Origin of the sequence: Pseudomonas triticifolii (assembly GCF_014358015.1) — a bacterium.
Lineage (GTDB): Bacteria > Pseudomonadota > Gammaproteobacteria > Pseudomonadales > Pseudomonadaceae > Aquipseudomonas > Aquipseudomonas triticifolii.
Genome location: NZ_JACONV010000001.1, coordinates 1 through 115,343, shown reverse-complemented (window position 1 = coordinate 115,343; position 115,343 = coordinate 1). Strand labels below are relative to the sequence as shown.

Here is a 115,343-nt window from a genome sequence, read left to right as displayed (position 1 = left end):
GCATCGCTGTCAGTCGTCCCTTCCAACGCCAGCTCGCGGTCGATCCGGGTTTCGCGCACCAGATTCAGAATGTCGCGTTGCAGTTCGCGGGCGCGCCGCGGGTCCAGCAGTTGCGCTTCGTAGTATTCGTCCGCGAGCAACTCAAGATCGCGCAACGGCCCATAGGTTTCGGCGCGCGTCAGCGGCGGCATCAGGTGGTCGATAATGACGGCCTGCGTGCGCCGCTTGGCCTGTGCGCCTTCACCCGGATCATTGACGATAAACGGATAGATATTCGGCATCGCGCCCAGCACCGCATCCGGCCAGCAGTTCTCGGACAGCCCGACGCCCTTGCCCGGCAGCCACTCCAGGTTGCCGTGCTTGCCGACATGCACCACGGCGTGCGCGCCGTAGGCCTTGCGCAGCCAGAAGTAGAAAGCGAGGTAGCCGTGCGGCGGCACCAGATCCGGGTCGTGATACACCGCACTGGGATCGACCTGATAACCACGCGCCGGCTGAATGCCGACGAAGGTCAGGCCAAAGCGCAGACCCGCGATCATCATCCGGCCGCTGCGGAACATCGGATCGGCATCCGGCGCGCCCCAACGAGCGTTGACTGCATCGCGATTGGCCTGCGGCAGCGCGTTGAACGCGTCAAGGTATTCATCCAGCGCCATGCTTTGCTGACAAGGACGCTGATCAATGCTGTCCAGATCATTGGTGACGCCGCCGAGCAATTGCTGAATCAGCTCGGTGCCGCTGTCGGGCAGCTCCGCCAGCGGATAGCCCTCAGCCTGCATGGCGCGCAGGATGTTCAACGCGGCAGCAGGTGTGTCGAGCCCGACGCCATTGCCGATACGGCCATCGCGGGTCGGGTAATTGGCGAGAATCAATGCCACGCGTTTGTCGGCGTTAGGCAGACGTGCCAACAAAATCCAGTTTCTGGCCAGTTGTGCGACAAAGTCCATGCGCTCAGGGTGGGCGCGGTAGCAGACCACATCGGACTGACTGCGCTCGCTGCGCCATGCCAGGTCCTTGAAGCTGATCGGCCGACTGATGATGCGCCCGTCCAGCTCCGGCAACGCAATGTGCATCGCCAGGTCGCGGGCCCCAAGGCCCTGCTCGCTGGCCTGCCACGCAGGCTGGTTGTCCTGCGCGCAGATGGCCTGAATAACGGGCACATCGCGCCGAAAAGGCCGCAAATGAGGGGTTTCAGGACTCGATTGGGCGAAGCCGGTGGTATTGAGAATCAACTCTACACCGGCCTCATCCAGCCACTCTTCGACCTGCGTGAAGCAGCCCGGCTCCTTGAGACTGGCGACTGCGATCGGCAAAGGGTTAAGGCCCTGCGCCTGCAAACGCTCGCAGAATTCGTTGATGAAGCCCGTGTTGGCGGCCTGCAAGTGCGAACGATAAAACAGCAACGCAGCCACAGGCTGGTCACTGAGCCAATCGGCCTGCCAGTCGGCCAGTACGGCAGTTGCCCGCTTCGGATGATAAACAGCGGTACGTGGCAGCGGCTGAGGCTCGGCCCAAGCGTAATCGTGACCGAGCCAGGTGCTGGCCATGCAGCTATAAAGGTCCAGCGCATTCTGTAGACCGCCCTGACGCAGGAACTGCCACAGGCGGTTGCAGTCGGTCGCTGCAACGGTGCTCAGGTCGATCAGCTCCGGATCGTGACGGTCACAACCCGGCACCATGATCACCGTGACGCCTTGTGCAGCCAGCTCCATCAGCCGCTCGACGCCATAACGCCAATAACCAATGCCGCCGTGCAGGGAAAGCAAAATCACTTTGGCGTGACGCAGTACCTCATCGACATACAGATCGACCGAGGCGTGGTTCTGTACCTGCATCGGGTTGGCCAGACGCAGGCTGGGGTAATCGTCGGGCAACTGCAGGGCCGCTTCGGCCAGCAGCGCCAGGCTTGAATCGCCGCTGCAGAGGATCACCAGTTCGGCCGGGGTTTGTCCCAGGTCAGCGATGCTGTCATCGGGTACAAAACCGCCGGGCTGGGTTCTCAGCAGGTGCATGGGTCAGCCCGCAATCGCAGCGTTGAGTTGCGCTTCCAGTGCAGCGGCGTCCAGTTCCTGGCCGATCAACACCAGATTGGTCAGTCGCTCTTCGTCGGCGCGCCAGGCACGATCAAAGTGCTTGTCAAAACGCGTACCCACACCCTGGATCAGCAGACGCATCGGCTTGCCAGGAATGGCCGCAAAGCCTTTGACGCGCAGAATGCCGTGCTGCACAACCAGTTGATTCAACGCACTGAGCAATACAGCCTCATCTGCTTGCGGCAGTTTGATCGAAATCGAATCGAAAGCGTCATGATCGTGGTCATCATCTTCACCGTCGTGATGGTCATGGTGAGTCTTGCGGCCATCAATGTGCACTTCGGACTCGGCACCGACACCCAACAACACGCTGATCGGCAAGCGGCCGCTGCTGGCCTCGATCACTTTGACCGCGGGCGGCAACTCTTCGGCAACTTCGGCGCGCACCGCAGCAAGACCGTCGGCGTCGATCATGTCGGCCTTGTTGAGGATGACCAGATCAGCGCTGGCCAACTGGTCGGCAAACAGCTCATGCAGGGGCGACTCGTGATCCAGATTCGGGTCCAGTTTGCGCTGGGCATCAACCTGATCCGGGAAGGCGGCGAAGGTGCCTGCCAATACCGCCGGGCTATCGACCACAGTGATGACCGCATCGACCGTGCAGGCGTTACGAATTTCCGGCCACTGGAACGCTTGAACCAGGGGTTTTGGCAGCGCCAGACCGCTGGTTTCGATCAGGATATGGTCCAGGTCGCCGCGACGGGCTACCAGTTCACGCATCACCGGAAAGAACTCTTCCTGAACCGTGCAGCACAGGCAGCCGTTGGCCAGCTCATAGACGCGACCGTTGGCTTCTTCTTCGGTGCAACCGATGGTGCATTGTTTGAGGATTTCGCCGTCGATACCCAGCTCGCCGAATTCGTTGACGATCACCGCGATGCGCCGCCCTTCGGCGTTATCGAGCATGTGCCGCAACAGGGTGGTTTTGCCCGAGCCCAGGAAGCCGGTAACGATGGTGACGGGAAGCTTGGCCAGTGTTTTCATCAGGTGCCCTTTGGCGATGCGGCGGGCGAACAGGACGAGAGCCGCGTGCGATGCACACGGATCAAATCGCCACCGGATCACCCCGCCCGGTTGTAATGAGAATTCGCAGGCCTTGGCCCGGTTCGAGGCAGGTCTCCTGGCTTACGGTGGCGCTCAGCGGACTGTCCAAGCCTCGCCAATACGCATTCATCGCGCCTTCCCGCCGGAGCAGTGGCTGTGCGATGAACATGACCGTTTACAGTTGCGGGGGCAGCTGCGGCATCGACCGCATTCCCGTCTTAGCTGCGCTTGAGCACTGGACTGCAAGCGAAGAACCTCGAACCGGCAAGGCTACGCAGTGCCCGCTGACAGGTCAATCGTTGAGATTGACGATCCCGCACTGCGCATGGTCTCCTGTGCGCCTTGTTACGGGTGCCCCTCACGGGGTGAAACGGGAAACCGGTGCGCTCAGATTGCTGAGCAAGTCCGGTGCTGCCCCCGCAACGGTAAGCGAGAGGAAGTCAGATCCACTGTGCTTCGGCATGGGAAGGTGACTTCAACGGCTGGACATCATTGTCTTGCCCCTCGCGAGCCCGGAGACCGGCCCGCTACGTTTTCAAATGACACACCCGCGGTGGGCGGGCGCCGTTGAAACCTCTGACGCCCGTCAGTGGGTATCTGTGCGCATGGCCTGCTTTCACACTCAAGACGCTACAACTCTAGAGGGAACGCCATGACGACCATCAGCAGCAGCCCATCGGCCGCAGCCAGCTCCACCCGTACCCAACGCCTGAGCGCAGCGATCAGCGCGGCGCTACTGGGCGCGTGCCTGGTGTACTTCGCCGGTTTTTCGCACATCGCCGCGGTGCACAATGCTGCGCATGACACCCGTCACAGCGCCGCCTTCCCTTGTCATTGAGGACAACACAATGTTCAAGCGAATCGTGCCCACCGCAGGCTTCACCGGCCTGCTGGCAGCGTTGCTGCTGACATTGGTACAAAGTTTCTGGGTGTCCCCGCTGATCCAGCAGGCAGAAACCTATGAAAACGCCCCTGCCGAGCAGGTCCATGAACATGCAGCCGGTGTTGCGGCCGAGCACACTCATGCACACGATGAAGCCGCCTGGGAGCCGGAAAACGGCTGGCAGCGCGTGCTGTCTACCACCGGCGGCAATCTGGTCGTAGCAGTAGGCTTCGCGTTCATGCTCGCCGGGCTTTATACCTTGCGCGCTCCGGGGAGCACCGTTCAGGGCGTCTGGTGGGGTCTGGCGGGTTTCGCGGTATTCGTACTGGCACCGACCCTGGGCCTGCCGCCGGAATTGCCGGGCACTGCCGCCGCCGAACTCAGCCAGCGCCAGTTCTGGTGGATTGGCACCGCAGCCTCCACGGCTGCTGGCATTGCGCTGCTGGTCTTCGGTCAGAACCTGCTGCTCAAAGTACTGGGGGTTGCCATTCTGCTCGTGCCTCACGTGATCGGCGCACCGCAACCACTGGTTCATGAAAGCCTTGCGCCTGAAGCGCTGGAATCACAGTTCATTATTGCGTCGCTGCTGACCAACGCCGTGTTCTGGGTGGCGATGGGGCTGATCAGCGCCTGGTTGTTCCGCCGTAACAACGTGGACCTGCAGCATGCCGAACCGCATACGGCCTGAGCAGACCCACGCCCTGCCCACGCCCGTCATGGTCGTGGGCCTGGGTTGCCGGCGCGGCTGCCCCGCCGGGGTGTTGCGTGAGCTGATTGAACACCATCTGCAAGCCCCCGGGCTGGACATCCGTGACGTCACAGCCCTGGCGTCCATTGACCTGAAGCGTGACGAGCCTGGTTTGCTGGAACTGGCCAGGCAACTGGACGTGCCGCTGGTGTTCTTTCACGCGGCAGAGCTGGTGTCATGGGAGCTGCACATGACGCATCGCTCAGCACAGACGCTCAACACAACGGGCTGCCACGGGGTAGCAGAAGGGACAGCGCTGGCCCTGGCAGCCAGCCTTGGGGACGGCACCGCAGCACTGGCAATCAGCCGCCAGAAGAACGCCCAAGCCACCTTTGCTTTGGCATCGAGCCCTGCCAAGGGCGGATAATGGCGCCCTCAACCCGATTCTGGAGATTTCATTGACTGTTTTTTTCATCGGCGCAGGCCCTGGCGACCCGGAGCTGATCACCGTCAAGGGTCAACGCCTGATCCGCAGTTGCCCGATCATTATCTACGCAGGCTCGCTGGTGCCGGTGGCGGTACTGGAAGGCAATCAAGCCGTTCAGGTCGTCAACAGCGCCGCATTGCACCTGAAACAGATCATTGACCTGATCAAGGAAGCCCATGCGCAGGGCCATGATGTGGCGCGGGTGCATTCGGGAGACCCGAGCCTGTATGGCGCGATTGGTGAGCAGATCCGCCATCTGCGGGAACTGGGCATTCCTTTCGAAATCATCCCCGGCGTCACGGCGACAGCAGCCTGTGCTGCGCTGCTGGGCACCGAACTGACCCTGCCGGACATCTCGCAAAGCGTGATCCTGACCCGCTATGCCGACAAGACCTCAATGCCGCCCGGCGAAGAGTTGGCCAGCCTGGCTCAACATCGAGCGACCATGGCGATTCATCTGGGGGTCAATAACCTGCACCGGATCATCGAAGAACTCGTCCCGCACTATGGAGCGGACTGCCCGATTGCCGTGGTGCACCGCGCCAGCTGGCCTGATCAGGACTGGGTGCAGGGCACGCTCGCCGATATAGAAGAGAAAGTGCAGACCAAAGGGTTTCGGCGCACCGCATTGATCGTGGTAGGTCGAGTGCTGGCGAACGACACGTTCAGCGAGTCATCGCTGTATCGTGCAGGTCACGCACACGTGTTTCGGCCTTCAGAATGAAGCGGATCGCTTGTCCGACCGGTCAAGCGAACCGCCTCACAAGGTCTTATGCAGCCACTTCGTACAGTTTCGGCGCTGCCACCTCGCCACTCTCCAGGCTGCGACGCAACACACTTGCCTGCAAGGCTGCGGCGTTCATCGCGCTTTCCTTGACGTGCCCGTAGCCGCGAATCCGCTCAGGCAAGCGCGCCAGACTCAACGCCGTGTGGCGATTGCCCGCCTGCAAGTGTTGCAGGATCAACTCGATATCGCTGACATAGCGCTTAATAAGCTCACGCTCCTGTTGGCGCTCCAGGCTGCGGCCAAACGGGTCGAAAGCCGTGCCACGCAGAAACTTGAATTTGGCCAGCACATCGAACGCCCGCAACATCCACGGACCGAAACTGCGTTTGCGCGGTTGCCCGGTGTGCGGGTCGCGCTTGGCAAGCCAGGACGGTGCCAGATGAAACTCCAGACGGTAATCGCCTTCGAACTGCGCCTGCAGTTGCCGAGTGAAATCGCCATTGCTGTACAGCCGCGCCACCTCGTACTCATCCTTGTAGGCCAACAGCTTGAAGTAGTTGAACGCCACCGCTTCGGTCAGGGCCAGCGGCTGCCCCGGAAACAGCCGCGACTCGGCGTCGCGAACCTGCTGCACCAGCGTCAGGTAGCGGTCGGCATAGGCACGGTTCTGGTACTCGGCCAGCGTATCCACATTGCTCTGAATGCGTTGTTCCAGCGTCAGTTGCGACGGCTCGGCCGCCTCTTGTTTCGGATTGACGAATGCTTCGACCGCAGCAGCATCATGAGCGGTGCGGCGGCCCCACAAAAAGGCTTGCTGATTGAGTTTGACTGACACGCCGTTGAGCTCGATGGCCTTTTCGATGGCCTGCGACGTCAACGGGATCAGGCCCAGTTGATAGGCATAACCGAGCATGAACAGGTTGCTGGCAATGCTGTCGCCCATCAAACGGGTCGCCAGCGAAGTGGCTTCCACAAAGTGGGTTTTCTCAGCGCCTACCGCATCAATGATGGTCTGCTTCATCGCCTCGACCGGGAACACTGCGTCCGGATTACGCGTGAACTCCGCCGTCGGGGTCTGTTGACTGTTGACCACGGCATGGGAAATGGCGCTGTCCAGTTTGGCAATCGCATCCGGCCCGGCAGCCACCAGAAGGTCACACCCCAATAGCAAATGCGCTTCGCCTGCGGCGATACGCACCGCGAACAGATCCTGCTGGCGAGCGGCGATGCGGATGTGGCTGACCACCGGCCCGAACTTCTGCGCGAGCCCCGCCTGATCCAGCACGCTGCAACCCTTGCCTTCCAGATTGGCGGCATAACCCAGCATTGCGCCGACCGTGGTCACACCCGTACCACCCACGCCAGGCAATAGAATATTGAACGGCCGCTCCAGCGACGGCAGCGTCGGCTCCGGCAGCGAGGCAAACGCCTGGACCTGTTGCGGCAGAACCGGCTTGCGCAGTTTGCCGCCGTGAACGGTCACGAAGCTTGGGCAGAAGCCTTCAACGCAACTGAAATCCTTGTTGCAGGCGTTCTGGTCGATTTCACGCTTGCGGCCCTGAGCGGTTTCCTTGGGCAGCACGGACAGGCAGCCGGATTTCACGCCGCAATCGCCGCAGCCTTCACATACCGCAGGGTTGATCAAGGCGCGCTTTTCCAGATCCGGCATTGTGCCGCGCTTGCGGCGGCGACGCTTCTCGGTGGCGCAGGTCTGGTCGTAGATGATCACCGAAACGCCTTTGAACTCGCGCAACTCACGCTGCACGCTGTCCAGGTCACGCCGATGGTGAAAGGTGGTGATCGGCGCGAAACCTTCGCGGTTCGGATATTTGTCGGGCTCGTCCGACACCAGCGCAATACGCTGCACGCCTTCATTGAATACCTGACGACTCAACTGATCGACACGCAGCACGCCATCGATAGGCTGCCCGCCCGTCATGGCCACGGCATCGTTGTAGAGAATCTTGTAGGTGATGTTGACCTTGGAAGCGACGGCGGCCCGCAAGGCCAGATGCCCTGAGTGAAAGTAGGTGCCATCCCCAAGGTTCTGGAACACATGCGGGGTTTCGGTAAACGGTGCCTGGCCGATCCAGGTCACGCCCTCGCCGCCCATCTGGGTGAAGGTGTCGGTCGCCCGGTCCATCCAGATCGTCATGTAGTGACAGCCGATACCAGCCAGGGCCCTGCTGCCTTCCGGCACGCGGGTGGAGGTGTTATGCGGACAACCGGAGCAGAAATGTGGCGTGCGCTGGGTATTGAACAGCGGTGCCTGCAGGGCCTTTTCCTTCTCACTGAGAAACTGCAGACGCGCTTCGATCTGCGGGCTGCTGTAGAACGGCGCGAGCCGTTTTGCGATGACCCGCGCGATCATTGCAGGTGTCAGTTCACTCAGGTTCGGCAACAGCGAACGGCCCTGCTCGTCGAACTCGCCCACCACCACCGGGCGGCGGTCCACGGGCCAGTTATAGAGCTGGCCGGTCATCTGATCCTCGATGACGCTGCGCTTCTCTTCGACGACCAGAATCTCGTCAAGGCCTTGGGCAAAGTCATGCACCGACACCGGCTCCAGCGGCCAGCTCATGCCGACCTTCAATACCCGGATGCCGACCTGATCACACAGTTGCTCATCAATGCCCAGTTCTTCAAGGGCCTGACGCACATCCAGATAGGATTTGCCCGTGGTGACGATGCCCAGCCGTGGCTGCGCGGAGTCGATGACCACTTTGTTCAACTGGTTGGCACGGGCGAACGCTCTGGCGGCGTAGATCTTGTAGGTGTTGAGTCGTGCTTCCTGCGCCAGCGGTGGGTCAGGCCAGCGAATGTGCAAACCGCCTTCGGGCAGTACGAAATCTTCGGGAATGCGAGTCTGCATGCGCAGCGGATCGACTTCCACGACTGCAGACGAATCTACGTTTTCAGCGATGGTCTTCATCGCTACCCAGCAACCGCTGTAGCGTGACAGCTCCCAACCGATGATGCCGTAGTCGAGAATTTCCTGGACGTTGCTGGGGTTGAGCACCGGGATCATCGACGCGATGAAGGCGTGTTCGCTCTGGTGCGCAATGGTGGAGGACTTGCAGCCATGATCGTCGCCCGCGAGGATTAACACCCCGCCATTGGCGCCAACGCCGGCCGAGTTGCCGTGCTTGAACACATCGCCGCAGCGATCCACACCGGGGCCTTTGCCATACCAGAGCGCGAATACACCGTCGTATTTGCCTTGCGGAAACAGGTTCACTTGCTGGCTGCCCCACACCGCTGTGGCGGCCAGCTCTTCATTGATGCCGGGCTGAAAATGGATGGCGTTTTGCTGGAGGTATTCCTTGGCGTCCCACAGGCTCTTGTCCAGATTCCCCAATGGCGACCCGCGATAGCCGGAAATGAACCCCGCCGTGTTCAGCCCGCGCGCTTCGTCACGCTGCTTTTGCAGCATCGGCAGCCGGGTCAGGGCCTGCGTACCGGTGAGGTACAGGTTGCCGGTGGCGAGCCGGTATTTATCATCCAGACGAATATCAGCCAGGGACATGCAGATACCTCTCTTGTTTTTATTCAGGCTTTCTTATGAATAAGGTCCATTTCGCCGGGACGGTCCAGCCCGGCGGCCTTGTCATTAGACTGCCTGTAGAAAAGAGGCTTTTTCTTTCTAAATTGGCAAATATCTGCTGATATTGAGCATGCCTTTTTCGAAAAAAACAAAAAACAAGGTCAATTCATGCAGCTTAAATTGAGCCCTATCGATCGCAAGATTCTTCGCCTGTTGCAGCATGACGCCGACCTGTCGGCGGCAGAAATTGCCGAGCGGGTGGAACTGTCCCAATCGCCCTGCTGGCGTCGCATTCACAGGCTTCAGGAAGACGGCGTGATCGAACGCACCGTTGCCTTGCTCAGCGCGCAAAAGCTGGGGCTGAGCATGACGGTGTTTGTCGAGGTCAAGTTATCGGGGCATGGCAGGCGTTACCTGGCCGAGTTCGAAGAGGCCATCATCGGCCACCCGGAGGTGCTGGAGTGCTACACCATGGCGGGGGGGATGGACTTCATGCTAAAGGTCGTGGCACAGGACATTGCCAGCTACGAGCGCTTCCTGCGTGATCATCTGCTGCAACTGCCTCATGTGCACGAGGCGCACTCCAATATCGCCATGAGCACGGTCAAGCGCACTACCGAGTTGCCGCTGGATTGAGCGCAGAGCGCCGATTGGCGGGCAATGGAAAAATCCATCAGTGGTTACTGATGGATTATTTGTTTCAATGAGGGCAAGAAAAACACTTGACTTGCAAATGATAATGATTATTATTGCATCAGCTGGTCGCGAGACTGGCTGGATAACCCGGAAGTCTTAGGTCGACTTCCAGATTATCTCCTCATCAGGCTAATCACGGTTTTTGACCCGGCTTTTTTGCCGGGTCTTTTTTTTGGTTTTTTTCGCTGCTTCAGGCTAATGAAGTCTGGGTGTCGCACGTTGCTTTATAAATGGCTGCGCTGGTTGAGCGCGATGGCGCGGATATTATCAAAACACTGCGAGCCGGGCTTCTGTTTTTCTGCAAGAAATGGCCAGAGGCCGCATTAAAAAGGTAATTGCAGCACCTTTTCACTTGAGAATGATTCTCGAATTCATTAGTCTGGCTGCGTCATGGATTGAACCTATCGGCTTAAGGAAGAATTTCTATGGAAGATCAGCGAGCGATACATCATGAGTAATCAACTCTCATCTCTATTGCCCCTGCCCGCCAGGCTGCCCGCCCCACTGCCGACCCTTCAAATTCTTCAACTGGGCCGGTGCCTGAACAGGCTCTCGCGCCGCACCCGCCAGATCTTTCTGCTCAGTCGCCTCGACGGACTGTCCTACACGGACATTGCCCGCTTTGTGGAGGTCGACCCCGCCAAGGTAGAGCGCGCCATGTTCAGGGTCCTCAGGCAGATCCATCGCCAGACCGCATGTCACAGCGAGGCCATCCAGGAGCAGGCCAGCCGCTGGTATGTACACCTGCAGAGCCCGACCGCTACAGCGAGCGAACGGATAGAATTCCGTCACTGGCTTGATGCGGACGCTGCGCACCTTGCGGCGTTCCAGAACAGTGAACGCATTTGGCGCGAGCTGCAGGCACCTGCCTCGCTGATCGGCGCCAGCGGCTGGCATCGACGCAAACGCCGCGTTTATCTGGGCTGGTGTCTGTTCACAGCGTTCATCTGCAGCCTGATGGTCACCGCCGAGACCTTTTCCTGACGCTGGATGACCGTTCCAGATAAGTCAGGGTCGTGGCGACCGGTGTACAGTGAGTGCCTTGAAAGGCACTTGTCTACACAGGCCTACGCACACAGGAACGCACCGTGACTCTCACCCTCACATCAGACTTTGACAGCGGCAACATTCAGGTACTGGATGCCAGCGATCCAACCTGTGTCAGGTTGGCAATCAGACCTGACACCCAAAGTGGCCATTTTCAGTGGTTCCACTTCAAGGTCGAGGGCATGGAAGTCGGTGTGTCCCACGGTTTCAGCCTGACCAACGCCAGTGAGTCGACCTTCAGCACTGCATGGACCGGTTACAACGCGGTCGCATCCTATGATCACCAGACCTGGTTCAGGGTCCCGTCCAGCTTTGATGGCAAGGCGCTCAACTTCAGTCTGTCCCCGAGCCAGCCACAGATCTGGTTCGCCTACTTCGAACCTTACAGCCGCGCGCGTCATGACGCACTGATCGAACAAGCCCTGGAGCAGGCCGGGATGCAACTGCTGGATACGGGCAAGAGTGTCGAGGGGCGCGATATCCAGCTACTGCGCAAGGGCGACGGAGCCGAGGGCAAGCGCACTATCTGGATCATTGCCCAGCAACACCCCGGCGAACACATGGCCGAATGGTTCATGGAGGGCGTCATCGAGCGCCTTCAGCAACAGGGTGACTCGGCAATGGATCAGCTTCTGTCCAATGCCGACCTGTATCTGGTGCCGAACATGAACCCCGACGGTGCCTTTCATGGCCACCTGCGCACCAACTTCAACGGCAAGGACCTGAACCGCGCCTGGCAGGACAGCACCGAAGCGCTGAGCCCAGAGGTGTTCTTCGTCAAACAGCAAATGGAGCAGTACGGGGTCGACCTGTTCCTGGACGTGCATGGCGACGAGGAGATTCCCTATGTGTTCACGGCCGCCTGCGAAGGCAATCCGGGCTATACCGCAAAGCAGCAGCAACTTGAAGAACAGTTCCGGCGTCGCTTGGGTGAGATGACCGTCGATTTCCAGAGCGTTTACGGTTATCCCCGCAGCGCTCCGGGCCAGGCCAACATGAACCTGGCCTGCAACAGCGTTGGCGAGCGCTACAAATGCCTGGCATTGACGCTGGAGATGCCGTTCAAGGACAACGACAACGCCCCTGACCCGACCACCGGCTGGTCCGGTAAGCGCTCGGCGCAGTTGGGTAAGGATGTCTTGAGCGTGCTGGCCGAAATGGTTCGGGATTTGCGCTGACGGCTCAAGATCGATGACAGAGTGTGGGAGACGGCTTGCCGGCCTCCCACCTTTAAAACAGCGTTTCCCGGCAGGTCAACCGCTGGTCTGCTCCAGCAGTCAGGCAACACGCTCATCTCGAGAGACGGCTTCTGCCGTCGCGTCACGCCGCACCATCAGCCCCGCCAGGGCCATTATCGCCAGCGCAATGACGATCGCCCCATACACATTGCTGGTCATCACCAGACCAAACGAACGTGCGGCAAAACCTGCAGCCAGTGCCGGCATGCAGAACGCCAGGTAACTGAGTACCAGAAAGGCCGACATCAGCCCGGCCCGCTCATGCACGTGCGCCAGCGGCATGAGCATGCGCAACGCGCCGAGAAAACTCGAGCCGAAACCGATGCCGGCAACCACTGTGCCGCCAAAGAACAGCCACAAGAGGCCTGTATTGATCGCCAGCAGGATCACCGAGACACCGACCGTCATGAAGCTCGCGCCTACCCACAGCCCCAGCTCGGGCGCGCGCTGGCGCAAGATCAGGATAGCCATCGCGCCGCTGAGGGTCAGCGCCGCCACTGCGAATCCGCCGTCCAGCGGCGAAGTCGAGCCGGTGGCGGCCGCCAGCAGCGACGGGCTCAATGACAGAAAGAAGCCACCCAGCGCCCAGGCTGCAATATCGACAGGCAACACCAGCCACAGCATGCGCCGGGCTTGCACGGGCACATGCAACGAAGGCTTGAGCGATTGCCAGGCACCAGGTTGCGGGCTGGCTGTTTCCGGGACCCGCTTTAGATAAAGGGCCTGCCCGACAAACGCGGCCAGCAGCAGGCAATAGGCGAGCAACAAGGGGTGCGGCGCAAATTGCACCAGCGCTGCAGTGCCCAGCGCGCCCAACGCCATCCCCAGCATCGGAGAAATGCTGTTGATCAAAGGCCCCCTGGCCTGATCGCTGTCCAACAGCGCCGCCCCCAGCGCACTGGCGGCGAGCCCCGTGGCAAAACCTTGAATCAGTCGCGCCATCACCAGCCAGGTCACGTCGGTGGCGAATATGAACAACAGCATGGAGGCTGACTGGATTAGTAAGGCCCCTGAAATAACCGGCCGCCGCCCCAGATAATCGGACAACGAACCGCCCATCAACAACGCCGCCAGCAGGCTGAATGCATAGACGGCGAAAATCAGCGTGAGCATTGCGGAAGAAAAGCCCCACGCTTCCTGATACAGGTGATAAAGGGGCGTGGGCGTGCTGGACGCGGCAAAGAAACACAGGGTCGTGAACGCCAGAAACATCAGGTGACGAGGCCCCCGATCATCAGGTTGCGTGTTCTGCAAAGGAAGGGAGATAGGTACACTCTCCGCTGACGCTCATTACTAAAGCTATGAATTAGCTTTTGCGGAGTGTGCGACTGCTCACCGCTTAAAGCAAATACTTTGTGTTAAGGTCCGCTGTATGGCTATCAAAGAAGCAATACGCACCGGGGGGCGCAGCGCCCGCGTACAGGAATCCATTCACCGCGCTGTTCGCGACCTGCTGAAAGAGCAGGAGCGCTCTGCACTCAGTGTCCCCATGATCGCGGCTCGGGCTGGCGTGACCCCGTCGACCATTTATCGACGCTGGGGCGATCTCACCAGCCTGCTGGCTGACGTCGCTGTCGAGCGCTTGCGCCCCGACGAACCCATCGACCATGGCAGCCTGCGCCAGGACCTGCTGGTCTGGAGTGAAATGTACCTGGACGAAATGTCGTCCGCCCCCGGCCGCGAGATGATGCGTGACGTGGCGGCCAGCACCTCGAACTGCGCAGGTAAATGCGCATCTCGGGTACGCGAACAGCTACAGACCATCATTGATCGTGCACGTAACCGTCATGAACAGTCGCCAACGGCCGACGAACTGATAGACGCCATCGTCGCACCCATGATTTACCGGATTCTGTACGCCGAGTCACCGCCAACCCTGGCGGCTGTGCATCGCTGCGTGGACCGCTGCCTGTCCTGAGGGGTGATTTGTGCGGCTGTGCGCCGAAACACCCGCTATCATGCGCGCCATGTCCGACTACTGATCGAACCGACTCATGCATACCCTCGCAGACCTGCGCGCCGGCAAACTGGCGGGCATTCGACGCCTTGACCTGTCCTGTGACCTGACTGAATTTCCACGGGAAATATTCGATCTGGCGGACACGCTGGAAGTCCTCAATCTCAGCGGCAATTCATTGAGCAGCCTGCCCGACGACCTGCATCGTCTCACGCACCTGCGTGTGCTGTTCGGGTCCGATAACGCGTTCACCCACTTGCCGGAATGCATAGGCAAGTGCAAGCAATTGCGCATTGTCGGCTTCAAGGCCAACCAGATTGAAAGGGTCAGCGCTGCTGCATTGCCGCCGCGCCTGCGCTGGCTGATCCTGACCGATAACCGGATCGAGTCGTTACCCGACGAGTTAGGCCGCCGTCCCGATCTGCAAAAACTGATGCTGGCAGGTAACAGGCTGCAGGCATTGCCCTCGACGCTGGCCGACTGTCACCAGCTTGAGCTGATTCGTATCGCCGCGAACCGCATGAGTGAATTGCCCGACTGGCTGCTGAAGCTGCCAAGCCTGGCCTGGCTTGCCTATGCCGACAATCCGCTGTGCCCGGCGCGTTCGCAGCTTCCGGTCCGACGCATTCCCTGGCAGCACTTGCAGTTGGAACAGCGTCTGGGCGAAGGCGCTTCAGGCGTTATTCAGCAGGCGATCTGGCAAGAGGCAAGTGGTCCGCAAAAGGTCGCAGTGAAACTGTACAAGGGCAGCGTGACCAGCGATGGCTCACCGCTCAATGAAATGGACGCCTGCATCGCGGCAGGTCGCCATGCGCACCTGATTGAGGTGCTGGGCAAGGTCTGCGAGCACCCTTCAGCGCCACAGGGCCTGGTGATGGAGTTGATAGCGCCCGACTTCAGCAACCTGGCAGGCCCGCCCAGCCTGGATTCCTGCAGCCGCGACGTCTACGACCCCGGTGTCCGGTTTTCACTGCCCGAACTGCTGCGCCTGGCAACCGGCATCGCCTCGGTTACCGCACACCTGCACGCCTGCGGCCTCACCCACGGCGACCTGTACGGCCACAACATACTCAGGCAGGACAACGGCAACTGTTTGCTGGGTGATTTCGGCGCGGCCTCCTTTCATCCCTCGGTGTCAATGGGGGACGCGCTGGAGCGCATCGAAACGCGGGCTTTCGGTATTTTGCTGGGAGAATTGCTGGAACGTTGCGATGTGCAGCGCGAAGAGTCCGCGATCATTGATCAACTGCACGCACTTCAAGCGAGCTGCACCCAGGCCGACTGCAGCCTGAGACCGCTGCTCGCGGACGTGCACCTGCAATTGCAGGCGTGGAGCGCCTGAGGCGCCCCACGTCAAAAGCTCGGGCTGATCAGCCTGCCAGACCCACATAGACGTTTTGCACGTCGTCGTGATTGTCGATGGCTTCAAGAAATGCTTCGACTTCGGCCATCTGCTCATCCGTCAGGCCATCCACTGTGCTCTTAGGGCGATAGCCCAATTGCGCGGACTGCACCGTGAAACCGAACTCGGGCAGCTTCTTGCACACGGCGTCCATATCGGTAGGCTCGGTCAGGAACAGGGTCGCACCCTCTTCGCCCGGCTCACAGTCCTGGGCACCGGCTTCGATGGCGGCTTCGTCCGGATCGGCATCCGGTGAAACGGGCACCGCTTCGATCATGCCTTGATAATGAAAGTCCCATGAGACCGAACCGGCTGCGCCCAATTGCCCCTTGCGAAACAGCACACGGATTTCTGAGACGGTGCGGTTGATGTTGTCAGTCAGGCATTCAACGATCACCGGCACGCGATGCGGCGCGAAACCTTCGTAGGTCAGGCGCTCGAAGTTGACGCTTTCGCCCAGCAGGCCTGCGCCCTTCTTGATCGCTCGCTCCAGGGTTTCACGCGGCATGGACGCTTTCTTTGCCTGCTCGACCACCAGACGCAAGCGAGAGTTCATGTCGGGATCGGCACCCGCGCGGGCAGCGATCATGATTTCCTTGGACAGCTTGCCGAACGTACGCCCCTTGGCGTTGGCTGCCGCTTCTTTATGCTTGACCTTCCACTGTGCGCCCATGTCTGCTCTCTCGATCCGGTATACGCCTTGCCCGTCGCGCCTGCAGCAAAGCAGGCCGCGACTGTGGCAAGGCGTTAAAAATAAGGTGCCGGCATTCATGCCTCCGGCGCGGCGCATTTTATACCTGATCGCGTCGGATGAAACCCCTGTCGCCGCATTGGTGACCAAACGAACGAGGCAAGGTGTCCGCCAAACCGGCATCCTCACACTGCGCTGTACGCCTTGTTGTGTAGTCCTTTTCTGAAAAACCTTGCAACGATGCCTTTGAGTCCGAGCATTTCGTACCCTTCCCACCCTGAACTGGATGGTGGGAGAGCCCGAAGATGTGCAAAGACCCGCAAATGCCAATGACCTTGGCGATTGCCGACTGCCAGATGGATCTGCATGTCATCAGCTTTACCGGCCTGGAAGCCTTGAACGAAGTCTATCGCTTCGATATCGATCTGATCAGCACTGATGCCCCCATTGACCCTGCCAGCCTGTTGGGTCGAGATGCGTTTTTTCGCTTCGGTCTTTCCGATAAGGGTGTGCGTGGCCAGATCCATCAGGCTGAGCAGGTTTATGCCGGCATCGGCCTGACGCATTATCGCGTTGCCGTGATGCCCGAGTTGCAGGCACTGGCGCGCTGCAGAAGAAGCCGCGCCTACCACGGCGCGAGCACTCCAGACCTGATCAGGCAACTGCTGGAAAACCATGGCATCGCAAACGACACCTACCGTTTCGAACATTTGACAGGCCGCTACCTGCATCGCCCGCTGTGCGTCCAATACGCTGAAACCGACCTGCATTTTCTGCAGCGTCTGTGCGAAGAAGACGGCATCCACTTCCGCTTCGAGCACACCGCTCATGGCCCTGTATTGGTGTTTTCGGATGATCCGGTCAGTTTTCCGGAAAGGACCTTACCCCTGCGGTTCAATCCAGACGACATGCAAGATGCCGGTGAGCCGCAGCTGTTTCATCTGGCCGAGCATCGGTCGATACGAGCCAACCGGACGAGGCCTGCCCGACAGACAGGACTAGCTGTGCAGCCCATGGCCCCGCCGGAGCACCCAGCGCCGGACGCCCACGCCATCAATGAGCCGTTCGAGCAAACGGCGGCGCATGGCTGGCTGGATCATGAAACAGCGTGCCTGCAGCAGCGCAGCGTCCGGGCTCTGGAGCGCATTCGCTGTGAACACCGTGACATCAAGGGCTGCAGCAACCAGGCAGCCCTGCGCAGCGGCGAAATCGTGCATGTGCTGGATCATCCAGAGCCGCTGCTCAACGATCACTGGCTACTGACCGAGGTGCACCACACAGGCAGGCAGCTGCACCTGCTCGACGGCCACACTGCTCACGACACAGCGTTGGTCATCAGCGCGCTGCCTGACACAGAACCGTGCTGGCCGCAAACCACCGGTGAAAAAACGGACAGCTATGCCAATGAATTCAAGGTGATCCCTTGGGCCATGCCGTTTCGTGCAGCGATCCACCATCCCAGACCTCGTATCAACCAGGTACATGTCGCGACGCTGATGCCGGGCCTTAATGACGATGCAGACATCGACCCCTCGACACACCGCAGCATCCGCTTCGACTGGCAAAAAGACGAGATTCCCGACGCCCCTCTCGGGCGCTGGCCGCTGGCGCAGGTCATGTGCAGCGATGCTTACCGAATCGGACAACTGCGCGTCGGCGCTCGTGTGCTGGTCGACCATCTGGACAACGACCCTGATCGCCCTGTCATACGTTCCATCGTGAGAAAAAACGAAGCTGAACAGGACGTACGGGTGTGCCTTGAAGGCATCGACTTCAGGTCACCGGCTTACATTCAGCTGCTTTGCAACCAGCACTTGCGTATCGAATCGGACAAGGGCCTGACTCTACGCAGCTCGGTGGCTCAGTTGCACCTGACGCCGGACGGGGTTTGCGTGTCGGGCGCTGCAACCCTCTTCGCGCCGCAGCCCACAGAAAGGTCACCCAGAACCCTGCCCCTGAGCGACCTGCGTCTTACCACGCAACCGGGCTTGCACGGTGCCCCGCTCGCAGGAAGGATCTGGTACATCGTGCGCATGCCTGAGCCTGACCTGCACCACCTGGCCAGACTGGCCCGGGAGCATTTCCTGTTCGAGGGCACGACCGACGAACAGGGCTATCTGGGGCTGAGCGAAGCGCAGCGCCATCGATTGGCCAAGGAGTATCACCTGACGCCGCACGACCTGCATCTGTTCCACCCCGGTCAGTGTGTGGACCTGCATGCCTACTTCCAGCAGAACTGGACCCATCAGCAGCTTGAAGCGCTCAGGCAGTGCGGCGCGTAAGGCTATCGAGCCCCTGAAGCTCAACAGTCCTTGAAATCGGCGGCGCGCTTTTCGATGAATGCCTGCATGCCTTCCTTCTGATCCTGACTGGCGAAGCAAGCATGGAACACGCGCCGTTCGAAGCGGATACCCTCGGCCAGGCTGACCTCAAAGGCCCGATTGACGCTTTCCTTGACCATCATCGCGACAGGAAGCGATTTTTCAGCGATCACGGCAGCGACCTTCAAGGCCTCGTCGAGTAACTGTTCGAGAGGCAACACGCGCGACACCAGTCCCGCGCGCTCTGCTTCCTGAGCGTCGATCAGGCGCCCTGTCAAACACATTTCCATGGCCTTGGCCTTGCCGACGGCACGGGTCAGACGCTGGGTGCCTCCCATGCCCGGTAATACGCCCAGATTGATTTCCGGCTGACCAAAACGGGCGTTATCGGCGGCCAGAATGAAATCGCACATCAGCGCCAGTTCGCATCCACCGCCCAACGCAAATCCGGCGACAGCGGCAATCATCGGTTTGCGCCTGGCAGCAACCCGGTCGCTTTCGCGGAACAGGTCATCCAGATAAATCTGCGGATAGGTCAGATCGACCATTTCCTTGATATCTGCCCCGGCAGCGAACGCTTTGTCGGAGCCGGTCAACACAATGCAGCCTACTGACCCGTCAGCTTCGACAGCATCGAGCGCGTGATTCAATTCGTCGATCAACTGGGCATTCAGTGCATTCAGCGCCTTGGGACGGTTTAGAGTGATGAGTGCGATCTTATCTCTAATCTCTATCAACAATGTTTCATAAAGCATTGATAATTATCCTTTTTTACCCAGATGGGCATAAATATGGAAAACCTGATAAATGACCTCACGAAAACCCTTTAAGTCATTGTTTTTAAATATCAATCAATTATCTCAACCGCCAACGCCGTGGCTTCTCCGCCGCCGATGCAGATAGCGGCCATGCCCCGCTTGAATTGCCGACGCTTCAAGGCTGCCAGCAGGGTCACGATAATGCGCGCACCCGACGCTCCAATGGGGTGTCCCAGCGCGCAGGCACCACCATTGACGTTCACTTTCTCATGAGGGATTTCCAGGTTGCTCATTGCAACCAGAGGCACCACAGCAAAAGCCTCATTGATCTCGAACAGGTCAACGTCATCCACCGTCCAGCCGGTCTTGGCCAACAGCTGCTTGATGGCCCCGATAGGCGCTGTGGGGAACAAACCAGGCTCGTCGGCAAAGGCCGCGTGCCCTTTGATCACCGCCAGCGGCTTCAGGCCTCGGCGCAGCGCCTCGGACTGACGCATCATCACCAGCGCCGCAGCGCCGTCGGAAATGGAGCTTGAGTTCGCGGCCGTCACCGTTCCCCCCTCACGAAAGGCAGGCTTAAGCGTGGGAATCTTGTCCAGACGCGCTTTGGGAGGCTGCTCGTCGTGGCTGATGAGCCGTTGCTCCTTGCCGACCGTAACCTGAAGCGGGACGATTTCGGCCTCGAAATGGCCATCAGCTATGGCGTGCTGGGCGCGGGTAAGCGAAGCCAGGGCAAAGGCATCCTGGGCTCCGCGAGTGAACCCGTTCAACTGCGCGCAATCCTCGGCGTAGGTGCCCATCAATCGACCGGGCTCGTACGCGTCTTCCAGACCATCGAGAAACATGTGGTCCAGCACTTTTGCGTGCCCCATGCGGTAACCGCCCCGGGCGCGATCCAGCAGATAAGGCGCGTTGGACATGCTTTCCATTCCGCCTGCGACGACTACGCTGGCGCTGCCGGCCATTAGCATGTCGTGAGCCAGGATGCTGGTCTGCATGCCTGAACCACACATCTTGTTGAGCGTGGTGCACCGGGTTCCCTTTCCAAGCCCGGCACCCAGTGCTGCCTGCCTGGCAGGAGCCTGACCCAGCCCGGCGGGCAGCACACAACCGAACAGGACTTCGTCAACGTCCTGAGGGTCGACAGCGGCACGCTCAACGGCGGCGCGAATGGCCGCAGCGCCCAGCTTTGTGGCACTCAGGCCGAGCAAATCCCCCTGAAAGCCGCCCATGGGGGTACGGGCAGCACTGACAATGACCACAGGGTCTTGATGAGGGGTCGTCCTTTCGATGGACATGGCAATCTCCAGTCTTGTTGTTATTGGATCGCTGAAATCATCAACCTCAACGCCTGAGGACGCAACGGTTGAAACAGGCAGATTAGCGGGCTTGTCGATGCAGAGCGAATCTACGTATCTGCATGCGGTCTCACCATTACCACCCACACATTGAGGATCTGGCGAATGTCGCTACGACCGCTGCGCGTCTTGTTCGCGAGCCTTCTGATTCTGGCGCTGAACGCCTGCGCACTCCTGCCCGATCGCGACCCGCTGAACATCAGCGTCGTGGGCATCGAGCCGCTACCCGGCCAAGGACTGGAGCTGCGTATGGCTGTGACGCTCAGGCTGCAGAACCCGAACGCTACGGCCATCGATTACAGTGGAGTAGCGCTGGATCTTGACGTGAATGACCGACTGCTGGCCTCCGGCGTGAGCAATCAGCAGGGCTCCATCGGCTCGTTTTCCGAAGCGGTGCTGGTGGTACCTGTCAGCGTCTCCGCCTTTGCCGCGCTGCGCCAGGCACTGGGCCTCAGCCAGAGTCAGCGCCTGGACAATCTACCTTACGAGTTGCGCGGCAAGCTGGCTGGCGGGCTGTTCGGCACGATGCGTTTCAAAGACCGCGGCACGCTGGACTTGCGACAGGCCGAAGGTGATCCCTGGTGATCAGTCGCGGATAAAGCGAACGCCAGGCCTGAGACGCTCATCCACCACCAGTTCGAACACATCCGGCCGCGCGTAATGGCCGACCACATCGAAGTCGTATCGCGCCTTGATCAGGTCGTCGGTGTCGATTTCAGCGGTCAGCAGGCCGGCAGTACCCGTTAGCGGGCCTGCCAGCACGTCGCCCATCGGGCCGACGATAACGCTGCCGCCGTTGATCAGCGCTCGATCAGCTGGCCAGTTGGGCACCTCGATACCCAGCGACTCGGGCGAGGCCTGGATCTGGCAGGCGCTGACCACAAACATGCGCCCTTCATGAGCGATATGGCGCATCGAACACTGCCATATCTCCCGCTCATCCACTGTCGGGGCACACCAGACTTCAACCCCTTTGGCATACATGGCGTTGCGCAGTAAGGGCATGTGATTCTCCCAGCACACCGCCGACCCCAGACGCCCTGCCCGCGCATCGACTGTCGCCAGCGTAGAGCCGTCGCCCTTGCCCCAAATAAGACGCTCGGTCCCGGTCGGCATCAACTTGCGGTGTTTGGCGACCAGCCCGCCTTGCGGCTCAAAGAACAGTACCGTGCAGTAAAGCGTACTGCCCGAGCGCTCGATGACACCAATCACCAGGCTGGCGTCCGTGCGAGTGGAAAGTTCGGCAAGCGCCTGGGTTTCTTCACCAGGCACGTCGATCGCGTTGTTGAAATACCGGGCAAATGCCTGGCGCCCCTCAGGCAGGCGATACCCCAACTGTGTGCCAAAGGTTTCGCCCTTTGGATACCCGCCAAGGAGCGCCTCAGGCATCACAACCAGATGTGCGCCCGCCTCCCGGATGGCCTGCTCGTAGGCCACTATCTGCTCAAGCGTTTTTGCCTTGCCCTGCGGCGAGGCACCTAGCTGTAATGCGGCGACGATTGATACGGGCATAAAAGGCTCTTCCTGGTTGGTTTCGGTTGCCAATTGTCAGCGATGCGCTGAACAAATGCCGCCAGAGCCTGGCCATGCTTGACCCTCGTAGCGCCGATTTCGAGGAGCGCTGACCCGAACGCAGCCGGGGAAGCTTACTTGGCGGCGGCCATCAAACGATTGACTTCGCTGCGCACCATGTTGGCGTATTCAGGCGGGCTCATGGTGTCAAGTTCGGAGCGAACCCATTCGGACCATTTGCCCTTGCGCTTGGCACGCTCGCCCATCAATCGTGCGGCTTCACCCTTGGCCTTGCCGAGATTGCTCTGCCACAGATCGAAAAGACGTGATTTTTCATCTTCGATAGCAGCACGTTCAGGAAGGGGCCGGTTGGCCAGATTGAAACTCATAGCGATCACCTACGACTAAAAACGGCTGCATCTTACACCCGTCCCGGCCTTTTTTTGCAGAGCCCGGCGTCAGGTCGTTCACATGGTTGCAACTTTTCAGGGTGGCCATGACTCCATTGATCACTATTGCCATCACTTGAAAGGAAAATGCCATGGCTCGTAAGACCTCTGCCCAAAATGCTGCCGACCAGATCAAGGATCAGGCGTTCAGCGAACTGCAGGCACTGATCGAGGAATCCGACAAACTGCTCAAGGACAGTGCGGCGCTGGTCGGCGAAGACGCTGAAACACTGCGTGCGCAACTGAGCCTCAAGCTCAAGCAGGCACTGGACTCCATGTCGAGCGTGCGTGAGCGCACCAAGCCTGTGGTAGACGCGACCGAAACCTACATCGGTGGTCACCCGTGGCAGACCGTAGCGATCTCTGCAGGCTTCGGTCTGGTGGTAGGTTTGCTGCTGGGTCGTCGTTGATAGCAGCTTGATCTAGACACGCCGTTAAATAAAAAAGCGCGACCCGTTAAACGGGTTCGCGCCTTTTTTATGTCCGTGACAACCGTCAGCGGCTGTATTGAACAACGGACGGCTGGGCAAAACGGTGGGATTTGCTGACCTTGGCTTGCAGTGCGACACGCTGCTCCTCAGCCTCGGCCTGACTCGGATAAGGCCCGACCAGCAACTGCTGCTTGCCGTCGATCGAGACGATGATCGGCGCGTAGCTGCGCTCCAGCAGCCAGGCGCTTGTATCGCTGACCGCTTCCCTGGAGTTCATCTGGATAAACCATTGCGGAGCAGTGGCCGGGGCTGTCGTGGCCGCGTCCTGCGCCTTGTCTCGGGCGGTCGCTCGAGAGTTGCCTGCATCGCATCCGGCCAACGCCAGCATCGCCAAAATCATTACCGTCTTGCGCACGTAAGTCTGCTCCTCGTCTGAAGTGGCGCGAGTCTAGCACCCTGCCCGCCAGTATTGAGCCAGTGTGTCGCGTTGACGCAGGTGCTTGAAGCCGTCAAGAGCGCTCGACGCCCCCGCCTGTCAGGCTGCGTAAGGCGTGACTCGATCTGAACGATCCTGTAATCAGATATTTCCTGCATAAAAGCGCTGCATCCGATGTCAAACCCTTCGCGACCATGTTGATTGATGGCTTGCCGCCGTCTGCGTGTCACTACAGGAGTTCCACATGTGCGATCGAGACCCCCTGCAATGCTTCATTCCGCCCTATATGCTTGAGCATATGGCGCAGTCACCCAAGGCACTGATCAGTTCGCGGGCCATTGCCAACCTCACCAGCAGTTCGGCGTTTCTGGCCTCACGCCTGAGTGCCCGGACAATGCCCTCCATGCATGCGGTCAGGTCACCTGACGGCAAAAAACAGCGCATGATTCACGATGCTGGAGGCACCGATCAGCTTCCCGGCAAGCTGATCCGCGCCGAAGGCCAGGGGCCGACGGGCGACGAGGCGGCGGACGAAGCCTATGCCGGTTCCGGTGATGTCTACGATTTTTATAATCAGCTGTTTGAGCGTAACTCTCTGGACGACAACGGCATGGCACTAGTGTCGACCGTGCATGTCGCCGAAGTGGATTTTCAGGGTGATTTCGTTCCACTGAGCAATGCCTATTGGAATGGCAGCCAGATGGCTTACGGCGATGGTGACGATCTGGTTTTCAAACGATTCACCGGCAGTCTTGAGGTCATCGGCCACGAGCTGACCCATGGTGTGCAGAGCTTTACGTCCAACCTTGATTATCGGGGCCAGTCCGGCGCACTGAATGAGCACTTTGCCGATGTCTTCGGCATGCTGGTGCGCCAATGGAAAGAAGGCACCAGCGCTGCCGAATCGGACTGGCTGGTCGGCAAGGAACTACTGGTCCCCGCGCCTACCCGGCGCGGCATTCGGGACATGGAGCATCCGGGAACCGCTTACGCGAACGATCCTGACCTGGGTGACGACCCGCAGCCTGCGAGCATGTCGGACCTTTATACGGGTGCCAAGGACCGGGGCGGCGTGCATATCAATTCAGGCATCCCCAACCGGGCGTTCGTGCTGGTGGCCAAGGCGCTGGGCGGAAATGCCTGGGAAGTGGCCGGCAGAATCTGGTATGAAACGATGCTGGCGTTGACATCGGACAGCCAGTTCGTCGATTGCGCCAGAACCAGTATCAAGGTGGCCGCAGATCCACGCTTTGGCGCAGATGCGAAGAAGGCCGTCCAGGCGGCCTGGAAAAAGGTCGGGGTAAAGGTTTAATCACTCAAAGAGGCCTAACAATGAAAGTCTGTCTAGTGCAATCAGGTGGCTTTGCTGGCGCGATCAAGCGCTGTGAAGTGGACACTGCGACTCTGGAACGCCCTGAGGCCGAGCACCTGGAGCGTCTGGTAAGTGACAGCGGACTGAATCAGTCGGGCGAGGCATTCAATGATGAAGGCCGGGACCTGAATCAGTACGAGATCACCATTGAAGACGAAGCCAGGGCCATTTGCATGACGTTCGACGAGCAGAACGTACCGCAGGCCGCACGACAGCTGCTGGGCTACCTGAAACAGCGCGCACGCCCCGCAAGACCTTGAACCCTGCCGCCAGCTGTTGCGTGACGCTCGACGGGGCACTGGCGGCTTTCTGGTCTACGTAGTCCCTGAACGAATAATGGCTCAGTGACATATGAACCACCCCCGTCCTTCACGGTCAATGCTTCATACCGCCTGTTTTGTGGCGCGACGCTCAGAAAAAAAGACCACGCATCCCATAAAGAGGTATCTTTCCGTGCCTCGAATTTTCAACCCAGTTAGTTGCATCTACGGCGTCGATGAGCACTGTGCATTCCACTGAAAAACAACCGGCTCTAATCATTTGCGAACACTGCGATTCGCTCTATGAAGCTCAGCCCTTGAAACCCGGCGAAGTCGCTTACTGCCTTCGCTGTCGAGCCGTGCTCGGGCGTGGGCGTCACACGTCGATCGAGCAGTTGCTGGCATTGACGATTGCTGCGGCCATGCTGTTCATCTTTGCCAACATCTTTCCGGTCATCAGCATCAACATGAAGGGACTGACCAACGAAGTCACCCTCTGGGAATCGGTGGAGGCACTGGCCCAAGGGCGGATTACCATCATCGCTCTGGTGGCGGGTCTGTCGATCATTTTCGCCCCCCTGCTGCAGATCACACTGCTGTTCTGGGTGTTGCTGCACGCCAACAGCGGCGTTGTCGCTCCCGGATTCAAGACCTGCATGCGCGCGCTTGAGCACCTGCGTCCCTGGAGCATGCTCGAAGTGTGCATGCTGGGCATTCTGGTTGCCATCATCAAACTGTCGGGCATGCTTGATGTTCATCCGGGCGTAGGCCTTTGGGCCATGGCCATGTTGATGGTGCTGATTCTATTGATTGCCAACAAGGGCATCCGCAGTCTGTGGGATGAACTGGGGGTCGAGCCTGCATGAATGGCATACCGTTCGCCCGCGAACACAAGCTTTCTCTGTGCCACATCTGCGGTTACGCCTGCCCGGAAGAGGTAACGTGTTGCCCTCGATGCGACTCTGCCGTGCATCGACGCAAACCCAACAGCATCGCCCGCACCTGGGCATATCTGATTGCAGCGTTGATTTTCTACATACCGGCCAATGTGTTGCCGGTCATGTATACCTCGCTGCTGGGCAACAGCAGCCAGAACACCATCATGAGCGGCGTGATCGAATTTTTCGAAAGCGGCTCATGGGACATCGCGATATTGATTTTCGTGGCCAGCGTGGTGGTCCCCTGTGTGAAGTTTCTGGTGCTGGGCCTGCTGCTGATTACCTGCCAGCGCCGCAGCCAGTGGGCCATGCGCGAACGTGCCCGCCTTTACCGGTTCATCGAGCTGATCGGCTATTGGTCGATGCTCGACGTGTTGGTGGTCGCACTGGTCGCCTCCCTTGTGCAGTTCCGCGAGCTGAGCACCATCGAGCCGCGTATCGGCATTCTGTTTTTTGGTCTGGTAGTGGTGATGACGATGTTCGCCGCCATGAGTTTCGATCCCCGGCTTATCTGGGATGCAGAGGTTGAAGATGTCTGACAATACCCTCCCCCCGTCTGATTCAGTGCCACGCCCTGAGGTCAAACGTCGTCGCGTTCGTGTTTCGCTGATCTGGCTGGTGCCTATCGTCGCCGCGCTGATCGGCCTGTCCATGGCGTTCCATGACTGGATGAATATCGGGCCCAGGATCACGGTCACGTTCCTGACGGCTGAAGGCCTTGAGGCCAACAAGACTCAGGTCAAATACAAGAACGTGGTAATCGGCATGGTGACCGAGATCGCGCTGAGCGATGACCGTACCCATGTGCTGGCGACCATCGAACTCAATAACAGTGCGCATCCCTTCACACGGATCGACAGCCAGTTCTGGGTCGTACGACCGCGCATCGGCGCACATGGCGTCTCGGGGGTCGATACCCTGCTGTCAGGTGCGTTCATCGGCGCCGATGCGGGCAGCGCCCAAGACACCAAGAATGAGTTCACAGGCCTCGAAACACCGCCTCCCATAACGTTCGGCGAAAAGGGTAAACGCTTCATTCTCCACACTGACGACCTCGGCTCGCTGGACATTGGTTCGCCGATCTATTTCCGTCGTATCCAGGTCGGTCAGGTTGTCGGTTATGACTTGTCCAAGGACGGTCGTGGCGTGGATATCCAGATCTTCATCAATTCCCCGAACGATCAGTACATCACCACCGATACCCGCTTCTGGAACGCCAGTGGCGTGGACGTGACGGTCGGCGCGGCCGGACTGAAGATCAATACCCAGTCGCTGACGTCCATCATCTCCGGCGGCGTGGCCTTCCGGGAGCCGAACTGGAGCCCGGAATCAAAACTCGCCGACGAGAACGCGGAATTCAAGATTTTCGACGATCAGGCCACCGCCCTTGCTCCGCCGGATGGCGAGCCTCGCTACATCCGCATGCGTTTCAACCAGTCGCTGCGTGGCCTGACGGTCAATTCGCCGGTGGACTTTCTGGGGGTGAATATCGGCAAGGTGGTGTCGGTGGACCTGGATTACGATCCGGCCACCAAGACATTCCCGGGCATCGTCGGCGCGGTGATCTATCCCAAGCGTCTGGGGGCAGCGGAAGCCAAGCTCAAGGAACTGGGTGGCAAGGGTGATGAAGAGGAGCAGTCCGCCAGGGTACTGGGCGCGTTCGTCACCAACGGTTTGCGAGCACAGGTTCGCACCGGCAACCTGCTGACCGGCCAGCTGTACATTGCAATGGAATTCGATCCCAAGGCCCCCAAGGTCGCGTTTAATTCCAAGGCTCGTCCTCTGGAGATTCCGACCGTGCCCGGCAGCTTCGACAAGCTGCAGGAGCAACTGCAGGCGTTTGTCGAAAAACTCAGCAAACTGCCTATCGACGAGCTGGCCGGCAACCTCAATGGCAGCCTGAGCGAGCTGCAGAAGACCCTCAAGCAGGTCAACAGCAGCGTATTGCCACAAATGCGCGGCACCTTGCAGCAGGCAGAAAAAACCCTGGGGACCGCGAACGACTCCTTTGCCGAGGACTCGCCGGCGCGTCAGCAACTGGGCCAGGCGATGGATGAAGTGCAGCGCACGGCGCGCTCTGTCCGGGTATTGACTGACTTCCTGAGCCGCCACCCTGAATCGCTGATACGTGGGCGTACCGGCGATGCCGCACCACGCTCATTCAACGCCCCCTCTTCATCCCGAGCCATTGCGGAGCCAAACCCATGACCCTGCGCCTGAAACTGGCTGTATTGACTGCTGCGCTGGGTATCAGCGCGTGCACGTCGACCCAGACCCACTACTACACCCTGATTGCCCCGATGGCTTCGACCGGCAAAACGGCCCCTCAGCCCGCGCCGTTCCAGTTCGAGATGCTGCCGGTGGTCATGCCCGTTCAAGTTGACCAACCGCCGCTGGTGGTGCGTCAAGGTAACGGCAGCCTGGCCATTCTGGACACTGAACGCTGGGGCTCGCCGCTGGGTGACGAGTTCCATGACGCGCTGACTCCGCAGCTCGAACAGCGTTTCGGCAGCCGCGACATGGCTGGCCTGCCCAAGAACACTGAGCAGCCGGTGCTCTCCGTCCGCACGGATGTCCGGCGTTTCGAATCGGTTCCTGGTAACTATGCGTTGATCGACGTGGTCTGGACCCTGTCGCTTCGCAATGCCGGAGCCACCGCGGGCAGCAAACGGACCAACCTCACCTGCAGCAGCGTGATCCGCGAACAGGCAGGCCCCGGCATGGAAAGCCTGATCATCGCCCATCAGAAAGCCGTTGCACGGCTGGCGGGCAAGATCGCCGACACTGCCCTGAACTGGGCGCAACAACCTGCTTCGCGCTGCCTCTGACACCTGCTTGAACGAGGCCTTCCCAGGCCTCGACAACTCCTTGTACTCAGCCGGTCATTCGAATCGTACGTCCATCGCAAATAGTTCAAGTTCGTATAAATCGTTACCATTACGTTTAAATCATCACTTACAATGTGCCAGCATTCAGGCAGATTGTTGATCGTCTGCGCTCATGCTCTGCGGGCGTATTGAACCGGAGGTACTCCGGTCTCTGTCACATATAGCCCTGGGCCCCCTTACGCGTGAAACGCCACTGGAATACCCCCCGCTGGCGGTACCATGAGGACAGATTTATGACAGGAATTGGTCCACGCCTTAAACAGGAGCGACTGCGCCTCAAGCTCTCGCAAAACGCACTGGGTGCCATTGGAGGCGTTGAAACTAACGCCCAGGGCAATTACGAAAATGGTATCAGATCGCCTAAAGCGGATTACCTCTCCCGCGTTTCAGACGCTGGCATTGACGTCAGCTACGTTGTCACCGGATTCAGCCTTGAACACTCCACGCCGCGCGTAGAAGGGGTGGATAGCAACCACTCGGAACGGCTCAGTCGCGTCATTGGCCGCCTGCACGGTAACCTGCATGACGTCACGCAGAATCTGTATCACGTCACCCGTCTGGTCGAAGCCCGCTCGGACAAGGCCCAGCATGACTCCAGCGATCTTGAGGCCATCAAGGAAGACGCCGAAGCCATCACCATTGCCACTGTGCGCCTTATTTACATGACCTCAAGGCTGGGGTAGCTCCATAGAATCCGGTTACAATATCGCAGCCCCTGTGTGACCGTTCAAGCCGGTGCACGGGGGTGCCTGGCCCATCCATCGCTATCGTTGATACTCGTCAGCAATCGCCTCCAAGTACCGGGTACTTTTCCGTTTTCCGGTTGAAACCTCGACCAACATTGCCATTAGCCCATCTTCGCAGCCGGTGTCCTCACCTCTCCAGGCCGCCAGGAAAGGACACCCATCATGCCCACCGAATTCGATCTGCGGGCCCTGAACCCATCGAGACGCCTCTGCCTAAGCAGCCAGTAACAACGTTTCGAAAACACAAAAATAAGTGTTGATGTGTCGATTACACATATATATCGTAGAGCCTCATCCGGTCGAGCATACCGTTCGGCCTTCAGGGCATTCGGGGTCCCACCCGAGCCCTCACTGACACGGCAGGTATCAACATGACGACAATAGGCATTCTTGGTTCGGGCGCTCTGGGTTCAAACGTGGCGCGCGCTTTGGCTAACGCAGGTGTTTCAGCGACGATTGCGAACAGCCGCGGTCCGGAATCGCTCAAGGATTTCACTGCCCAAACCGGCCCCCTCATCAAGGCAGTCACGGTTGCAGAAGCGGCCAGCGCCGATATCGTCCTTCTCGCGTTGCGCTGGAGCGACCTGCCTCAGGTGCTGGGCACATTGCCAGCCTGGAACAACCGCATCGTGATCGACGGCACCAATGCTGTGGAATTCCTTGACCCGCAATCCCCTGACGCCAATGATCCGGGCAATCCACTGGCGGCTTACGGCATTAAGGCGATCGATCTGGGCGACAGGCATTCAAGTGAAGTCGTTCGCGAACTGGTTCCGGGGGCAAGGCTCGTCAAAGCCTTGAACCACCTGGACGTGCAGGTCCTCACGCAACCTGAAGTGTCAGGCGGTCAGCGCGTCCAGTTCTATTCGGGTGACGACGCAGATGCCAAGAGCGCAGTGCGCAAAATCCTCGAAACCGTCGGTTACTTCCCGGTCGACCTGGGCACACTGGACGTCGGCGGACGACTGGCCACCCTGCCCTTTGGCTCGCTGGCTGCAATCAACTTCATCAAAATCGCTTGAAGCCAGTGACCTGGGTGATCTTCAGCGATCGGAGTGCGCGGGAAACTCATGGCTACGCAGCTTTTCCATCACCAGCTCAATGAACGCTGAAACCGCCAGTGGCAAATGCTGGCGGCTTGGGTACAGCACATGCAGACCGTGGCTGGTTCGCTGATACTGCGGCAATACTGGCACCAACCGACCTGCCTCAAGGTCGGAGCGGATCAGCGACGCAGGTAGCAGCGCGATCCCCAGGCCTTCCAGTGTGGCCCGGCGCAGTGCCTGGGCCGTATTGGCGTTGAACCGGCTGGCCAGTTGTACCTCATGCTCTGCGTCATCCGGCCCGATCAGCCGCCAGGTCGTCAGGCCGCTGGGATGACCGGCGCTGACGCAGAAATGGTCGGCCATGCCCTCCAGCCCATTCGGAATGCCATGTGCTTTGAGGTAGGAAGGACTGGCAACCATGCCTTCCCTGCCTGCCTCGATCAGCTGACGCCCGACGTACCCTGAGTCCAGCAAGGGGCCGCCTCGGAACGCAATGTCCAGACGATCGGCGATCAGGTCGCATCGCGCGTCATCGAGAACGAATTCCAGATGCACCCTGGGGTATCGGGCAAGAAAACCGGCAACCCACTTCATTGGAAAGAAGTCGAAGAAGTCCGCCATCGCCGCGATACGCACCTTGCCGCTTGGTACATCACCGCCAGAAACAAGTTGCTCGCCTGCCTGCATGAGGCCATCGACCGACGCCATGCACCGCTCGAAAAATGCCTGTCCCTGTTGAGTCAGCACCAGCTTGCGGGTGGAACGTTGCAATAATCGCGTGCTGAGCTGCTCCTCAAGTTGTTGAACACGTCGACTGACAGTGTTGGAGGGTATGCCGAGCTGGCGCGACGCCTGCGCGAAACTTCCGCTGCGCACGACCTGAACGAATAGCGCGATGTCATTGAGGTCGAGCATACGAATATCCATTCCTTTTAAATATGGATGATTTCAATCCAACTACACCAACTAATCAACCAATCAATAGCGGCATATGCTGTGATCCAAGGCAATACAGCCTCCCTTGAGGGCACCTCCATGGCAATCCAACACGCCGCATCCGTCGCAATCAACAAGCAACCGCGCGCCATCATCCACCGTACCCGCGGCACCCGGCAGGGACCGATTACCCGACTGATGAGCCCTGGCGATCTGGGGCAGCACCTCAAGCCTTTCGTCTTTCTCGACCACTTTGGTTTCAAGCCCGAACCGGGCCAGAAAGGTTTTGGCATGCACCCGCACTCAGGTATTGCCACCTTCACCTACATGATTGAAGGCGAAGTGGCTTACGAAGACACCACCGGAAAATCAGGTGTCCTGCCCGAAGGCGGAGTGGAATGGATGAATGCAGGCAACGGCGTGTGGCACAACGCAAAGCCCGTGAACAGCCTGGCGATGAGGGGCTTCCAGCTCTGGGTTGCGCTCCCGGCCGCTCAAGAGAACGGTCCTGCCGTCAGTGTTTACCTGGACTCGTCAAAAATCCCTGAGCAAGGCCCGGCACGGGTGCTGCTTGGAGAATACGGCACTGCAAAGAGCCGTATTCCAGCCCCCGATGGCATGAACTACCTCGCGGTCAATCTGAAAGACGGCGAGCATTGGCGCTACACGCCACCCGCTGGCCACACCGTAGGCTGGCTGGCGGTCAATACCGGACAACTCGATGCAAACGGCCCGATCCAGGCCGGCGAACTGGCGGTATTCGAAGAGTCGGATCGGGCAATCGAGCTAGTGGCACAAGGCGATACCTCTTTCGTGTTGGGCTCGGCGATCAAGCATCCGCACGACCTTGTAATGGGTTACTACTCGGTGCACACCAGCAAGGCGGCGCTCGATCAAGGTGAAAAGGAGATCAAACGCATCGGCGCCCTGCTGCGTGAGCAAGGCCGCCTGGGCTGAAGCGATCAGCCAGTCAAAACCAGGCCGCCTTTCGTCAGGAAGACGGTCGGAGTACTCAACCAACTGCTGCCGGAGCCAGTCAAGCAGCGCGTCAAAACAGCGCGTTGAGAGAGGGGCCAACCCCCGAAATCTTAACAAGCTGAATCGTTTTTCCTATCGGATGGAACTCATACAGCACACACCGCCCTAAGCCTCACATCTGTACTGGCACGACGCTGGTCCCACGTGAAGGACGTTATACCCATGTCTTCAAGCATCACCTCGACAGCGGCAGGTCAGCCGGGTCGAAAGCAGGCCTCTCCCGGTCGGCTGATCTTCATTTCCGTACTGGTCGCAACCATGGGCGCACTCGCGTTTGGTTATGACACCGGCATCATTGCCGGGGCACTACCGTTCATGACCCTGCCCATGGACCAGGGCGGCCTGGGCCTCAATGCGTTTACTGAAGGTCTGGTCACCGCCTCACTGATCGTCGGCGCAGCGTTTGGGTCGCTGGCCAGCGGATATATCTCGGACCGTTTCGGAAGACGTCTCACACTGCGTTTGCTGTCGGTATTGTTTATCGTCGGCGCGCTGGGCACCGCGACGGCGCCGTCCATTCCTTTCATGATTGCAGCACGCTTCCTGCTGGGCATCGCGGTGGGTGGCGGCTCGGCAACGGTTCCGGTGTTCATCGCCGAAATTGCCGGACCGTCTCGGCGTGCGCGACTGGTCAGCCGTAACGAACTGATGATCGTCAGCGGCCAGTTGCTGGCCTATGTGCTGAGTGCCGTGCTGGCGGCCTTGCTGCACACGCCAGGCATCTGGCGCTACATGCTGGCCATCGCGATGATTCCGGGTGTGTTGCTGCTGGTCGGCACCTTCTTCGTACCACCCTCTCCGCGCTGGCTCGCGGCCAAGGGCCGTTTCGACGAAGCTCAGGACGTGCTGGAACAGTTGCGTGATACCCAGGAAGATGCGCAGCGCGAAGTCGATGAGATGAAGGCGCAGGACAAACAGGCGCGCAATCGCCCTGCCGTCAAAGACCTGCTGCGTCAAAGCTGGGTCATCAAGCTGCTGCTGATTGGTATCGGGCTGGGCTTCACGGCGCAGTTCACCGGCGTCAACGCGTTCATGTACTACACACCGATCATCCTCAAAAACACCGGTATGGGGACCAATGCTGCGCTGACCGCAACCATCGGCAACGGCGTGGTATCGGTCATCGCCACGCTGCTCGGCATCTGGGCGATTGGCCGGTACGGCCGTCGGCACTTGCTGATGACCGGTCTGGTCATGGTGATCCTGATGCAGGCTGCCTTGGGCTGCGTCCTGCAATTCATGCCCCAGAACCTGACTCAGAGTTATGCTGCGCTCGCCTGCATCCTCGTGTTTCTGCTGTTCATGCAGATGTGCATCTCGCCGGTCTACTGGCTGCTCATGTCAGAACTGTTCCCGATGCAGGTCAGGGGTTTGCTGACCGGCGTGGCTGTGTCGATGCAGTGGCTGTTCAATGCGTCGGTGGCGTTTGCGTTCCCCATCGCGGTGGATGTCATCGGCAATCCGACGTTCTTCGTCTTTGCAGCTATTAATATCGGCTCGTTGGTCTTTGTCTTCCTGTGCCTGCCTGAGACAAAAGGCAAGTCGCTTGAGCAGATCGAAAAGCATCTGAAAAAAGAGCTGTGATGACACGCCGGGAATTGTGTGCATTTTCGATGACTTCGTTGATCCTCCAGGCACGACTGAACTGCCGCCCAAGATATTGACAAGACTTGGCGTGCGTTCAGTCATAAGCTGGCAGGCACTGCGAGCGGTTCGAGAAGGCTGACAGTCCGTGACCGCAACGCATAACCGATGATTTGAGCAGCACAAGGTGAGCCGAGCGGTGATTGCACGACGACAATTCAGCAGCGCCATGCGCGGCAAAAACCTGCGTTACCTGGGTGAGGCGAACGCGCAAGAGAAACGCCTGACCCGGGTCGCCTTCCTGCTGCTCGAGCACTTTTCGCTGCCTGCCTTCACCCAGGCACTGGATACGATCGTCACTGCCAACCTGCTGCGCCCGACACTCTTTTCCTCAATCACACTCGGGTTGCAGGCGGGCGAAGTTGTCAGCGACCTGGGGCTGGTGATTCGTCCGGACCAATGTCTGGATGTCGCCACCCTGCAACACATCGACCTGCTGGTAATGTGTGGCGGCTACCGCACGGCGCTCAAGGCAGAGCCCGAGCTGATACAACTTCTGCAGATGGCGTCTGATCAAGGCGTGACGCTGGCCGGTCTCTGGAATGGTGCCTGGTTTCTCGGCGCGGCAGGCCTGCTTGAGGGCTATCGCTGCGCCATTCACCCGGAGCACCGCGCTGCCCTGGCCGAGATTGCCAAGGTCACGCACGTGACCAGTGAAGCCTGGGTGATCGACCGGGACCGACTCACTGCCTCAAGCCCCACCGGTGCCTTTCATCTGGTGCTGGAGTGGATCAAAGGGCTGCACGACAAGGCGCTGGTAGAAGGCATCGAAGATATTTTGTGCTTTGAAGAATCACGCTATCGAAGAGTCAAACCCAGCGTGAATCTCTCGGTGAGTGCGCCGCTGCGAGAAGTCGTCAAGCTGATGGAAGCCAACCTCGAAGAGCCACTGGAACTTGAACAACTGGCAGTCTATTCGGGCAGGTCGCGCCGTCAGGTCGAGCGGCTGTTCCGGGAACAGTTGGGCACGACCCCACAACGCTATTACCTTGAGCTGCGGATCACCGAGGCTCGCAGGCTGCTGCAACACACCGAAATGTCGCAACTGGAGGTGCTGGTCGCCTGCGGTTTCGTTTCACCCAGCCATTTCAGCAAGTGCTACAGCGCGTTCTTCGGTTACCGGCCGTCCAAGGAACAACGACGGGTCAAATAATGCTGATCGCGCTTAAAGTCCAAGCTCCGATAACCCCGGGTGATCGTCCGGACGACGCCCGAGCGGCCAATGGAATTTGCGCTCCGACTCCGATATCGGGACGTCATTGATGCAGGCAAAACGGTTGGCCATCAGCCCATCGTCGTTGAACTCCCAGTTTTCATTGCCGTAAGAGCGAAACCAGTTGCCAGAATCGTCGTGCCACTCATAGGCATAACGGACAGCGATGCGGTTGCCGGCGAACGCCCAAAGCTCCTTGATCAGGCGATAGTTCAGTTCCTTCTTCCATTTGCGCGCCAGAAACTGTTGTGCCTGTTCTCGATTGACGATGAACTCGGCCCGGTTGCGCCAGTGCGTGTCCGGCGTATAGGCCAGCGCGACTTTCTCGGGATTTCGGCTGTTCCAGCCATCTTCGGCCAGACGGACCTTTTCGATGGCCGATTCATGGGTGAACGGTGGCAGTGGCGGACGGTTTGCGGCGTTGGATGACATGTCGAAGCCTCAAGGCGGGTTGGCCATGGAGGTAACCAGACCTTGCCGCACGCTGCAAGCCCCAAGGCCAGCCGCTCGGATGTCTCTTGCTGTCGTCTCAAATCTACAGGCATCATACCGACACATTTTGCCCTCGTCGCGATGCCTCTCATGACTCACCGCCCTGCTCCTTTTCCCGCCAACGAGGCTGATCGAATTCGGTCTCTGGAGCATCTCGGCATACTGGACAGCGCGCCTGAACCGGGCTTTGACGATGTCGTGCTGCTGGCGACAACCGTGTGCGACACCCCTATTGCGCTGGTTTCGCTGATTGACCGTGAGCGCCAATGGTTCAAGGCCTGCATCGGCCTGGACGTGCGTGAAACTCACCGTGATCTGGCGTTCTGCGCACACGCGATTCTCGTGCCGAGCGATGTGCTGGTGATAGAGGACGCCACACTGGACGCCCGCTTCGAGCACAGCGCACTGGTGCTCGGACCGCCCTACATTCGGTTCTATGCCGGTGCGCCAATCATCAGCGACGCGGGTCTGCCGATGGGCACTGTCTGCGTGATCGACACGCGACCGCGCAGCCTCAGCGAACCACAGCGCCTGGCCCTTCAGGCGCTGGCACGACAGACCGCCAGCTTGATGCAACTGCGCATGCTCAATGGGCAGCACGAGCAGCGCGCTGCCGCGCTGAGCCAGGAACTTGAGCACGCGCAGGGTCATAACCGCACAACCGAGCGAAACCTGCGCCATTCGCAGCGTGTTTCGTCGCTGGGTATGCTGACGGCAAGCATTTCCCATGACTTTAATAATCTTCTTCAGGCACTGAGCGCCAGCCTGCAATTGATCCGTATGCGCGCTCGGCGTCCGGCAGATGTCGAAAGCCTCAGTGATACCGGTTTGCAGGCGGTCGAGCACGGGCGACAACTGGTCAGCCGCCTGCTGTCAAGCGTCCGCCAGGACGGGCCGGAACTGATCTGTATCGACGTGAGCGAACGCCTTGAGGCTGCCCGGGACCTGTTGCTGCGCTCGGTCGGCAACGAAATGGAGCTGTCGTTCGACCTTGCGGCCAAGGGCTGGGGGGTGTTGTGCGTCGAGGCGCAATTGCACGCGGCTGTTCTGAACCTGCTCGCCAACGCCCGAGACGCAATGTCCGGGCCTGGCAAAGCCTGTATCGCCACACAGATGGAATCCATCGAGGATGACCCGCGACTGCCGGAAGGCGATTATCTGGTGATCAGCGTGACCGATAACGGTCCCGGCATGCCTGATGAACTGGCGAAGCGCATTTTCGAACCCTTTTTCACCACCAAGAAGACGGGGCTGGGAACGGGCCTGGGACTGGCCCAGGTGCAGGAGTTCGCCGTGAATGCCGGCGGCGGCGTGCGGGTCGAGACCTCGCCGGGCGACGGAACCTGCATGAAGCTCTACCTGAGAATACTGGGACGCATCGACACCGGCCTGCCTCACTCCGGGTAAATACACCGGCTTGGTCATTGGGCACCTCAACCCATTGCTGCTTGCGATGATAAGGGCCGCTCGTCGCACCACTGGAAGTTGCCGCCGAAACGCACGTCTGGCCAAGCGTTCGGTCACTATGCTTTTTTCAAGGGACGCAGGACCTCCCTGGGGCAACGAGAAACCGACAGGACTCTCGATCACCTCATCGCTCACCTGTCCCTAAATCAGAACAGCCCATGAAAGTTGCGCAAATCGCTCCCTTATACGAATCCGTACCGCCTTCTTTGTACGGTGGAACCGAACGAGTCGTGGCCCACTTGACGCAAGCGCTTGTCGAACAGGGTCATGACGTCACGCTGTTTGCCGCCGGTGGTTCACGCACCACTGCAGCGCTGGTCGAATGCCGTCATCAGGCACTGAGACTGGATGAATCAGGGTTGAAGTCAGAGCTGGCGTGCCACCTGAGCATGCTTCATGAGGTGCGCAATCAAGCCAGCGAATTCGACATTCTGCACTTTCATACCGACATGTTGCACTTTCCGTTTTTCGAGGCAGTCGCTCACAAGACCCTCACCACCCTGCATGGCAGGCTGGACATGGGAGACTTGTCAGACACCTATACGCGCTGGCCTGACTATCCTCTGGTCTCCATTTCGCAACACCAGCGTGGCCCACTTGCACACGCACACTGGATCGCCAACGTTCCCCACGGACTGCCTGACGTGGAGACGGACTTCAAGTCCGAGCACGGTGACTACCTGGTATTTCTGGGGCGTATCTCGCCGGAAAAACGTCCGGACCGGGCAATCGCCATCGCCCGCGCGGCCGGACTGCCACTAAAGATCGCCGCCAAAGTGGATTGGACTGATCGTAACTACTTCAACGCCGTCGTCCTGCCGCAACTCTGCGTACCCGAAATCCAGTTTCTGGGCGAAGTCGACGACCGCGCCAAGTCTGACTTGATCGGCAACGCCAGAGCCCTGCTATTCCCTATCGATTGGCCTGAACCATTCGGCCTGGTAATGATAGAAGCCATGGCCTGCGGTACGCCGGTCATTGGCTGGCGCTGTGGATCGGTGCCTGAAGTGCTTGACCACGGCGTCACAGGCCTCATGGTCAGCAGCGAGGAAGAGGCCGTCAAGGCTGTGCGCCAGGTGCTGGAGCTTGATCGGCAAACCATTCGTGACGTATTCAGAAAAAAATTCTCGGCAACCGTCATGGCGCAACGTTACGTCGGTCTGTACCGACAGCTTTTAAGAGGCCATGACATCACTGGATCGTAGGTGTAAACGCGATGAAGAAGTTACCGTCCAGCCATGAATCTGCCCCACCACTCCAGGTCGATGACCCGCCTTGCAGCCAGACGCTGTTCGTTCTGGTCAATCACAACATGTTCCTTGTGGCCAACGCGTTCGCCGATATCGAAGGCAGCGACGTTGGCTTGTTTCACCACGACACGCGGCTGCTGTCCGTCTATCGCCTGACTCTCGCGGGTCAGCGCCCGACGCTTCTATCCGCCGCCGTCAGCCAGAACAACGTCTATTTCATTTCCCACCTGACCCACCCTCCGCTGCCGGCGCTGGGCGCCGAAAACACAACGCAGGGCGTGTTGCACATCGAGCGCAAGCGCTTTCTGTGGGACGAGCGGATGTTTGAGAGAATCGTGCTGACCAACTACGGCGACCATCACAGCCTGTTGCCGATTGATCTGCAGTTCGATGCCGACTTCTTCGACATGTTCGAGGTGCGTGGCCAGAGCCGCCTGATGCGCGGTTCGATCAACCGTCCCGAGGTTTCGCAGTGCAGCGTTGTGCTCCGCTACCGTGGGCTGGATGATCAAGTGCGCACCACAGCCATCAGCTTTTCCGAAACACCTGCGCATATCGACGGGCACAGCGCCCGCTTCCAGATCGATGTACCTGCCCGCCAGTCCAGAACGCTGTACCTCGAAGTCGGCAGCAGCGTCGTCCAACCCACCCGCGAACGCTATCGTCTGGCCGCCGCACAGGCCTGCCGGGCGATGCGCAAAAAACAATGGCGTGGTGCTTGGCTGAAGGCTTCGGGCCGACTGTTCCAGGCCTGGCTGGACAAGTCCCGCGCCGACCTTGCGTTGCTGACCGCCGATTTGCCGACTGGCCCCTACCCCTACGCGGGCGTACCCTGGTACTCAACACCGTTCGGCCGCGACGCCATCATCACCGCCTACCAGTCACTGTGGCTGGACCCGGCACTGGCACGCGGCGTGCTCGCTTATCTGGCCGAACATCAGGCCATGGAGGCCTCGACATTCAGCGACGCGGAACCGGGCAAGATCATGCACGAAACCCGTCAGGGTGAAATGTCGAGGCTCAAGGAGTTGCCGTTCGCCCGCTACTACGGCGGCGTAGACACCACGCCGCTGTTCGTCATGCTGGCGGGTGCTTACGCGAAAAGAACCGACGACAGAGCGTTCATCGACACGCTCTGGGCATCGCTGGAGCGGGCCACGCACTGGCTGGAACGCAACGCATCCGGCAACGCAGAAGGTTTCATCAGCTATCACCGCGCCGAATCCACGGGGCTGGCCAATCAGGGCTGGAAAGACAGCCACGATTCGATCTTCCACAGCGACGGCCGCTCCCCCGAAGGCCCCATCGCGTTGGTCGAAGTCCAGGGCTATGCCTGGCGCGCCTACCTGGCCATGAGCGAACTGGCCAGAATTCGCGGCGACGAAAAAGCCGCTGCCCACTGGCAGACCTGCGCCGAGCAACTGCGCGATGCGGTCGAGCGGCGCTTCTGGATGGAGGACCGGCAGTTCTACGCCCTGGCACTGGATGGTGCGGGCGAACGCTGCAATGTGAAAGCCTCCAACGCTGGTCATCTGTTGTTCACTGGCCTGCCCGCACCTGAACGCGGCAGAGCCGTCGCGCGCCAGTTGCTGGCCGGCAACTTCGACAGTGGCTGGGGTCTGCGCACGCTGGAAAGCGGCGCCATTCGCTTCAACCCGATGTCGTATCACAATGGCTCCGTGTGGCCGCACGACGTTGCCCTGTGCGTGGCCGGAATTGCCCGCTACGGCGAACAGGCAGGTGCCATTCACATCCTGAGCAGCGTGTTCGAGGCTGCCACCTACTTTGGCATGCGTCTGCCAGAACTCTACTGCGGCTTCAAGCGTGGCGCAGGCGAGCCCCCCATCGCCTACCCCGTCGCCTGCCTGCCTCAGGCGTGGGCGGCAGGCTCGGTATTCATGCTGCTGCAAGCCTGCCTGGGCATCACCATCGATGCCGCCGAAAAACGCGTCGTTGTCACCCACCCTCGCTTGCCGATCGGCATAGACCGGCTTGAAGTGCGACGTCTGAGGTTTGGTGAGTTCCAGATTGATTTGACCGTGCAGCGGATTGGCGAGCGGGTTACGGCGTTCATCGAACGCCAGCAAGGCCCAGGCGTGGTGAGAATGGACGTGAGGCTCTAGGCCCAGTTCGCCAAAAGGCGTGGCGCAAACCCGCTGGGCCGTGACGTCGGCCACCTCGGGGCATTGTCGCGACAGGCCGCTTCGCGCATCATGCCGTTGCCACCCTCTCGACGCCCTTTATGAAACGCTACGAAAAATTTGCCGCGGACATTGCCGAAATGATCCGTAGCGGGATTCTGCCACCCGGCGAAAAAGTCCCCTCGGTCAGGGTCGCGAGCCGCCGGTATTCGGTCAGCCCGACGACGGTTTTCAAAGCCTATTACCTGCTTGAAGACAAAGGCCTGATCCAGGCCCGTGCCCGTTCAGGCTATTACGTTCGCGAATACGGCCCGCAGACCATGACCGAACCCGAACTGGTCAGGCACGTCAGCGAAGGCACCGAGGTCGGCGTCAGCGAGCTGATCTACTCGGTGCTGGCATCACTCAAGGACCCTGACACCGTTCCCTTCGGTTCAGCCTTTCCCAGCCCGAACCTCTACCCGCTGCCACGCCTTGCAAAATCGATGGGCGCAGCAGTCCGGGCGATGACACCCGCAGCTATCATCAATGACATGACCACCGGCAATGCCGACCTGCGTCGGCAGATTGCCTTGCGCTACATGATCGGCGGCACAGGACTGTCTGCCGACGAACTGGTGATCACCAACGGCGCTATGGAGGCCTTGAATCTCAGCCTGCAATGCGTCACCGAACCGGGTGATCTGGTTGCCATCGAGGCCCCCGCGTTCTATGCCTGCCTGCAGGTTCTGGAGCGGCTGAAGCTCAAGGCCGTGGAAATACCGGTGCACCCGCGTGACGGCGTGGATCTGGACTCCCTGGAAGAGAGCCTGAGTCGCCTGCCAATCAAGGCCTGCTGGTTCATGAGCAGTTTTCAGAACCCGCTGGGCGCCAGCCTTCCTCCGGAAAAACAGGCCCGTCTGTACGAGTTGCTGGACACTTATGACATCGCGCTGATCGAAGACGACGTTTACGCAGAGCTGTATTACGGAACCACAGCCCCGCACCCGATCAAGAGTCTTGACCGCAGTGGAAGGGTCATGCATTGCGGGTCGTTCTCCAAAACCCTCGCGCCCGGCTATCGGGTCGGCTGGGTGGCAGGCGGGCGTTACACCGAACAGATCAATCGCCTCAAACTCATGACCACCCTTTCCCCTTCAGTGCCCGCGCAGGCTGCGATTGCCGACTACCTCGATCATGGCGGCTATGACCGGCACCTGAGAAAGCTACGCGACACGCTGGAAATTCAGCAGGGCGCCATGCTCGCGGCGGCCGCCCGGTACTTTCCGGCAGGCACTCGCGTGACGAAACCGGTCGGCGGCTATTTTTTGTGGTTCGAATTTCCTGAACAGGTCGATTCGCTGCAGTTGTTTCAGAAAGCACTGGCGCAAGGCATCAGCCTGGCACCAGGGCCGATCTTTTCACCTTCACAGCGTTTTCGTAACTGCGCGCGCCTGAACCACGGCAGTCCATGGGATGAACGTTGCGAGCAGGCGATGGCGACGCTGGGCCGCATTCTCGCTACGTTCTGAAACCGCCGCCGACAAACTGATCTCTTTTTTTATTCGCTTTCTGAATCTGTACCATTTTCTGCCAACTCCCGATAATTGCCCTGCGATCCAAACTGATCAACGACGAGGTTTTCATGGGCAAGATGGCATTGGGTTTACTGGCATTTCTGGCATTCACGATTGCAGTCGGGCTGTTGGGGACGATACCGCCGTCCTGACATTCAGTGCTTTTTCCCGCTGGGCTTGAGCTTGTCGAACAAGCCAGTAAAGGGTGGGAATCAGGCCCAGGGTGACCAGCGTACCCAGTGCCAGCCCACCCATGATGGTGATTGCCATACTTTCCCACAGCGTTTGCTGCTTCACGCGGCGGCGACGCTCAATTCATACCGCGTCTGTTCCAGTCACTGCACTGGACATCATCACAGCCATGACGTTAACGTAAGCGGCAATCAAGATACGCAGTCATCACATCTCAACAAAAAAAAGACCGAGGATGCGACATGCTGAGCTATTGCGCTGGAGTGCAACACCCGCCCCTGCTTGATCACACCATAGGTACTGCGCTGTCAGAGGCTGTCATGCGCTGGCCAGAGCAAGATGCGCTGATCGTGCCCTTCCAACAGGTGCGCTACAGCTGGCGCGACCTCGGGCGCGAGGTCGATACGGCGGCTCGCGCACTGCTCACCCTAGGTGTCGAAAGGGGTCAGCGGGTCGGCATCTGGGCACCCAATTGCGCGCAATGGTGCATCACGCAACTGGCCAGCGCGAAGATCGGCGCGGTGCTGGTCAATATCAATCCGGCCTATCGCACCGCTGAGTTGACCTACGCATTGCAACGCTCGGGCTGCTCCTGGCTTGTGACCGCAGACTGCTTCAAGGAATCGGATTACCACGCCATGCTCGTGGAAGTCGTCCCGCAGTTGTTGAACACCCCGCCTGAGCGCTGGACAAGTGAAAACCTGCCGGACCTGCGCGGTGTCATCAGCCTGGCCGACAGCCCGCCGCCCGGCATGCTGGCCTGGCACACGCTACCTTCGCTTGCAGACTCAACACCCCCTGACGCACTCCAACGGCGCGCCGCCAGCCTCAACGCGCAGGACCCGATCAATATCCAGTACACCTCGGGCACCACCGGCTTTCCAAAAGGTGCCACGCTGAGCCATCGCAATATCCTCAACAATGGCTATATGGTCGGGCATAACCTTGGCCTGGGCGCTACGGATCGGCTGGTCATTCCGGTGCCGCTTTACCACTGCTTTGGCATGGTAATGGGCAACCTCGCTTGCCTCACTCATGGCGCGACAATGATTTACCCGGCACCTTCCTTCGAGCCTGTGGCGACACTGGAAGCGGTAGCCAGGGAACGGGCGACGTTCCTGTACGGCGTGCCGACCATGTTCATCAAGGAACTGGACCTGCCCGAACGACAGACGCTGGACCTGTCCAGCCTCAAGGGCGGGATCATGGCGGGCAGCATCTGCCCCATCGAAACCATGCGTCAGGTGATCGACCAGATGCACATGAGCGGGGTGCAGATCGCCTATGGCATGACCGAAACCAGCCCCGTGTCATTACAGACAGCCAATGACGACCCGCTGGAGTTGCGCGTGAGCAGCGTCGGGCGCACTCAGCCACATCTGGAACACAAGGTCATCGATGCGGCCGGCAATACGCTGGAACGCGGTCAGGTGGGCGAGCTGTGCACGCGGGGTTACAGCGTCATGCTGGGTTACTGGCAGGATGCCGAGGCCACGGCACGAGACCTTGATGCCGAGGGCTGGATGCACACGGGCGACCTGGTGCAGATGGACGCTGACGGTTACGTGACGATTGTAGGGCGCAGCAAGGACATGATCATTCGGGGCGGCGAGAACATTTACCCGCGTGAAATCGAAGAACTGCTGCTGCAGCATGCCGATGTGGCTGAAGCCTACGTCGTCGGCATCCCGTGCGAGCGCTACGGCGAAGAACTGGTGGCCTGGATCAGGCTGCATCCGGGACGCGCAACGGACGAGCAGGCACTGCGTGAGTTCTTTCGCCCACGGGTGGCACATTTCAAAGTGCCCAGGCATGTGCTGTTCGTCGACAGTTTTCCCATGACCGTCACCGGCAAGGTGCAGAAATTCAAAATGCGGGAACTGAGTGTGCTGCATCTCGCTGAAGGCCACGGGAAGCATTGAAAACAGGCCGAACGGGCGCTGCATCGTTCGGCACATGATTCTTCAAACGCAAAAACTCGTCAGTCACAAAAAAGCCGCCTTTAAAAAAGTAAATTTTTCACGTGTGAACTGCAGATAAAAATATGACGTGTCCGACGTGACTATTTATTTAAACACACACTTAAGCGTTATTGACGCATGCATTAATACTGTTGAGTGAGCATTAAACGTTAACGTCAAGAGCCTTTTACCTGACAACAACTCCTGAGGGTTCTCATACAGGCTGCACAGGTTATCAGGCCTTTAAACCTAATCACAGTTAGGTTTACCATAAAGACCAATAATAGCTATTAAATCAAAATAGTAGCAATTTTATTGTGATTTATTAATTTAAAACGATATAAAGCGCTAACATATAAGCCAATTACGCTTTGCCCTAACGGCCTGACTGTCCAAAAAAACCACACAGACCACCCTGTAGCCAAATGGCATCATTTAATAAATTGCACTTCCGGAATATTTTATAAAAAGCTGAACTTCTACGTTTCTTTCCGGACTTATTGTCCTGTCGGCAGCGAGAGTGCTGCGACAACCCAAGACTGTTTCCCTGCCACCATCAATCGAGATCCCATTGATGATCAGATCAATGCTGCCCGTTTTAGGCGCTGTACTTCTGTGCGCGCAAAGTTTGTCCGCACTCGCGGCGGATTCAATGCCCACCGCCAACACTGCAACATCGGACGCCCATGTACGACTGCAAGTAGAGGCCACACGCGACCAGATTTCCGGCGCGAACACAATCAACTCATCAAAAAAATCCGGGGCTGCCGCCTTGCTGGATGCTCCCGTCGATACCGATGACGCTCCGGCACAGGAGCAACGCCCGTGAACCCGTCCGACCTCTCCGCGTCTTGCCTCAGGAAAACACTTGCCTTGTCAGCGCTCAAACAGAGTCTGCGCCTCAGCCTGCTGACCTTCAGCGTCATGCAGGCCAATCTGGCGCTGGCTGCTGTCACCCCGGCCACCGGCAATGAAGTCGAGGCACGTGTCAGTTCGATCCTCGACAACATGAACACGTCGGAAAAGATCAACTTCACCCGCGTGAACGACGGGCACATGATCCCTTCCCTGCCCAAGTGGGGCATCAAGGGCACGGTGGCCTACGACTCGTCCATGGGCGTGCACGTCAACAACGCCACCTTCGGCGCACAGTACCCGTCGCAGTCTGCACTGGCGGCCACCTGGAGCATCAACCGCGCCAAGGAATTCGGTCTGGCGATTGCCTATGAAACCCGCATATCCGGTGGACAGCAGATGCTTTCGCCAGGCGTGAATCTTTATCGCACGCCCTACAACGGCCGTTCAGCCGAGTACGTGAGCGGTGAGGATCCGTTCCTCGGTGCAGTACTGGCACCCGCCATCGTCAACGGCATTCAGGTGCAAGGCATTCAGGCCAGCGGCAAGCATTACCTGGCCAACGAACAGGAAGCCAACCGTCAGGCCGTCGACGTGATCGCTGACGAACGCACCTTGCGCGAGCTTTACCTGCCGGGTTTCGAGTCGATGGTCAAGAACGCCAATGTCGCGTCGATCATGTGCGGTTTCAACAAGGTCAATGGCGACTACGCCTGTGAAAACCATCACTTGATCACCGAGGTGCTCAAGGGTGAGTGGGGTTATCAAGGCACGGTCATCAGCGACTTCAACGCCATTCATGACGCGTTCAAAGGTGCATGGGCCGGTACCGATATCGACATGCCCTCCGGCCTGCAATTTACCGAAGCCAACCTGTTGCCTTACCTGTGGAGCGGTCAACTGACCCAGAACGTCATCGATGACAAGGTCAAGCGCAACCTGCGCGCGGTTGTCAGCTACGACTTCCAGGAAAACCTCAACACCGCCAAGACGCTCGATCATCCCGAGTACGGCATGCGTGCCGCGTTGAACACGGCGCGTGAATCCATCGTGCTGCTGCGCAACGAAAACACCGCTGCAGGCACACCACTGCTGCCACTGGCGCGCACGGCGAAAATCGCGGTCATCGGCAACTGGGCACACGACGCGCCCGCCTCGCCCTTCGGCACCGCCAACTCGCCGCCCAACAGCTACGTGACTGAACTGAGCGGTCTGCAGCAACTGGCATCCAGTAGCGCCAACGTGACCTATCTGCCCGAACTGAGCCTGAATCCGGCCAGCTCGGCCTGGTATCAGCCGGCAACCGGCAACAACGGGATCAGCAATTCCGGGGTCAAGGCCGAGTACTTTTCCAACACCGGTTTCTCGGGCGACCCTGTCCTGACTCGCGTCGAGCCTGGCGTGAACCTGAACTGGACCACCGGCACCAACATCACCGATGCAGGCACCACGGCTGTATCAGGTTTCAGCCCGGCTGCCGGCGCGTTTTCGGCGCGTTTCACATCGGTGATCAAACCGACGGTTTCCGGCCCGCAGGTCTTCAAAGTGCGTGCAGACGGCCCTTACAAACTGTGGGTGAATGATGAGCTGGTGGTGCAAAGCGATGGCGTGCCTTACTCATCGGATGTGGTAAACGCACTCACAACCTCGGGCAAGACCGCGGCCCTGACAGCGGGCAAGTCGTACACCGTCAAGCTTGAATACCAACGCGTGCAGGGCAACTTCATCCCGGCTCTCGGTGGCATCACCGGCGTGCAGATGAGCTGGGCTTCGTTGCGTCCTCCCAAGGATCTGTCGACCTACGATGCGGTGGTCGTTGCCACGGGCAGCACTTATGAAAACGAAGGCGAAGGTTCTGACCACGGTTTCGACCTGCCAGACCAGCAGGCCGAACTGGTGAGCTACGTGGCCAAGGCCAACCCCAACACCATCGTCGTAATGCACGGCGGCGGCGTGGCGAACATGCAGCCTTGGGCCAACAAGGTCGGCGCAACGCTGCAAGCCTGGTTCCCCGGCCAGCAAGGCGGTCAGGCACTGGCCGAGATTCTGTTCGGCAAGGTCAACCCGTCAGGCAAGCTACCCATCACCATCGACAAGAAGATCGAGGACAACCCGAGCTACGCGTCTTACCCCGATCCGGCCGCTTACCGTGGCGACAAGGCACTGACTGAAATGACCTACAGTGAAGGCCTGTACCTGGGCTATCGCGGTTACGACAAGAAGCACGCCAAGCCGCTCTACCCGTTCGGTTACGGCCTGTCCTACACCACGTTCGGCTACAGCGACCTCAAGCTGTCGAGCAACGTGCTGACGCCAGGCTCCACCGTGGACGTGAAATTCACCCTGACCAACACCGGCGACAAGGCTGGTTTCGAAGTGGCGCAGCTGTACGTGCAGCCGGTCAAACCCGCCGTCGATCGCCCGGAGAAAGAGCTCAAGGGCTTCACCAAGGTGTACCTGCAACCGGGTCAAAGCAAGACGGTCAGCATCCCGATCGACTCGCGTTCGCTGGCCTATTACGTGGACAAGACGGCAAGCTGGGATGTGGACGCTGGCAAGTACAAGATTCTGGTCGGGGCGGACTCGGAACATCTGACGCTTAATCAGACCCTGAGCACGCTGTTCCCGGAAACACTCACCACCCGCGACAGCAACCCGCTGCCGTTGCCGCTGCGCAAGGCAGTGCAGGTGTCGGCTTCACAGAAATACTGAGGGTGTAGGTCCTTAAAGGCTCACTGATGAGCTTTTATATCCCTTCCCAGGCGTTGCACGTAAACGTCGAAAACCGCCATCACGTCCACGTCTTCAGGGCACCTGAGCCACTGAATCTGCAAGCCGTCCATGACCGAGAATATCTCCTGGGCCAGAGCTTGCACGTCGATATCCGCACGAATCTCCCCCGCCGCTTTCAACGCATTCAAATGACCACGTGCATGCTGGTGGGTCAGATGAAACCGCTCGTTGTGCCAGGACCAGGCCGGGTGTGAGGGTGAAAGGCTTTCAGTATTCATCAGCAACGCCGCCTGACACTCGGCCGCATCCTCGATGCTGAAACTCATGCTCAATTTGATGAACTTCAGAAAACCTTCAAGCGTCGGCTCTGTGGTCAGGTCCTGAAATCTGGACACAACCCTTTGATCGCGACGCTCCAGCAGCGCACTCAGCAGCGCCTGCTTGTTGGGAAAGTGATGCAGCAAACCCACGGTGGTGATCCCTGCCAGCGTCGCCACATCACGCATCGAAGCGCTCGAATAGCCGTTGCGGGCGAAGATGATCGTGGCCGCGTCCAGCAGGGCCTTTCTGCGCATGTCCCCCTTGGGTGCACGGCGGCGCTTGGGCTGCACCGCCTCTTCGGATTCATTCCCTGATTTTTCTGACATAAAACCTGATAACACCTTGAGCCGATGTGTCTTCAATGTTTCCCAGCGCCTGCAGCCTGGGCCCTGCGGGTGAAAAACCGCTTTGCGGTCACTGATGCGGTGAATATCGAGATCAGGGCGACCACGGCGTTACCCGTGAACATGCCCGGCACCGCGCCGCTGCCGCCAAACCAGTGAGCGCCGACGTACACGAACGGCACCGTACCGACTGTCGCACGCAGCCAGGCGAAGACTGCCACCAGCCATGAACGGTCCATGGTCATGAACACCGCGATCGCCACAAAGTCCAGGCCGATGATCACCCAGAGCGCGCCACCCAACCTGCAGTAACTCAAAAAAAACGTGCGAACCTCGCCTTCCAGTTGGTAGAGATCGGCGATGACGCCGCTGCACAATAGCAGCACCAGCCAGACCGCCGCCCCGTAACCGACCACCAGCCTGCGGGTAAAGACGATGGCCGAGCGGACCCGGTCATCCCGCTGCGCTCCGATATTCTGCCCCAGTATCGGGGCCAGCGCGCCCGGCAATGCGAAAAAGGCGCAGTAGGAAAATTGCAGCACGCGATCCATCACGCTCATGGCGGCCAGCGCCGAAGTGCCGAACGCGGACAACGAAGCGACCAGATAAGCCAGCCCCACCGGCGTCGCCAGATTGGCGGCCATGGCCGGCAGCGCCAGGCTGAAGGTTCGGCCTGCGTGATTGCGCAACAGCTTCAGATTGCGAGAAAAGGTCATGCCGATCCGCTTGCGCACCCAGTAAAGGCCCACGCAGGCAGACACACAACCAGACAGCGCGAACGCCAGCCCTGCGCCCTTCAGCCCCAGACCGAGCCCGAAGATGAACAGCGGATCAGCCACCGCGAGCGTCGCGGCACCTGAGAGCACCACACCCAGCGCACGACGGTTATCGCCAACGGTCCTGAGCATCTGCGCCGACATTTGCATCACCGCTTGCAACACCGTCGCGGGCAGCGCCAGCCAGATGAACCCGCGCGCCGCCTCGTAAACCGCCGCGTCAGCGCCAAGCCAATGGGTCATCGGCATCATCAAAGCCAACTGCAGCGCCGCAGCCAGTGCAGATAGCACGAGCATCATCAGCATCAAGCTGGCGCAGAGCCGCGCCACGGACTTGGTCACCCGATGACCGATACGCGCCGACAACACCGCAGTGGCCGCAATGATGAAACCGCTCGCCAGAGACATATTGACGAACATCATCACCTTGGCAATGCCAACAGCCGCCAGCAACACGGGGTCGTGCAGCATGGAGACGTAGACCAGCGTCAGGATGTCGACCAGAAACACCGCGAACAGACTCAAGGCACTGGTACTGGCCGTCGCCATGATGTGAAGCGGGATGGGGCCTTGGGTAAATGTCGCGCCGGATTGAGCCATTGCGCTCCTATGAACAGGCTGAGGTAAAAAGACCGGAGCATGCCGGCTAACGACTCTATTGCGGTAAACGCCCTCGTCAGGACTGCGCTCATCCCACCGATGCCAAAAACGGGCACACACAAAAAACCCGCCATATTGGCGGGTTTTTTGTGTGATTCCAAAGCGTTGTTTCTCGGGAATCTTGTCTGGCTCCACGACCTGGACTCGAACCAGGGACCCAGTGATTAACAGTCACTTGCTCTACCAACTGAGCTATCGCGGAATGAGCGCTATGTTACTGATTCACAAAACGAAGTCAAGCGAGCGCATGAATTTTTTTGCTAAACGTCTGATGAAAGAACGCGCGCTCGTCGAGTGACGGGTTCATTCCTGCGTCATAGGTGGCGTAGTGTATTTGGCCTTCTCCTGCCGCACTCCCATTCGAGGTAAAAGAGATGCCGCTCAATAACCATCTTGAAACGCTCTTTCCCACGCTTGATGACATTCCCGAGCCTTATCGCCCTGGTGCGCCCATCGAGCAGCGTGATTATCTGGTCGACGGAGAACTGAGAACCTGGAACGGTCCGCTGGCACCGGTGCGCAGCCCGGTGTGCATAAGAAGTCACACCGGCCTTGAGCCGGTGATTCTGGGCAGTACGCCCCTGCTGGACGCCGCCACTGCGATGACGGCGCTGGACGCAGCGGTCAGCGCCTGGGACAGAGGTCAGGGCCGCTGGCCGATGATGCGCGTTGTAGAGCGCATTCAGCATGTCGAGGCGTTCCTCAAACGCATGCGCGAGCAGCGTACAGCGGTGGTCAATCTGCTGATGTGGGAAATCGGCAAGAACCTCAAGGACTCGGAAAAGGAATTCGATCGCACCTGCGATTACATCGTCGACACCATTGATGCGCTGAAGGAACTCGACCGCAGTTCCAGTCGCTTCGAACTGGAGCAGGACACCCTCGGGCAGATCCGCCGCGTGCCGTTGGGCGTCACGCTGTGCATGGGGCCTTACAACTATCCGCTGAACGAGACGTTCACCACGCTCATTCCCGCGCTGATCATGGGCAATACCGTGGTGTTCAAGCCTGCCAAGTTCGGCGTGCTGCTGATCCGTCCGCTGCTTGAGGCATTCCGTGACAGCTTCCCGGCCGGGGTCATCAACGTGATCTATGGCAGCGGGCGCGACACGGTGAGCGCGCTGATGGCCAGCGGCATGATCGATGTGTTCGCGTTCATCGGCACCAACAAGGCCGCCAGCGACCTGAAAAAACTTCATCCACGCCCGCACCGCCTGCGTGCGGCGCTGGGGCTGGACGCCAAGAACCCCGGTATCGTCCTGCCCGACGTGGACCTGGACAACGCGGTCAGCGAAGCGGTCACAGGCTCACTGTCCTTCAACGGCCAGCGCTGCACGGCGCTGAAGATCTTCTTCGTGCACGAAGACGTGGTTGAACGCTTTCTGGAAACATTCCAGCAAAAGCTGGCCCAGCTCAAACACGGCATGCCGTGGGACCCAGGTGTCTCGCTGACGCCGTTGCCCGAGCCCGGCAAGACCGATTACTTGCAAGGCCTGGTGGCCGATGCGCTGGGCAAAGGCGCGAAGATCATCAACAACGGCGGCGCACGGGTCAGCGAGACCTTTTTCTACCCTGCGCTGCTATACCCGGTCACCCCCCAGATGCGCGTCTATCACGAAGAACAGTTCGGTCCGGTGGTCCCTGTGGTCGCCTACCGTGACCTGGAGACCGTGATTGATTACGTCCTGGATTCAGACTTCGGCCAGCAACTGAGTATCTTCGGCAACGACCCGGCGCAGGTCGGACGGCTGGTGGATGCGTTCGCCAATCAGGTCGGCCGCATCAATCTCAATGCCCAGTGCCAGCGTGGTCCGGACAAATACCCGTTCAACGGCCGTAAGAACTCGGCCGAGGGCACGCTGTCGGTTCACGATGCCTTGCGCGTGTTCTCGATCCGCACGCTGGTGGCGACGAAGTTTCAGGAGAGCAACAAACAGTTGGTCAGCGACATCATTCGCAACCGAGAGTCCAGTTTCCTGAGCACCGACTATATCTTCTGAGGCCTTAATACCCGCATGCGCCGTCTTCGCGGCGCATGCGTAAAAAACGGGACGCCCTGGCTGCCCTGACACGATAAACAGCACCCTGCGCGCCAACCTCTCCCGCCTTTCCGGTCAATCGTCGCAAGACCGGAATATGGCGCGTTCACCTTATCAAGAACGACCTCGCGAAGCCGACACTCGTCAGACAAAGTACCGTCTGCCGACTCAGTGCAAACGGTGGGAGGCGGCTTGCCGGCGATCTGCCGGGCACCGGCAGCAAGGCCAGCGCATGCGGTGTATCAGATGCGATCAAGGGCTGCTGCGCAGCCCCATCAGCGACTGAAATGATTTCATCGTCGGCAAGCCGCTTCTTATCAAACAACCTGTAACCCAATGAAGAAACCAAATTGGGCGGGAGCTGTGTGTCTGCAACATGGCTGCTCAGCATGGCCCGCTCCATTACTTGATCCGATAATGAAACGTGTTCTTCACCCCGGACACTGTCACCGGCTTGCCGTCGACGATGCGTGGCTGATAGCGAAACGTCTCGGCAGCCGCCACTGACGGGCGCATGAACAGCGGATGGCAAGTGCCCTGCACCTGCGGATTGACGACGCGCCCTTGGGGCGAGACGTCGTAGATCACCGTGCAATCGCCTTCGATACCCTTGTCCAGCGCACGCTCAGGGTAATCCGGGGCCTCCTTGCTCAGCGGCTGATACTGACTGCTGTCGGCAGCCGCCGCCTGTTGTGACTGTCGAGCGCGTTCGGCGGATTGCCTGGCCTGCTCTGCCTGCTGACGCTGTTGCTCGGCGAGGCGCTGTTGGTCCTGCAACTGTTGTTGCTCGGCCAGTTTCTGTTGCTCAACGGCCCTCTTCTGCTGCTCGTTACGGCGCTGCTCGAGGTCACGCTTCTGCTCCTCGACCCGCTTGCGTGCCAGTGCAGCCTGTTCGATCTGCCGCGCCTGACGCTGCGTGTCCGGCTGCGGCGCGGGCACTTCGACCGGCTTGACGACTGGCTTGGCAATCGGTGCAGGCTCTGCGACAGGCACCGCTGCCTGAGCAGGCTCAACCACCGCAACAACCGGCTCAGGCACTGGCGCGACAGGCGCCGGAGCAGGCGGCAAAATCAGCAACTGCGTGGTCAGGGTTTTCACGGGCTCCGGCAGTTTCTGCCCGGCAACCCAGCCCTGCATCAATGCCGCCAGCACGACGCCGTGCAGGGCCAATGCAACCGCCACCGCCAGCCCGTGACGGCGTACCTTGGGCCAGCTCAAAGTCTCGGGGCGAGATTCAGTCCAGTGAAGGGGCATTGATATCATGGCGTTCATTGCGGAGCCTCGGTCACCAGCCCCAACTGCGTGACGCCGCTGCGTTGCAAGGCCGACATGGCAGCGACGACACGCCCGTAATCGGCCTTGTCATCGGCTCGAATGAACACCTGGGTATCCGCACGCTCTGCCACCAGTTGCGCGATGCGTCCCTGCATGTCTTCAAGGCTGGCCGCAGTGTCGGTCTGCGCATGGGTGTCGACGGTTTCTCCCAGGTTCCAGTAGTAGCCACCTTCTGCCTTGACCGACAGGGTCACGATGCGCTGTTTGGTATCACTGGCAAGCGCTTCGCTGGCGACCTTGGGCAACTCAATCTTCACGCCTTGCGTCAGCATCGGTGCCGTGACCATGAAGATCACCAGCAGCACCAGCATCACGTCGATGTAAGGCACCACGTTCATTTCGGCTTTCGGGCCGTGTTTGCGTTGCGGTTTGACCAGCATGGCAAATCCTCAGGCCGCAGCGGCCATGGTCCGTGGCGCGGCCTGCAGAACGCGGTTCAGGCGCACCTGCAATTCGTTGCCGAAGCTGTAGTAACGGGCCGCCAGCGTATGGCCACGCGCAGCAAAACGGTTATAGGCGATGACCGCAGGAATCGCCGCGAACAGACCGATGGCCGTGGCGATCAACGCCTCGGCGATGCCCGGCGCGACCGTAGACAGCGTGGCCTGCTGCACCTGCGACAGGCCGATGAAAGCGTTCATGATGCCCCAGACCGTGCCGAACAAGCCGATGTAAGGGCTGACCGAGCCGACCGTGGCGAGAAATTGCAGCCCCTTTTCCAGTTGCAGCTCCTGTTCGCTGATCGCCACCTGCAACGAACGCTCGACGCCTGACAACACGGCTTCCGGCTCGGCATCGGGACGTTGTTTGAGCTGTACGTACTCGGCATAACCGGCGCGAAACACCTGCCCGACGCCATCGTCCTGGTCCTGTGCCGCATACAGCGGTCCCAGGTCAACTTCACTGCGAAAGCGCTGCTGAAAACGGTCCAGCGTACGCTCGTAATGACGCAGCGCCAGGCTGCGCTGGATGATCAGATACCAACTGAGCAACGAAGCCAGCAGCAAGGTCAGCATCACGGCCTTGACCAGCAGACTGGCATCGCTGATCAGGCTCCACAGGGTCATGTGTTCCAGGGTGGCGTGCATCAGGTTTTCCTCGTCTTGCAGTGCCGGCCAATGGCGGTCGGCACGCGGTATGAATCGACTGTCTATCACCGTTCGATGACAAACGACTTACGGCAGCGACAGGGTTTTCACCACATCGGCCCAAGGTACGAATTTGAAGTTCTGCGCCTGCTCGGGCATGCGTTTGCGGCCGTCCTGTACAACCAGCATGCCGCGGCTCCAGGCACCGCCCAGAGGGGTCGAAGTCACTTCGATGCCATCGGTTTCAGAAGTCCCGTCTAGCCCGGCCTGCGCATTGAGTCCGACCCGAAATGCGCCGCGCAGGGCATACGGCGGCTCGGCATCGACCACCACGTAGCTGTCATTGCCCTGGCTGGAAATCACCAGATAGTCGTGCTGCTCGCTTTGATAAAACGCCAGCCCCTCGACGTCTGCGTGCAGCACATCGCCGACCTTGATCACGCTGGACAGGGTTGCAGGCTGGTCAGCACGGGCGTCCACTTCCCAAACGCCTACGTCTTCCTCACCGAGGAACAGACGTTGACGCTGATCGTCCGCCACACAGCCTTCCGGCTGGGTTTCAACCTTGAAGCGACGCACCAGCTCGCCCTGCGCCTTGCCGTCCGGCGCGCTCAGGCGGTATTGCAGAAAGCTGCCGTCCTTGCCATTGGCGAACGCATACAGCTCGCCACTGGCTGGCTTGAACAGGCAGACGCCGTAGATTTCCGCCAGCGGTGTCGGGATCTCGCCCGCCTCGCGCAACTCGCCCGTTGAACGGTCGATGCTGAACAGGCTCAGGCTATTGCGATCACGGTTGCTGGCTACCGCCAGATCGACCTTGTGCTTGCCCAACATGAAGCCGGGCCGCACATCCACGTTGTTCAAACGCCCCACCGGCAGCGATTGCAACTGTTTACCACTAAGGTCATACGCCAGCAGGCCCTGTTTCTTGTTGGTGCCCAGTACGCGGCTCAACGCCGGTTTCTGTGGATGCACCCAGATCGCCGGATCATCGGCGGCATCGCCCTGGCGTGCGACCGGCTGGGTCTGCGCGGTTGGCGCTACGACTGGCAGCGCTGGCGGTCCGGCAACCGGCGTTGGCGTCCAGCCCAGCGTGCCCTGATAGAGCCGCTCGCCGTCGTTGTCATTGACCAGCAGTTGCAACCCTTCCTTACCCTGGTTCACCGACAGACCCTCGGGCTTCTTGAGGTTCATCAGTGACAGTTCGCCCACCGGCGTCCAGCCCTGCGCCTGCTGCTGATAGAGGTGCAGCGCTTTGCCCTTGGGGTCCAGCGCCAGCAAGCCGCCGGGAACGATGGCCATGGCTCCGGCAGCCTGTTTGATCTCGCCGAACGGCTCACGCAACGCGACCGGCTGGCGCATGACATCCGCCTCCGGGTGCGCCGGGTAGGTCCACCAGCCGAGGTTCTGCTCGTTGACATACAACTGATGCGCCGTATCGTCGACCTGACAGAACTCGGCGTTGGGCGGCAGTGGCAGATTGCGCACCAGCCGTGGCGTGTCGCTGAGCTGATCACCTGCGCCCACCAGCCACTGCTCGCCCTTGCCCTCTTCGCCGATCAGAAAGACAAAAAGGTTGCTGGCCTCGTCGCGGTACAGGCACAGACCGGCTACGGAATAGTCGCGCGCGGGCAAATAAACGGGCTTCGACCAACCGCGCCTGTCGGCATTCAGTCGGGTCAGCATCGCCTGCTGCCGGGCATTGTCCAGCGTCGCGACCAGCACCTGCGAGCCTGAGGCGCGGCTGTCCAGTCCTTGAAAGGAACCTTGCAGTTGCGCCCGTTGCAGGCCTTGCTCATCGAGCAGCAACAGGCCGTTCTTGATACTCGCTGCCAGGCGTTGCGTGCCTTCGCTGCCCGGTATGAAGGCCAGCGACTGCGCCTTGAACGGCTCGTTTTCGGCCCAGCGTGTCAGGGTCAGGTCCAGCGGTGGCGAGGCCTGTGCGGCAGCGGCCATCAGGCCCGAGAGCAGTGTCAGGCAAAGGGTTTTGGGTAATACCGAAATCATCATCAACGGTCGAATCCTTGAATGAGCCCGCACGGCCGCGCCACTACAACGGCGCGGCCGAATCGATCAGAAATGGGTAAAGGTCAGGCCAACCTTGTACGTCGGGCCGTACTCTTCGTACTGGCCGTTGTAGGCGCGATGGCCGCTATAGACGAAGTACGGCTGGTCGGTGAGGTTCTGCGCCTCGAAGCTGACCTTGAGGTTTTTGGTCAGCGAGTAGCGGGCGCTGAAATCGACGAAGGTTTGCGCATCGACGTACTGGTCGTGGTCCTTGTCGCCAATCGCGGCGATTTCGTAGAGGTAGGACGATTTGTAGTTGGCCGACAGACGCAGACTGAGCTTGTCGTTCTCCCAGCCGAGCATGACGTTACCAACGGTTTTCGACTGGCTCGGCAAGTCGATATCGCGCTTGCGGTTGGTGCCGGTGCTCTGGTCGAAACCGTTGATGCTGGCATCGGAGCGGCTCAGGGTGGCGTTGGCGCCCAACAGCAAACCGTTCCAGGGCGCAGGCAGCCAGTCGAGCTTCTGTGAATATGCCAGCTCAAGTCCGTACAGCTTGGCCTTGTCGCCATTGGCGAAGGTGTTGGCTTCGGAGAAATTCGCCCACTGGCCCGTACCGGCCAGGTCGGTGTTGTAGACGAAGTTCTGAATGTCCTTGTAGAACACGAACGCCGACACCGTACCGGCACGGCCCATGAAGTGCTCGATACCCAGGTCCAGATTGCTGGATTCCAGCGGCTTGAGCTGCGGGTTGCCGAAGGAGGCTTCGTCGTCATCGATCACGAAACCGGGTGCCAGTTGCCCGAAGGTCGGACGCACCACAGTCTTGGTCCACGCGGCGCGCACCTGAGTGTTCTTGTCCACCTGATAGCGCGCATGCAGGCCCGGCAGCCAGTGGTGATAACGGCGCTGGGTGTCACTGGTCTCGAACTGCCCGTCGCGCACGCCGGTGCCTTTGGCGCTCATCTCGGTGCCTTCATAGCGCAGCCCGGCGATGAAGCGCCACTTGTCCACATCCAGCGTGTTCATGAAGTAACCGGCGTTGATGTCTTCGCTGATGTCGAAATCGTTGGCACGGGATTCAGACTGATCATAAGCGTCTGCCGCATTCAGGCCACCAATCAGGCCCTTGACCGCGCCGGGACTGATGCCGCTGCCGAAGTTGCCAAGCCGGTAGTCGATCGTGCCTTTCTGAAACTGCGTCAGGCTCAGTTGATCATCGCTGAGGCCTTGATCGCCGAAATCCTGATACTTCCAGACCTCCAGGTCGTTGGTCTTGTCACGCCGGCTTACCTTGCCACCGAACTTGAATTGCGAGGCGTAGCCCTTCACATCGTAATCGCGGGCCAGGTCCAGACGCAGGTTCTTCTCAGTGTCCTTGGTGTTCTGCTTCTCCCAATCGACCTTGTCCAGTGTGAAGTTGGAATCATCGTAGAACGCAGAGCTGACAATCGGCCGTGGTTTGTCGCGGTCGTAAAAGCCGCTGTTCGAGAAATCATCATTGCCGGTGAAGGTTGCCCCGGCGATGTGGCCTGGACTGTCTTCACTGGACTCGCTGTAACCGGCCTGACCGCTGAGGGTCCACAGTCCGAGCATGCGCTGACCACCAAACACATAGGATTGAATCTCCTGGGTCTCCGTACGCGCCTTGAGCTTACGCGTGCCTTCGGCGTCGCCGGTCTGGCCTGCGGCCTGTGCATCGGCAAACTCAAAACCGTTGGTGGTACGGACTTCATCGTCCTTGAAACGGCTGTACAGGGTGCGCAGGTAATAGTTGCTGACATCGTCGGGCTTGTAATCGAAGTTCAGGCCGCCACCGGCGCGCTCGCGGCTGATGTCGTAATCGCGTTGCTCGAACTCTTGCAAACGCGCCCCATCCCAGGCGCCGCCCGTCTCCACGTTGTCGGAACCAAAATCGCGTTTCTGCCAGCTCAACGCAGCCGCCACACCGAAGTTGTCGATGCCGTCGCCGAGGCTGAACCGGTTGCTCGCCGCGCCGGAAAACTTCGGGCTGGTCTGGCGGGTGTTCTTGTCATAACTGGCTTCGCTGCTGCCTGTATAGAACAGGCCCTTGTGATCGAACGCCGACAGGCTCTCGACATCCACCGTGCCGCCCAGCGAGTTGGCATCCATGTCTGGCGTGAGGGTCTTGATCACCGACAGCGACTGCACCAGTTCGGCCGGCAGTACATCCAGCGCCACGGCACGTCGGCCGCTTTCCGGCGCGGGCACCAGCGTGCCATTGATGGTCACGCTGTTGAGGTCCGGTGCCAGGCCGCGCACGGTCACGAAACGCCCTTCGCCCTGATCGCGCTCGACGCTGATGCCTGGCAGGCGCTGCACGGCTTCGGCAACGTTCTGGTCAGGCAACTGCGCCACGCCGTCGGCATGCACCACACTCTTGATGCTGTCGGAGCTGCGCTGTTCCTTGAGCGCGTTGTCGATACTGGCCGCCTGCCCCACCACTTGAACGTGCTCGGTGGCGTCCACGTCGGCGGCCTGCACGCGTTCACCGGCGATGGCCAATGCCAGCCCGCTGAAGGTAAAGCCAACCAGTTGAGCCCTGCTGCGGCGTATGTACATGTGAATACTCCCCCAGAAATCCCGACGACCCAGGCAAATCGGCCCGGCAACTGGAGGCGCAAGCTAGAGTCGCGCAATGACGTTTCTGTGACACATGGGCGCAGATTCGTAGCAAAGAAGGGTTTCAAGGGGGCAACTCATAGGGAAATGAGCTGATCTGACCTCGAAAAACAACGCACCCTGTGCCCGGCGCGACTTGCCGGAAGACCGTAACGATGCTTGCAGCGCTTGAAAACACAGGCTTTGCGACGTGCAGCCTGCTGCCTCGGCACAAAATACTGCGCAACGGGCATGAGCTGATTCGACCTTATTGCGCAGGTGTCGCCCGTCACGCAAGTGTCATGCGCATCTGTTTTGCTGGCCGACAGTCAGCACTTCAGGAGCACCGCCAGCCATGTTCAGGATCATCCAACCGCACCGCTGGAAACTCGCTGTTCTGCTGATTGCGTCTAATCTCGGCCTGCTGGCGTTCCTGGCCTTCGGCGACATCAAGTATTTCAGCGAATGGAAGTGGCTGGACATCCTTGGTGAAGGCGGTTCGGCGCTGTTGTCCCTCGCCTGGCTGTTTCTGGTGTTCAAGAGTCGACCTGCGGGTCGGGTCACGAACTACCTGTCGATCGGCCTGAGCTGTGTGTTCTTTTCGTGGTGGATCGACGCACTGGACGAGTTCATCCGCCTGCCCAGCGAGATCGAGTGGGATCACTGGCTGGAGTCCGGCCCGATGCCGGTTGGCCTGATCCTGCTGACCATTGGCATCTATCACTGGCATCGCGAACAACTGGCGATCAACGCGCAGATGGAGAAGCGCGAACGCGGCTTTCGCGAGCATCGTCTGTACGACAAACTCACCCCGCTGGGCAGTGCGGATTACCTGAAGCGCCAGCTGGTCCTGAGCCTGGAAGACAGCCTGACCGAACAACAACCCCTGTCACTGCTCGCCGTTGACATCGATAACTTCAGCGCCATCAATAATGCGTACGGCCATGCCGAGGGTGATGAAGTGCTGTCGGCGCTCAGCCACCTGTTGGTCTTGAACCTGCGACGTCAGGATTTGCTCTGTCGTCTGGCGGGCGATCGGTTCGTGGTGCTGCTGCCCAATACGGGCGAGAGTCAGGCCAGACTGATTGCGCTGGAACTGCAACAGGCGGTTGCCAGCCTGGCGCACAAGACTCGACTGCAGGGTGAGCGGCTGCACCTGTCGGCCAGTGTCGCCGTGGTCATGGCCATCAACGAAACGCCGGACAACCTGCTCAGGCGTCTCAACCTGGCGCTGGCCCGTGCCCGACGCCCCATGACGCGCTCCGCCTGAGGCCTGCTGTGACCATCAAGAGCGATTGGTACGAAGCCGACAGCCGTTTCATTCCAGGCCATTATCAGCCTGCCACGCTGATCGACCTGGCCCTGTCGCGCGGACTCGACAGCCATCGGCTGCTCAAGGGCACCGGTCTGTTCTACGAAGACATCGTGGCGGGCAAGACACGTCTCAGTCCTCAACAGTATTTCGTGCTGATCGGCAACGCACAGCGGCAGATGGAGGCCGATGACACCAGTTTTCTGTTCGGTCAGCGGTTGTTCCCGGGGCACTACGGCGCAGCCAGTCATGCGCTGCGCCATGCGCAGAACCTGCATCAGGCGCTGGAGATCCTGATTCGGCAACGCGCCCTGCTCAGCCCTGTGCTGACGCCACGTCTGGAGCTGGACGAGCACTTCGCCTATCTGTATTGGCTGGACAGCTGTGGCGCAGGCGAGCAACACGTGTTTGTGCTGGAGGCAGCGACGACCTCGATCGTTGCCATGAGTCAGCACTTGAGTGGCGAGCGCTTGCCGTGGGAGTGCAGCTTCAGCCATCAAGAGCCGCGCTATGTTGAGCAGTACTGGGTGAATCTGGGGGAAAATACGGCCTTCGGCCGGCCGCTGGACATGATGCGACTGCCCAGGCATTACCTGACACGCCCATGGCCCGGCGCGTCCCCCATTGCAGCGCAGGTCGCCCAGCAGGAGGCGTCTGCGCAACTCGACGCACTGGGGATGTGCGCCAGCCTGCTGGACCGATTGCACCAGCACTTGACCGACACCGTCCGTGAAGCGACCAGCCTGGAGCACGTGGCGCAGGCCTTCGCCATGAGCCCGGCGACGCTCAAGCGCAAATTGCACAAGCACGGCACCTGCTTTCAGGCCCGACATGATCTTGCCCGCAAACACGTCGCGCTGTACCTCTACCAGATCAAGGGCATGAGCAACGAGGCCGTTGCCGAGTACCTCAACTTCAACGATCCGGCGAACTTCCGTCGTGCCTTCAAACGCTGGACCGGTAGCACGCCGACACTGATCCAGCGGCTGTTCAGTTTCGATTGACCGCCGGCTTGCCCGCTACATCATCCACACTGCGCTGCTCGCACAACTTGTAACCCAGACCATGGGCGGTGTGCAGCAGCGGCGTGCTGAAGTCCTTGTCCAGCACGCGCCTGAGGGTGTGAATGTTGCTGCGCAGGCTGTCGCTTTTCTGCCCGTCCCGTCCCCACAGAACCTGCTCCAGCTCAGCGCGTTTGACGATATGCGGGCTCTTGCGCATCAACAGTTCCAGCAGCTTCATGTTAGTGGGATTGAGCTTCAACGGCAGACCGGCGCGAGAGACTTCCAGGGTGTCCAGGTCGAACACCAGATCGGCCACCACCATCAGGCGATTGTCCTTGCGCTGACGACGACCGACCACGGCCTCTATCCTGGCCAGCACCTCGGACATGGCAAAAGGTTTGGTGATGTAGTCGTCCGCCCCGACCTTGAACCCGAGCAGGCGATCTTCCAGTTCGTCCCGGGCGCTGAGCATCACGATGGCGACCTCCGATTGCGAGTATTCGCGCAGGCTGCGGCAGATCTGATTGCCGTCGATGCCGGGCAACATGATGTCGAGAATGATCGCGTCGAAACGCTTCGACGCCGCCAGATGCAGCCCGCTCAACCCATCCAGCGCGCCCTCGACTGCATGCCCTCTCAGCTCGAAAAACTCCAGCAGGTTGTCATGGATGTCAGGATGATCCTCGATGACCAGAATATTCATGGCAGCGTTCCTGTCCCTATCTGACAAGACCCGAGCCCGCCATAGCAGGCTGGCGGTCAGGCGCGTAGGACAACGGTTGCTGCAATCGGGATCTGCCATAGAAACACAGCGCCACCAGCAGCATGCTTAGCCACACCACGATGGCAGCCCAGAAGGTGTGCGACATGAAGTGCCAGCCCTGCAATACCCGCGTCGTGCCGTAGATCATGCCCAGCACCATAATCGCGCCCAGCAGGAGTCTGGCGTGGTGCCAGCGATAACGACGGGCCACGAAGTACAAGGCAAACAGGCTGAAGGCACTCGACGCATGACCACCCGGCCAGCAACGCCCCGCACCCGCTTCGTGCCACAGATTGAAGTTGCGGAACCATTCCACATGAGCCTGAGCCCCGCCATACAGCGTGGTCTCGACCGGGCAATACACGCTGGTATGACTTTTGAGGAAATGGATCATGCCGGTGCTCACGGCAAAGGCGACGATCACGAACAGGAAATCCAGCCGATGCCGGCTGAAGAACTTCAACGGTTTCGCCATTCGGCTACGGCCGACCCAGCGCGTCAGGCGGGCTTGCGGACGCAGTTGCAGCGCAGGCCAGACCAGCGACAGCAAGGCCCCGATGATCGCCAGCTCGCCCGTCCAGTTGGGAATGATGCGTGCCCAGTTGTGGGTGATTTTTTCGAACAGATGGCTCTGCCCAACCGGGAAGTTGCCTGCCACCGGGTCGTAAAGCAGGTTGCTCAGCGCGATATCAAAGTGTGTCAGGTCAAAGAGCAGGAACACCATCAGACCCGCGAGCAGCGGAATCCCGAGATTGTTGCGATAGAAGGTGTAACGGGCACTGGCGGATGTCTTCAATTCAGTTGCTCGCTGTCGATGTCTGCCCATTGCCTGGCATTGAGGGATCCAAGGATTTTCGGAGTATGCGTGCCATCTACCTGAACGAACACCGCTTCAGCGTAGGCGCTGGCGCGCTCATTGAACGGCACGCCCAGCTTGCGCTCGAACTGATCGATGCAACCACTGTGGGTGACCAGTATCAGGTTCTCGCCTGCGTGCTTGTGCGCTTGCACGGCATTCTTGAAACCGCCGTTACAGTCGTTGGGCCACGCTTCGTCGGGCACGACATGCCCTGAGATCAGGTCGGCAGTCTGCTGGGTGCGAAGTTTGGGGCTGGTGATCATCCTTGCGTCGACGAACCCCAGTCTTTTCAGACCCGCGCCCACCGCCAATGCTGCTTCACCCCCCTTGAGCGTGATGCCTTGCGCATCAGCCATACAAGGATTGGTCGAGCGATCGCAGCGCTCGGCATGCCGGATCATGACCACTACATCGCCCTGCTTCCAGTGGGCATAGAGACCTGACTGTTTCAGGGCACCCGCCGCTCCCAGATCAACCACATGCGTCGCCTTGAAGGCAGTGAAAAACCACACACCGATGGCCGCAAGGGCTACGACCACCAGGGCCAGGGCAATGTGCCGATTGGTCAGCGAGGGTCGTGAGATGACAAACCTGGAAAGCCAGGACCTGTTGATGACGGCGTATTTATTATCGGTTGAACTGCGCGCCACGTGGCCGCTCCTGTACTGGTCATCAGCGTGATTTCAGCTGTGGCAACGATAGGGACGACCTCGTGCGGAAGCGGTGAAGAAGATGTGAAAAAGACGTTGCAACGAATTGGCCCGCTGTTGCTACACGAAACGCCCCCGCCGAATGAAAGCCCCGTGCCATCATGCTTCCAGACGATCTGCCGCGTTCGACTGCCCGGCACCACGCGCTCGATGAAAAATATTTCAGGTTGGGTTTTTACCGGGCGCAGCGCAATCGGCAGCTCGACCTTGCTGCACATCCTGCCGCGCACGCGCAGTGGTTTCGGCAACATCACGCCATTGCAGGTCAAAGACGACCCGCACATTCAGCAGCGAGAACAAGAGCAGATCTTCGACGCCATTGCTCACCAGGACCGCGACGCCGCCTGGGCCGCAATGCGCCTGCATCTGATCAACAGCCTGCTACGCCTGCGCGCAAAGCCATAGCGAGCCCCTTCCTTATCGTTTACCATGCCGCCCGTCGGTTTCCGAGAGGAACTAACAGGGAATTCGCACACCTCGCTGCATGAGGTCAAAACGAGACTGCCCCCGCAACTGTAGGCATCGAGCCTGCTCCACGACTGCCACTGGGTGATCCCCGGGAAGGCCGGAGCCGGGCGATGACGTGCCAGTCAGGAGACCTGCCGACCTGCATACAATCACTAACCGGCGGGGTGTCCGGGAAGGACATCCGCGCGCAAAGCCGTATTGCGCCGTGCCCTGCTGTTTCTCTGCGGGCCGGGATGTGTTTCCTGTCGTGCATTGCGCCCTGACACACGCTCGAATCGAGGTCGCATTCCATGTCACTGTCCCGCCTTGCCGTCCTGGCTGCCAGCCTCACCCTTTCCAGCCTGGTGTTTGCCGCGCCGACCCGTTATCCGCTGACCCTCGAAAACTGCGGCTACTCGCTGACCTTCGACCACGCACCGAACAAAGCGGTGACCATCGGTCAGTCGGGCACTGAAATGCTCTATGAGCTGGGCCTGGGCGACAAGCTGGTCGGCACGTCCCTGTGGTTCAACGACGTGCTGCCGCGCTTCAAGGCACAGAACGACAAGGTCGAGCGCCTGGCCGACAACGATCCCAGCTTCGAAGCCGTGATTGGCAAGCGTCCTGAACTGGTTGCCGTGCAGCTGGAATGGATGGTCGGCAAACAAGGCGCGGTCGGCACCCGTGAGCAGTTCCACGAACTGAACATCCCGACCTACCTGATGCCGTCCGACTGTGAAGGCAAAGACAACCTGGTCGGTGCCGATGGCACGCGTCTGGAGCCGTTCCGCATCGAAACCATCTACAAGAGCATCGAGCAACTGGCGCAGATTTTCGACGTACAGGATCGTGGCGACACGCTGGTCGCCAGCCTCAAGGCGCGCCTCAGCGCGGCGGTGGCCAACGTCAAGCAGAACCACGACAAAGATGTTTCGGCGGTGTTCTGGTTCTCCAGCTCCGACCTGGCCGCAGACCCTTACGTGGCCGGCCGCAAGGGCATCCCGGACTTCATGCTCAACAATCTGGGGATGCGCAACATTGTGCAGTCCGATGAAGAGTGGCCAACGGTCGGCTGGGAAACCATCGCCAAGGCCAATCCAAGCATTCTGGTGATTGCACGTATGGATCGCCGTCGCTTCCCGGCCGACGACTACCGCAAGAAAATCGAATTCCTCAAGGCCGACCCGGTGACCCGCAACATGGACGCCGTGAAGCACGATCGCATCGTAATCATCGACGCTGAAGGCATGCAGGCCAGCCTGCGCCTTTTCACCGGCATCGAAGAGCTGTCCGCAGCCGCCAACCGCTTCAACGGCGCTCCATGAGACTGCCAGTCGCGTTGGGCCATGTGCTCTGGGTGTCCGCGGTCCTGGTGCTGGCAATCATCGTCGGCGCTGCAATCGGTGAAACCTCGATCAGCGTACAGGTGGTGTTTCAGGTGCTGGCCAACAAGCTGTGGGCGGCGGGCTATGCGCTGGACCCGATCGACGAAGGCATCGTCTGGAATTACCGACTGACCCGCGCCATCGTTGCCGCTGCCTGCGGCTCGGGGCTGGCGATTTGCGGCGTGGTGCTGCAATCACTGTTGCGCAACCCGCTGGCCGACCCTTATCTGCTGGGCATTTCGGCGGGCGCTTCGACCGGGGCCGTCATGGTGGCGATTCTGGGGTTCGGTGCCGGGGTGGTTTCCATGTCGGCGGGTGCCTTCGTCGGCGCGCTGGTGGCGTTCTCTCTGGTCGCCCTGCTCGCCCACTCCTCGCGAGGCAGCACTGCCGCCGGGCAGATCATTTTGGCCGGAATCGCCGGATCGCAACTGTTCAACGCCCTCACCTCGTTCCTGATCACCAAATCCGCCAGCTCCGAACAGGCACGCGGCATCATGTTCTGGTTGCTGGGCAACCTGAGCGGCGTACGCTGGCCTTCGGTGTGGCTGGCCGTCCCTGCTGCGCTGGTCGGGCTGCTGGTGTGTCTCTGGCACAGGCGGGCACTGGATGCGTTTACATTTGGCAGCGACTCGGCCGCGTCGCTTGGCATTGCCGTGCGGCGCGTGCAGATCGTATTGATCGCCACAGCGGCACTGGTGACGGCGGTGATGGTCTCGATTGTCGGGTCCATCGGCTTTGTCGGTCTGGTGATTCCCCACGCCGTGCGCATGCTGAGCGGTGTGCGCCACGCCCGGCTGGTACCGTTGAGCGCGCTGAGCGGCGCGCTGTTCCTGATCGTGGCGGACATTCTTTCGCGCACCTTGATCAAAGGCCAGGCGCTGCCTATCGGGGTGATCACGGCCCTGATCGGCGCACCGGTGTTTGCGTTGATCCTCATTCAGGGGAACAGAACTCGATGAACGCGTTTATTCCCGGCGCTGCGCCATCAGTGCTCAGTTGCACCGGCCTGGGCTATTCGGTCAGGGGCGCGACGCTGTTGCGGGACGTGGATATCAGCATCGCGCAGGGTGAGACACTGGGCATCGTAGGCCCGAACGGCTCGGGCAAATCGACCCTGCTCAAACTATTGTCCGGCATCAACAAGCCGTGCAGCGGTCAGGTCATGCTCGGCGAACGCCCGCTGGCGAGCCTGAGTCGGCGTGACATTGCACAGGCACTGGCGGTGGTCGAGCAGCAAGCCGAGACCAGCGACGCGATCACCGTGCTGGATGCCGTGGAACTGGGCCGCACGCCCTGGCTGTCGGCACTGACGCCGTGGAGCGACAACGACGACCGGATCGTCCGTCAGGCGCTGCTGGACGTGGACATGCTGCCTTTCATCAAGCGCGCCTGGCATACGTTGTCGGGCGGTGAGCGGCAGCGGGTGCACATCGCCCGGGCGCTGGCACAGCGGCCGGGCATCCTGTTGCTGGACGAACCGACCAACCACCTGGATATCCAGCACCAGTTGACCATCCTCGGCCTGGTCAAGGCGTTGCCGGTGACCACGGTCATCGCGCTGCATGACCTGAACCAGGCGCTGGACTGCGACCGGGTCGCCGTCATGGAAAAAGGCCGTATGGTCGCGCTGGGCGCACCGGTCGATGTATTGACGCCCGAGCGGCTGCTGGAGACCTTTGGCGTCGTCGCCCGCTGGCTGACCGACCCTTTCGATGGTTCGCGGATTCTGCGTCTGCGTTCGCGCTGAAAGCAGCCGTCCGGACACACCGACAGTCAGTAAATGCCGCTGCAGCGATCAGCGCAGGTGCGCCGCGCGGCCCATGGCACTACAATGCGCGCTTTGCCCGCCGTCGGATGCCGTAGCCATGTCCCTACCCAAACACCACCTGGAATTGCTCAGCCCTGCACGGGACACGAGCATCGCCCGTGAAGCCATCCTGCATGGCGCCGACGCGGTGTACATTGGCGGGCCGAGCTTCGGCGCACGACACAACGCCTGCAACGAGGTCAGCGATATCGCCGAACTGGTGAAATTCGCCCATCGCTACCATGCGCGCATCTTCACCACGATCAACACCATCCTGCACGACGATGAACTGGAACCGGCCCGCACGCTGATCCACCAGCTCTACGACGCAGGCGTGGACGCGCTGATCGTGCAGGACCTTGGCGTGCTGGATATGGACATTCCACCCATCGAGCTGCATGCCAGCACCCAGACCGACATCCGCACCCTTGGCCGGGCGAAGTTTCTCGATCAGGCAGGTTTCTCGCAACTTGTATTGGCGCGTGAGCTGAACCTGCAGGAAATCCGCGAGATCGCCGACGAAACCGATGCAGCCATCGAGTTCTTCATCCATGGCGCGTTGTGCGTGGCGTTCTCCGGACAGTGCAATATCTCCCACGCACAGAACGGCCGCAGCGCCAACCGGGGCGACTGCTCCCAGGCTTGTCGCCTGCCGTACACCCTCAAGGACGATCAGGGCCGTGTCGTGGCCTTCGAAAAGCACCTGCTGTCGATGAAAGACAACAACCAGAGCGCCAACCTGCGTGCCCTGGTCGAAGCCGGCGTGCGCTCGTTCAAGATCGAGGGGCGCTACAAGGACGCGGGCTACGTCAAAAACATCACCGCGTACTACCGTCAGCGACTGGACGACATCCTCGAAGACCGTCCGGACCTGGCGCGGGCTTCCAGCGGCCGTACCGCGCACTTCTTCGTGCCGGACCCGGAAAAGACCTTCAACCGTGGCAGCACCGACTACTTCGTCAGTGACCGCAAGATCGACATCGGAGCCTTTGACACGCCGACTTTCACCGGCCTGTCGGTGGGCAGCGTGGAAAAACTGGGCAAGCGCGATCTGATCGCAGTCACCCATGAGCCGCTGTCCAACGGCGACGGCCTTAACGTGCTGATCAAGCGTGAGGTCGTGGGTTTCCGCGCCAACGTGGCCGATCTCAAAGGCGAATTCGAGGAAGACGGCGAGAAGCGCTGGCGCTATCGCGTCGAGCCCAATGAAATGCCGGCCGCCCTCTCCCGCCTGCGCCCGAATCACCCGCTGAACCGTAACCTGGATCACAACTGGCAGCAGGCGCTGCTCAAGCCGTCGGCCGAACGCCGGATCGGTATTCAGTGGCAGGTCGAACTGCGTGAAGAACGCCTGAACCTGATCGCAACGAGCGAGGAAGGTGTGAGCGTCACGACTCATCTGGACGGGCCGTTCGGTGCAGCGAACAAACCGGAACAGGCGCTCGACCAGTTGCGTGACCTGCTCTCGCAACTTGGCACCACGATCTATCACGCTCAGGACATCAAGCTGGACGCCCCCCAGGCGTTCTTCGTGCCCAACTCTCAGCTCAAGACATTGCGCCGCGACACCATCGACGCGTTGACCGAAGCGCGCCTGAAGGCTCATCCGCAAGGCGGTCGCAAGGCTGAAACCACGCCGCCACCGGTCTACCCCGAGTCGCACCTGTCGTTTCTGGCCAACGTTTACAACCAGAAGGCGCGTGATTTCTACCACCGCCACGGCGTGCAACTGATCGATGCCGCTTACGAAGCGCACGAGGAAACCGGCGAAGTCCCGGTAATGATCACCAAGCACTGCCTGCGCTTCTCGTTCAACCTGTGCCCGAAACAGGCCAAGGGCGTGACCGGCGTACGTACCAAAGTGGCGCCGATGCAGCTGATTCAAGGCGACGAAGTGCTGACCCTGAAGTTCGACTGCAAGCCCTGCGAAATGCACGTGGTGGGCAAGATGAAAGGCCACATTCTGGATCTGCCGCTGCCGGGCAGCGCCGCGGCCAAGGCGGTCGTTGGGCACATCACGCCAGAAGACCTGATGAAAACCGCCCGCCAGCGCGCCCCACGCTGACGCCTCTTGTCAAACATCCCGCACCCCACGGAAGAAACGCTGTTTCTTCCATGGGACGCTTCACCACGTCTTCGACGTAGCGCTGTAGCGCAGCAAACACTGTGATGAGCCGAACCGACCTCATCGCCGGCAAGCCGCCTCCCACAGACCCGTGTTTGCTGCTAGCCAGCATAGCCACCACTACCTGATTCACCATGCATGCGAACCGTCATTTGCGAAGCACGCGCTCCATATGCGTGGTCTTCCAGACCGGATCGGCTTCCACATCCGTTACGGCAAAGCCCTGCTTTTCCCAGAAACGGATAGCACCTGGCAGGAAGGGATGGGTGTGCAGATAAAGCACATCGATTGCACTAGCATCGGCATACGCCCACAGCGCTTCACACAGTCGGCTGGCCAGACCACCGCCCCTGAACGCGGGCATGACGTACAGACGGACGATTTCGACCGTGTCGCGTCCGGTGTAATCCAGCTGCGCAAAGCGATGGTCGAAGGGCAGATAACCAACCGCAGCGACGATCTCGCTGTCATGGCAGGCAATGAGAAATTTGCCTCTGTCGCCGTTCAGATACACCTGCTCGAAAGCAGACAGGTCGGCGGGGACCACAGTGGCGTCAAGCATGGGAAATATCTCGGCGCGCGCCCGCATGACGAACGCAATGGTCTCGGGAATCTCGGCGCGGGTGACTTCACAGATAGAGAGGGTCATGGCAATGGATCAAAGAAGTGTGGGCGCAGGGTAATACAAATGCTGCGCCAGTTTCAGGACAGGGTGGAATCAGCTCCCTGATCGTGTCCAGGGCGCGTCGAAACCACCTGCACAAACCCTCCATGCACATCTCTAAAGCGCAACGAGCCCACCACGCACCATTGCAATGCAAGCTGCTCGCAACCCGAGCGCCCTCCCTGAAACCCTGACGCCGCCAACCGCCCGAGAACATTCACCTCACGGCGGCTCATCAATGATACTCACCAAGCTGGCACAACCCCTGCATAACCCTGAACAACCCCACCTTCAATAGGGTTGGGCCGCCCCGGTTGATCGATGAAGATCGCCAGTCTCATACAGACCACAGGGCTACCAGGTGCATCCGGCAACGAGGCTTGATCAGCACCCCTGAACACCCACAAGAGAACAGGCAAAGGCGCCTGGAACCGAAAGGTTCCGGGCGCTTTTTTTTTGCTTCAAAAAACCTGATTGGCCTCGGCCGGGACTCGCTATGAACACCACAGTCTTCCCCCACAACGATGTAAAAACCCTGATCGTCGTCGGCAATGGCATGGTCGGTCACCATTGCGTCGAGCAGTTGATCGCTGGCGGCGCGCTGGAGCGCTATCGCATTCATGTGTTCGGTGAAGAGGCCCAGCGTGCCTACGACCGTGTGCACCTGTCAGAGTATTTCACTGGCCGCGATGCAGAGTCGCTCGCCATGAGCGAAATGGCCCTGTATGAACAGGCAGGCCTCACCCTGCACTTGGGCGTACCCGTGCTGGAAATCGACCGCGACCGCCACGAGATCATCACGTCTGAAGGCTGCTTCGGCTACGACAAACTGATCCTGGCCACAGGCTCCTACCCGTTTGTGCCACCTATCGAAGGCGCGCAAGGTAATTCGAAGCTGGTCTACCGCACGCTCGAAGACCTCGACAGCATTCGTTACGCGGCCTCCAAAGCGCGGCGTGGCGTCGTGGTCGGCGGCGGGCTGCTGGGGCTGGAAGCGGCCAATGCTTTGAAATCGCTTGGCCTTGAAGCCCATGTGGTGGAATTTGCGCCGCGCCTGATGCCGGTCCAGCTGGACGAGCTAGGCGGTGCCGCCTTGAAGGCACGAATCGAGGCCTTGGGCGTCGGCGTGCACCTTTCACGCGCCACTCAGTCGATCAGCGACGGCAAGCAATACCGCTATCGCATGAACTTCGCCAACGACGAATTCCTTGAAACCGACCTGATCGTGTTCTCGGCCGGTATTCGCCCGCAGGACGCCCTCGCACGCCAATGTGCGCTGGAGCTGGGTCCGCGCGGCGGCATCGCGATTGACGAACACTGCCGCACCAGCGACGAGGATATCTACGCCATCGGTGAGTGCGCAGCCTGGAACGGCAGCGTGTTTGGCCTGGTCGCGCCGGGCTATCAGATGGCCCGTGGCGTGGCGGCGCAGTTGTGCGACAAGGACACCGAACCGTTCTTCGGTGCCGACATGTCCACCAAACTCAAATTGTTGGGCGTAGACGTAGGTTCCATCGGCGATGCGCACGGCGCGCTGGCAGGCGCGGTCAGCTACCGCTTCATTGACGAAGCCACTGCCAGCTATCGCCGTCTGGTGGTGTCGGCTGACGGCAAGCAGGTGCTCGGTGCCGTGCTGGTCGGCGACAACAGTTATTACGACACCCTGCTGCAATACGCCCAGAACGGCATCACCCTGCCTGCTGACCCGTCGAGCCTGATCCTGCCGCACAGCGAAGGCGCGCCGACGCTGGGTGCCGACGCCCTGCCCGCCACCGCCACCATCTGCTCGTGCCATAACGTCAGCAAGGGCTCGATCTGCTCGGCTATCGACAATGGCTGCACCGACCTTGCCGGCATCAAGGCCTGCACCAAGGCTGCGACCGGTTGCGGCGGCTGTACCGCGCTGCTTAAGCAGGTCTTCGAGCATGAACTGATTGCCCGTGGCGTTGCGGTTGACAAGAGCCTGTGCGAACACTTCGCCTACACCCGCCAGGAGCTGTATTCGATGGTCCGCGTCGAAGGCATCGAAACCTTCGAAGCGCTGTTCGCCCGCCATGGCAAGGGCGCTCACGGTTGCGACATTTGCAAGCCCGCCGTCGGCTCGATTCTCGCTTCGTGCTGGAACCGGCCAATCACCGAGCCCTCGCTGGTGCCGCTGCAGGACACCAACGACACTTTTATGGCCAACATGCAGAAGAACGGCACCTACTCGGTGGTGCCGCGCATTCCGGGTGGCGAAATCACCCCGGACGGCCTGATCGCCATTGGCGCGGTGGCCAAGAAGTATGACCTGTACACGAAGATCACAGGCGGTCAGCGTATCGACCTGTTCGGCGCGCAATTGCACGAATTGCCGGACATCTGGAGCGAGCTGATCGAGGCTGGCTTCGAGACCGGGCACGCCTACGGTAAATCAACCCGGACGGTGAAGTCCTGCGTCGGCAGCACTTGGTGCCGCTACGGCGTACAGGACAGCGTCGCCATGGCGCTGCGCATCGAAGATCGCTACAAAGGCCTGCGTTCGCCGCACAAACTCAAGTTCGCGGTCTCCGGCTGCACCCGAGAATGCGCAGAGGCACAAAGCAAGGACGTTGGCGTGATAGCCACCGAGAACGGCTGGAACCTGTACCTGTGCGGCAACGGCGGTATGCGTCCGCGTCACGCAGAGCTATTCGCCACCGATCTGGATGACGAAACCCTGATCCGCTACATCGACCGCTTCCTGATGCTGTACATACGCACCGCCGACAAGCTGCAGCGCACGTCCGTCTGGCGCGAATCACTGGAGGGCGGCCTGGATTACCTGAAGGCCGTGATTCTCGACGACAGCCTCGGGTTGGCTACAGAGCTGGAATCGCAGATGCAACTGGTGGTCGATCGCTACGAATGCGAATGGGCCAACGCCCTCAAGGACCCGGAAAAGCTCAAACGCTTCCGAACCTTCGTCAACGACGGCCGTGGCGACCCGGATGTGCATTTCGTCAAGGAACGCGCCCAGCGTCGCCCCGCAAAACCTGAAGAACTCGCGCTTATCCCATTGTTCAAGGAGGTGGTCTGATGAACTCGTTTGATACAGCTTTTGCAGAAAACACCCCGTCCGCGCTGCACCGGAACTGGCACGCGCTGTGCGGTCGCCAGGATCTGGTGGCCAATTCCGGCGTAGTCGCCTGGCTCGACGGCACGCAGGTCGCGCTGTTCTACGTGCCTGACACGGCTGACGGCGAAAAGCTTTACGCCATCGACAACCGCGACCCCAAGTCCGGGGCCAACGTGATCGGGCGCGGGCTGATCGGCCAGATTGCAGGAGATCTGGTCATTGCCTCGCCACTGTACAAACAGCACTTCCGTCTGCACGACGGCCGTTGCCTGGAGTATCCAGAGCAGCGGCTGGACGTCTGGCCGGTGCGATTTAACGGTGATCAGGTGGAGATTTCGGTGTAACGCCGATCAACGGTGCCCATGAAAAAGCCTCTTTCGAATGATCGAAAGAGGCTTTGGCCTGAGCCAGAGGCCTACACCAGCCCTGCAATTGTCTTCACGACATCGGGCGCGGCCCGAGACTCGGACAACGCGCCCGCGGTGGCCTGAACAGCGACGGACACCGGGCTGATGCGTCCACGCTTGATCGCATCCGTCGCACCTTCCGCTGCCGCCACGGTTGTCTCGAGCGCAGCACCGGCACCCGCTTTCAGCGCGCCTGCCAGACCGCCCTTGGACTCACCCACCGCGACCAGCACGTTGCTCAGCCCCACCACAGGCCAGATATTCTTGCCGACCTCGCCGAGGAATGCCTGAACGTTATCCTTGTTGGAACCGTCAGCGCGAACGTGTGAATCATTGGTTTTGTCGAGACGATGATCGTCTTTGAGCGCTGTATAACCCTGCTCGACGAAGTCTTTCCAGTTTCCGGCCTCGGTGCCATGGCGAGCGTCGCCGTCATGGGTGATGCCCTGAAGATCACTGTCGTCCACACACTGCCTTGCTGCGCCATCGGCCTGATCGGAGCTATTGATCCAGTTCAGCACTTTCGCCGCATTGTAAGCAGCGTCTGCCCGGCTTTCCGGATCTTTATTGTTCTCGCTCCAGTCACCTATCCGGGCGTAGGCCTCATTGCGCTTGATGTCTTTCTGATCTCCCAGATTTTTCAGGATCGGGTTGTCCTCGATAATCTGTTCGGCGGTGCGCGTATCCCCCTCTGGCCGACCGGTCGCTTCGGTGGGTTTTTCGGATACATCCCTTTCGGTCTTGATGACGCTGCCATCCGGGTTCTGTACACCTGGATACATGACGTCTGGAGGCGGCGTCATGTCCTGTCGATTGCCGTCCATCAGAGGCGTGGTCCCATCGCTGGTGCCCATCAATACCGCGCGTATCCTGGACAGCATTTCGTTGATCGCCATCAGCGCAACAGACTTCTGGTAAGTATCTGCACGGCTCAGGCCCGGCGTCTTTGTACCGGTCGCCTCGTGGGGGGCCCCGAAAAACACATCGCTTTGCCCGGATTTATTGAAGCTTTGCCCGCTGCCCACTGACGTCTGCTGGGCTTCATAGCCCGTATTTCCGGACTTGGCCAATGATGAGCCAGGATTGCGGGTCGGCAAGCTTTGACTGTTGTTGTTTTGACGGTTCAGATCCTCAATCGGGATATCCGGTGCTCGTGTCACGCCACTTGAAAACATTGACGCTTTCATAAGTTACTCCGCTGCTTGATTTTTGATCAATTCCTCGGGCGACCGACGATTGTCGGTCCTTCCCGTTTTTCAGCATGAACGCGCCCGTGAGTGGTCCGGAACGCTGCAGCGGTTCCTTTTATCATTGCGTTAGCGCAAGGGTTTGCCAGCCGGGGCATGCTTTCATCTGTATATCCATACAGATAAAACTTGCCCATCGCGCGCTCAAAGTTCATCCTTGCGCCCTCACCACCGGTAATCGAAGACGGTAGTCATGCGGCTGTTCCTTTGCGAAAAACCCTCTCAGGCCAAAGACATCGCAGCTGCGCTTGGCGCAACGCGGCGTGGCGACGGCTGCTGGGTGGGTGCCAATGCCACGGTCACCTGGTGCATCGGCCATCTGCTGGAAACCGCGCCGCCGGACGCTTACGACGCCCGCTACAAGCGCTGGGTGCTTGAAGACCTGCCCATCGTGCCGCAGCAATGGAAAATGCTGGTCAAACCCAGAACCGCCAGCCAGTTCAAGGCCGTCAAACGTCTGCTGGGCGAGGCGAAAGAGCTGGTCATCGCCACCGATGCCGACCGCGAGGGCGAGATGATTGCCCGGGAGCTGGTCGAGCACTGTCGCTATCGCGGGCCGATCCAGCGCCTGTGGCTGTCGGCGCTGGACGATGCCTCGATTCGCAAGGCGCTGGCTGCGCTCAAGCCGGGTGCCGAAACCTTCAGCCTGTATCACTCGGCGCTTGGCCGCTCCCGCGCTGACTGGCTGATCGGCATGAACATGAGCCGTCTGTTTACCCTGCTGGGCAGACAGTCCGGCTATCAGGGCGTGCTGCCGGTCGGACGCGTGCAGACCCCTACCTTGCGCCTGGTGGTGGATCGCGACCGCAGCATCGCCAACTTTATACCGGTGCCTTACTGGGCGATCGACGTCAGACTGCTGCATGACCATCAGGCGTTCATTGCCCAATGGCGTGCGCCCTCGGACGCATGCGACGATCAGGACCGCTGCCTGAACCAGCCACTCGCCCAACAGGCCGCCGAAGCTATCCGCCATGCGGGCAGCGCCCGGCTGGTCAAGCTGCGCACCGAGCGTATACGCGAAGCGGCACCGCTGCCCTTCGACCTTGGCACGCTGCAGGAAATCTGCTCGAAGAAGCTGGGACTCGGCGCTCAGGAGACCCTCGACATCGCCCAGGCCCTGTACGAAACCCACAAGGTCATCACCTACCCGCGAAGCGATTGCGGTTATCTGCCCAACAGCCAGCACAGCGAGGCTGCGAGCATCATTGCGGCGCTGGGCAAGGCCGATCCTGCGCTGGGTGATCTGCTCCCGCACCTTGATGCGCAGCGCCGCTCACGCGCCTGGAACGATGCAAAGGTCAGTGCGCATCACGGCATCATCCCCACCGCCGCGGCCCGAGGCATCGAGCGCCTGACCGGCAAACCAAGAGCGGTCTACACCCTGATCAGAGCCCGCTATCTGGCGCAGTTTCTGCCCAATCACGAATATGATCGCACCCAGGCCGATTTCGATTGTGCAGGTCATGCGTTGCGGGCCGTCGGCAAACAGATCGTCGAACCCGGCTGGAAGCGTGCCATGCCCGAAGCACTGGCGCCGTCAAAGGGGCGCGAAGCCCCTGCGCCACAGCCATTGCCCGCGCTGTTTCAGGGCTGCGAATGCGCTGTTGTCGATGTGTTCCTCAAGGATCTGTGGACCCAACCGCCCAAGCCATTCACAGAAGGCGACCTGATCAAGGCGATGAAGAATGTCGCCAAACTGGTGGAAGACCCGCTGCTCAAGCAAAAGCTCAAGGACACCACCGGCATCGGCACTGAAGCGACTCGCGCCGGCATCATTCAGGGTTTGCTGGATCGTGGCTACCTGACCAAACAGGGCAAGGCGCTGTGCGCCAGCCCGGCCGCTTTCAGCCTGATCGACGCCGTGCCGCGTGCCATCGCCGATCCTGGCACCACGGCGATCTGGGAACAGGCGCTGGACATGGTACAGAGTGGCGAGATGAGCCTTGAAGAATTCGTAACCCGACAGGCCGCGTGGATGAGCAAGCACGTCAGCCGCTGCGTCGGCATGCGCATGTCGATCAGCGGCCCGGCGAGCCCGGCAGGCGTGAAGCCACCGTGGAAGAAAAAGCGCAAGGCCAGTCCGCGCAAAGCCACCAGCAGCGACAAGGCTACCGGCACAGCAACGAAAAAACCGCGCCGCACCACCAAACCGGCCAGCAAGGCGTAAGCGCGCCAGGCGGCCATCAGCCAAAAAGCCTCACATCAGCAACTGCTCAACCAGGTGTACCCACATGTCAGACCGAGAAATCATCGTCCCTCCCACCATGGAACTCATCATGGACCGCGCAGGCTATGCGCCAGCAGTCAGGGTGGGTCATACACTCTACTGCTCCGGACAGGTCGGCCGTACGCGTGACATGGAAGTGATCCTGAATCCCGAAGCACAGTTCGTCGCCTGCTGGGAAAACCTGCGCACGGTGCTGGCCGAGGCTGGCTGCACCTTCGATGACATCGTCGACATGACCACTTATCACGTCTCGATGAGCGAGCACATGTCGGTCTTTCGCGACGTGAAAAACCGGCTGTTCCCGCGCGGACAATGCGCCTGGACCTGCATTGGCGTCGCTGAACTGGCGCATCCCGGCCTGCTACTGGAGATCAAGTGCATCGCCGTCATACGCCAGCCCTGATCAGGCGGATCGCGCTTTGCAACGCGCTTTCAGCTGCTCCGGCATCGGGGTATCGGTGCGTTCGAAACGAAACGGCGTGACACAAAGATGAATCCTGGGGCGTTGACCGCTACCCGCATGCCAGGCAACAGCGACGGCTGACCGCCCTGCTGCGCAGAGCGGTGTTCCATTCAGACGGTTTAAAGCAAGAAGTCAAAGGCTGGAGCGCAGAGGAATCTCGTGCCGCGATGACTCGGCAGGCGTGTCGTCCAGGCCCACCATTTCATCATGGGGGACACCCTGACGCAGAAAAAGATGCACGTCCGGCACTGACGACAGCACCTTGCGCGCCTCTTCTACGGACGCAATATGAAGGGGCTTGCCATGAGCATCCTTTACCGGCACTGACTTTTCACCGAGCAGCGCATGAATGACGTAGGAACCGCCTTCCATCGACACCAGATTGAGCTCACTAATCTTGCCAGCCTTGATATCGCTGGACAGGTCTTGAATGTTCAAAATCACACCTCCGTGGGCGTTGCAGGAATCAGCGCGTCAAATAAGTTGACGCCTGAGCAGGCATTAACGTTCCGTTGCCATCGCGCTAGACATGAACAATAACCCTCGTCGGGCGAGTGAGTGAAAAAATGGCCAGGTGCTACTCTGCACGCGCACTGCTCTGCACACAAACGCTGCACCCTTCCCCCACAGGTAACGGCTACAAGACAGAGATTAATTCATTTCAACGCCGCACGTGCCGGGATAACTCAATGGCCTACGGACGGTCTGCACACAGAGCGGCCGAAGTCACCATGGTTATTCAGTGACCCAGCAACTGCGCCGCGTCGAAGCCCATCCGCAGGTTGCCCCAATGACGGCCTTCGAAGAAGAACGGCACGTCAATCTCGGTCATGATTTCGCCGGTATCACGCAGATAAGTCTGCAGCAGGAAACGCTGCTTGTTGGCCGCCGCGCGCAAGCCCACTGGGTCGGAGAACATCCGTTTATTGCGGCATACCGGCAGGTCGATGGCGCGGTCACCGGTCGGTTTCTGCGATACCCAACTGTTATTGACCGGGCAATAGCCTTTGGCATCGACAATGAATGACACCTTGCCGCCTCGCGTGCCCTTGGTCAGCGCGTCGCACTCTTGCTGGCAGATCTGTGCGAAGCGTTCGGTGTAGCTGGTCAGGTATTGCTTGGGGTCGGTGCCGGGGATCAGTTTATAGCTCTGATCGAACAGGTTGACGCCTTCCTTGTGCAGGACCGCCAGGCGAGCCTGCAACACGTCGCGGCAATGACTGGCACGCGTGATCGCGGCGTCCAGCTCGCCATGCCCCAGCACAAAGCGGCCCAGCAATGCCTGTACCCGCTCGGCGACGCCTGAGAGGTCGCGCGTGGCGGTTGCTGAATGCTGCATGCGTTGATCGATGGCCTGGCTGTCGGCGTAAATGCGCGTCACACGCTCATTGATGCCGGTATTGGTGTCAGCGAATTGCTGGATGTGCGTGGCGATATCGGAAAGTTTGTCGTTGGTCGATTCGAAGTCACCAATCATACTTTCGAAATGACCAGAGGCCCGCTCCACAACCAGCTGGGTTTCACGCGCGCTCTGGCTGATCTGGGTGGTCTGCTCGTAGGTGGAGCTGACTTCCAGCAGCATGGCGTCGATATTTACGGAGATATCGTCAGTGGCTTTGCTCACATTCTGTGCCAGCGTACGCACTTCATCCGCGACCACGGCAAAGCCGCGTCCGCTCTCCCCGGCACGCGCCGCTTCGATGGCCGCGTTGAGCGCCAACAGGTTGGTCTGCGAAGAAATCTGCTGGATCAGCCCGACGATGGACTTGATGCTCGACGAGCGCTGATTCAACGCCGAAACGAGAACCCCGAACTCATTGAGGCTGCTGGAAATCTGGCTGATATTACCGGTCACTTCCAGCAGCTCGGAGTAAGAGCCGCGCGCCATGCTCAGGTTCTGCGCCGTGGTACTGGAAATGCCCTGGGTTTGCCGGGACACGTCTTCGATGCTGCCCACAGCCATGTTGCTCTGATCCATGACCTCTTTGGAAAAGCGAGCCTGATCGGCGGCGCTGTCGCTGGAATCACTGATGTTCTTGAGCGAACGCGCCGACTCGACCGCAATCTGCACGGTCAACGCCTGAATACTGCTGATCACTTCGCGCTGCTTGGCCAGAAAACGGTTGCAGGTGATGGCCAGCACACGAATTTCATCGTGGGTCAGCAGCGGCAGATCCTTGGACAGGTCACCTTCGCCATTGGCGATTTCTTCGAGCGCGCCGGTCATGAACATCACCGGTCGTACGATCAGGTGACGCAAGTACCAGACCATAAAGCCGACCATGCCCAGCGTGAACAGCGTACTGAGCAGAATAGCGTTGCTCAGTGCATCCAGCCGGCCTTCAATGCGCGACAGTACGCCGGCCTCCAGTTGCGCACCGCGCAACAGCATCACAATGTCCGCCCGGACCGAGAGGGCCACCCAGTAAAGCAATGCACTGATGACAACCAACAGAAAAAGGCTTGAGAGCTTTTTGGTCAGCGTGTTGAAGAACTGCTTTTCGACCGACTCGTACAAAGCCTTTACCGTTTGCATGCAGCTACTCCTGGGCGCGAGGGGTGTTCAGTTTCGATGGTTAACGTCTGTTAGTGCAAAAGCTTTAATCCGCAGGAACGATCAGGACGGATGAAACGTCCTGATCGGGCTGCACTTGCCAGAGTCGAAGCATGGGGTGAGCGGGTCGCGAGCGTACGCCAGATAATGGCTTATGGATATCAAAGCCTGAATCTGTCGACCGACTGCGAGAGCTTGCCCGCCAGCGCGGACAACTCATCGGTGGTAGTGGCCGTCTGGCCGATGATCCGGCTGTTGTCCTCGGACATGCTGGCGATCATTTCCACCTGATGGGCGATTTCGTTACTGGCCAGGCTCTGTTCACCGATGGTTCGGGTGATGTCATTGACCAGTTGCGTGGTACTCAGGGTGGCTTCGAGAATATCCCGAATGGCGCGCTCGACTTCAGCGGTCACCGCCATGCCTTTATCGACCTGCGCCACGCCTGCTTCCATGCTGGTCACCGCCTCGCGGGTGCTTTGCTGGATACGCGCAACCATGCCGGTAATCTCCTGAGTCGACGCACTGGTGCGCCCCGCCAGGCTGCGCACCTCGTCAGCCACCACCGCAAAGCCCCGGCCCTGCTCACCGGCGCGTGCCGCTTCGATGGCCGCGTTGAGCGCCAGCAGGTTGGTCTGGTCGGCAATGCTCTTGATCACCTGAATGATGTTGAAAATGGCTTCCGACTCTTTATCCAGCGTGCGAATCACCTGCGCCGATTGCTGCGCCGAACGCGCAATGCCATCCATGTCGCTGACCACCTGATGGATCACCCGACCGCCGTTCTTGGCCAGTGACTCGGCCTGACTGGCCATTTCCCGGGCTTGTTCGGCGTGACGGGTGATTTCCTCGATGCTGGCGGTCATTTCACTGGCCGCCGCCGACATGGTTGCCGCAGCCGAGCTTTGCTGCTGACTGCTGCCCGCGACATCGTGACAACCGCTGCTCAGTTGCCCGCTCATGCCGCTCACCCCATGGGCATTGCTGCGCACCACCTCAATCATCCCACGCAGATCACGCTGCATGATGGCAAGGCTGCGAATCAGCATGCTGGCTTCATCACGACTGCGCGGTTCGGTAATCGGCTCACTGAGGTTGCCGTGGGCAATGCTGTCGGCGATGCGGCTGGCAGACTGCAAGGGGATCATGATGCTGCGAGTCACCCAGTAACCTTGAGCCAATAGCATAAACAGACCGATAACCAGGACCACGCCGAGCGTGACGTCAGCGCTGCGAATCGCATCACGGGTGACATCGCCACTGGCTTTGGAATTGCTCTCGATCAGGTCACTCAACGTGGACATCTGACCTTCCAGCTGGGTGAAGGCCGCAGTGAACGTAACAAGATCCTGTTGCGCTCGGTCAGGGCTGTCCAGCGCCAGGCCGACGATTCGCTCGCCTGCAGTGATGTAGGCATCCAGGCTCGGCTTGACCCTGTTCAGTTCAGCCTTGAGGGTGTCGTTGATCGGCAGCGCGAGGTTATCGCCCAACACCTTGCGAAAATGCGCCGCATGTTCGTTGAGAGAGGCCTGTACCTCTGCTCGCGTGGTGTCGCTTTTGCCCAACCCGACCAGCATGGCCGAGAGCACATCGGCACGTAGGGCATCGTGCATCATGTCGGCCTGCAGATGATTGCTCAGCGCGGCCATGCTGACCTCGTTGTCACTCATCGCCGCGGCCATACGGTTGTTACCCAGATAACTGACCAGACTGATGATCAGGACAGCCAGCACACCCGTGCAGATCAACAAAAACAGACGGAGTTTTATTGACATCCTGAAGCCCCTTGCGGTCAATGGAATAACGCGATCTGCGGCTGCTCTTATTCAAAGCTATCGACACCGGTTCCAGGATATTTAAGACTAATTTCAGCAGGTTTGATTTCCTCTGACGCAGATAGCGCGAAGGTTGCGGCATCGGGGCTCTGTCAAACCACCCCGATGCCACGTTGCACTCACTGGGCGCCACGCACCTTGGCGATTTCGTCGTACATCATCTTCACCAGACCGGCGTCCAGTTGCTGTGAAAACTCATCGATCACCGGCTTTACGCGCTCACGGAAACGGTCTTTTTCCGCGGGGGAAATGTCGTTGACCGCAATCTGCTTCTCCAGATTGGCGCGAGCCTTGTCCATGCTGTCGGCCGTCACTTGGCGCTGGAAGATCTGAGCCTTGGCGGCAGCATCACGAATCAGGGCCTTTTCATCGTCGTTCAGCCGGTTCCAGGTCTTCTGGCTCATGATCAACGACTGCGGATTGAAGATGTGCCCGGTCGCGGACAGGTACTTCTGCACTTCGAAGAACTTGCTGCCCTCGATCACTGTGTAAGGGTTTTCCTGCCCGTCGATGGTGTGCTGTTCAAGACCGGTATAGACCTCGGGGAAGGCCATGGGCACCGGGTTGGCGCCCAGCGCCGAGAACGTTTTCAGATAGATCGGCGACTGGATCACCCGAATCTTCAGGCCCTGCATGTCTTCAAGGCGAGTAATCGGGTGTTTGCTGTTGGTCACGTTGCGAAACCCCAGGTCCCAGTAACCGAGGGCGACCAGCCCTTTGCTGTCGAGTTGCGCCGAGAGTTTCTGGCCGACCGGGCCGTCGATGACCGCATGCGCTTCCTTCACGTCGTTGAACAGGAACGGGAAGTCGAGCATGGCAAAATCGGGCGCCTGAGCAGCCAGAATCCCGGAGTTGAGCACCGTGATGTCCAGCGTGCCGCCCTGCAAGGCAGACACCGTCTGCACGTCGCCGCCCAGTGTGCCGCCGGGGAATAACCGCACCTTGATCTTGCCGCCGCTGCTTTCACTCAACAGATCGGCAAATTTCTGCGCGCCCTGCCCCTGCGGGTGCTCCTTGACGTTTTGAAAGGCAAAACGCAGCGTACGCTCGCGAATCTCTGCCGCGTGGCTGGCCACGCTCGCCAGCAACAGGCTGGTGGCGCAGGCTCCGGCCAGCAGGGTTTTCATCAGTTTCTGCATGTGATTCTCCGGTCTTGTTATTGGAAATGGAGGGGTTAAGGTCAAACGGCTCTTGGCCCATCGTCAGCGGGTCATAAAAGCCAGTGGCGCCAGAACCAGTTGCGGGAACAGCACCAGCAAGAGCAGCACGAAGAACTGCGCCAGCATGAAAGGCCAGACGCCCCGAATGATCTCGTCCATGCTGATCTTCGAAACGCCGCACACCACGTTGAGCACCGTGCCCACGGGTGGCGTGATCAGGCCGATGGCCGTATTGATCAGAAACAACACACCGAAATACACCGGATCGATGCCAGCCATGGTCACGGCAGGCATCAGTACGGGCGTCAGGATCAGAATGGTCGGGGTCATGTCCATCACCGTGCCGACCAGAATCACCAGCAGCATGATCACCATCAGCAGCAGCGTCGGGTTGTCCATGAAGGGTTCAAGCAACGCCGCCAACTGGTCCGGCAGCTCGGCGATGGTCACCAGCCATGACGACACCATGGCTGCGGCCACGAGCAGCATCACCACCGACGTGGTCTTGGCAGACGAAAGCACCAGCTCGTAGAGCTGATTGATCTTCAGCTCCCGGTAGATCACCAGCGACACGAACAGGGCATACACCGCAGCGACCACAGCCGCTTCCGTCGGCGTGAAAATACCGAACTTCAGGCCGAATACGATGATCAGCGGCAAGCCCAACGCCCAGGAGCCGTCCATCAGCGTACGCAGAATTTCCCTGGCACTGCGCTTGGGCGGTGGCTCGACGTTTTCGCGGCGGGAGACGAACCACCATGCCACGGCCAGCGCGGCGCCGAGCATCAGTCCGGGGACGATACCGGCCAGAAACAGCTTGGAAATCGAGACGCCGGACGCAACACCGAACACGATAAAGCCAATGCTCGGCGGGATGATCGGCGCAATGATGCCCCCTGCTGCAATCAAGCCGGCCGAATGTGAACGATTGTGTCCGGCGTGGACCATCATCGGCACCAACAGCGCAGCCAGTGCCGCAGCGTCGGCGACTGCCGAACCTGACAACGACGCCAGCAGGCAGGAGGCGATGATCGCCACATAGCCCAGGCCACCACGCTTGTGCCCGACCAATGCCATCGCGATGTTGACGATGCGTTTGGACAGGCCGCCGGCGTTCATCACCTCACCCGCCAGCATGAAAAACGGTACGGCCATCAGCGGAAAGCTGTCGGCGCCGTTGAGCAGGTTCTGGGCGATGATCTGCGCATCGAACAGGTCAAGGTGCAGCATCAACGCGACGCTCACCAGCAGCAGCGCGAACGCAATCGGAATACCCAGTGCCATGCTGCCCAGCAGCGATCCGAGAAATATCAGCAAGGTCATGGTCGATGCCTCCGGGTGGCGGAAGCAGACGACACGTCAGGCGCACTCACGCTATCGGCTTCGTTTTCCTTGACCATCAACAGCGCCTCGTCGTCCAGCCTGCCGCTCAACGCCAGGTACACCTGGTACAGCAGGATTGCGGCGGCGCTGACCCCGAAGACCAGTCCGGCGGCGTAGAACACCGCCATCGAAAACCCCGACGCGGGCGCGACGACGTGCAGGTTGATGACGGCCTGCTGCCAACTGCCACTTGAAATCAACCAGCAGATGTAGAGCATCAGCAACTGGCCCGTGATCAGACAGATACGTTTACCGATAGGTGGCAGACGCTTGACCAGACTGTCCAGACCCAAGTGGCCCCGCTCTTTCATGGCCACCAGCGCGCCAAGAAAGATCATCCACACGAAAAACCAGCGCGAGAGCTCTTCGGACACGCTGATGCCGGAATTGAACGCATAGCGCAGCACCACGTTGCCGAACACCAGCACGACCATGGCAACCATGCACAGCACAATCAGCAGTTTGAGTAACTTGAAATACAGATCGACGATTTTCGTCATTGGCCAGACCTCGCAGATGCACAAGAGCCAGCGCAGCGGCCAGACATCATGAACACCCTCTCTATGGAGTGGGCACCACGTGACGGAACTGCGCTGAAGCGGATGGGCGAATCAGGAAACTACTGCGAGCGAATCCAGCCAATGCTTGCGTATCGGCATCGCACGTTAATGACGGGTAAAGGTAGAGCGCAAAGGATAAATCCCTGGAGCATGACGGTGTGCCTCGATTGTTCTTATTGTGTTCCTGCCTGGAACGGCACAGGCGGATGTGCATTTAAAATGTACCAGCCGGTTAATAACGTCAATGTGTCCCAAGAGAAGGATGAGTGATCGGGTTAGTTAATCTGTCGACAAAATTAGTCAATTACGGCGAAAAGCAGCTATATGCCTCGAATAAATATTTTTCAGAAGAGGAAAAAGCGCTGACTTTGTTCATAAAAGCGGGCGATTATCGGACAATTTCTCGAGAGGACAGGTTTATGAGGCCATGCAGGTCTCCCCGAGCAAACGCCTGTTGAATGGCGTCTCCCGTCAAGCCAGCGTTCAGCGAACTCAAGCGCAAACCTGACGCGGCGCTGTCATGCGCCTATGGTGAACTGGACACAACCCACGCCCACCGAAGGAGCAAGCGCAGTGCCCGACAAGACGCTGAAAGCAGACCTTACCTATCGCCCTCGCCTCGCCGACCTCGAACCGCTTGGCTCTACGGCGGGATTGCTTGCGCCGCAGGCGGAACCGCTGGTGTCGCCACGCACCACGCCTGCCAGTGACCTGAAAACGCGAAAAGGCTACGTCGAGGATTTTCTGGGCGACTTCGTCGTGCCCTGGCCCACGCCGGACACGGAACTGGCGGCCGATGTCTACCCCTTGGAGAACACCGGGGATCGCCTGGACTACCTGCACTTTTCCATCACCATGTCGCGCAGCCGGCGTCTGGCGCTCTACGTGGGTGTGAACATTGATGGCGACAGCAGCGTGGAGGTCAAACGCAGCAACGATGCGTGGTCGTTTGATGGCAGGCTGCCTGCCGACGCGCAGATTGGTGAGAGCCTGTATGCCAGCAACCTGCTGGACCGCGGGCATCTGGTCAGACGCCAGGACCCCAACTGGGGCAAGGACGCGCAAACCGCCAACGCAGACACCTTCCATTTCACCAACTGCTCGCCGCAGATGAGCGCGTTCAACCAGAAAACCTGGCTGGAACTGGAAGATTACATTCTGGATAACACCCGCCGCTGGAAATCCAGGGTCACGGTATTCAGCGGTCCGGTATTGCGCGACGACGACCGCAGCTACCGTAACGTGAAGATCCCTTCAGCCTTCTGGAAAGTCGTTGCATTTCTGGGTGATGACGGCAAGCCTTCGGCCAGCGCTTACATGATTGATCAGAGCCGGGAACTGGGCGAACTGAGCATCGTGTTCGGCCAGCTCAAGACCTGGCAACGCAGCGTCATACAGATCGAACAGCTCACCGGTATCCGTTTCGGCAAGCTGGCGGACTACGACGGTTTCTCCAACGAGGAACGCTTGACCGGCACCCGTATCGAAGCGCAGATTCGCGGGCCGCAGGACATCCGGCTGTAAACAATAGCCGGAGGCCCTGCCCATGCATCACTCGAACTGCTGGCGGTTTTCCGGGGTGATCAGCTTGAACGGCACCCAGATCACCGGCGACGCCAGCGTTTCGCCCCGGGCCATGCTCAGCGCGGCGTCCACGGCACCCCTGGCCTGACCCACCGCATCCTGAAACACACTCACAGCCATCTTGCCCTCGGCCATCAACTTGAGACCGTCGGGCGTACCGTCGATGCCGCCGACCAGGTAGTTCTGGGCGTTCTTGCCAGCCTTCTCCAGCCCCATGATTGCGCCAATGGCCATTTCATCGTTGTTGGCCGCGATGATCGAGAAGTCCACGCCCTGCTTGATCCAGTCGATGACGATGGTCGCTGCCTGGCTGCGCTCCCAGTTACCGATTTTTTTCTGCACAATCTTCATGTTCGGGTATTTGGCGACGACCTTTTCCACGTCTTCGGTGCGCATGACCGACGACTTGTTGTTCGGGTCACCGACCAGAATCACCACATTGCCCTTGTAATCGGCACGGCGCGCCAGCTCTTCCATCTGCAAGGTGCCCGACTCCAGCTCGTCGGAGCCGACGAATGCCGTCTGCGCCGGCCACTTGGCGGGTTCCGGGTTGCGGTTGACGAACACCAGTGGAATCTTTGCCTCGTTGGCCAGACGCATCATTTCCGGCGCACTCTTGCCATTGACCATGGCGATGACGATGGCGTCCACCTTCGAACTCACCAGATTGCGAAACTGGCGCATCTGCAGGTCGGCGTTGTCCTGGCCGTTCTCCATGAAGATATCGGCATCAAGCACCGCGATCTGCGTCTCCACGCCATGGCGCAGGATGGTCTGAAAGTTGTCGTTGTACTTGGCCATGCCGACGCCGACCAAAGGTGTACTGGCGTGAGCCAGACTGGCGGCCAGCAGGCTGGCACCCAGGGAAATCGCTAACCATTGCTTCATGTTCTGACTCCCGGGCATCAAACGCTGAAATGATGGAGCAGCTCGCGCTGATCCCTGGCCATTTTCGACAGGTCCTGGCTGCTGCTGGCCGACTGCTCGGCACCGTCTGCAGCCTGCTGGGCAGCGTCATTGATGTGCGTAACCATGCGGCTGGTCTCCTGCACCGTCGCGCTCTGCTGCTCGGTGGCGGCCGCGATCTGGATATTCATGTCGCGGATAGTGCCGACTGCCTCGCCCATTTCCAGCAACAGCTCATCAGCGCCCGACGCCAGCGTCACGCAGTGATTGGACTGGATCTGGCTTTCGTTCATGACCTGCACCGCAGAATGAATCTTGCTCTGCATCTGGCCGATCATTTCCTGGATCTCGCTGGTCGATGTCTGGGTGCGGCTGGCCAGCGACCTGACCTCGTCAGCAACCACCGCAAAGCCACGGCCCTGCTCGCCGGCGCGCGCCGCCTCGATGGCGGCGTTGAGCGCCAGCAGGTTGGTCTGTTCGGCAATGGTGCGAATCGCATCGACAATGCCGTCGATGTTCTGGCCGTATTTCTGCAGCTCATCGGTCACGGCCGAAGCCTTGTTGACCTGTTCGGCCTGCTGGCGAATGTTGACGATGGTTTCGGCCACACGCTTCTGCACCTTGTCGGTCAGCTCGCTGGTGTTGTCCACGGCGCTGCGCGTGTCATGGGCACGCCGGGCCACTTCCTCAACGGTACTTTCCATCTCGTTCATGGCCGAGGCAGCCGAGTGCAGACGGTCCTTCTGCTCGTCGACGACCCGCGTGGTCTGCTCGCTGATCTGGGCATTGTTGCTGGCGGTCTGGGCCAGGGCGTCCGCCGAGCCGATCAGCTCGCGGAAAGTCTGTTGCAGGGACTGGGTGAATTCGTTCAGGTACCCGCCCAGTTCGCCGAACTCATCCTTGCGGCTGACATCGAAGCGCACGCGCATATCGCCCGTGGTCAAGGTCTTGAGCACTTCGCGGAAGGCCGCCAGCGGGCGACGCAGGCTGAAGGCAACCCAAGTACCGATGACCACAGCCGCCAAGACCGCCAGTATGCAGGCAACCAGCAACAGGCTCAGGCTGGTGGCAATCGTCGAGTCCGCCCCTTCCTTGGCTTCGTTGGCAACCGCCAGTGACTGATTGCCGAATTCGCCGATCTTGTCCAGCGTGGCTTGCAGACGCGTTTCAGCAGCCTGTCGCTGCTTGCTGACCTGCTCGGCCAGCGCGGCCTCCTGGCGATACGCCTGATAAACGCCGTCAGCACCGGTCAGGTCATTGAGCAGGCGATTGACCATGACGCCGGCCACACGGCCGGCGCGAGGGTCCGCAGCTGTCAGCTCACGAGCGCGGGTGCTGATCACCTCGTCCTGAAGATTGAGCACACGCTGCAGCATTTGCATGTCGGGGGTCGCAGCATGTGCGGCCAGGCCTTCATAGGACTTACCGACCTCCAGCAACAGCTTCTCGGCTGCAGCGACCTGGTCGGCAGCGCCCGCATTGCGCTCGCGAGCGATATAGTCGCGAAGGTAGCTGGTCAGTTGCACGCTCTGGCTGCTGCTGTAGCCTTGAAGAATACGGGTCTGTTGCAGTTGCAGGACATCCTGGCGGTGACTGGCGATCAGCATCTGCGCCTGTTCGGCGTAGGCGGCACTGAGCTGACGCTGCTGTGCAAGGTTATCGCGCAGATCAGCGCGGTCGCCGATATAGGCTGGCGTGCTGTCGAGCAGCTGATTGAAGCGCGCCATGCTGTCATTGAACGGCTGCTTGCCTTCGTCGATCTGCTTCGGGTCGTTACTGACCAGCACGCCCAGCAGTGCCTGGTTGGCGCGCAAGACATGCACGTACAGTTCGCTCGCCGCACGGCTAAGGGGTGCCGACTGACCGGTAATGATGCTCAAACGCTCGCTTATCGAGTGGGTGCTCTGATAGCTGATACTCACCATGGCGAGTAACAACACAACCAGCACGGCAAACCCACCAATCACTCGCTGAAGAATGGTCATGGCTGTCCTCTTTTGTTTTTATGGCGCGCCGGATGTCGTGCGCAGCGACGTCCAGGACGTCAGTGCGCAAACAGGTCGGAGCTCAAAAAAGGATGTCGGCTGCACCGCAGGCGACTTAAGGCGTGGTTCACATATTTAATGTGTTTGAGGGCGCGCCTGACCCGGCCTCAGGCACCGCCCTGGTGAACATCAGCGAAAGTGGCGCGCAACGGCCTCGGGCGCATCGGGAACGTCCATGTTGATACGACGCCACGCCGCCTGGGCAAAGCTGTACACCGAAAACGCAATCAGCCCCAGCGCTACAATCAGCAGCACCAGCCCGCCTGCAGGAAGATCCAGCAACCCGTTCAACGCATCCTTCATGCCCGGTGGGTGCATCGCCTGATAGCTGGAGCCGCTCACCACGAGCAATACAGCGATCTCAATGAAGGCCACGCCACGGGCAATCAGGCCGAAGCGCGAAACAGGGCGCACGTAGCGCATGACGTCTTCGTCGGCCTCGAAGTACTTTTCGAACGAGGCCTTGTAGCCCTTGATGATATGTACGATGCCCAGCCCCAGCGGCACCAGGGCCACGACGTAGACCAGCAGGTTGGAGTGGTCCCAGGACAGAATCCACTTCAGCAGGTCTTCGGTCTGGCCGTCGCCCCCTCCACCCGAGCTTTTGAGCCCGCTGACCAGCAGGCCCAGTGCGAAGAACGCCAGTGCGCCGTAGGTAAACCCACCCACCAGCAGCCCACCGCGAATCACCAGGCCTTTGAACTCCCGGCCGTGGTGATCGACATCACGGGTCGCCTGCAGCACACGCCAGGCGGCAAACGCCAGCAGGCCGACGACGACAATCCCGACCAGCACGCTACCGAACGGCTGACTCAACAACGCTTCAAGGCTGCTGTGACTGTCTGCGGGCCTTGAGGACCCAAGCGCCGCGAGGACGGCGAACAGACCGATGATCAGGTAAACAACACCACGGGCGGCGTAACCGCCTCGTGCCAACATGACAAGGCTGCGTTGCGCAGACATAAGAACCTTCCCTGAAAAGAGTGATACACGAACAGACCCGTGCTGACTCAAGGGGTTCGAAGCGATTGAGGCGCAGCGCGGGATTGGCCGCTCCGCACCTCAATACCGCATCAGGCGAAGGTCGCGCCTCGGGCATTCACGAACACCGAATACAGCGAATGGCTGCTGGCCATGAACAGTCGGTTGCCCTCAGGCCCGCCGAAGCAGAGGTTAGCGCAGCGTTCCGGCAACGTGATATGGCCGATCGCCTTGCCTTGCGGGTTGAACACGCGCACGCCATCGAGCTTTTCCAGATCAGCCTGGGGATTGCCATTGCCACCCCAGCCGCACCACAGGTTGCCGCTTTCGTCGCACTTGATGCCGTCGATGGCGGCGTAGTCCACACCCTCTATGTGCTTGCGCCGCGCACCCAGCGTGCCGTCATCATTGACGGCAGTCGCCCAGATGATGCCGTTGGGCCTGGCGCGGCCTTCGACCACATACAGCGTTTTCTCGTCCGGCGAGAAACACAGGCCGTTCGGCCCGGCCATATCGTCGATTACCCGGCTGACCTTGCCGTCGGACGGATCGATGCGGTACACCCCGAAAGGCTGTGACTGCGGCACCTTGTGGCCTTCATAGTCGCTATTGGCCTGGAACATGGGGTCGGTGAACCAGATCGAGCCGTCACGCTTGCAAACGATGTCGTTCGGCGAGTTGAAGGGCTTGCCGTCGAAACGGTCGGCCAGCACGGTGATGCGCCCGTTGTATTCGGTGCGGGTGACACGCCGCCCCTCGTTGGTGGTCGATGAGCCTTCGCACACCAGCAAGCGACCTTGACGATCACGGCACATGCCGTTGGAAAAATTCGAATGCTCGCGGTACACCGACAGGCTGCCGGTGACTTCGTCCCAGCGCATGATGCGGTTGTTGGGAATGTCGCTGACCAGCAGGAAACGGCCATCGCCCATCCACACCGGCCCTTCGGCCCAGCGCATGCCGGAGGCCAGCTTTTCAACGCTGGCATTGAAGATGCGCAGGTCCATGAAGCTGTCGTCCAGCACATTGACCAGCGGATCGGGGTAGCGCTGGGTCAGCGGCTCGCCCAGCGAAAAGCGCGGCAACGCGCCAATGGCTGCAACGGTCGCGGAGACTGCCAACGACTTTTTCAGAAATCCCCTACGGCCTTGATCAGCCGCGTTACCTGCCTGGAAGCGATCCATGGTGTATGTCCTTGTTTTGTTTTTAGTCAGGTGAGGCCGCGCCGTGTCAGCGATGCCCAGGCATTAGGACAGCGTGAACGCCATTCTGATTCACACTCCACAATCAGGTATTGTGCTGCGCCTTTACCCATCACACTTTTTCGAAGGACTCAAACATGCCGTCGAGCAAACGTGAGCAGGCACAGACAGAACGACGATTGATCGCGGCGCTGACGCAGTCCTGTGAAACGGCGAAATCCGAGATTGCGGGCTTTTGCTGGCTGACCCACGAAGTCGACTACGCCCAATTTCCGGACAGCCTTCAGGTGATCTGGGTGTTCGACACCGTGTCGGCAAAGGACCAGGCGCTGAGTCAGGGCCTGGATAAGCGCATGATCCAGCTGACTGCCGGGGCGCTGGACGAGCTAGATATCCGGTTGACGCAGTTGCCCAGGCACGTGCACGTCGACAGCGAAGAGCAATGTCAGCGCGAGAACGGCGGCGACTGGGCGCTGCGGCTTTCACGCAAGTATGCGAGGCGAGGTTGAGCCATGGCCAAGGACATTGAAAACCCGTGCATTTCCGTGTGCCAGCTTAGTGGTGACCTGTGCGTCAGTTGCGGCCGGACCAAAGATGACATTCGCAAATGGAAGCGCATGAAACGTCCGGAAAAAATGGCCGCCGTGAAGCGGGCCACCTTGCGCATGAAAGACTTGCAGAAAAAGGGTGGCTGACTCGCTTTATTCATGAAACATGCTGAAACTTCTTTAAAACGGCTCAGGTCTGTATTTCCCGTGGCTCGGTGGGTTGGAGTCTGACGAATTTCGAGAGTAACCGCCTTGGCCAGTCATGCAGATCGCCGCAATACCCTGTCACTGGACAGCCTGAACTTCTTCCTCGCCGATGTGCGCGACGGACTGGGTCCCTACCTGGCTATTTATCTGCTAGCGGTCCACAAATGGGACCCGGCCAGCATCGGCGTGGTCATGACCATTGCCGGTATCGCAGGGCTGGTCACGCAAACACCCGCTGGTGCCCTGATTGACCGGACGAAATCCAAGCGCGCCATCATTGCCGCCGCCGCCCTGCTGGTGACGTTGAGTTGTCTGGTGCTGCCGTTCACGTCGTCATTCACCCTGGTCGCGCTGACTCAAGCACTGAGCAGCATCGCCGCATCCGTGTTCGCACCTGCCATCGCCGCCATCTCGCTGGGTATTACCGGACCCCGCGCATTCACCCGACGCACCGGGCGCAATGAAACCTTCAACCACGCCGGTAACGCCTGCGCCGCGCTGCTGGCCGGCGGGTTCGCTTACCTGTTCGGTCCGGTTGCGGTGTTCTACCTGATGGCAGCCATGGCGCTGGCGAGCATCCTGGCAGTCAGCTTTGTGTCCGCCGATGCCATCGACCACGATGTGGCGCGGGGTTTCGATGCCAGCCACAAGACTCATGAGGGCGCGCCGTCTGGCCTGAAGGCTTTGCTGAGCAATAAGCCGCTGCTGCTGTTCGGTATCTGCTGCGCCCTCTTCCACCTGGCCAACGCCGCCATGCTGCCGCTGGTGAGCCAGAAGCTCTCGCAGATCAATATGCAGATGGCCACGCCACTGACGTCAGCCTGCATCGTCGCCGCACAACTGGTGATGGTGCCTGCCGCCTTGCTGGTAGGCATGAAAGCCGACGTCTGGGGACGCAAGCCGCTGTTGCTGGCGGGCTTTCTGATTCTGCCCATTCGCGGTGTGCTCTACACACTGTCTGACGACCCGTACTGGCTGGTTGCCGTTCAGATGCTCGACGGTATCGGTGCCGGTCTGTTTGGCGCGCTGTTTCCGCTGATGGTCAAGGACCTGACCCAAGGCACCGGGCGCTTCAACGTCAGCCTGGGCGCGCTGTCCACGATGTTCGGATTGGGCGCTGCGCTGAGCAACAGCCTGGCGGGCTTTGTCGTGCACGCCGCAGGTTACAGCGCAGCGTTCCTGACGCTTGCCGGAGTCGCTGCGGCAGCGTTCTGCCTGCTGTGGCTGGCTGTGCCGGAAACACTTGCGCAGGCCGAGCAAGGCTCCGATGGAAAAGGCCCGAGCGATTCTGGCCCGAGTGCGATGACCTCTCCTACTCCAGCGTGAACGTCTGCACCTGCCAGCCTTGCGGTTGGCAGGTTGCGATCACCAGACCGCTTCCAGCGCCACTCAACCCGCCGACCCAATTTCCGCCTCCATCCCAAAAACCGCTGCGTCCGGCCGATCCCCAACCGCCGGTTGGCCCCGCGTGATTGGCCATCAATACCGGTAACCCGTGTCGCCGCGCATGGCCTTGCAGCAGCGCGGCGTCGTTTTCATAACCGCCGGGTGATATCAGTACGCTTGCGGCGTACACCCAGGCATTGCCTTGCGCCATACGCTGTACGTGCTCGGGATGACTGAAGTCGGCGCAAACGCACAGGCCTATCCTGTGTGGATGCAGTGGCAGAAAACAGTCTGTCGACCCGGCACTGAACACTGCGTCTTCGCCGGGGTGCAGGTATTGCTTGGCGTACGCGATGGTGTCGCCCTGCGCGGTGAATGTCAGCGCGCCAATCCGAACAGTGTCATCCGGTCCCTTGAGCGGGATGCCGACCGTCGTCGTCAGGCGTAACTGCATTGCCAGCGCACGAATGGGCTCAAGACGCTTGTCATCAGCGACTACGGCAAGTTCGCGGGCGATATCGGGCTCATAGCCGGTCAACGAAAGCTCAGGGAATAACAGGTAATCGGCACCTGACTCTGCGGCGTGACGCATGAAGGTCAGGTGGCCTTCAACGTTTCTCGCAAGCTCGCCCCGCTCGCATTGAAATTGGGCGGCGGCGAGTGTGGGGAATGGCATGGCAGCGCTCTATGGGTTAATGGTGCGGGTCAGCGGGTTGACCGAGACATGTTGTGCGATTTCCGGATTCAGGCATAGCGTCGACTGCTCCGCATGAACCGGCAGCTCTTGACACTCTGCTTCACCTCTCAAGCGTACCTGAAGCGTCGACATCGTCGTGCAAAGACTGCTGAGACTCATTCACACCAAGTTACATTTGAATCGACACCCACGTTGTACGACGTCTTATCTTGTCTGCGACTGTCTTTCATCTCACTACAATAACAATTGGAGATTCGACATATGCCCGGCAGCCCTTCGATTGAAGAAAAGGTATCGCCCGTCGCAGAACCTCGTCTGAAAAAGCTCGCCAAATTGCTGGGGCCCGGCATCATCGCCGTGTTGTCCTGGCTGGGTGCGGGCGATCTGATCACCTCGTCAGTGGCCGGTGCGAGTTACGGTTACGCGATGATGTGGGTGCTGGCGATTTCGTTGTTGCTCAGGTTCCTGATCGTCAACATCATTGCCCGCTTCCAGCTCTGTAACAATCAAGGCATGACGATCCTGCAGGGCTACGCGCAACTGCATCCCTTGTTCGCCTGGTTCATGCTCGTCTATGCGCTGTTGATGGGGCATTTGATCAACGCCTACATGATCAAGGGGGCTGGCGAAGCCCTGGCGATGTTGCTGCACATCAATCAGCCGCTGCTCTGCTCGGTGGCAGTCGTGATCGCCGTGTGGTTGCTGGTGGGTCGCAATATTTACGCGATGATCGAAGGCGTGATGAAAGTGTTGCTGGCGATCATGACGCTGGCCTTTCTGACCCTGGCGATCATGTCCGGCCCGGATGTCACCGGGATCATCAAAGGTACGATCGGCTTCAGCATCCCACCCGATGAAGGCGTGCATGGCGCGCTGCTGGTGGCGGTGTCGGTGATTGGCGCAGTGGCCGGTTCCATCGCTAACTTCGTTCACCCGTATGTGATGCGCGAGAAAGGCTGGACCGGCCCCGAGCACAAACGCATTCAGCGCAACGATCTGCTGTTTGCGGTCATTGTCGGCATCGTCATCAACCTGGCGATCTGGGTCGTCGGCGTCGAGATCCTGCGGCCGAACGGCATTCAGGTGAACACCCTGGGCGATCTGGGCAAGGCGCTGGAACTGTTCTTCGGTCCATTGGGCTGGTTCGTCTTTTTCATCGGCGTGTTCGCGACCCTGTTCGCCAGCATTTCGGGCAAGACAACAGCCTTTCCGATGCTGATCACCGACGCGTTTCAGCACATTCGCCCGCAGCGACGCGAACGCTACGGCAAGGAATTTCATCGTGATCCGATGCACAAGTGGTTCATGCTGTTCATTCTGGTCACCCCGCTGATCTGGTCGCTGCCTGGCATGCCAGACTTCGTGACCCTGACGCTGGGCGTCAACGCCTTGAACATCATCGGCCTGCCGATCATCTCGCTGGGCTTGTTGATCATGTCCAATCAGAAATCTCTGCTGGCCAAGGAATATCGCAACAACCTGTTTGAGAACATTGCGCTGACCTTCGCCACAGGCCTGGCCCTGTGGGTGGCTTTCCAACTGGGCGCTGAATTGCTGGCCTGATTCATCGATCAACACTGACCTTCATGCGCAGCGCGGATAACCGCGTTGCGCATGAACCCTCGCGTCAAAAACCTCCCCTTCTCGATACGCTGTCCCCGGATAAAGATACCCGCAAGGACTGCGCCTGCGACGCCATACGAGACGTGTCGTCAATGGCAGGTGACTGCGTGCTGCAAAAAAATCACATCTTGTTACATTCACAAACAGAAACAATTCTCAACGGAGATGTTATATTGTATCTATAACCATCAGGAAGTCTCACATGTCGTCTCGTAGAATTGCGTCTCTGGCAGGCTTGGCCATCGGGATGCTGGGCAATAACGGTTTTGCGGAAGAACAGCCACACACCCTCGAGCTGGAAAGCGTCAACGTCACCTCCGACTATCAATACGAAACGGCAACCAGCCCCGTCCAGGGCTATCGGGCGACCCGCTCTGCCACAGCCACCAAGACCGATACCGCGATCAAGGACATCCCGCAGTCGATCAGTGTGGTGCCTGCCTCAGTGCTGAAGGACCTGGGCAGCAACAGCGTGGAACGCGCGCTGGACTTCGCCGGTGGCGTGTCCAAACAGAATAACTTCGGCGGCCTGACCCTCTACGAGTACAGCATTCGCGGCTTCACTACGTCCGAGTTCTACAAGGACGGCTTCAGCGCCAATCGGGGTTACCCTGCTACTCCCGATGCTGCAAATATCGAACGCATCGAAGTGCTCAAAGGTCCTGCGGCCAGCCTCTACGGGCGTGGCGATCCGGGCGGCACCGTCAACATTGTCACCAAGAAACCGCAGCGTGAAGCCTTTACAACATTGCAGACCAGCGCTGGCAGTTGGGACCGTTATCGCACCGCACTGGACGTCAACACCCCGCTCGATGAGGAAGGCAGGCTGCTGTCTCGGGTGAATCTGGCGGTTGAGGACAACAACAGCTTTCGTGATCACGTCGAGAGCAAGCGGGTTTTCGTGGTCCCCTCCTTCAGCTGGCAGCTGAATCCCGATACCCAGTTGTTGGTAGAGACCGAATTCGTCCGTCACACATCAACCTTCGACCGTGGCGTGGTCGCGCCCAACAACAAGTGGAGCGGTGTGTCGCGTTCAACCTTCCTCGGCGAGCCGGACGACGACATTGATAACGACAACAACATGGTCCAGTTCGCGCTGGATCATCAACTTAATGACATCTGGTCGCTGCGTCTGGCCAGCCACTACAAGCAGGGCGAGATGTCAGGGTACGCCAGTGAGTCGCGTCCATTGAGTGCCGATGGCCGAACCGTCAACCGGCGCTATCGCGAACGCGATAACCATTGGCACGACAGCATCACCCAGCTGGAGCTGCGCGGCCGTTTCGAGGGACTGGGGCTTGAGCACGAAGTGCTGATCGGCACTGAATACGAGAACTACCGCAAGAACGAGCGCGTGACCAACATTGCGCCTGTTGCAGGCAGCAGCTATGCCATTGATCTTTACAACCCGGTCTACGGCCAGCCGAAACCCAATGGCGCCCGCTCCGGCACTGACTTCTTCGAACACGTGGAAAGCCGTGCGCTGAACCTGCAGGACCAGATCGTTTTCACCGAGAAACTGCGCGGCATGATCGGTGCGCGCTTCGAGCATTTCGATCAACAAGTCGACGACTACACCACGAATCGGACCTCCGGCCAGCGCCACGACGCGTTTACTCAACGTGCGGGCCTTCTTTACCAGCTCACGCCACAAATCGGCCTGTTCACCAACGTCTCAACCTCGTTCAAACCCAACAACGGACTCGACGCGTCAGGCAACACGTTCGATCCGGAAGAAGGCGTCGGTTACGAGGCGGGTATCAAGAGCGAGCTGTTTGATGACCGCCTCAGTACCACGCTGTCGGCGTTCCACATCGAGAAGGAAAACGTGCTGGCCCTGGACCCGTCCACCGACACCAACCGTGCCGTGGGCAAGGCACGCAGTCAGGGTTTCGACCTGCAATTCACCGGGCAAGTGACCGAAGCGGTTCGCGTGATCGGTGCCTACGCCTACATCGACGCTGAAGTGACCAAGGGGGATCGCACGATTCCGACCGGCAGCCCTATTCTCGGCGTGGCCAGGCACAGTGGTAGCCTGTTGGGCGTCTACGAGTTCCAGGAAGGTGTGTTGCGCGGCTCGGATGTGGGCGCGGCCTACACCTATGTCGGTGACCGTTCAGGTGAGTCAGGCACCAGTTTCGAGCTGCCCGCCTACCAGACTGTCGATCTGCTGGCGCACTACAAAGCCAGCGAAAACGTGACCGTGGGTTTGAACCTCAACAATATTTTCGATGAAAAATATTACGAGCGCTCCTACAGCAACTATTGGGTAGCGCCCGGCGAGCCGCGTAACTTCACGGTCAGCCTGACACTGAATCTCTGATGCTTCACCCGCTCCCCTTTTACTTCCAACTGAAAAACAACAAGGATGCACCATGCTTTCAGCAAAACCGCTCGTGGCCTTGAGCCTGCTCAGCGCACTGTTCGCCGCTCAGGTCAGTGCTCATGGTCTGTGGACCGAACAGCGCCGCGGCAACATCGAAGTGGTCTACGGCCATGGCGCCGAAGACAACGCATTCAAGCCGCAGAAAGTCAGCGGCGCCTGGGCGTATGACCTTCAAGGCCGGATGATTCCGGTGACGGTGCAACGCCTGGAGGATCACGCACGCCTGGTGCCGGTCAAGCCACCGGCCATCATGTCGGTCGCGCTGGACAATGGCATGTGGACCCGCAATGCGCAGAAGAAATGGATCAACGAGGGACGCAGCAAGGTGCCCAATGGAACCGACTCGATCCATACGTTCAAATACAGCGTGGCGATTTATGAAGAAGGCGCGAAACTGCCGACGTTTGAGAAACTCAACTTCGTCATCGTGCCCCAGGCTGACCCCCTCAAGGTCGGTGTCGGCAAGCCGCTGCCGGTGAAGGTATTGGTCGACGGCAAGCCTGCGGCGGGCATCAAACTGATCGGTGATTACCGCAGCGCGCCGGATGTGGTGAGTGCCGAAACGGATGCTCAGGGCATGGCCACTGTGGTGGTGCGTAACGAAGGCTTGAACATCATCGCAGCTGAAGTGACGCTGCCAGTGAAGGACAACGCCGATATCGCCGAGCGCGGCCTGTTCACCTCGCTGAGCTTTGTCGGTGAAGCGCACCACGACTGATGCGTTTCAGATTCAGCCGGTCTTGCAGGCTCTGCATGACCGGCCGAACCACACCGCACTTGTGGGAGGCCCCACCACGTCTTCGACGCAGGGATGTCGTGCAGCAAACTGGGTGGGAGCGGACTTGTCCGCGAATGCAGTAGTTGAACCACTGCACATTCGTCGGATGTACCGGCCTTTTCGCGGACAAGTCCGCTCCCACGAAATCGAGTTTGTTCAGTGTGATAAGAGGAAGCTTGCCTGCGAAGGGGTCAATACATGCGCTGCATCTCCAGCGCCTGAGCTGACGTCTTCAGGGGCAAGCCCCCTTCCACATTTAGAGCGTCGTCATGGCGGCGATCTTTTTACAAATACTTCAACCAGGTGATATCCCGACGCCGGGCCTTCAGCGAGGCGAACCAGCGCACGGCCGGGAACAACACCACCGCCAGCACGACCGATGTCAGCCAGACACCCCACATGTGGTCGAAGCCAAAGTAGTTGCCCTGGTTCTTGCCCCAGATCGCCAGCGCAATCAGGTACAGAACCTTCAGCACGTACAGGTGCAGCAGGTAGAAGAACATTGGTGCCGAGCCCAGCACCACCAGCGGCCGCAGCCAGCCTTTTTCCTGACACCGTTCGAAGGCGATCAGGATCAGCATGCCGATGCCCAGCGTCAGGCTGATGAACAGCAACGACGGCGGGTACTTGGTGATGTTCAGAAAGCTCATCACGGTCTGCAGCTCGGTCTCGCCTACACTCCACGGTTTTTCACCGTAGCCGTTGATCAGGCGCAGCACCATGAAACCCACCAGCGCGCCCAGCCCGCACATCCACAATTTGGCGCGGCGTGATGTCGCGTCGTAACCGGCCGAGAACCAAGGCCCGGCGGCATAACCCAGCGCGATGATGCCGATCCACGGCAGCAACGGATACGAGGTCCGGAAACGCAGGTTGTCCGAGACGTCGATCCAGCCACGGTCATGCAGGATGGCCCAGGGAATGTGCATGGCCGACTCGACACCGAAGTGCAGTGAATCAAGCAGGTTATGACCGGCAATGATCACCACGCCGATGACCACCAGCGCCCAGCGCGGCAGGTACACCATCGCCGACAGCGCCACCATGCTCAGGCCAATGGCCCAGATCACCTGCAGGTAGATCACGGTCGGTGGGAACTGGAACGTCCAGGCGAAGCTCACCAGCGTGAATTCAAGAGCAATCAGAAACAGGCCGCGCTTGAGCAGGAACGCCGAGACATCCGCCCGGCCGCTGTACTTTTCGCCATACAGGTACGCAGACAGCCCGGTCAGCAACACGAACAGGGGCGCACACAGGTGCGCCAGCAAACGGCTGAAAAACAGATCGGGCTCAGTGCTTGCCACCTCCATAGGGTCCAGCACCTGGCGGTGCAGGAAGAAGGTTTCCCGTACGTGGTCCAGCAGCATAAAAAGAATGATCAGCCCGCGAAGAGCGTCGATGGAGCGCAGCCGGGAAGCCGGCGCACGGGTGGGATGAACAGCTGTCGTCATGAAGGGTCAGGGTCCGTGATGGGATGGGCAGTGTCGATTGTCCTGTGTATTGCTGGCTTCCCGGTACAGAAACGGGAAGCCCTTCGACACCGGTTAAAACTCGTTCTGCAGCGCCTTGTAGCCGCGCACCAGATCGATATTGGTGTGCGCCACGTCTTCGGAAAACTCCGAGGCCGAAATGCTCACCGGTGGAAATTGCGACAGGTCGGTATTAGGCCCGATCCGGGTAGTGGACGGCACGTAAAAATGTTCCGGCAGGTCGCGGCCATCGACCACCGAGTTGTGGCGCACCACACTGCCGTTGCCGACCTTGCAGTTGAACAGCACGCTGTTGAAGCCGATGAATACCCGGTCACCAACCTGACAAGGTCCGTGCACGATGGAGCGGTGCGCAATCGAGGTGAACTCGCCGATGTTCACTGCTGCTCCAGACTTGGAGTGGATCACCACGCCGTCCTGAATGTTGGAGTTGGCGCCGATCACAATGGGTTCCATGTCGCCGGTGGCATCGACTTCATCGGCGCGGATCACCGCATAAGGCCCGACGAACACGTTGTCCTGGATGATGACCTTGCCGCAGATAATCGCGGTCTTGTCGATGTAGGCGGATTCAGCAATTACCGGCAAATGGCCGGACGGGTTTTTACGGATCACGGTGGCAAGCCTCAGGACGGGTAGGTAGACGTTTGTGCAGCGGCATCGTGTGGGTGCAGGCTTTCGAAATGGCGCACGCTGACGCACGAGGCCGGGTACAGGCCTTCGAGCGCCTGCTGGACCTTGCGGGCGGCGTCTTCGACATACATCAGGTTCTGGCCATTGAGCCGTGCAAAAGCCTGCTCGTCGGCGCGCTTGACGGCCGTCTGGACCGGCGTCCCCAGCGCACGCTCGGCAGTGTCGATCAGCGTCATAAGACCCAGCTCGGTGACATGTTCCGGCACGCGTACCTGAACCGTCGCCACGCTGCGCTGGCTGTGCGGCGTGGCCAGCGAGCCATGCTCGCGCAGCCAGGTCGCGACCTGCATGGTGTCGACGAAGGTCTGCCGGTCGAAACGGGTAATAAACGCGCTTTCCAGCAACTGTCGCGACAGCGCCGCCGAACACGGGCAGGTGGACGAATACGTGATGTCTGCCGAGAAATCGAGGCACAGACGGCCCGCTTCCCAGAGGCCCTCAATGACGATTGGGTAGGACTTCCAGCCGCTGAGCCCGTCGGTAACCAACGCAGGGCGGCGGCACAGCAGGTTGAAATTCAGCTTGATGCGGGCACGGGTCGAGTGACAGTCGGCGTGACTTTCGACCATGGCCTCAAGCAGGTCCGACAGCGCTGCGACGTTGAGCGCACGCTCTTCGGCAAAGCGGTCGAGCAGACGGTACAGCCGCGACATGTGAATGCCCTTGACGCTGGGGTCGGCCAAATCAACGTGCAGGTCGACGTAGGCATGTACCGATTGGCTGACGCCCTCTTCGCTCAAGCGTATTGGTACTTCGATGCCGTGCATGCCGACCCAGTCAAGCGCGATCAGGGCCGAGGACGGTTCCGTCAAGGCAACATCAGGGAGGGAGTTGTTCATGGGGTCGTTCATCTCGTTGGCTGGCGTCGCCGTGCAAGCGAGGCCTGATGTCACAGGGCACCTCAAGCCGCCCTGGCTTATTTGTTACACTATAACATCATCCGAACGAGCAACATCAACCGAACAGGTGTCAGGACCTCACCTTATACGCAGGCATCCTTGGAAAATTTAGGTCACAGGTTTCAGGTCTTCATCAACTCCTCGATCAGAAAATCCCGAAAGGCCGCCACGGCCGCAGGCAGGTTGCGGCCGGCCATGCTTTGCAGTTCGATGCGCCGCGCTTTCATGCCTTCATCGCTGATCGGCAGCGACTTGAGCTGTTTTTCCTGGACACGCTTGTCCAGGGTCATTTCGCTGGACAGGCTGATCCCGCCCTCCTCGCGCACGAAACGCAGCAGCGCACCAATGTAGTTGCTGGTCAGTACTGGATCGAACATCAGGCCCTGAACGCCGCAGCAGATATCGAACAGTTGGCGCAGGGTGGTATCGGTGTTGGTCAGCGCAATCGCGTAGGGCTGCAGTTCGGCCAGCGCCACTTCCGTACGTGACGCCAGCGGATGATTGGGGCTGACCACGGCGCAAATCGCGCCGCTGTGTACGTGCTCGACCTTGATTTCATTCTGCGGCGTCAGGCTGAAGGTCAGGCACAGATCCGCATCGCCTGAACGCACACGTTCGGTGGCCTGCGCGGGCGCGCAGACTTCCATGGAAAAGTGAATGCCCTGATACACCCGTCGGAACCGGGCGATGCACTGCGGCAAAAAATCCAGGGCGAAGCCTTCGGAGCAGGCCAGCCGTACATGCCCCCGTTGCAGGCCTTGCAACTCGGTGATTTCCAGCACCACCTGCTCGGCCTCAAGCTGGGATTTACGGGCGTAGGCTGCCAGGCGAGTGCCTGCTTCACTCAGCACCATGCCCCGGGCCTGACGTTCGAACAACACCGCGTCCAGTTCGCGCTCGAGCTTGCTGATCTGCCGACTGACCGCCGATGACGCGACGTTTAGCCTGATGGACGCCTCGCTGATCGAGCCGCAACGCGCGACTTCGAGAAAATAGCGCAAGGCGGTGGATTGAACGCCGTAGAGCTGCATAGCGCCTCCTGCGTTGCCTTTTTGGCAATGAAAGGTTCGAAATATTGTGCTTGTGGCATTGATACGCTTTGCCTAGAGTCATGTCGAGGCCCTTGGCAGACCAAAAGAAAATCACGGCCGCGCAACACATCCCTTCTCGCATTTGCGACCCACTGCCCTTTGATACAACCACTTCGCCTTTGGGAGACGACGGCATGGGCATCAAGGGTTTCGCTCGCAGCATCGCGCTGTTGGGCCTGTTCACCAGTTTTTCCGCCTTCGCCGGCAAGGCCGACGACACACTGGTTTACGCGTCCGACAGCGAGCCGGAAAACATCAGTCCCTACCACAACGATTTGCGCGAAGGCGTGATCCTCGGTCGCCTTATCTGGGACAACCTCGTCTACCGCAACCCCGACAACGGCAAGTACGAGCCGATGCTGGCGACCAGCTGGAAACAGGTGGACGACACCACCCTTGATTTCCAGCTGCGCGAAGGCGTGAAATTTCATAACGGCGACCCGTTCACCGCCGATGACGTGGTGTTCACCCTCAATTACGTGGTGTCTCCCGAGTCCAAGGTGGTCACGGTGCAGAACGTTGACTGGATCAAGAGCGCTGAAAAGCTCGGTGACTACAGCGTCCGCGTGCACTTGAAAAAGCCCTTCCCGCCTGCACTTGAATACCTGTCCAACGCAGTCCCCATGTTTCCGAAGAAGTATTTCGAGCAGGTCGGTCTCGCAGGCTTCAGCCGCAAACCCATCGGCACCGGTCCGTACAAGGTCATTGCCATTGCGACGGGCGAAGGCGTGAAAATGGACAGGAACCCGGACTACTTCAAGGACAGTCCGCAGGGCCAGCCAAAAATCAGCCACATCAACTTTCGCGTGATCGCTGACGCTGAAACCCGCCTCGCAGAGCTGATGACCGGCGGTATCGACTGGACCTGGCGCGTCGCGCCGGATCAGGCCGAAAACCTCAAGGCCATGCCCAATCTGGTGGTCACCAGCGGCGCGACCATGCGCATCGGCTTTCTGATTCTCGACGCGCGGGGCACCTCGACGGCCGACTCGCCCATGAAGCACTTGAAGGTGCGTCAGGCGATCAACCATGCCATCAACCGCGAAGGCCTGGCGTCACAACTGGTAGGCGGCGAAAGCAAACCGCTGCAAGTGGCCTGCTACCCGGGTCAGTTCGGTTGCGACACCACAGCGGCCACCGTCTACAACTACGACCCGGCCAAAGCCAAGGCGCTGCTGGCCGAAGCAGGGTATCCGAACGGCTTTGAAACCGAGATCTTCGCCTACCGCGACCGCGACTACGTCGAGGCGATCATCGGCAATCTGCGTGCCGTGGGCATCAACGCCAAGCTGCGTTACCTGAAATACGCCGCCCTGCGTGACCAGCAGCGCGGCGGCAAGGTGCCCATGTCGTTCCAGGCCTGGGGTTCGTTCTCGATCCTCGACACCTCCGCCTCGGCAGGCACGTGGTTCAAGGGCAACCCCGACGACAATATCAAGGACCCGCAAGTCCAGAGCTGGCTGCAGACCGCCGACAACGCGCTGGACCCGCAGGTGCGCAAGGACAACTACCGCAAGGCGTTGCAGCGCATCAGCGAGCAGGCCTACTGGGCGCCGCTGTTCAACTACTCGATGAACTACGCCTATGTCTCGGACCTGAACTTCAGGCCGTACCCGGACGAGTTGCCGCGGTTCGTGTTGTCGAGCTGGAAATAGCTGCACCCAGCGCCCATCGGTGAAGCCTTCTTGCACAAGGCTCACCACGCCATTCCATGGATACAAGGTCACGTGCCATGTCTGGATTTCTTCTACGCCGCCTGTGCATTGCCCTGTGCGTCGCGATTACCGTCTCGGTGATCAGCTTTTCCCTGCTGCACCTGTCCGGCGACCTGGCGACCGCCATCGGTGGCCCGGAAGCCACCAGCGAGCAGATCGAACAGATCCGCGTGCAATACGGCCTCAACAAGCCGCTGGTCACCCAGTATTTCGAATGGCTGAGCGATGTGTTGCGCCTGGACCTGGGCGACTCGTTCTTCTTTCAGGAATCGGTCTATAACCTGATCGCCTCGCGCCTGTCGATCACCCTCGGGCTGGGCGCCATGGCGTTGAGTATCGCGCTGTTGATCGCCATTCCGCTGGGCGTGCTGGCGGCGGTGAAACGCGACACCTGGATCGACCGACTGGCGTTGAGCATCGCCGTGCTGGGCCAGGCAATGCCGAGTTTCTGGTTCGCGCTGATGCTGATCGTGGTGTTCTCGGTGACGCTCAAATGGCTGCCGGTGTCGGGCAATTCGACCTGGGCACATTTCGTGATGCCAGCCATCGCGCTGGGCTACTACGCCACCCCAGCGATCATGCGCCTGACCCGCGCCGGGATGCTCGACGTGCTCAACTCCGATTACATCCGCACCGCGCGCGCCAAGGGCCTGCGTCCCGGCACCGTGCTGTTCAAGCATGCGCTGCGTAATGCACTGATTCCGGTGGTGGCGCTGGCGGCCGTGGAGTTCGGCTTCATGCTCGGCGGCTCGGTGGTCATCGAAACCGTGTTCTCGCTACAAGGCATCGGCCAACTGGCCTGGGACGCGATTGCCCGTGACGACTTCCCGGTGGTGCAGGCGGTGGTGCTGCTGATCGCTGTGATCTACATCGTCCTCACCCTGCTGGCCGATGTGCTCAACGCACTGCTCGACCCGCGCATCCGCGTCCGATAGGAGGTTCCATGAGCACAACCACCTCATCCCCGCTGGTGATCAATGATTACCAGCCCCCGGCCAGAAGCGTCTTGCGCACCTTGCGCCTGAGCTTGGGCCATCGCGGCTTTGCCATCGGCGCCGTGCTGCTGTTGATCATCGTGCTGGGCGCGCTGTTCGCGCCATGGCTCGCGCCTTATGACCCTTACACTCAAGACGTGATGCTGCGCATGAAGCCCCCGGTGTGGATGGCCAACGGGACGTGGGATTATGTACTGGGCACCGACAAGCTGGGGCGCGATTACCTGTCGCGGCTGTTGTACGGCGCACGCATTTCGTTGTTCATCGGTTTCTCGGCGGCGCTGATTTCCGGCGTCATCGGCACCATCATGGGCCTGCTCGCCGGTTACTTCGGCGGCAAGGTGGACGCCGTCATCAGCTACCTGATCACGACACGTCTGGCGATGCCAGTGGTTATGATCGCCCTGGCTTCGGCCTCACTGATCGGTGGTTCGCTGAAGGTGGTGATCATCCTGCTCGGCTGCCTGTTGTGGGACCGTTTCGCCGTCGTCGTACGTGCCGCCGTGCAGCAGATTCGCGATGCCGAATACGTCGCTTCGGCCCAGGCACTCGGCTGCTCGACCCTGCGCATTCTGGCCAGTGAAATCCTGCCCAATCTGGTCGGCGCGCTGATCGTGGTCGCCACGCTAGAAATGGCCCACGCCATCCTGCTGGAGTCGGCGCTGTCATTCCTCGGTGTCGGCGTGCAACCGCCCATTCCCTCTTGGGGCCTGATGATCGCCGAGGGCAAACCTTACATGTTCTTTTCCCCATGGGTCATCGCCATTCCCGGTATCGCGCTGATGGTGCTGGTATTGGGTATCAACCTGGTCGGCGATGGCCTGCGCGACCTGATCCTGCCCGACGGGCGCAACTGACAGAGGAGATTCGGACATGGCGCTGTTGCATGTTGAAAACCTGCGGGTCGATATCCCCTTGGGGCAGGACACGCTGCACGCAGTACGCGGTCTGGACTTTCAGGTCGAACGCGGCGAAATGCTGTGCATCGTGGGTGAGTCGGGCTGTGGCAAATCCCTGACCTCACTGGCGCTCATGGATCTGTTGCCGCGCAAGGCGCGGCGCACCGCAACCCGGCTGACCCTGGACGGCATCGACATGCTGGGCCAGAGCGAACGCCAGATGTGCGACCTGCGCGGCAACCGGCTGGCAATGATCTTCCAGGAACCCATGACCTCGCTCAACCCGGCTTACAGCATTGGCGACCAGCTCAGCGAAGTGCTGATTCGTCATCGCAAGGTGTCGCGCAAGGACGCTTTGCTGCGGGCCGCGCAGATGCTGGAAAAGGTCGGCATCAGCAATGCCACCGAGCGCCTGCGCCAGTATCCGCATCAACTGTCCGGCGGTCTGCGTCAGCGGGTGATCATCGCGATGGCGTTGATGTGCGAGCCGGACGTGATCATCGCCGATGAACCGACCACGGCACTGGACGTGACCATTCAGGCGCAGATCCTGCGGCTAATCCGCGACATCCAGAAAGAACTGGGGCTGGCGGTCATCTTCATCACTCACGATCTGGGGCTGGTCGCCCGCATCGCCGACCGAGTAGCCGTGATGTACGCCGGGCAGATCGTCGAGACCGCTCCGGCCGTCGAGCTGTTTGAACACCCGCAGCATCCTTACACACGCGGGCTGCTGGCGAGCATTCCGATTCCAGGACGTACCCAGCCGGGTCAGCCGCTGGGCTCGATTCCGGGCCTGGTGCCCAGCCTCGTCGGCGATCAACAGGGGTGTGCCTTCCGCAACCGTTGCTCACAAGCGATTCCCGCCTGCGCCGATGACGTGCCCGCCATTTACGGGCAAGACCACATGACCCGCTGCCTGTTTGCCGCATCAGGCACAGAACCGGTGTTTCATCGCGAGGGCGCACGGTCATGAATCAGGCATTGAAAACACCTGTGAAAAAGGACATCGCGCTGGAGCTGTGTGACATCCGGCGCGAGTTCACCATCAGCCGGGGCTTTTTCAAACCGACTGCCACGCTGAAAGCCGTCGATGGCGTGTCACTACGCTTGATGCGGGGCGAAACCCTGGGGCTGGTCGGTGAATCCGGATGCGGAAAAAGTACCTTGGCCAAGATGCTGCTGGGTCTGCTGGCACCCAGCAGCGGCGATGTGCTGGTCAACGGCAAGCATCTGGCGGGCACTGATCGCAAGGAGATGGCGCGGCGCATCCAGCCAATCTTTCAGGACCCCTACTCTTCGCTCAACCCGCGCAAGACCCTGCGCGAGATCGTCACCCTGCCGCTGATCGTGCACGACATCGGCACGCCCACCGAGCGCCGCAAACGCACCGAGGAGATGATGGATGTGGTCGGCTTGCCCAAGCGGGTAATCGACAGTTATCCGAGCCAGTTATCTGGCGGGCAGCGCCAGCGCGTGGCGATTGCACGGGCGCTGGTGATGCGTCCGGACGTGCTGATCTGTGACGAACCGACCTCTGCGCTGGACGTGTCGGTTCAGGCGCAGATTCTCAACCTGCTGCAGGACCTCAAGCAGGAATTCGGCCTGACGTATTTGCTGATCAGCCACAACCTGGCCGTGATCGAACATCTGGCCGACCGGGTGGCCGTGATGTACCTGGGCAAAATCGTCGAAGAGCGCAGCCGCGAATCGCTGTTCGCCCGGCCCGGCCACCCCTACACCCAGGCGCTGCTGGACTCGGTGCTCACGCCCGATCCGCATCTGGGTGTTCCCGAACTGGGTCTGCAGGGTGCTTTTCCCAATCCCATGTCACCCCCTTCCGGCTGTGCGTTTCATCCGCGCTGCCCCAGTTGCATGACGGTCTGCAAGGACCACTACCCCGCCGCTGACAACATGGAAGGCGGAACCGTACGTTGCCATTTGCGTGAAACCCCGAAAACCCTGGAGCTGATTCCCTCATGACTAGCCGCTCGCACGCCATCGACAACGTCACCGAACAGTTCGACAACGGTGCCTTCTTCGCCCTGCTCGGCGAGAGCGTCGCGTACCCGACCCAGAGCCAGGAACCGCAAAGTCTGCCCGAGCTGTACCGCTATCTCACCGATTTCATCACGCCCCATGTCGAACGGCTGGGCTTCACCGCCCACATCCATGACAACCCGGTCGCCGGGCGCGGGCCGCTGATGATTGCCACCCGCATCGAAGACCCTTCGCTGCCGACCCTGCTTAGCTACGGGCACGGCGATGTCGTACGCGGCTACGACGCGCAATGGCAGCCGGGCCTCTCGCCGTGGCAGGTAGTCGAACGCGGCGAGCGCTGGTATGGCCGAGGCACGGCGGACAACAAGGGCCAGCATCTGATCAACCTGACCGCACTCGAACAGACCCTCAAAGCGCGGGACGGCAAGCTGGGCTTCAACGTCAAACTGCTGCTGGAGATGGGCGAGGAAGACGGCTCGCCGGGCTTGAGTCTGTTTTGTCAGCAACACGCCGAAGCGCTGGCCGCCGATATTTTCATCGCCTCCGACGGGCCGCGTCTGGCGGCAGCACGACCGACACTGTTTCTCGGCTCGCGTGGTGTTTTCAACTTCGAGCTGAGCGTGCACTTGCGCGACGGCGCACATCACTCGGGCAATTGGGGTGGGCTGCTGGCCAACCCGGGCATCATTCTGGCCAACGCCATCGCCAGCCTCGTGGACGAGCACGGTCGGGTCAAAGTCGCAGGCCTGATGCCAGCCGCCATACCCGACGCAGTACGTACAGCACTGGCGGATATTGAAGTCGGCGGCGGACCGGGCGATCCGGTCATTGATCCGCAGTGGGGCGAGCCGGGTCTGTCGCTGAGCGAGAAAGTCTTCGGCTGGAACACGCTGGATGTGCTTGCCTTCAAGACCGGCAACCCGGACGCGCCCGTGCATGCGATCCCCGGCAAGGCCCACGCGCTGTGTCACATACGTTTTGTGGTGGACAGCGATTACACGACCTTCGTCCCGGCGGTGCGGGCGCATCTGGATGCACACGGGTTCACTCAGGTCGAGGTGCAACAGACGCGCATGGACGTGATGCACGCCACGCGCCTGTCACCCAACAGCCCCTGGGTCGGCTGGGCGCTGGAGTCGCTAAGCAGGACCACGGGCAAAAAGCCTGCGTTGTTGCCAAACCTCGGCGGTTCGCTGCCCAACGATGTGTTTGCCGAAGTGCTTGGTCTGCCCACCGTGTGGGTGCCGCATTCCTACCCGGCGTGCTCGCAGCACGCACCCGACGAACATCTGCTGGCGCCAGTAGTGAAAGAAAGCCTGCAGATCATGGCCGGGCTATTCTGGGACCTGGGCAACGACGGCGCACGTCTGGCCCGCGAACATCAGGCACAGGAAACAGGCCAATGAATCAGACGCAACTCAAGGCGACACAATGGCTGGCCGGGCAATTCGACGCCATGGAGGCGTTGCTGCAACAACTGGTCGACACCGACTCCAACAGCTACGACAAGGCCGGTGTCGATGCGGTCGGCGACCTGCTTACGGCACAACTGCAGGCCGACGGGATCAGCGTCGAGCGTATCGCGGTCGAGGGTTTCGGCGATGTGTTGCTCGCTGAGCTGCCCGGAGGGCCAGGCAAACCGGTCCTGCTGCTGGGGCATCGCGATACGGTATTCCCCAAGGCCACGACCACGACCCGTGGCTATACGCGTGACGATAAGCTGGCCTACGGACCCGGCGTTGCCGACATGAAAGGCGGTCTGGTGCTGAACTGTTTTGCGCTCAAGGCACTCAAGCGCGCCGGTCCGTTGCCGTTTCCGGTGCAGATTCTTTACACCGGTGACGAAGAGATCGGTTCAGGCAGTGCCCGTGTCCACATTGAACGGTACGCCAGGGCAGCCCGCGCCGTGCTCAATCCAGAACCGGGCCGGGCCAGCGGCAATGTGGTCAGCGCCCGCAAAGGCGGCGCAACCCTGATCATTGAGGTCAGCGGCCGCGCTGCGCACTCGGGCGTCAACCATGCCGACGGTGCCAGCGCCATTGAGGCGCTGGCGCACAAGGTGATCAAGCTGCACGCGCTGACCGATTATCCGGCGGGCATCACCACCAACGTGGGATTGATCTCCGGTGGCACGTCCAGCAACACCGTGGCACCTACCGCCACGGCCAGGCTCGACGTGCGCTTTATCGAGCTACGCCAATGGGACGAAATACTCGCGGCCATTAAGGCCATTGTTGACACAGAAGAACGGCCCGGCACATCGGCCAGACTGCTGGAAGCCACGACCTTCCTGCCGATGGAAGCGCAACACAGCCACGAGCTGTTGCAGATATACCAGAGTGTTGCGGCAGAACTGGGTTTCAGCGTGGACGGCGAATTCACCGGCGGCTGCGCCGACTCAGGTTTCACCGCCAGCCTCGGCATCCCGACCCTGTGCGGCCTGGGCCCGGTAGGCGGCAAAGTGCACACGGACCGCGAATACCTGGAACTCGATACCCTCGTGCCACGCGGCCAGGCGTTGGTGGCGACCATCGTGGGGCTGGCGGATTGATGATGGGGTTGCTGTGCCCGGAAGACGCGAAAAACGGGGCCAAAACGAGCGTGCCCGATTAAATGCATAACCTGTGGGAGGCGGCTTGCCGGCGATGCGATTTATGACGCGCCATCGCAGTGAATGGACTGGCGTCATCGCCGGCAAGCCGCCTCCCACAGTCCGATGTTTGCTGCAAGGCTGCGTAAAACCCTGAGCGCAAGCGTGGGAATGATCAGTGTGATCTCCGGCCAATCATCATTACGTGAGGAAACCACATGCCTGCTTCATCCGACCTGCTGGAAAAATCCGCCACCGAGCTGCGCGCCCTGATCGGCAACAAGCAGCTATCGCCGGTGGAATTGCTGAGCGCCAGCATCCAGCGCATCGAATCGCTCAATCCAAAGATCAACGCCTTCGCCGCGACCTGTTTCGAACGCGCACGGGAAGAAGCGGTACAGGCCGAACAAGCCGTCATGCAAGGCCAGCCGCTGGGCTTGCTGCACGGTCTGCCCATCGGCATCAAGGATCTGGAAGAAACCGCAGACGTGCTCACCACCTACGGCTCGCAGCTGTTTCGCGACAATATCCCCGGCCACGACAATCTGCTGGTGGCGCGTCTGCGCCGTGCCGGGGCGATCATGGTCGGCAAAACCAACGTTCCTGAACTGGGCGCAGGCGCCAACACGCGCAATGTGGTGTGGGGTGCCACAGGCAACCCGTTCAACCCCGAACTGAACGCAGGCGGCTCGTCCGGCGGCTCGGCCGCAGCGCTGGCGGTGGACATGGTGCCACTGTGCAGCGGTTCGGACACCGGCGGTTCGTTGCGCATACCCGCTGCGCTGTGTGGCATCGTCGGCCTGCGCCCTTCCCCTGGCCTTGTGCCGAGCGAGCGCAAGAAACTGGGCTGGACACCGCTGTCGGTGGTCGGGCCGATGGGGCGCAACGTCGCTGACACGCTTCTGCAACTGCGTGCCAGCGCGGGTCTGGCGCACTGCGATCCGCTGAGCTATGCCGTGGCAGACCATGAGTTCACGCCGCGCACTATTGACCTCAGCACATTGCGTGTCGGCTACAGCGAAGACTTCGGTACCTGCGCCGTGGATGAACAGATTCGCAGCGTGTTTCGGGAAAAGATCAGCATCCTCCAATCACTGTTCAAGTCCTGCGAGCCCATCGACCTGAACCTAGGCAGCGCGCACCGTACCTTCGACGTGCTGCGCGCCGAGGCCTTTGTCGCCGGGTTGCAGGATGCCCACGACAAGAATCCCGACGCCCTCGGCCCCAACACGCGCGCCAATTTCGACATGGGCGCGGCCATGTCGCTGCAGGATTGCGTCAAGGCGCACGCCGAGCAGAGTCGCCTGTTCCGCAGCTTTCAGAAGCAATTCGAGCGCTACGACCTGATCATCGCGCCAACCACGCCTGTCTCGCCGTTTCCGTGGAGCGAGTTGTACCTACGGGACGTCAACGGCGTGCAACTGGACAACTACTATCGCTGGCTGGCGCTCTGCTACACCATCACCCTGACCACCAACCCCGCCCTGTCGCTGCCGTGCGGCACCGATCACAAGGGCATGCCATTCGGCCTGCAACTGATTGGCGGGTTTCGTGGTGATGCCACACTAATGGCTTACGCCCATGCGCTGGAGCAGGCCACGTCGGCCGATTCACGGGTGTGTCGCCCCCGCCCCGATCTGCAAAACCTGTTGGCCTCGGCCGTGGACCTGACGCACATCGTCACCCATCCGCCGATCCACGAAGGCTCGCACGCCTCGCGGATGGATATCGGGGCCATGTAGGCGGCTTCAGCGCATAGGTAAACGTGCATCGCTGGTTCATACTGCACGGCCATGTCCTCAAGGAGCCAGAGCCCGTGGCCGTTCTGCAAGCCATCCTCCCCGTTTTCCTGCTGATTGTGCTCGGCTATGTACTGGGCAAACGCAAAACCCTGACGGTCGAAAGCACCAAGGCGTTGAGCGTGTTGGCCTTCAAATTGTTTTTGCCGATGGTGCTGTTCACCGGCATGGTCGAGGCGCCGTTGCGTGACGGCCTCGACTTGCGGGTACTGGCGGCGTATTTCGTTCCGGCCTTGCTGGTGTTTGTACTGGTCAATCTGGCGATGCACCGCGCTGGCACCACCTCGACACCCTTCGGCCTGACAGCCAGCTTTTCCAACAACATACTGATCGGCATTCCGCTGGTGGTCGGCGTGTTCGGCAATCAAGGGCTGGTGTTGCTGTTCACCGTCATCGCCGTGCACAGCCTGACGCTGTTCACGTTCCAGAGCCTGTACGACAGCCTGGCCGGTGATCAGCCTTTCAATACGCGCTCGCTGTTCGCCAGCCTGGCAAACCCGCTGATCATTGGCCTTTTACTGGGGATCGTGGTCAACCTTTCGGGCCTTGTTCTGCCTGAATGGGCTGATCACCTGGCCACCTGGCTCGCTCAGGCCGCGCTGCCCTGCGCCCTGATCGTGCTGGGCTCCAACCTGTCCAGTTTCAAACTCACACCCAGTCCGCAGGCGCTCGGCATTACCGTCGGCAAGCTGTTCCTGATGCCGCTGCTGGTACTGCTGGCGTGCATGCTGCTGGGCATTGAAGGTCTGTCGCGAGGCGTGCTGGTGCTGATGGCCGCAGGGCCTGCGGGCGTCAATGTGCTGGGCTTTGCGCGCAGCGTGCCGCATGTGCAGAAAACCAGCTCGGCGATTTGCCTGACCACCGTCCTGTCGGCGGCGACGTTGCCGTTGTGGGTGTGGCTGGTGAGCCTGACGGGCTAGCTGAAAGGGCGAAGCATGAGGGGCGGTTGCTGCCCCTCACGCCTGTCATGCGCTACTTGGGTAACGCGTAGGCAATCACATAAATCAGTGCCTGAATTGACGCCATCGCAGGCAAGCCGCCTCCCACGATAAAAGTCGTTTCTTCAGTTTACGCAGGGCTTTGCCATAAGCCCGGGCAACATCACCTAACCACTGAACTAACACAATCCCTGTG

At 60.1% G+C, this 115,343-nt stretch carries 96 protein-coding genes, 1 tRNA gene, 3 pseudogenes and 3 riboswitches (1 of these 103 running past the window's edge); of the genes and pseudogenes, 58 read left to right on the top strand and 42 right to left on the bottom strand.

Translation table 11 applies throughout. From position 1 onward, the window contains the following. On the bottom strand, positions 1–2,012 hold the 5' portion of the coding sequence (gene cobN, locus H8S56_RS00495; RefSeq protein WP_187517536.1) for a cobaltochelatase subunit CobN. Its footprint begins 1,753 nt before the window's first position; the window shows 2,012 of its 3,765 coding nt (coding positions 1–2,012); it begins with the start codon at positions 2,010–2,012; its stop codon lies off the left edge, out of view. A gap of 3 nt (positions 2,013–2,015) precedes the next feature. Continuing rightward, the gene (cobW, locus tag H8S56_RS00490) at positions 2,016–3,077 is read right to left on the bottom strand and encodes a cobalamin biosynthesis protein CobW (protein WP_024687797.1); all 1,062 of its coding nucleotides are present in this window, start codon (positions 3,075–3,077) and stop codon (positions 2,016–2,018) included. A gap of 109 nt (positions 3,078–3,186) precedes the next feature. Further along, positions 3,187–3,411: riboswitch (cobalamin riboswitch) on the bottom strand. Positions 3,412–3,469: 58 nt separating this feature from the next. After that, positions 3,470–3,679, top strand: a riboswitch (cobalamin riboswitch). Positions 3,680–3,789: 110 nt separating this feature from the next. Here cobW and H8S56_RS00485 point away from each other — a divergent pair. Genes H8S56_RS00485 through cobM form a run of 4 tightly spaced genes read left to right on the top strand, consistent with a single transcriptional unit; the run spans position 3,790 to position 5,919 of the window. Continuing rightward, positions 3,790–3,975, top strand: coding sequence for a CbtB domain-containing protein (locus H8S56_RS00485; RefSeq protein ID WP_024687796.1), 186 nt, complete (start codon positions 3,790–3,792; stop codon positions 3,973–3,975). A gap of 10 nt (positions 3,976–3,985) precedes the next feature. Further along, positions 3,986–4,708, top strand: coding sequence for a CbtA family protein (locus H8S56_RS00480; protein ID WP_187517535.1), 723 nt, complete (start codon positions 3,986–3,988; stop codon positions 4,706–4,708). After that, positions 4,686–5,135 carry a cobalamin biosynthesis protein gene (locus H8S56_RS00475; protein ID WP_187517534.1) on the top strand — a complete coding sequence of 150 codons (450 nt, stop codon included), beginning with the start codon at positions 4,686–4,688 and terminating at the stop codon, positions 5,133–5,135. The genes H8S56_RS00480 and H8S56_RS00475 overlap by 23 nt, the downstream gene beginning before the upstream one ends. A 31-nt stretch (positions 5,136–5,166) precedes the next feature. Beyond that, a complete protein-coding gene (gene cobM / locus H8S56_RS00470; RefSeq protein WP_187517533.1) occupies positions 5,167–5,919 on the top strand; it encodes a precorrin-4 C(11)-methyltransferase in 753 nt (250 codons plus the stop codon). A 46-nt stretch (positions 5,920–5,965) separates the two neighbouring features. On the opposite strand, the gene H8S56_RS00465 is transcribed toward cobM, so the two are convergent. Next, positions 5,966–9,448: an indolepyruvate ferredoxin oxidoreductase family protein gene (locus H8S56_RS00465; protein WP_187517532.1), complete on the bottom strand. Its 3,483-nt coding sequence runs from the start codon at positions 9,446–9,448 to the stop codon at positions 5,966–5,968. A 186-nt stretch (positions 9,449–9,634) separates the two neighbouring features. Between H8S56_RS00465 and H8S56_RS00460 the strand changes: the two genes are divergently transcribed. The 3 genes from H8S56_RS00460 (at position 9,635) to H8S56_RS00450 (ending at position 12,387) form a co-directional block, all read left to right on the top strand. Next, positions 9,635–10,102: an Lrp/AsnC family transcriptional regulator gene (locus tag H8S56_RS00460; RefSeq protein ID WP_024687791.1), complete on the top strand. Its 468-nt coding sequence runs from the start codon at positions 9,635–9,637 to the stop codon at positions 10,100–10,102. 510 nt (positions 10,103–10,612) lie between these two features. After that, positions 10,613–11,146: a sigma factor-like helix-turn-helix DNA-binding protein gene (locus tag H8S56_RS00455; RefSeq protein WP_187517531.1), complete on the top strand. Its 534-nt coding sequence runs from the start codon at positions 10,613–10,615 to the stop codon at positions 11,144–11,146. Between the two features lie 104 nt (positions 11,147–11,250). Next, a complete protein-coding gene (locus H8S56_RS00450; RefSeq protein ID WP_187517530.1) occupies positions 11,251–12,387 on the top strand; it encodes a M14 family metallopeptidase in 1,137 nt (378 codons plus the stop codon). Between the two features lie 99 nt (positions 12,388–12,486). On the opposite strand, the gene H8S56_RS00445 is transcribed toward H8S56_RS00450, so the two are convergent. After that, a complete protein-coding gene (locus H8S56_RS00445) occupies positions 12,487–13,659 on the bottom strand; it encodes an MFS transporter (RefSeq protein WP_187517529.1) in 1,173 nt (390 codons plus the stop codon). A gap of 160 nt (positions 13,660–13,819) precedes the next feature. Here H8S56_RS00445 and H8S56_RS00440 point away from each other — a divergent pair, with 160 nt between their 5' ends. Beyond that, a complete protein-coding gene (locus H8S56_RS00440; RefSeq protein ID WP_187517528.1) occupies positions 13,820–14,365 on the top strand; it encodes a TetR/AcrR family transcriptional regulator in 546 nt (181 codons plus the stop codon). Between the two features lie 76 nt (positions 14,366–14,441). After that, entirely contained in the window at positions 14,442–15,746 is a 1,305-nt protein-coding gene (locus H8S56_RS00435) for a leucine-rich repeat-containing protein kinase family protein (RefSeq protein WP_187517527.1), read from the top strand. A 28-nt stretch (positions 15,747–15,774) separates the two neighbouring features. Here H8S56_RS00435 and H8S56_RS00430 read toward each other — a convergent pair whose 3' ends face one another. Continuing rightward, positions 15,775–16,479, bottom strand: a complete 705-nt coding sequence (locus H8S56_RS00430; RefSeq protein ID WP_024687234.1) for a YebC/PmpR family DNA-binding transcriptional regulator — start codon at positions 16,477–16,479, stop codon at positions 15,775–15,777. A 341-nt stretch (positions 16,480–16,820) separates the two neighbouring features. Here H8S56_RS00430 and H8S56_RS00425 point away from each other — a divergent pair, with 341 nt between their 5' ends. After that, positions 16,821–18,779, top strand: coding sequence for a type VI secretion system Vgr family protein (locus tag H8S56_RS00425; protein ID WP_187517526.1), 1,959 nt, complete (start codon positions 16,821–16,823; stop codon positions 18,777–18,779). Between the two features lie 20 nt (positions 18,780–18,799). On the opposite strand, the gene H8S56_RS00420 is transcribed toward H8S56_RS00425, so the two are convergent. Continuing rightward, positions 18,800–19,573 carry an enoyl-CoA hydratase gene (locus H8S56_RS00420; RefSeq protein WP_187517525.1) on the bottom strand — a complete coding sequence of 258 codons (774 nt, stop codon included), beginning with the start codon at positions 19,571–19,573 and terminating at the stop codon, positions 18,800–18,802. A gap of 92 nt (positions 19,574–19,665) precedes the next feature. Continuing rightward, positions 19,666–20,874 (bottom strand): acetyl-CoA C-acyltransferase, encoded by a 1,209-nt coding sequence (locus H8S56_RS00415; RefSeq protein WP_187517524.1) that lies wholly within the window; start codon positions 20,872–20,874, stop codon positions 19,666–19,668. A gap of 165 nt (positions 20,875–21,039) precedes the next feature. On the opposite strand from H8S56_RS00415, the gene H8S56_RS00410 reads away from it, so the two are divergent. Further along, on the top strand, positions 21,040–21,519 hold the full coding sequence (locus tag H8S56_RS00410) for an LEA type 2 family protein (protein ID WP_024687230.1): 480 nt from the start codon (positions 21,040–21,042) through the stop codon (positions 21,517–21,519). Here the strand turns inward: H8S56_RS00410 and H8S56_RS00405 are convergent, their stop codons facing one another. Next, positions 21,520–22,446: a carbon-nitrogen hydrolase family protein gene (locus H8S56_RS00405; RefSeq protein WP_187517523.1), complete on the bottom strand. Its 927-nt coding sequence runs from the start codon at positions 22,444–22,446 to the stop codon at positions 21,520–21,522. It abuts the gene before it with no gap. A 134-nt stretch (positions 22,447–22,580) separates the two neighbouring features. Then, positions 22,581–22,835: a hypothetical protein gene (locus H8S56_RS00400; RefSeq protein ID WP_004882073.1), complete on the bottom strand. Its 255-nt coding sequence runs from the start codon at positions 22,833–22,835 to the stop codon at positions 22,581–22,583. A gap of 152 nt (positions 22,836–22,987) precedes the next feature. On the opposite strand from H8S56_RS00400, the gene H8S56_RS00395 reads away from it, so the two are divergent. Next, complete coding sequence (locus tag H8S56_RS00395; RefSeq protein ID WP_024687227.1) at positions 22,988–23,305, top strand: DUF883 family protein; 318 nt, start codon at positions 22,988–22,990, stop codon at positions 23,303–23,305. Positions 23,306–23,390: 85 nt separating this feature from the next. On the opposite strand, the gene H8S56_RS00390 is transcribed toward H8S56_RS00395, so the two are convergent. Then, positions 23,391–23,741: a hypothetical protein gene (locus H8S56_RS00390; RefSeq protein ID WP_024687226.1), complete on the bottom strand. Its 351-nt coding sequence runs from the start codon at positions 23,739–23,741 to the stop codon at positions 23,391–23,393. A 265-nt stretch (positions 23,742–24,006) separates the two neighbouring features. Here H8S56_RS00390 and H8S56_RS00385 point away from each other — a divergent pair, with 265 nt between their 5' ends. The 8 genes from H8S56_RS00385 to H8S56_RS00350 all read left to right on the top strand — a co-directional run bounded on the left by H8S56_RS00385 (position 24,007) and on the right by H8S56_RS00350 (position 30,988). Continuing rightward, positions 24,007–25,074 (top strand): M4 family metallopeptidase, encoded by a 1,068-nt coding sequence (locus tag H8S56_RS00385; RefSeq protein ID WP_024687225.1) that lies wholly within the window; start codon positions 24,007–24,009, stop codon positions 25,072–25,074. 20 nt (positions 25,075–25,094) lie between these two features. Further along, positions 25,095–25,394, top strand: coding sequence for a protealysin inhibitor emfourin (locus tag H8S56_RS00380; protein ID WP_024687224.1), 300 nt, complete (start codon positions 25,095–25,097; stop codon positions 25,392–25,394). A 236-nt stretch (positions 25,395–25,630) separates the two neighbouring features. Further along, the gene (locus H8S56_RS00375) at positions 25,631–26,260 is read left to right on the top strand and encodes a paraquat-inducible protein A (protein ID WP_187517522.1); all 630 of its coding nucleotides are present in this window, start codon (positions 25,631–25,633) and stop codon (positions 26,258–26,260) included. Next, positions 26,257–26,871, top strand: coding sequence for a paraquat-inducible protein A (locus H8S56_RS00370; RefSeq protein ID WP_024687222.1), 615 nt, complete (start codon positions 26,257–26,259; stop codon positions 26,869–26,871). Before H8S56_RS00375 ends, H8S56_RS00370 begins: the two co-directional genes overlap by 4 nt. After that, positions 26,864–28,540: a PqiB family protein gene (locus H8S56_RS00365; protein WP_187517521.1), complete on the top strand. Its 1,677-nt coding sequence runs from the start codon at positions 26,864–26,866 to the stop codon at positions 28,538–28,540. The genes H8S56_RS00370 and H8S56_RS00365 overlap by 8 nt, the downstream gene beginning before the upstream one ends. Then, positions 28,537–29,160, top strand: a complete 624-nt coding sequence (locus H8S56_RS00360) for a PqiC family protein (RefSeq protein ID WP_187517520.1) — start codon at positions 28,537–28,539, stop codon at positions 29,158–29,160. Before H8S56_RS00365 ends, H8S56_RS00360 begins: the two co-directional genes overlap by 4 nt. A gap of 293 nt (positions 29,161–29,453) precedes the next feature. Further along, positions 29,454–29,903 (top strand): helix-turn-helix domain-containing protein, encoded by a 450-nt coding sequence (locus tag H8S56_RS00355; protein WP_024687219.1) that lies wholly within the window; start codon positions 29,454–29,456, stop codon positions 29,901–29,903. 434 nt (positions 29,904–30,337) lie between these two features. Further along, the gene (locus H8S56_RS00350; RefSeq protein ID WP_024687218.1) at positions 30,338–30,988 is read left to right on the top strand and encodes an NADPH-dependent F420 reductase; all 651 of its coding nucleotides are present in this window, start codon (positions 30,338–30,340) and stop codon (positions 30,986–30,988) included. A gap of 21 nt (positions 30,989–31,009) precedes the next feature. Here the strand turns inward: H8S56_RS00350 and H8S56_RS00345 are convergent, their stop codons facing one another. Then, positions 31,010–31,927, bottom strand: coding sequence for a LysR family transcriptional regulator (locus H8S56_RS00345; protein ID WP_235986715.1), 918 nt, complete (start codon positions 31,925–31,927; stop codon positions 31,010–31,012). Between the two features lie 120 nt (positions 31,928–32,047). On the opposite strand from H8S56_RS00345, the gene H8S56_RS00340 reads away from it, so the two are divergent. The 3 genes from H8S56_RS00340 (at position 32,048) to H8S56_RS00330 (ending at position 35,783) form a co-directional block, all read left to right on the top strand. Beyond that, positions 32,048–32,905, top strand: coding sequence for a pirin family protein (locus tag H8S56_RS00340; RefSeq protein ID WP_024687216.1), 858 nt, complete (start codon positions 32,048–32,050; stop codon positions 32,903–32,905). A gap of 243 nt (positions 32,906–33,148) precedes the next feature. Then, on the top strand, positions 33,149–34,570 hold the full coding sequence (locus H8S56_RS00335; RefSeq protein WP_024687215.1) for a sugar porter family MFS transporter: 1,422 nt from the start codon (positions 33,149–33,151) through the stop codon (positions 34,568–34,570). A 199-nt stretch (positions 34,571–34,769) separates the two neighbouring features. Continuing rightward, positions 34,770–35,783, top strand: a complete 1,014-nt coding sequence (locus H8S56_RS00330; protein WP_024687214.1) for a GlxA family transcriptional regulator — start codon at positions 34,770–34,772, stop codon at positions 35,781–35,783. Between the two features lie 12 nt (positions 35,784–35,795). Here the strand turns inward: H8S56_RS00330 and H8S56_RS00325 are convergent, their stop codons facing one another. Continuing rightward, entirely contained in the window at positions 35,796–36,275 is a 480-nt protein-coding gene (locus H8S56_RS00325) for a nuclear transport factor 2 family protein (RefSeq protein WP_187517518.1), read from the bottom strand. 150 nt (positions 36,276–36,425) lie between these two features. Between H8S56_RS00325 and H8S56_RS00320 the strand changes: the two genes are divergently transcribed. From H8S56_RS00320 to H8S56_RS00290, 7 genes are all read left to right on the top strand, one after another. Beyond that, the gene (locus H8S56_RS00320) at positions 36,426–37,742 is read left to right on the top strand and encodes a sensor histidine kinase (RefSeq protein WP_024687212.1); all 1,317 of its coding nucleotides are present in this window, start codon (positions 36,426–36,428) and stop codon (positions 37,740–37,742) included. 218 nt (positions 37,743–37,960) lie between these two features. Next, complete coding sequence (locus tag H8S56_RS00315; RefSeq protein WP_187517517.1) at positions 37,961–39,007, top strand: glycosyltransferase family 4 protein; 1,047 nt, start codon at positions 37,961–37,963, stop codon at positions 39,005–39,007. A gap of 11 nt (positions 39,008–39,018) precedes the next feature. Continuing rightward, positions 39,019–41,175, top strand: a complete 2,157-nt coding sequence (locus tag H8S56_RS00310; RefSeq protein WP_187517516.1) for an amylo-alpha-1,6-glucosidase — start codon at positions 39,019–39,021, stop codon at positions 41,173–41,175. A gap of 119 nt (positions 41,176–41,294) precedes the next feature. After that, positions 41,295–42,704, top strand: a complete 1,410-nt coding sequence (gene mapR / locus H8S56_RS00305; RefSeq protein ID WP_187517515.1) for a GntR family transcriptional regulator MpaR — start codon at positions 41,295–41,297, stop codon at positions 42,702–42,704. A gap of 479 nt (positions 42,705–43,183) precedes the next feature. Then, positions 43,184–44,863 (top strand): AMP-binding protein, encoded by a 1,680-nt coding sequence (locus H8S56_RS00300; protein WP_187517514.1) that lies wholly within the window; start codon positions 43,184–43,186, stop codon positions 44,861–44,863. Positions 44,864–45,488: 625 nt separating this feature from the next. Further along, on the top strand, positions 45,489–45,731 hold the full coding sequence (locus H8S56_RS00295; protein WP_024695066.1) for a hypothetical protein: 243 nt from the start codon (positions 45,489–45,491) through the stop codon (positions 45,729–45,731). Between the two features lie 44 nt (positions 45,732–45,775). Then, on the top strand, positions 45,776–48,469 hold the full coding sequence (locus H8S56_RS00290) for a glycoside hydrolase family 3 protein (RefSeq protein WP_187517513.1): 2,694 nt from the start codon (positions 45,776–45,778) through the stop codon (positions 48,467–48,469). Between the two features lie 20 nt (positions 48,470–48,489). Here H8S56_RS00290 and H8S56_RS00285 read toward each other — a convergent pair whose 3' ends face one another. The 3 genes from H8S56_RS00285 to H8S56_RS00275 form a co-directional block, all read right to left on the bottom strand. Continuing rightward, a complete protein-coding gene (locus H8S56_RS00285; RefSeq protein ID WP_187517512.1) occupies positions 48,490–49,137 on the bottom strand; it encodes a TetR/AcrR family transcriptional regulator in 648 nt (215 codons plus the stop codon). Between the two features lie 32 nt (positions 49,138–49,169). Further along, on the bottom strand, positions 49,170–50,531 hold the full coding sequence (locus tag H8S56_RS00280; protein ID WP_187517511.1) for an MATE family efflux transporter: 1,362 nt from the start codon (positions 50,529–50,531) through the stop codon (positions 49,170–49,172). Positions 50,532–50,717: 186 nt separating this feature from the next. Further along, a tRNA-Asn gene (locus H8S56_RS00275) sits at positions 50,718–50,793 on the bottom strand. 172 nt (positions 50,794–50,965) lie between these two features. Between H8S56_RS00275 and H8S56_RS00270 the strand changes: the two genes are divergently transcribed. Next, complete coding sequence (locus tag H8S56_RS00270) at positions 50,966–52,591, top strand: NADP-dependent glyceraldehyde-3-phosphate dehydrogenase (protein WP_187517510.1); 1,626 nt, start codon at positions 50,966–50,968, stop codon at positions 52,589–52,591. A gap of 145 nt (positions 52,592–52,736) precedes the next feature. Here H8S56_RS00270 and H8S56_RS00265 read toward each other — a convergent pair whose 3' ends face one another. The 6 genes from H8S56_RS00265 to H8S56_RS00240 all read right to left on the bottom strand — a co-directional run bounded on the left by H8S56_RS00265 (position 52,737) and on the right by H8S56_RS00240 (position 59,643). Continuing rightward, the gene (locus tag H8S56_RS00265; protein ID WP_187517509.1) at positions 52,737–53,021 is read right to left on the bottom strand and encodes a hypothetical protein; all 285 of its coding nucleotides are present in this window, start codon (positions 53,019–53,021) and stop codon (positions 52,737–52,739) included. 11 nt (positions 53,022–53,032) lie between these two features. Beyond that, entirely contained in the window at positions 53,033–53,893 is an 861-nt protein-coding gene (locus tag H8S56_RS00260; protein ID WP_187517981.1) for an energy transducer TonB, read from the bottom strand. A 5-nt stretch (positions 53,894–53,898) separates the two neighbouring features. Continuing rightward, positions 53,899–54,345 (bottom strand): protein TolR, encoded by a 447-nt coding sequence (gene tolR / locus H8S56_RS00255; protein WP_024684914.1) that lies wholly within the window; start codon positions 54,343–54,345, stop codon positions 53,899–53,901. A 9-nt stretch (positions 54,346–54,354) separates the two neighbouring features. Continuing rightward, a complete protein-coding gene (gene tolQ, locus H8S56_RS00250) occupies positions 54,355–55,053 on the bottom strand; it encodes a protein TolQ (protein WP_187517508.1) in 699 nt (232 codons plus the stop codon). Between the two features lie 87 nt (positions 55,054–55,140). Next, positions 55,141–57,063 carry a phytase gene (locus H8S56_RS00245; RefSeq protein WP_187517507.1) on the bottom strand — a complete coding sequence of 641 codons (1,923 nt, stop codon included), beginning with the start codon at positions 57,061–57,063 and terminating at the stop codon, positions 55,141–55,143. Between the two features lie 63 nt (positions 57,064–57,126). Next, the gene (locus tag H8S56_RS00240) at positions 57,127–59,643 is read right to left on the bottom strand and encodes a TonB-dependent receptor (protein WP_187517506.1); all 2,517 of its coding nucleotides are present in this window, start codon (positions 59,641–59,643) and stop codon (positions 57,127–57,129) included. Between the two features lie 394 nt (positions 59,644–60,037). On the opposite strand from H8S56_RS00240, the gene H8S56_RS00235 reads away from it, so the two are divergent. Beyond that, complete coding sequence (locus H8S56_RS00235; RefSeq protein ID WP_187517505.1) at positions 60,038–60,952, top strand: GGDEF domain-containing protein; 915 nt, start codon at positions 60,038–60,040, stop codon at positions 60,950–60,952. A gap of 8 nt (positions 60,953–60,960) precedes the next feature. Continuing rightward, positions 60,961–61,998, top strand: coding sequence for an AraC family transcriptional regulator (locus H8S56_RS00230; protein WP_187517504.1), 1,038 nt, complete (start codon positions 60,961–60,963; stop codon positions 61,996–61,998). On the opposite strand, the gene H8S56_RS00225 is transcribed toward H8S56_RS00230, so the two are convergent. Genes H8S56_RS00225 through pmrG form a run of 3 tightly spaced genes read right to left on the bottom strand, consistent with a single transcriptional unit; the run spans position 61,985 to position 64,270 of the window. Continuing rightward, the gene (locus tag H8S56_RS00225) at positions 61,985–62,701 is read right to left on the bottom strand and encodes a response regulator transcription factor (RefSeq protein WP_187517503.1); all 717 of its coding nucleotides are present in this window, start codon (positions 62,699–62,701) and stop codon (positions 61,985–61,987) included. The genes H8S56_RS00230 and H8S56_RS00225 overlap by 14 nt on opposite strands. Positions 62,702–62,717: 16 nt before the next feature. Further along, the gene (locus tag H8S56_RS00220) at positions 62,718–63,587 is read right to left on the bottom strand and encodes a phosphatase PAP2 family protein (RefSeq protein ID WP_187517502.1); all 870 of its coding nucleotides are present in this window, start codon (positions 63,585–63,587) and stop codon (positions 62,718–62,720) included. Then, complete coding sequence (pmrG, locus tag H8S56_RS00215) at positions 63,554–64,270, bottom strand: lipopolysaccharide core heptose(II)-phosphate phosphatase PmrG (protein WP_408003761.1); 717 nt, start codon at positions 64,268–64,270, stop codon at positions 63,554–63,556. The genes H8S56_RS00220 and pmrG overlap by 34 nt, the downstream gene beginning before the upstream one ends. A gap of 246 nt (positions 64,271–64,516) precedes the next feature. Between pmrG and H8S56_RS00210 the strand changes: the two are divergent. The 5 genes and pseudogenes from H8S56_RS00210 to H8S56_RS00190 form a co-directional block, all read left to right on the top strand. Continuing rightward, positions 64,517–64,735 (top strand): annotated as a pseudogene (locus tag H8S56_RS00210) (GntR family transcriptional regulator); the annotation flags it as partial. A gap of 18 nt (positions 64,736–64,753) precedes the next feature. Beyond that, positions 64,754–64,951: riboswitch (cobalamin riboswitch) on the top strand. Between the two features lie 137 nt (positions 64,952–65,088). Beyond that, positions 65,089–66,102, top strand: coding sequence for an ABC transporter substrate-binding protein (locus H8S56_RS00205; protein WP_024684923.1), 1,014 nt, complete (start codon positions 65,089–65,091; stop codon positions 66,100–66,102). Next, entirely contained in the window at positions 66,099–67,121 is a 1,023-nt protein-coding gene (locus H8S56_RS00200; RefSeq protein WP_024684924.1) for a FecCD family ABC transporter permease, read from the top strand. Before H8S56_RS00205 ends, H8S56_RS00200 begins: the two co-directional genes overlap by 4 nt. After that, the gene (locus H8S56_RS00195) at positions 67,118–67,909 is read left to right on the top strand and encodes an ABC transporter ATP-binding protein (protein ID WP_187517501.1); all 792 of its coding nucleotides are present in this window, start codon (positions 67,118–67,120) and stop codon (positions 67,907–67,909) included. Before H8S56_RS00200 ends, H8S56_RS00195 begins: the two co-directional genes overlap by 4 nt. Positions 67,910–68,027: 118 nt before the next feature. Beyond that, positions 68,028–70,034 (top strand): peptidase U32 family protein, encoded by a 2,007-nt coding sequence (locus tag H8S56_RS00190; protein WP_187517500.1) that lies wholly within the window; start codon positions 68,028–68,030, stop codon positions 70,032–70,034. 208 nt (positions 70,035–70,242) lie between these two features. On the opposite strand, the gene H8S56_RS00185 is transcribed toward H8S56_RS00190, so the two are convergent. Further along, positions 70,243–70,743, bottom strand: a complete 501-nt coding sequence (locus tag H8S56_RS00185; RefSeq protein WP_187517499.1) for a GNAT family N-acetyltransferase — start codon at positions 70,741–70,743, stop codon at positions 70,243–70,245. A 511-nt stretch (positions 70,744–71,254) separates the two neighbouring features. Between H8S56_RS00185 and nirB the strand changes: the two genes are divergently transcribed. Then, complete coding sequence (gene nirB, locus H8S56_RS00180; RefSeq protein WP_187517498.1) at positions 71,255–73,816, top strand: nitrite reductase large subunit NirB; 2,562 nt, start codon at positions 71,255–71,257, stop codon at positions 73,814–73,816. After that, entirely contained in the window at positions 73,816–74,199 is a 384-nt protein-coding gene (nirD, locus tag H8S56_RS00175) for a nitrite reductase small subunit NirD (protein ID WP_187517497.1), read from the top strand. Before nirB ends, nirD begins: the two co-directional genes overlap by 1 nt. A gap of 71 nt (positions 74,200–74,270) precedes the next feature. Here the strand turns inward: nirD and H8S56_RS00170 are convergent, their stop codons facing one another. Continuing rightward, positions 74,271–75,449 carry a hypothetical protein gene (locus H8S56_RS00170; protein ID WP_187517496.1) on the bottom strand — a complete coding sequence of 393 codons (1,179 nt, stop codon included), beginning with the start codon at positions 75,447–75,449 and terminating at the stop codon, positions 74,271–74,273. Between the two features lie 253 nt (positions 75,450–75,702). Here H8S56_RS00170 and H8S56_RS00165 point away from each other — a divergent pair, with 253 nt between their 5' ends. Then, positions 75,703–77,679, top strand: coding sequence for a DNA topoisomerase III (locus H8S56_RS00165; RefSeq protein ID WP_187517495.1), 1,977 nt, complete (start codon positions 75,703–75,705; stop codon positions 77,677–77,679). Positions 77,680–77,743: 64 nt separating this feature from the next. Next, positions 77,744–78,142 carry a RidA family protein gene (locus tag H8S56_RS00160; protein ID WP_024695633.1) on the top strand — a complete coding sequence of 133 codons (399 nt, stop codon included), beginning with the start codon at positions 77,744–77,746 and terminating at the stop codon, positions 78,140–78,142. A gap of 192 nt (positions 78,143–78,334) precedes the next feature. Here H8S56_RS00160 and H8S56_RS00155 read toward each other — a convergent pair whose 3' ends face one another. From H8S56_RS00155 to H8S56_RS00130, 7 genes and pseudogenes are all read right to left on the bottom strand, one after another. After that, on the bottom strand, positions 78,335–78,646 hold the full coding sequence (locus H8S56_RS00155) for a DUF6482 family protein (RefSeq protein WP_024689381.1): 312 nt from the start codon (positions 78,644–78,646) through the stop codon (positions 78,335–78,337). A gap of 295 nt (positions 78,647–78,941) precedes the next feature. After that, a pseudogene (locus H8S56_RS24745) lies at positions 78,942–79,943 on the bottom strand (methyl-accepting chemotaxis protein); the annotation flags it as partial. 974 nt (positions 79,944–80,917) lie between these two features. Then, the gene (locus H8S56_RS24740; RefSeq protein WP_408003765.1) at positions 80,918–81,643 is read right to left on the bottom strand and encodes a methyl-accepting chemotaxis protein; all 726 of its coding nucleotides are present in this window, start codon (positions 81,641–81,643) and stop codon (positions 80,918–80,920) included. Between the two features lie 132 nt (positions 81,644–81,775). Then, positions 81,776–82,531 (bottom strand): annotated as a pseudogene (locus H8S56_RS24735) (MCP four helix bundle domain-containing protein); the annotation flags it as partial. 179 nt (positions 82,532–82,710) lie between these two features. Further along, on the bottom strand, positions 82,711–83,730 hold the full coding sequence (locus H8S56_RS00140; RefSeq protein WP_187517492.1) for a TRAP transporter substrate-binding protein: 1,020 nt from the start codon (positions 83,728–83,730) through the stop codon (positions 82,711–82,713). Positions 83,731–83,793: 63 nt separating this feature from the next. Beyond that, positions 83,794–85,074 (bottom strand): TRAP transporter large permease subunit, encoded by a 1,281-nt coding sequence (locus tag H8S56_RS00135; RefSeq protein ID WP_187517491.1) that lies wholly within the window; start codon positions 85,072–85,074, stop codon positions 83,794–83,796. Beyond that, the gene (locus H8S56_RS00130; protein WP_024689386.1) at positions 85,071–85,634 is read right to left on the bottom strand and encodes a TRAP transporter small permease; all 564 of its coding nucleotides are present in this window, start codon (positions 85,632–85,634) and stop codon (positions 85,071–85,073) included. Before H8S56_RS00130 ends, H8S56_RS00135 begins: the two co-directional genes overlap by 4 nt. A 633-nt stretch (positions 85,635–86,267) precedes the next feature. Here H8S56_RS00130 and H8S56_RS00125 point away from each other — a divergent pair. Further along, positions 86,268–87,218 carry a DNA/RNA non-specific endonuclease gene (locus tag H8S56_RS00125; RefSeq protein ID WP_187517490.1) on the top strand — a complete coding sequence of 317 codons (951 nt, stop codon included), beginning with the start codon at positions 86,268–86,270 and terminating at the stop codon, positions 87,216–87,218. Positions 87,219–87,245: 27 nt separating this feature from the next. Here H8S56_RS00125 and H8S56_RS00120 read toward each other — a convergent pair whose 3' ends face one another. The 4 genes from H8S56_RS00120 to H8S56_RS00105 form a co-directional block, all read right to left on the bottom strand. Then, entirely contained in the window at positions 87,246–88,166 is a 921-nt protein-coding gene (locus H8S56_RS00120; protein WP_187517489.1) for a substrate-binding domain-containing protein, read from the bottom strand. Between the two features lie 17 nt (positions 88,167–88,183). Further along, positions 88,184–90,169: a methyl-accepting chemotaxis protein gene (locus H8S56_RS00115; RefSeq protein WP_187517488.1), complete on the bottom strand. Its 1,986-nt coding sequence runs from the start codon at positions 90,167–90,169 to the stop codon at positions 88,184–88,186. Between the two features lie 189 nt (positions 90,170–90,358). Then, complete coding sequence (locus H8S56_RS00110; RefSeq protein WP_187517487.1) at positions 90,359–91,192, bottom strand: DUF1206 domain-containing protein; 834 nt, start codon at positions 91,190–91,192, stop codon at positions 90,359–90,361. A 110-nt stretch (positions 91,193–91,302) separates the two neighbouring features. Continuing rightward, a complete protein-coding gene (locus tag H8S56_RS00105; RefSeq protein ID WP_187517486.1) occupies positions 91,303–92,394 on the bottom strand; it encodes an SMP-30/gluconolactonase/LRE family protein in 1,092 nt (363 codons plus the stop codon). 155 nt (positions 92,395–92,549) lie between these two features. Here H8S56_RS00105 and H8S56_RS00100 point away from each other — a divergent pair, with 155 nt between their 5' ends. The 3 genes from H8S56_RS00100 to H8S56_RS00090 all read left to right on the top strand — a co-directional run bounded on the left by H8S56_RS00100 (position 92,550) and on the right by H8S56_RS00090 (position 94,493). Beyond that, positions 92,550–92,921 carry a hypothetical protein gene (locus H8S56_RS00100; RefSeq protein WP_187517485.1) on the top strand — a complete coding sequence of 124 codons (372 nt, stop codon included), beginning with the start codon at positions 92,550–92,552 and terminating at the stop codon, positions 92,919–92,921. A gap of 3 nt (positions 92,922–92,924) precedes the next feature. After that, a complete protein-coding gene (locus H8S56_RS00095) occupies positions 92,925–93,107 on the top strand; it encodes a DUF1289 domain-containing protein (protein WP_024688865.1) in 183 nt (60 codons plus the stop codon). 105 nt (positions 93,108–93,212) lie between these two features. Further along, positions 93,213–94,493 (top strand): MFS transporter, encoded by a 1,281-nt coding sequence (locus H8S56_RS00090; protein ID WP_024688866.1) that lies wholly within the window; start codon positions 93,213–93,215, stop codon positions 94,491–94,493. Here H8S56_RS00090 and H8S56_RS00085 read toward each other — a convergent pair. Further along, complete coding sequence (locus H8S56_RS00085; RefSeq protein ID WP_187517484.1) at positions 94,480–95,229, bottom strand: carbon-nitrogen hydrolase family protein; 750 nt, start codon at positions 95,227–95,229, stop codon at positions 94,480–94,482. The two genes, H8S56_RS00090 and H8S56_RS00085, sit on opposite strands and share 14 nt — an antisense overlap. Before the next feature lie 282 nt (positions 95,230–95,511). On the opposite strand from H8S56_RS00085, the gene H8S56_RS00080 reads away from it, so the two are divergent. The 3 genes from H8S56_RS00080 (at position 95,512) to H8S56_RS00070 (ending at position 99,977) form a co-directional block, all read left to right on the top strand. Further along, positions 95,512–96,813, top strand: coding sequence for an Nramp family divalent metal transporter (locus H8S56_RS00080; RefSeq protein WP_024688868.1), 1,302 nt, complete (start codon positions 95,512–95,514; stop codon positions 96,811–96,813). Positions 96,814–97,075: 262 nt separating this feature from the next. Then, complete coding sequence (locus H8S56_RS00075; RefSeq protein ID WP_187517483.1) at positions 97,076–99,196, top strand: TonB-dependent siderophore receptor; 2,121 nt, start codon at positions 97,076–97,078, stop codon at positions 99,194–99,196. A 52-nt stretch (positions 99,197–99,248) separates the two neighbouring features. Beyond that, positions 99,249–99,977 (top strand): DUF4198 domain-containing protein, encoded by a 729-nt coding sequence (locus tag H8S56_RS00070; RefSeq protein WP_187517482.1) that lies wholly within the window; start codon positions 99,249–99,251, stop codon positions 99,975–99,977. A gap of 344 nt (positions 99,978–100,321) precedes the next feature. Here the strand turns inward: H8S56_RS00070 and H8S56_RS00065 are convergent, their stop codons facing one another. From H8S56_RS00065 to H8S56_RS00050, 4 genes are all read right to left on the bottom strand, one after another. Continuing rightward, on the bottom strand, positions 100,322–101,488 hold the full coding sequence (locus tag H8S56_RS00065; RefSeq protein WP_187517481.1) for a DUF1624 domain-containing protein: 1,167 nt from the start codon (positions 101,486–101,488) through the stop codon (positions 100,322–100,324). Positions 101,489–101,581: 93 nt separating this feature from the next. Continuing rightward, positions 101,582–102,142: a gamma carbonic anhydrase family protein gene (locus H8S56_RS00060; protein WP_024688872.1), complete on the bottom strand. Its 561-nt coding sequence runs from the start codon at positions 102,140–102,142 to the stop codon at positions 101,582–101,584. 11 nt (positions 102,143–102,153) lie between these two features. After that, entirely contained in the window at positions 102,154–103,059 is a 906-nt protein-coding gene (gene folE2, locus H8S56_RS00055) for a GTP cyclohydrolase FolE2 (protein WP_187517480.1), read from the bottom strand. A gap of 182 nt (positions 103,060–103,241) precedes the next feature. Then, positions 103,242–104,150, bottom strand: coding sequence for a LysR substrate-binding domain-containing protein (locus H8S56_RS00050; protein WP_024694164.1), 909 nt, complete (start codon positions 104,148–104,150; stop codon positions 103,242–103,244). A 194-nt stretch (positions 104,151–104,344) separates the two neighbouring features. Here H8S56_RS00050 and H8S56_RS00045 point away from each other — a divergent pair, with 194 nt between their 5' ends. From H8S56_RS00045 to H8S56_RS00005, 9 genes are all read left to right on the top strand, one after another. Further along, positions 104,345–105,865 (top strand): ABC transporter substrate-binding protein, encoded by a 1,521-nt coding sequence (locus tag H8S56_RS00045; protein WP_187517479.1) that lies wholly within the window; start codon positions 104,345–104,347, stop codon positions 105,863–105,865. Between the two features lie 77 nt (positions 105,866–105,942). Continuing rightward, complete coding sequence (locus tag H8S56_RS00040; protein WP_024688876.1) at positions 105,943–106,860, top strand: ABC transporter permease; 918 nt, start codon at positions 105,943–105,945, stop codon at positions 106,858–106,860. An 8-nt stretch (positions 106,861–106,868) separates the two neighbouring features. Then, the gene (locus H8S56_RS00035; RefSeq protein WP_024688877.1) at positions 106,869–107,777 is read left to right on the top strand and encodes an ABC transporter permease; all 909 of its coding nucleotides are present in this window, start codon (positions 106,869–106,871) and stop codon (positions 107,775–107,777) included. A 16-nt stretch (positions 107,778–107,793) separates the two neighbouring features. Further along, on the top strand, positions 107,794–108,795 hold the full coding sequence (locus tag H8S56_RS00030; protein WP_024694162.1) for an ABC transporter ATP-binding protein: 1,002 nt from the start codon (positions 107,794–107,796) through the stop codon (positions 108,793–108,795). Further along, positions 108,792–109,802, top strand: coding sequence for an ABC transporter ATP-binding protein (locus H8S56_RS00025; protein ID WP_187517478.1), 1,011 nt, complete (start codon positions 108,792–108,794; stop codon positions 109,800–109,802). Before H8S56_RS00030 ends, H8S56_RS00025 begins: the two co-directional genes overlap by 4 nt. Next, positions 109,799–111,226 (top strand): M20 family metallopeptidase, encoded by a 1,428-nt coding sequence (locus tag H8S56_RS00020; RefSeq protein ID WP_187517477.1) that lies wholly within the window; start codon positions 109,799–109,801, stop codon positions 111,224–111,226. The genes H8S56_RS00025 and H8S56_RS00020 overlap by 4 nt, the downstream gene beginning before the upstream one ends. Continuing rightward, the gene (locus H8S56_RS00015) at positions 111,223–112,371 is read left to right on the top strand and encodes a M20 family metallopeptidase (RefSeq protein WP_187517476.1); all 1,149 of its coding nucleotides are present in this window, start codon (positions 111,223–111,225) and stop codon (positions 112,369–112,371) included. The genes H8S56_RS00020 and H8S56_RS00015 overlap by 4 nt, the downstream gene beginning before the upstream one ends. Before the next feature lie 257 nt (positions 112,372–112,628). Beyond that, the gene (locus H8S56_RS00010) at positions 112,629–114,152 is read left to right on the top strand and encodes an amidase (RefSeq protein ID WP_187517475.1); all 1,524 of its coding nucleotides are present in this window, start codon (positions 112,629–112,631) and stop codon (positions 114,150–114,152) included. 74 nt (positions 114,153–114,226) lie between these two features. Then, on the top strand, positions 114,227–115,129 hold the full coding sequence (locus H8S56_RS00005; RefSeq protein WP_187517474.1) for an AEC family transporter: 903 nt from the start codon (positions 114,227–114,229) through the stop codon (positions 115,127–115,129). Positions 115,130–115,343: the final 214 nt, after the last annotated feature.

Coding starts and splice junctions, on each gene's coding strand:
- cobW (WP_024687797.1), bottom strand. CDS start 3,077: ATGAAAACACTGGCCAAGCTTCCCGTCACCATCGTTACCGGCTTCCTG.
- H8S56_RS00485 (WP_024687796.1), top strand. CDS start 3,790: ATGACGACCATCAGCAGCAGCCCATCGGCCGCAGCCAGCTCCACCCGT.
- H8S56_RS00480 (WP_187517535.1), top strand. CDS start 3,986: ATGTTCAAGCGAATCGTGCCCACCGCAGGCTTCACCGGCCTGCTGGCA.
- H8S56_RS00475 (WP_187517534.1), top strand. CDS start 4,686: ATGCCGAACCGCATACGGCCTGAGCAGACCCACGCCCTGCCCACGCCC.
- H8S56_RS00465 (WP_187517532.1), bottom strand. CDS start 9,448: ATGTCCCTGGCTGATATTCGTCTGGATGATAAATACCGGCTCGCCACC.
- H8S56_RS00460 (WP_024687791.1), top strand. CDS start 9,635: ATGCAGCTTAAATTGAGCCCTATCGATCGCAAGATTCTTCGCCTGTTG.
- H8S56_RS00455 (WP_187517531.1), top strand. CDS start 10,613: ATGAGTAATCAACTCTCATCTCTATTGCCCCTGCCCGCCAGGCTGCCC.
- H8S56_RS00445 (WP_187517529.1), bottom strand. CDS start 13,659: ATGTTTCTGGCGTTCACGACCCTGTGTTTCTTTGCCGCGTCCAGCACG.
- H8S56_RS00440 (WP_187517528.1), top strand. CDS start 13,820: ATGGCTATCAAAGAAGCAATACGCACCGGGGGGCGCAGCGCCCGCGTA.
- H8S56_RS00435 (WP_187517527.1), top strand. CDS start 14,442: ATGCATACCCTCGCAGACCTGCGCGCCGGCAAACTGGCGGGCATTCGA.
- H8S56_RS00430 (WP_024687234.1), bottom strand. CDS start 16,479: ATGGGCGCACAGTGGAAGGTCAAGCATAAAGAAGCGGCAGCCAACGCC.
- H8S56_RS00425 (WP_187517526.1), top strand. CDS start 16,821: ATGCCAATGACCTTGGCGATTGCCGACTGCCAGATGGATCTGCATGTC.
- H8S56_RS00420 (WP_187517525.1), bottom strand. CDS start 19,573: ATGCTTTATGAAACATTGTTGATAGAGATTAGAGATAAGATCGCACTC.
- H8S56_RS00415 (WP_187517524.1), bottom strand. CDS start 20,874: ATGTCCATCGAAAGGACGACCCCTCATCAAGACCCTGTGGTCATTGTC.
- H8S56_RS00410 (WP_024687230.1), top strand. CDS start 21,040: ATGTCGCTACGACCGCTGCGCGTCTTGTTCGCGAGCCTTCTGATTCTG.
- H8S56_RS00405 (WP_187517523.1), bottom strand. CDS start 22,446: ATGCCCGTATCAATCGTCGCCGCATTACAGCTAGGTGCCTCGCCGCAG.
- H8S56_RS00400 (WP_004882073.1), bottom strand. CDS start 22,835: ATGAGTTTCAATCTGGCCAACCGGCCCCTTCCTGAACGTGCTGCTATC.
- H8S56_RS00395 (WP_024687227.1), top strand. CDS start 22,988: ATGGCTCGTAAGACCTCTGCCCAAAATGCTGCCGACCAGATCAAGGAT.
- H8S56_RS00385 (WP_024687225.1), top strand. CDS start 24,007: ATGTGCGATCGAGACCCCCTGCAATGCTTCATTCCGCCCTATATGCTT.
- H8S56_RS00380 (WP_024687224.1), top strand. CDS start 25,095: ATGAAAGTCTGTCTAGTGCAATCAGGTGGCTTTGCTGGCGCGATCAAG.
- H8S56_RS00375 (WP_187517522.1), top strand. CDS start 25,631: ATGAGCACTGTGCATTCCACTGAAAAACAACCGGCTCTAATCATTTGC.
- H8S56_RS00370 (WP_024687222.1), top strand. CDS start 26,257: ATGAATGGCATACCGTTCGCCCGCGAACACAAGCTTTCTCTGTGCCAC.
- H8S56_RS00365 (WP_187517521.1), top strand. CDS start 26,864: ATGTCTGACAATACCCTCCCCCCGTCTGATTCAGTGCCACGCCCTGAG.
- H8S56_RS00360 (WP_187517520.1), top strand. CDS start 28,537: ATGACCCTGCGCCTGAAACTGGCTGTATTGACTGCTGCGCTGGGTATC.
- H8S56_RS00355 (WP_024687219.1), top strand. CDS start 29,454: ATGACAGGAATTGGTCCACGCCTTAAACAGGAGCGACTGCGCCTCAAG.
- H8S56_RS00350 (WP_024687218.1), top strand. CDS start 30,338: ATGACGACAATAGGCATTCTTGGTTCGGGCGCTCTGGGTTCAAACGTG.
- H8S56_RS00345 (WP_235986715.1), bottom strand. CDS start 31,927: ATGCTCGACCTCAATGACATCGCGCTATTCGTTCAGGTCGTGCGCAGC.
- H8S56_RS00340 (WP_024687216.1), top strand. CDS start 32,048: ATGGCAATCCAACACGCCGCATCCGTCGCAATCAACAAGCAACCGCGC.
- H8S56_RS00335 (WP_024687215.1), top strand. CDS start 33,149: ATGTCTTCAAGCATCACCTCGACAGCGGCAGGTCAGCCGGGTCGAAAG.
- H8S56_RS00325 (WP_187517518.1), bottom strand. CDS start 36,275: ATGTCATCCAACGCCGCAAACCGTCCGCCACTGCCACCGTTCACCCAT.
- H8S56_RS00320 (WP_024687212.1), top strand. CDS start 36,426: ATGACTCACCGCCCTGCTCCTTTTCCCGCCAACGAGGCTGATCGAATT.
- H8S56_RS00315 (WP_187517517.1), top strand. CDS start 37,961: ATGAAAGTTGCGCAAATCGCTCCCTTATACGAATCCGTACCGCCTTCT.
- H8S56_RS00310 (WP_187517516.1), top strand. CDS start 39,019: ATGAAGAAGTTACCGTCCAGCCATGAATCTGCCCCACCACTCCAGGTC.
- mapR (WP_187517515.1), top strand. CDS start 41,295: ATGAAACGCTACGAAAAATTTGCCGCGGACATTGCCGAAATGATCCGT.
- H8S56_RS00300 (WP_187517514.1), top strand. CDS start 43,184: ATGCTGAGCTATTGCGCTGGAGTGCAACACCCGCCCCTGCTTGATCAC.
- H8S56_RS00295 (WP_024695066.1), top strand. CDS start 45,489: ATGCTGCCCGTTTTAGGCGCTGTACTTCTGTGCGCGCAAAGTTTGTCC.
- H8S56_RS00285 (WP_187517512.1), bottom strand. CDS start 49,137: ATGTCAGAAAAATCAGGGAATGAATCCGAAGAGGCGGTGCAGCCCAAG.
- H8S56_RS00280 (WP_187517511.1), bottom strand. CDS start 50,531: ATGGCTCAATCCGGCGCGACATTTACCCAAGGCCCCATCCCGCTTCAC.
- H8S56_RS00270 (WP_187517510.1), top strand. CDS start 50,966: ATGCCGCTCAATAACCATCTTGAAACGCTCTTTCCCACGCTTGATGAC.
- H8S56_RS00265 (WP_187517509.1), bottom strand. CDS start 53,021: ATGCTGAGCAGCCATGTTGCAGACACACAGCTCCCGCCCAATTTGGTT.
- H8S56_RS00260 (WP_187517981.1), bottom strand. CDS start 53,893: ATGATATCAATGCCCCTTCACTGGACTGAATCTCGCCCCGAGACTTTG.
- tolR (WP_024684914.1), bottom strand. CDS start 54,345: ATGCTGGTCAAACCGCAACGCAAACACGGCCCGAAAGCCGAAATGAAC.
- tolQ (WP_187517508.1), bottom strand. CDS start 55,053: ATGCACGCCACCCTGGAACACATGACCCTGTGGAGCCTGATCAGCGAT.
- H8S56_RS00245 (WP_187517507.1), bottom strand. CDS start 57,063: ATGATGATTTCGGTATTACCCAAAACCCTTTGCCTGACACTGCTCTCG.
- H8S56_RS00240 (WP_187517506.1), bottom strand. CDS start 59,643: ATGTACATACGCCGCAGCAGGGCTCAACTGGTTGGCTTTACCTTCAGC.
- H8S56_RS00235 (WP_187517505.1), top strand. CDS start 60,038: ATGTTCAGGATCATCCAACCGCACCGCTGGAAACTCGCTGTTCTGCTG.
- H8S56_RS00225 (WP_187517503.1), bottom strand. CDS start 62,701: ATGAATATTCTGGTCATCGAGGATCATCCTGACATCCATGACAACCTG.
- H8S56_RS00220 (WP_187517502.1), bottom strand. CDS start 63,587: ATGGGCAGACATCGACAGCGAGCAACTGAATTGAAGACATCCGCCAGT.
- H8S56_RS00205 (WP_024684923.1), top strand. CDS start 65,089: ATGTCACTGTCCCGCCTTGCCGTCCTGGCTGCCAGCCTCACCCTTTCC.
- H8S56_RS00200 (WP_024684924.1), top strand. CDS start 66,099: ATGAGACTGCCAGTCGCGTTGGGCCATGTGCTCTGGGTGTCCGCGGTC.
- H8S56_RS00195 (WP_187517501.1), top strand. CDS start 67,118: ATGAACGCGTTTATTCCCGGCGCTGCGCCATCAGTGCTCAGTTGCACC.
- H8S56_RS00190 (WP_187517500.1), top strand. CDS start 68,028: ATGTCCCTACCCAAACACCACCTGGAATTGCTCAGCCCTGCACGGGAC.
- H8S56_RS00185 (WP_187517499.1), bottom strand. CDS start 70,743: ATGACCCTCTCTATCTGTGAAGTCACCCGCGCCGAGATTCCCGAGACC.
- nirB (WP_187517498.1), top strand. CDS start 71,255: ATGAACACCACAGTCTTCCCCCACAACGATGTAAAAACCCTGATCGTC.
- nirD (WP_187517497.1), top strand. CDS start 73,816: ATGAACTCGTTTGATACAGCTTTTGCAGAAAACACCCCGTCCGCGCTG.
- H8S56_RS00170 (WP_187517496.1), bottom strand. CDS start 75,449: ATGAAAGCGTCAATGTTTTCAAGTGGCGTGACACGAGCACCGGATATC.
- H8S56_RS00165 (WP_187517495.1), top strand. CDS start 75,703: ATGCGGCTGTTCCTTTGCGAAAAACCCTCTCAGGCCAAAGACATCGCA.
- H8S56_RS00160 (WP_024695633.1), top strand. CDS start 77,744: ATGTCAGACCGAGAAATCATCGTCCCTCCCACCATGGAACTCATCATG.
- H8S56_RS24740 (WP_408003765.1), bottom strand. CDS start 81,643: ATGTCGGCGGCGGCCAGTGAAATGACCGCCAGCATCGAGGAAATCACC.
- H8S56_RS00140 (WP_187517492.1), bottom strand. CDS start 83,730: ATGCAGAAACTGATGAAAACCCTGCTGGCCGGAGCCTGCGCCACCAGC.
- H8S56_RS00135 (WP_187517491.1), bottom strand. CDS start 85,074: ATGACCTTGCTGATATTTCTCGGATCGCTGCTGGGCAGCATGGCACTG.
- H8S56_RS00130 (WP_024689386.1), bottom strand. CDS start 85,634: ATGACGAAAATCGTCGATCTGTATTTCAAGTTACTCAAACTGCTGATT.
- H8S56_RS00120 (WP_187517489.1), bottom strand. CDS start 88,166: ATGAAGCAATGGTTAGCGATTTCCCTGGGTGCCAGCCTGCTGGCCGCC.
- H8S56_RS00115 (WP_187517488.1), bottom strand. CDS start 90,169: ATGACCATTCTTCAGCGAGTGATTGGTGGGTTTGCCGTGCTGGTTGTG.
- H8S56_RS00110 (WP_187517487.1), bottom strand. CDS start 91,192: ATGTCTGCGCAACGCAGCCTTGTCATGTTGGCACGAGGCGGTTACGCC.
- H8S56_RS00105 (WP_187517486.1), bottom strand. CDS start 92,394: ATGGATCGCTTCCAGGCAGGTAACGCGGCTGATCAAGGCCGTAGGGGA.
- H8S56_RS00100 (WP_187517485.1), top strand. CDS start 92,550: ATGCCGTCGAGCAAACGTGAGCAGGCACAGACAGAACGACGATTGATC.
- H8S56_RS00095 (WP_024688865.1), top strand. CDS start 92,925: ATGGCCAAGGACATTGAAAACCCGTGCATTTCCGTGTGCCAGCTTAGT.
- H8S56_RS00085 (WP_187517484.1), bottom strand. CDS start 95,229: ATGCCATTCCCCACACTCGCCGCCGCCCAATTTCAATGCGAGCGGGGC.
- H8S56_RS00080 (WP_024688868.1), top strand. CDS start 95,512: ATGCCCGGCAGCCCTTCGATTGAAGAAAAGGTATCGCCCGTCGCAGAA.
- H8S56_RS00075 (WP_187517483.1), top strand. CDS start 97,076: ATGTCGTCTCGTAGAATTGCGTCTCTGGCAGGCTTGGCCATCGGGATG.
- H8S56_RS00070 (WP_187517482.1), top strand. CDS start 99,249: ATGCTTTCAGCAAAACCGCTCGTGGCCTTGAGCCTGCTCAGCGCACTG.
- H8S56_RS00065 (WP_187517481.1), bottom strand. CDS start 101,488: ATGACGACAGCTGTTCATCCCACCCGTGCGCCGGCTTCCCGGCTGCGC.
- folE2 (WP_187517480.1), bottom strand. CDS start 103,059: ATGAACAACTCCCTCCCTGATGTTGCCTTGACGGAACCGTCCTCGGCC.
- H8S56_RS00050 (WP_024694164.1), bottom strand. CDS start 104,150: ATGCAGCTCTACGGCGTTCAATCCACCGCCTTGCGCTATTTTCTCGAA.
- H8S56_RS00045 (WP_187517479.1), top strand. CDS start 104,345: ATGGGCATCAAGGGTTTCGCTCGCAGCATCGCGCTGTTGGGCCTGTTC.
- H8S56_RS00040 (WP_024688876.1), top strand. CDS start 105,943: ATGTCTGGATTTCTTCTACGCCGCCTGTGCATTGCCCTGTGCGTCGCG.
- H8S56_RS00035 (WP_024688877.1), top strand. CDS start 106,869: ATGAGCACAACCACCTCATCCCCGCTGGTGATCAATGATTACCAGCCC.
- H8S56_RS00030 (WP_024694162.1), top strand. CDS start 107,794: ATGGCGCTGTTGCATGTTGAAAACCTGCGGGTCGATATCCCCTTGGGG.
- H8S56_RS00025 (WP_187517478.1), top strand. CDS start 108,792: ATGAATCAGGCATTGAAAACACCTGTGAAAAAGGACATCGCGCTGGAG.
- H8S56_RS00020 (WP_187517477.1), top strand. CDS start 109,799: ATGACTAGCCGCTCGCACGCCATCGACAACGTCACCGAACAGTTCGAC.
- H8S56_RS00015 (WP_187517476.1), top strand. CDS start 111,223: ATGAATCAGACGCAACTCAAGGCGACACAATGGCTGGCCGGGCAATTC.
- H8S56_RS00010 (WP_187517475.1), top strand. CDS start 112,629: ATGCCTGCTTCATCCGACCTGCTGGAAAAATCCGCCACCGAGCTGCGC.